This is a genomic window from Streptomyces sp. NPDC055013 (assembly GCF_053608645.1).
In genome coordinates this window covers 54,401-142,394 of the sequence record NZ_JBSGVW010000027.1, presented here as the reverse complement: position 1 = coordinate 142,394, position 87,994 = coordinate 54,401, and the positions used below count along the sequence as shown (strand labels likewise).

General features: G+C 71.2%; 73 protein-coding genes and 2 pseudogenes (1 of these 75 only partly in view). 36 read left to right on the top strand and 39 right to left on the bottom strand.

Features of this window, described 5'->3' with window-relative positions:
* From ACWGDB_RS28955 to ACWGDB_RS28915, 9 genes and pseudogenes are all read right to left on the bottom strand, one after another.
* Window positions 1–186 (bottom strand): annotated as a pseudogene (locus ACWGDB_RS28955) (chitinase); the annotation flags it as partial.
* Window positions 187–487: 301 nt separating this feature from the next.
* Window positions 488–3,253: a fumarate reductase/succinate dehydrogenase flavoprotein subunit gene (locus tag ACWGDB_RS28950; protein ID WP_453825117.1), complete on the bottom strand. Its 2,766-nt coding sequence runs from the start codon at window positions 3,251–3,253 to the stop codon at window positions 488–490.
* A 474-nt stretch (window positions 3,254–3,727) separates the two neighbouring features.
* Window positions 3,728–4,549 carry an ABC transporter ATP-binding protein gene (locus ACWGDB_RS28945; RefSeq protein ID WP_453825116.1) on the bottom strand — a complete coding sequence of 274 codons (822 nt, stop codon included), beginning with the start codon at window positions 4,547–4,549 and terminating at the stop codon, window positions 3,728–3,730.
* Window positions 4,546–5,406 (bottom strand): ABC transporter permease, encoded by an 861-nt coding sequence (locus tag ACWGDB_RS28940; protein ID WP_453825115.1) that lies wholly within the window; start codon window positions 5,404–5,406, stop codon window positions 4,546–4,548. The genes ACWGDB_RS28945 and ACWGDB_RS28940 overlap by 4 nt, the downstream gene beginning before the upstream one ends.
* The gene (locus ACWGDB_RS28935; protein WP_453825114.1) at window positions 5,403–6,758 is read right to left on the bottom strand and encodes an ABC transporter substrate-binding protein; all 1,356 of its coding nucleotides are present in this window, start codon (window positions 6,756–6,758) and stop codon (window positions 5,403–5,405) included. The genes ACWGDB_RS28940 and ACWGDB_RS28935 overlap by 4 nt, the downstream gene beginning before the upstream one ends.
* 14 nt (window positions 6,759–6,772) lie before the next feature.
* A complete protein-coding gene (locus tag ACWGDB_RS28930) occupies window positions 6,773–7,000 on the bottom strand; it encodes a 4Fe-4S dicluster domain-containing protein (protein WP_031480193.1) in 228 nt (75 codons plus the stop codon).
* 85 nt (window positions 7,001–7,085) lie between these two features.
* Complete coding sequence (locus tag ACWGDB_RS28925; RefSeq protein ID WP_453825113.1) at window positions 7,086–7,856, bottom strand: GntR family transcriptional regulator; 771 nt, start codon at window positions 7,854–7,856, stop codon at window positions 7,086–7,088.
* A gap of 136 nt (window positions 7,857–7,992) precedes the next feature.
* On the bottom strand, window positions 7,993–9,186 hold the full coding sequence (locus tag ACWGDB_RS28920) for an RNA polymerase sigma factor (protein WP_453825112.1): 1,194 nt from the start codon (window positions 9,184–9,186) through the stop codon (window positions 7,993–7,995).
* Window positions 9,186–9,539 carry a YciI family protein gene (locus ACWGDB_RS28915; protein WP_453825111.1) on the bottom strand — a complete coding sequence of 118 codons (354 nt, stop codon included), beginning with the start codon at window positions 9,537–9,539 and terminating at the stop codon, window positions 9,186–9,188. The genes ACWGDB_RS28920 and ACWGDB_RS28915 overlap by 1 nt, the downstream gene beginning before the upstream one ends.
* Before the next feature lie 254 nt (window positions 9,540–9,793).
* On the opposite strand from ACWGDB_RS28915, the gene ACWGDB_RS28910 reads away from it, so the two are divergent.
* On the top strand, window positions 9,794–10,234 hold the full coding sequence (locus tag ACWGDB_RS28910; protein WP_328429853.1) for an SPW repeat protein: 441 nt from the start codon (window positions 9,794–9,796) through the stop codon (window positions 10,232–10,234).
* 80 nt (window positions 10,235–10,314) lie between these two features.
* Here ACWGDB_RS28910 and ACWGDB_RS28905 read toward each other — a convergent pair whose 3' ends face one another.
* Window positions 10,315–11,082, bottom strand: coding sequence for an ArsR/SmtB family transcription factor (locus ACWGDB_RS28905; protein ID WP_453825124.1), 768 nt, complete (start codon window positions 11,080–11,082; stop codon window positions 10,315–10,317).
* 198 nt (window positions 11,083–11,280) lie between these two features.
* On the opposite strand from ACWGDB_RS28905, the gene ACWGDB_RS28900 reads away from it, so the two are divergent.
* The 3 genes from ACWGDB_RS28900 to ACWGDB_RS28890 all read left to right on the top strand — a co-directional run bounded on the left by ACWGDB_RS28900 (window position 11,281) and on the right by ACWGDB_RS28890 (window position 12,831).
* Window positions 11,281–11,877 (top strand): hypothetical protein, encoded by a 597-nt coding sequence (locus tag ACWGDB_RS28900; RefSeq protein WP_453825110.1) that lies wholly within the window; start codon window positions 11,281–11,283, stop codon window positions 11,875–11,877.
* A 57-nt stretch (window positions 11,878–11,934) separates the two neighbouring features.
* Window positions 11,935–12,498, top strand: coding sequence for an AAA family ATPase (locus ACWGDB_RS28895; RefSeq protein ID WP_453825109.1), 564 nt, complete (start codon window positions 11,935–11,937; stop codon window positions 12,496–12,498).
* 69 nt (window positions 12,499–12,567) lie between these two features.
* Window positions 12,568–12,831 carry a GlsB/YeaQ/YmgE family stress response membrane protein gene (locus tag ACWGDB_RS28890; protein WP_328429850.1) on the top strand — a complete coding sequence of 88 codons (264 nt, stop codon included), beginning with the start codon at window positions 12,568–12,570 and terminating at the stop codon, window positions 12,829–12,831.
* A 93-nt stretch (window positions 12,832–12,924) separates the two neighbouring features.
* Here the strand turns inward: ACWGDB_RS28890 and ACWGDB_RS28885 are convergent, their stop codons facing one another.
* Entirely contained in the window at window positions 12,925–13,701 is a 777-nt protein-coding gene (locus tag ACWGDB_RS28885) for a GNAT family N-acetyltransferase (protein WP_453825108.1), read from the bottom strand.
* 135 nt (window positions 13,702–13,836) lie between these two features.
* Between ACWGDB_RS28885 and ACWGDB_RS28880 the strand changes: the two genes are divergently transcribed.
* Complete coding sequence (locus tag ACWGDB_RS28880; protein ID WP_453825107.1) at window positions 13,837–14,322, top strand: nucleoside deaminase; 486 nt, start codon at window positions 13,837–13,839, stop codon at window positions 14,320–14,322.
* Window positions 14,323–14,331: 9 nt separating this feature from the next.
* On the opposite strand, the gene ACWGDB_RS28875 is transcribed toward ACWGDB_RS28880, so the two are convergent.
* Complete coding sequence (locus tag ACWGDB_RS28875) at window positions 14,332–15,186, bottom strand: GNAT family N-acetyltransferase (protein ID WP_453825106.1); 855 nt, start codon at window positions 15,184–15,186, stop codon at window positions 14,332–14,334.
* 204 nt (window positions 15,187–15,390) lie between these two features.
* Window positions 15,391–16,044: a chaplin gene (locus ACWGDB_RS28870; protein WP_453825105.1), complete on the bottom strand. Its 654-nt coding sequence runs from the start codon at window positions 16,042–16,044 to the stop codon at window positions 15,391–15,393.
* Window positions 16,045–16,315: 271 nt separating this feature from the next.
* Between ACWGDB_RS28870 and ACWGDB_RS28865 the strand changes: the two genes are divergently transcribed.
* Window positions 16,316–17,932: an alpha/beta hydrolase gene (locus tag ACWGDB_RS28865; protein ID WP_453825104.1), complete on the top strand. Its 1,617-nt coding sequence runs from the start codon at window positions 16,316–16,318 to the stop codon at window positions 17,930–17,932.
* A gap of 65 nt (window positions 17,933–17,997) precedes the next feature.
* The gene (locus tag ACWGDB_RS28860; RefSeq protein ID WP_453825103.1) at window positions 17,998–19,095 is read left to right on the top strand and encodes a baeRF3 domain-containing protein; all 1,098 of its coding nucleotides are present in this window, start codon (window positions 17,998–18,000) and stop codon (window positions 19,093–19,095) included.
* A gap of 68 nt (window positions 19,096–19,163) precedes the next feature.
* Here ACWGDB_RS28860 and ACWGDB_RS28855 read toward each other — a convergent pair whose 3' ends face one another.
* Window positions 19,164–19,577 carry an SsgA family sporulation/cell division regulator gene (locus ACWGDB_RS28855; RefSeq protein ID WP_383611432.1) on the bottom strand — a complete coding sequence of 138 codons (414 nt, stop codon included), beginning with the start codon at window positions 19,575–19,577 and terminating at the stop codon, window positions 19,164–19,166.
* 432 nt (window positions 19,578–20,009) lie between these two features.
* Here ACWGDB_RS28855 and ACWGDB_RS28850 point away from each other — a divergent pair, with 432 nt between their 5' ends.
* Window positions 20,010–21,440, top strand: a complete 1,431-nt coding sequence (locus ACWGDB_RS28850) for a PP2C family protein-serine/threonine phosphatase (RefSeq protein ID WP_453825102.1) — start codon at window positions 20,010–20,012, stop codon at window positions 21,438–21,440.
* 58 nt (window positions 21,441–21,498) lie between these two features.
* Here ACWGDB_RS28850 and ACWGDB_RS28845 read toward each other — a convergent pair whose 3' ends face one another.
* Window positions 21,499–22,995 (bottom strand): DNA-binding protein NsdB, encoded by a 1,497-nt coding sequence (locus ACWGDB_RS28845; RefSeq protein ID WP_453825101.1) that lies wholly within the window; start codon window positions 22,993–22,995, stop codon window positions 21,499–21,501.
* Between the two features lie 246 nt (window positions 22,996–23,241).
* Here ACWGDB_RS28845 and ACWGDB_RS28840 point away from each other — a divergent pair, with 246 nt between their 5' ends.
* Together ACWGDB_RS28840 and ACWGDB_RS28835 are read left to right on the top strand one after the other, a co-directional pair.
* The gene (locus tag ACWGDB_RS28840; RefSeq protein WP_453825100.1) at window positions 23,242–24,387 is read left to right on the top strand and encodes an aminoglycoside phosphotransferase family protein; all 1,146 of its coding nucleotides are present in this window, start codon (window positions 23,242–23,244) and stop codon (window positions 24,385–24,387) included.
* A 164-nt stretch (window positions 24,388–24,551) separates the two neighbouring features.
* Entirely contained in the window at window positions 24,552–26,561 is a 2,010-nt protein-coding gene (locus tag ACWGDB_RS28835; RefSeq protein WP_453825099.1) for an N-acetylmuramoyl-L-alanine amidase, read from the top strand.
* Window positions 26,562–26,571: 10 nt separating this feature from the next.
* On the opposite strand, the gene ACWGDB_RS28830 is transcribed toward ACWGDB_RS28835, so the two are convergent.
* From ACWGDB_RS28830 to ACWGDB_RS28800, 7 genes are all read right to left on the bottom strand, one after another.
* Complete coding sequence (locus ACWGDB_RS28830) at window positions 26,572–27,069, bottom strand: hypothetical protein (RefSeq protein WP_453825098.1); 498 nt, start codon at window positions 27,067–27,069, stop codon at window positions 26,572–26,574.
* Window positions 27,070–27,238: 169 nt separating this feature from the next.
* The gene (locus ACWGDB_RS28825) at window positions 27,239–28,144 is read right to left on the bottom strand and encodes a universal stress protein (RefSeq protein ID WP_453825097.1); all 906 of its coding nucleotides are present in this window, start codon (window positions 28,142–28,144) and stop codon (window positions 27,239–27,241) included.
* Window positions 28,145–28,325: 181 nt separating this feature from the next.
* On the bottom strand, window positions 28,326–28,568 hold the full coding sequence (locus ACWGDB_RS28820; protein ID WP_363043009.1) for a DUF397 domain-containing protein: 243 nt from the start codon (window positions 28,566–28,568) through the stop codon (window positions 28,326–28,328).
* 83 nt (window positions 28,569–28,651) lie between these two features.
* Window positions 28,652–29,818, bottom strand: coding sequence for a thiolase domain-containing protein (locus ACWGDB_RS28815; RefSeq protein ID WP_453825096.1), 1,167 nt, complete (start codon window positions 29,816–29,818; stop codon window positions 28,652–28,654).
* Window positions 29,815–30,864 (bottom strand): thiolase domain-containing protein, encoded by a 1,050-nt coding sequence (locus ACWGDB_RS28810; RefSeq protein WP_453825095.1) that lies wholly within the window; start codon window positions 30,862–30,864, stop codon window positions 29,815–29,817. Before ACWGDB_RS28810 ends, ACWGDB_RS28815 begins: the two co-directional genes overlap by 4 nt.
* Complete coding sequence (locus ACWGDB_RS28805; RefSeq protein ID WP_453825094.1) at window positions 30,861–31,832, bottom strand: Zn-ribbon domain-containing OB-fold protein; 972 nt, start codon at window positions 31,830–31,832, stop codon at window positions 30,861–30,863. The genes ACWGDB_RS28810 and ACWGDB_RS28805 overlap by 4 nt, the downstream gene beginning before the upstream one ends.
* 139 nt (window positions 31,833–31,971) lie before the next feature.
* Complete coding sequence (locus tag ACWGDB_RS28800; RefSeq protein ID WP_453825093.1) at window positions 31,972–32,772, bottom strand: crotonase/enoyl-CoA hydratase family protein; 801 nt, start codon at window positions 32,770–32,772, stop codon at window positions 31,972–31,974.
* 178 nt (window positions 32,773–32,950) lie between these two features.
* Between ACWGDB_RS28800 and ACWGDB_RS28795 the strand changes: the two genes are divergently transcribed.
* Both ACWGDB_RS28795 and ACWGDB_RS28790 read left to right on the top strand, forming a co-directional pair.
* Window positions 32,951–34,579 carry an acyl-CoA synthetase gene (locus ACWGDB_RS28795; RefSeq protein ID WP_453825092.1) on the top strand — a complete coding sequence of 543 codons (1,629 nt, stop codon included), beginning with the start codon at window positions 32,951–32,953 and terminating at the stop codon, window positions 34,577–34,579.
* Window positions 34,580–34,695: 116 nt separating this feature from the next.
* A complete protein-coding gene (locus ACWGDB_RS28790) occupies window positions 34,696–36,537 on the top strand; it encodes a sulfatase (protein ID WP_453825091.1) in 1,842 nt (613 codons plus the stop codon).
* A 220-nt stretch (window positions 36,538–36,757) separates the two neighbouring features.
* Here ACWGDB_RS28790 and ACWGDB_RS28785 read toward each other — a convergent pair whose 3' ends face one another.
* Entirely contained in the window at window positions 36,758–37,621 is an 864-nt protein-coding gene (locus tag ACWGDB_RS28785) for an alpha/beta fold hydrolase (RefSeq protein WP_453825123.1), read from the bottom strand.
* Window positions 37,622–38,037: 416 nt separating this feature from the next.
* On the opposite strand from ACWGDB_RS28785, the gene paaK reads away from it, so the two are divergent.
* On the top strand, window positions 38,038–39,333 hold the full coding sequence (gene paaK / locus ACWGDB_RS28780; RefSeq protein WP_453825090.1) for a phenylacetate--CoA ligase PaaK: 1,296 nt from the start codon (window positions 38,038–38,040) through the stop codon (window positions 39,331–39,333).
* 5 nt (window positions 39,334–39,338) lie between these two features.
* Here paaK and ACWGDB_RS28775 read toward each other — a convergent pair whose 3' ends face one another.
* The gene (locus tag ACWGDB_RS28775; RefSeq protein ID WP_453825089.1) at window positions 39,339–40,838 is read right to left on the bottom strand and encodes an acyl-CoA synthetase; all 1,500 of its coding nucleotides are present in this window, start codon (window positions 40,836–40,838) and stop codon (window positions 39,339–39,341) included.
* Between the two features lie 101 nt (window positions 40,839–40,939).
* Here ACWGDB_RS28775 and ACWGDB_RS28770 point away from each other — a divergent pair, with 101 nt between their 5' ends.
* From ACWGDB_RS28770 to ACWGDB_RS28755, 4 genes are all read left to right on the top strand, one after another.
* On the top strand, window positions 40,940–41,587 hold the full coding sequence (locus tag ACWGDB_RS28770) for a penicillin acylase family protein (RefSeq protein WP_453825088.1): 648 nt from the start codon (window positions 40,940–40,942) through the stop codon (window positions 41,585–41,587).
* A gap of 334 nt (window positions 41,588–41,921) precedes the next feature.
* Window positions 41,922–43,298, top strand: coding sequence for a cytochrome P450 (locus tag ACWGDB_RS28765; protein WP_453825087.1), 1,377 nt, complete (start codon window positions 41,922–41,924; stop codon window positions 43,296–43,298).
* Complete coding sequence (locus tag ACWGDB_RS28760; protein ID WP_453825086.1) at window positions 43,273–44,289, top strand: (-)-alpha-amorphene synthase; 1,017 nt, start codon at window positions 43,273–43,275, stop codon at window positions 44,287–44,289. Before ACWGDB_RS28765 ends, ACWGDB_RS28760 begins: the two co-directional genes overlap by 26 nt.
* A gap of 186 nt (window positions 44,290–44,475) precedes the next feature.
* The gene (locus tag ACWGDB_RS28755) at window positions 44,476–47,388 is read left to right on the top strand and encodes a helix-turn-helix transcriptional regulator (protein ID WP_453825085.1); all 2,913 of its coding nucleotides are present in this window, start codon (window positions 44,476–44,478) and stop codon (window positions 47,386–47,388) included.
* 2 nt (window positions 47,389–47,390) lie between these two features.
* Here ACWGDB_RS28755 and ACWGDB_RS28750 read toward each other — a convergent pair whose 3' ends face one another.
* The gene (locus ACWGDB_RS28750) at window positions 47,391–48,941 is read right to left on the bottom strand and encodes an acyl-CoA synthetase (RefSeq protein WP_453825122.1); all 1,551 of its coding nucleotides are present in this window, start codon (window positions 48,939–48,941) and stop codon (window positions 47,391–47,393) included.
* Window positions 48,942–48,964: 23 nt separating this feature from the next.
* A complete protein-coding gene (locus ACWGDB_RS28745) occupies window positions 48,965–50,074 on the bottom strand; it encodes an NAD(P)H-dependent flavin oxidoreductase (protein ID WP_453825084.1) in 1,110 nt (369 codons plus the stop codon).
* Window positions 50,075–50,242: 168 nt separating this feature from the next.
* Here ACWGDB_RS28745 and ACWGDB_RS28740 point away from each other — a divergent pair, with 168 nt between their 5' ends.
* Window positions 50,243–52,015 carry a serine hydrolase gene (locus tag ACWGDB_RS28740; RefSeq protein WP_453825083.1) on the top strand — a complete coding sequence of 591 codons (1,773 nt, stop codon included), beginning with the start codon at window positions 50,243–50,245 and terminating at the stop codon, window positions 52,013–52,015.
* A gap of 22 nt (window positions 52,016–52,037) precedes the next feature.
* Here the strand turns inward: ACWGDB_RS28740 and ACWGDB_RS28735 are convergent, their stop codons facing one another.
* The gene (locus ACWGDB_RS28735; RefSeq protein WP_453825082.1) at window positions 52,038–52,991 is read right to left on the bottom strand and encodes a helix-turn-helix transcriptional regulator; all 954 of its coding nucleotides are present in this window, start codon (window positions 52,989–52,991) and stop codon (window positions 52,038–52,040) included.
* 8 nt (window positions 52,992–52,999) lie between these two features.
* On the opposite strand from ACWGDB_RS28735, the pseudogene ACWGDB_RS28730 reads away from it, so the two are divergent.
* Window positions 53,000–53,783 (top strand): annotated as a pseudogene (locus tag ACWGDB_RS28730) (SDR family NAD(P)-dependent oxidoreductase).
* Between the two features lie 12 nt (window positions 53,784–53,795).
* Here the strand turns inward: ACWGDB_RS28730 and ACWGDB_RS28725 are convergent.
* The 5 genes from ACWGDB_RS28725 to ACWGDB_RS28705 form a co-directional block, all read right to left on the bottom strand.
* Window positions 53,796–55,373: a phytoene desaturase family protein gene (locus ACWGDB_RS28725; RefSeq protein WP_453825081.1), complete on the bottom strand. Its 1,578-nt coding sequence runs from the start codon at window positions 55,371–55,373 to the stop codon at window positions 53,796–53,798.
* 74 nt (window positions 55,374–55,447) lie between these two features.
* On the bottom strand, window positions 55,448–57,688 hold the full coding sequence (locus ACWGDB_RS28720; RefSeq protein ID WP_453825080.1) for a tetratricopeptide repeat protein: 2,241 nt from the start codon (window positions 57,686–57,688) through the stop codon (window positions 55,448–55,450).
* Between the two features lie 63 nt (window positions 57,689–57,751).
* Window positions 57,752–58,594 (bottom strand): oxygenase MpaB family protein, encoded by an 843-nt coding sequence (locus ACWGDB_RS28715; protein WP_453825079.1) that lies wholly within the window; start codon window positions 58,592–58,594, stop codon window positions 57,752–57,754.
* Between the two features lie 9 nt (window positions 58,595–58,603).
* A complete protein-coding gene (locus tag ACWGDB_RS28710; RefSeq protein WP_453825078.1) occupies window positions 58,604–59,782 on the bottom strand; it encodes an acyl-CoA dehydrogenase family protein in 1,179 nt (392 codons plus the stop codon).
* Window positions 59,783–59,905: 123 nt separating this feature from the next.
* The gene (locus ACWGDB_RS28705) at window positions 59,906–60,289 is read right to left on the bottom strand and encodes a ferredoxin (RefSeq protein WP_453825077.1); all 384 of its coding nucleotides are present in this window, start codon (window positions 60,287–60,289) and stop codon (window positions 59,906–59,908) included.
* 139 nt (window positions 60,290–60,428) lie between these two features.
* Between ACWGDB_RS28705 and ACWGDB_RS28700 the strand changes: the two genes are divergently transcribed.
* A complete protein-coding gene (locus ACWGDB_RS28700; RefSeq protein ID WP_453825076.1) occupies window positions 60,429–60,770 on the top strand; it encodes a DUF6479 family protein in 342 nt (113 codons plus the stop codon).
* Window positions 60,771–60,941: 171 nt separating this feature from the next.
* On the top strand, window positions 60,942–61,745 hold the full coding sequence (gene ppk2 / locus ACWGDB_RS28695) for a polyphosphate kinase 2 (RefSeq protein ID WP_453825075.1): 804 nt from the start codon (window positions 60,942–60,944) through the stop codon (window positions 61,743–61,745).
* Window positions 61,746–61,748: 3 nt separating this feature from the next.
* On the opposite strand, the gene ACWGDB_RS28690 is transcribed toward ppk2, so the two are convergent.
* The 4 genes from ACWGDB_RS28690 to ACWGDB_RS28675 all read right to left on the bottom strand — a co-directional run bounded on the left by ACWGDB_RS28690 (window position 61,749) and on the right by ACWGDB_RS28675 (window position 67,316).
* Window positions 61,749–62,630 carry a universal stress protein gene (locus tag ACWGDB_RS28690; RefSeq protein WP_453825074.1) on the bottom strand — a complete coding sequence of 294 codons (882 nt, stop codon included), beginning with the start codon at window positions 62,628–62,630 and terminating at the stop codon, window positions 61,749–61,751.
* Between the two features lie 133 nt (window positions 62,631–62,763).
* Window positions 62,764–65,244 carry a glycoside hydrolase family 65 protein gene (locus ACWGDB_RS28685; protein WP_453825121.1) on the bottom strand — a complete coding sequence of 827 codons (2,481 nt, stop codon included), beginning with the start codon at window positions 65,242–65,244 and terminating at the stop codon, window positions 62,764–62,766.
* Window positions 65,244–66,017 carry an HAD family hydrolase gene (locus ACWGDB_RS28680; protein ID WP_453825073.1) on the bottom strand — a complete coding sequence of 258 codons (774 nt, stop codon included), beginning with the start codon at window positions 66,015–66,017 and terminating at the stop codon, window positions 65,244–65,246. Before ACWGDB_RS28680 ends, ACWGDB_RS28685 begins: the two co-directional genes overlap by 1 nt.
* A gap of 426 nt (window positions 66,018–66,443) precedes the next feature.
* Entirely contained in the window at window positions 66,444–67,316 is an 873-nt protein-coding gene (locus ACWGDB_RS28675; protein WP_453825072.1) for a LysR family transcriptional regulator, read from the bottom strand.
* A gap of 215 nt (window positions 67,317–67,531) precedes the next feature.
* On the opposite strand from ACWGDB_RS28675, the gene ACWGDB_RS28670 reads away from it, so the two are divergent.
* Window positions 67,532–68,344: an EamA family transporter gene (locus ACWGDB_RS28670; RefSeq protein WP_453825120.1), complete on the top strand. Its 813-nt coding sequence runs from the start codon at window positions 67,532–67,534 to the stop codon at window positions 68,342–68,344.
* Window positions 68,345–68,423: 79 nt separating this feature from the next.
* On the opposite strand, the gene ACWGDB_RS28665 is transcribed toward ACWGDB_RS28670, so the two are convergent.
* Window positions 68,424–69,089: a GntR family transcriptional regulator gene (locus ACWGDB_RS28665; protein ID WP_383597752.1), complete on the bottom strand. Its 666-nt coding sequence runs from the start codon at window positions 69,087–69,089 to the stop codon at window positions 68,424–68,426.
* Window positions 69,090–69,183: 94 nt separating this feature from the next.
* Between ACWGDB_RS28665 and glyA the strand changes: the two genes are divergently transcribed.
* From glyA to ACWGDB_RS28605, 12 genes are all read left to right on the top strand, one after another.
* Window positions 69,184–70,518, top strand: a complete 1,335-nt coding sequence (gene glyA, locus ACWGDB_RS28660; protein ID WP_453825071.1) for a serine hydroxymethyltransferase — start codon at window positions 69,184–69,186, stop codon at window positions 70,516–70,518.
* A complete protein-coding gene (locus ACWGDB_RS28655) occupies window positions 70,515–71,735 on the top strand; it encodes a sarcosine oxidase subunit beta family protein (protein WP_453825070.1) in 1,221 nt (406 codons plus the stop codon). Before glyA ends, ACWGDB_RS28655 begins: the two co-directional genes overlap by 4 nt.
* 23 nt (window positions 71,736–71,758) lie before the next feature.
* Window positions 71,759–72,058, top strand: a complete 300-nt coding sequence (locus ACWGDB_RS28650) for a sarcosine oxidase subunit delta (protein ID WP_453825069.1) — start codon at window positions 71,759–71,761, stop codon at window positions 72,056–72,058.
* The gene (locus ACWGDB_RS28645) at window positions 72,055–74,919 is read left to right on the top strand and encodes a sarcosine oxidase subunit alpha family protein (protein WP_453825068.1); all 2,865 of its coding nucleotides are present in this window, start codon (window positions 72,055–72,057) and stop codon (window positions 74,917–74,919) included. The genes ACWGDB_RS28650 and ACWGDB_RS28645 overlap by 4 nt, the downstream gene beginning before the upstream one ends.
* Entirely contained in the window at window positions 74,912–75,535 is a 624-nt protein-coding gene (locus ACWGDB_RS28640) for a sarcosine oxidase subunit gamma (RefSeq protein ID WP_453825067.1), read from the top strand. The genes ACWGDB_RS28645 and ACWGDB_RS28640 overlap by 8 nt, the downstream gene beginning before the upstream one ends.
* 359 nt (window positions 75,536–75,894) lie before the next feature.
* On the top strand, window positions 75,895–77,541 hold the full coding sequence (locus ACWGDB_RS28635; protein ID WP_453825119.1) for a serine/threonine-protein kinase: 1,647 nt from the start codon (window positions 75,895–75,897) through the stop codon (window positions 77,539–77,541).
* 44 nt (window positions 77,542–77,585) lie between these two features.
* The gene (locus tag ACWGDB_RS28630; protein ID WP_453825066.1) at window positions 77,586–79,598 is read left to right on the top strand and encodes an FHA domain-containing protein; all 2,013 of its coding nucleotides are present in this window, start codon (window positions 77,586–77,588) and stop codon (window positions 79,596–79,598) included.
* A gap of 382 nt (window positions 79,599–79,980) precedes the next feature.
* Window positions 79,981–80,973: a dihydroxyacetone kinase subunit DhaK gene (gene dhaK / locus ACWGDB_RS28625; RefSeq protein WP_453825065.1), complete on the top strand. Its 993-nt coding sequence runs from the start codon at window positions 79,981–79,983 to the stop codon at window positions 80,971–80,973.
* Window positions 80,974–81,019: 46 nt separating this feature from the next.
* Window positions 81,020–81,619, top strand: coding sequence for a dihydroxyacetone kinase subunit DhaL (gene dhaL, locus ACWGDB_RS28620; protein ID WP_453825064.1), 600 nt, complete (start codon window positions 81,020–81,022; stop codon window positions 81,617–81,619).
* Window positions 81,612–82,034, top strand: coding sequence for a PTS-dependent dihydroxyacetone kinase phosphotransferase subunit DhaM (locus ACWGDB_RS28615; RefSeq protein WP_453825063.1), 423 nt, complete (start codon window positions 81,612–81,614; stop codon window positions 82,032–82,034). The genes dhaL and ACWGDB_RS28615 overlap by 8 nt, the downstream gene beginning before the upstream one ends.
* Before the next feature lie 755 nt (window positions 82,035–82,789).
* On the top strand, window positions 82,790–83,767 hold the full coding sequence (locus tag ACWGDB_RS28610; protein WP_453825062.1) for a fibronectin type III domain-containing protein: 978 nt from the start codon (window positions 82,790–82,792) through the stop codon (window positions 83,765–83,767).
* Window positions 83,768–83,934: 167 nt separating this feature from the next.
* Window positions 83,935–84,468, top strand: coding sequence for a hypothetical protein (locus ACWGDB_RS28605; protein WP_453825061.1), 534 nt, complete (start codon window positions 83,935–83,937; stop codon window positions 84,466–84,468).
* Window positions 84,469–84,501: 33 nt separating this feature from the next.
* Here the strand turns inward: ACWGDB_RS28605 and ACWGDB_RS28600 are convergent, their stop codons facing one another.
* Together ACWGDB_RS28600 and ACWGDB_RS28595 are read right to left on the bottom strand one after the other, a co-directional pair.
* On the bottom strand, window positions 84,502–85,053 hold the full coding sequence (locus tag ACWGDB_RS28600) for a PadR family transcriptional regulator (RefSeq protein ID WP_453825060.1): 552 nt from the start codon (window positions 85,051–85,053) through the stop codon (window positions 84,502–84,504).
* Between the two features lie 54 nt (window positions 85,054–85,107).
* Window positions 85,108–87,123 (bottom strand): FAD-dependent oxidoreductase, encoded by a 2,016-nt coding sequence (locus ACWGDB_RS28595; RefSeq protein WP_453825059.1) that lies wholly within the window; start codon window positions 87,121–87,123, stop codon window positions 85,108–85,110.
* A 166-nt stretch (window positions 87,124–87,289) separates the two neighbouring features.
* Here ACWGDB_RS28595 and ACWGDB_RS28590 point away from each other — a divergent pair, with 166 nt between their 5' ends.
* Window positions 87,290–87,991 carry a M20/M25/M40 family metallo-hydrolase gene (locus ACWGDB_RS28590; protein WP_453825058.1) on the top strand — a complete coding sequence of 234 codons (702 nt, stop codon included), beginning with the start codon at window positions 87,290–87,292 and terminating at the stop codon, window positions 87,989–87,991.
* Between the two features lie 2 nt (window positions 87,992–87,993).
* Window position 87,994 carries a 1-nt sliver of a hypothetical protein gene (locus ACWGDB_RS28585; protein ID WP_453825057.1) on the top strand. The gene runs 455 nt beyond the window's last position, so only 1 of the gene's 456 nt is visible here; only part of the start codon is in view: it crosses the right edge, with 1 base visible at window position 87,994; the stop codon falls past the right edge of the window.

The window sequence follows — 87,994 nt, the reverse complement described above, 5'->3', positions numbered from 1 at the left end:
AGCGCTGAGGGCGGCGGTCAGACCGCCGTACGTGTAGAACGAATTCCGGTTCGGGAACATCTGGTTGAACTGCGACTCGCTCACCACGAACCCGGCGGCGGACGCGCTCGGGGCCGGCTGAAGCAGCAGAGCGGCGCTGCCCAGGGCGAGCGAGGACAGCAGTGCGGCTATGCGGCGCCTCGACACAGGATCAACTCCTTTGCGGAGCACGGCCGCACCCGGACAAGGGCAGGACGAAACAGAGCCTTGAGCGCACGCGCCGACCGGGTCGGCCACGGCGTGGGGGCGGCCGTGGTGGGGGGTTTGGAGACACACTCAACCGCGTTGGTATGTACCAGTCAAGGGTGTAGACCAAATAAGGTGTAGACCAATCAACCCGGCCCGGGGCCACGGGAGTCGAGACCCGATGTGAAGCGTCGATCCGCCGTACGAGCCGCTCCCGGCCGCATGACACAGGTCAGCTCAGCGCACCGGCAGCGGCTCCGGATCACCGCACCGCTCGGCCCGCGTACGCGCGGACGTCGGCGTCGGGGTCGTTCACCGCGGTGGCGAGTGCCGCACGGGCGTCGTCGTGTGCGGCATGCCGCAGCAGGCTGAGAACCGCGGCCTTGCGCACGTCGGCGTCGGTGTCGCGCAGCAGTTGGGCGAGGGCGGGGACACCGTCTTGCGGTGCCGTCCCGCCGAGGGCCTTCGCGGCGCCCGCGCGGACCTGCCATGCCGGGTCGGTGAGCGCCGCCGTCACGGTGGCGAGGAGTCCGTGCGGGACGCCGAGGACGCCCAGCGCTTCCAGGGCCGCGGCACGGACCAGGACGTCGGGGTCGCGGATCAGGGCGTGCAGGGCGGACGGCGTACCTTGCTGCGCCCGCGCGAAGTGCGTGGCCAGGGCGGCGAACCCGCGCGCCACGGCGACCCGTACCTCACGTGCGGCGTCGTCGGCCGCCTCCGACAGGGCATCGCCCGCGTCCACCGAGACCAGGGCGCGTACGGCGGCCAGGCGCACCTCGGTGTCCGGGTCGGCCAGGTGCGGGGCGAACAGTGCCGCGTCGCCCAGGCGCAGGGCGCGCAGCACGTCCAGGGCCGCGGCGCGGGCCGTCGGGTCCGCTGCCGTCAGTGCGGCGACCAAGGGTGCCCGCAACTCCGGCTCCGCCGTCAGGACTTCGGCCAGCTCGCGCAGCGAAGACGCGGCGGCGGCGCGCACCTGTCCGTCGCCGTCGGTCAGGGCGGTGCCCAGCGCGGGGCCCGTTCCGGGTGGGGCCGTCTCGGTCAGCGCCTTCACGGCCGCGAGGCGTACGGCGGCATCCGGGTCCTTCAAGTAGGGCTCCAGCGCCGGGAGGTCGGGTTCCTCCTCCGAAAGCGCGACCAGTTCGAGGATCCGTTCGCGGTTCGACTCCGAGGCTCCGTGCGGCTCGCCGTCGGACGGAGCCACGTCGCCCGGTTCCCCAGCGGTCACTGCCGGCGGCACCTCCCGGCGTCCCGCCGTGGCCGTCGGAAGCGGGTCCACCTCGCCCAGGTGGCGGGAGGGGCCGCCCGTGGGGGTGAACTCGTCGACGGGCACGAGGTAGGGGGCGACGGGACGCGCCGTGAACTCCATGGCTCCCGAAGAACCCTTGCGCAGGTCGAGGTGGTGCAGCCACTCCGTGTCGTCCCGCTGAGGGTGGTCGAGGCGCTCGTGGTAGAGGCCCCAGCGGGACTCGGTACGGGCGAGGGAGGACCGGGCCGCCATCTCCGCGCAGTCGCGGATGAACGAGACCTCCGCGCAGCGCATCAGCTCGTGCGGTGTCCTGGCCCCCATCTCGGCGATCTCGTCCCGCATCCGCTCGAAGTGCTCCAGCGCCAGGGAGAGCCGGGCGCCGCTCTTGGGCGGAGCGACGTAGTCGTTGACGAAGCGACGCAGCTTGTACTCGACCTGGGGCTGAGCAGGCCCGTCGGGGTTGCGCAGCGGCCGGTAGATCAACTCGTGGGCCTCGGCGAGCTGGTCCTGCGGCAGTTCACCCTGATACGCCGTGTACTGGGCCGCGTCCTCGCCCGCCAGGTCGCCGAAGACGAACGCCCCGATCATGTAGTTGTGCGGGACGCAGGCCAGGTCACCCGCCGCGTAGAGGCCGGGGACGGTGGTGCGAGCGTGGTCGTCCACCCGTACGCCCGAGGCGGAGTGCCCGCCGCACAGGCCGATCTCGGAGATGTGCATCTCCACGTCGTGGGTGCGGTAGTCGTGGCCGCGCCCGGAGTGGAAGGTGCCGCGGGTGGGACGCTCGGTGGAGTGCAGGATGGACTCCAGGGCCGAGATCGACTCCTCGGGCAGATGGCTGAGCTTGAGGTAGACCGGTCCGCGGTCGGAGGCGACCTCGGCGGCGAACTCGGCCATCATCTGCCCGGACCAGTAGTCGGAGTCGACGAACCGCTGCCCGTGCCGGTTGACCTGGTAGCCACCGAACGGGTTGGCGACATAGGCGCAGGCCGGGCCGTTGTAGTCCTTGATGAGCGGGTTGATCTGGAAGCACTCGATACCCGTGAGCTCCGCGCCCGCGTGGTACGCCATCGCGTAGCCGTCCCCCGCGTTGGTGGGGTTCTCGTACGTGCCGTACAGGTAGCCGCTCGCGGGCAGCCCCAGCCGGCCGCAGGCACCGGTCGCGAGGATCACGGCGCCCGCCCGCACGACCACGAAGGCCCCGGTGCGGGTGTTGAAGGCGGCGGCGCCGACCGCCCTGCCGTCCGCGGTCAGGACCCGCACCGGCATCAGCCGGTTCTCGATACGGACCTTCTCGCGCACCTCCCGCCTGCGCAGCTGCCGGTAGAGCACCTTCTTGACGTCCTTGCCCTCGGGCATGGGCAGCACGTACGAGCCCGAACGATGCACCTGGCGCACCGCGTACTCACCGTGTTCGTCCTTCTCGAACTTCACCCCGTACGACTCCAGACGCTGCACCATCTCGAAGCCCCGGGTGGCCGTCTGGCGGACCGTCGACTGGTCGACGATGCCGTCGTTGGCGCGGGTGATCTCGGCGACGTAGTCGTCGGGTTCGGCACGGCCGGGGATGACGGCGTTGTTGACGCCGTCCATGCCCATGGCCAGCGCTCCGGAGTGCCGGACATGGGCCTTCTCCAGCAGCAGCACGGACGCACCGCGCCCGGCGGCGGTGAGCGCGGCCATGGTGCCGGCGGTGCCGCCGCCGATCACCAGAACGTCGCAGCTCAGCTCCTCCGCCGAGCCGAGGGCGGGGATCTCCGTCAGGGTCGCGGTCGCGGTGGTCATGGCAGGGGTGCCTTTCAGGACGTACGGGGGCAGCCGAGGGTCGCGCGGGAGCGGGTGGGCGCTCGGGAAGTGGGGCGGGCTTACTCGAAGGCGGGGCGGGCGAGGTGCTTCGGACGGGCGGGGCCGAGGGTTGCTCGGGAGGTGCGGGGGCCGAGGGTCGCTCGGGAGGTGCGGGGCGCAGGTTGCCCCCGACGTGCAGGGGCGAGGGTTGCCCGGGAGGTGCACGGCCGAGGATCGCTCGGAACGTGCACGAGCGAGGGCGCCCGGGAAGCGCACGGGCCGAGGATCACTCGGAACGTGCACGAGCGAGGGCGCCCGGGAAGCGCACGGGCCGAAGGTCGCTCGGGACGTGCAGGGGCCGAGGGCTGCCCCGAAGCGCAGAGCCGAGGGTTGCTCGGAACCCGCCTGAGCCCAGACGGCTCGGGAGTGCGGGAGCCGAGGAGGCTCGGACGTGCCGTGGCGGCCGAGGGCCGTTCAGGACGAGCGCGAGCCGAGGGACTCGAGGATGTCGTGGCGCAGTGCCACCGTCGCGGGGTCGTCGCGGGCGCCGCGGTCGCGGGGTCGCGGTACCGTCCGGACATCGGCGAGGCCGCCCGTGCCGAGCAGGGCGACGCGGTCGCCGAGGAACAGTGCCTCGTCCACGTCGTGGGTGACGAAGACGACGGTGGCTCCGGTCCCGCGCAACACCTCCACCAGCAACTGCTGCATGCCCGCCCGGGTCTGGGCGTCCAGGGCGCCGAAGGGCTCGTCCATGAGAACGGCCCGCGGCTGCCCGGCGAGCGCGCGGGCCAGCTGCACCCGCTGGCGCTGCCCTCCGGAGAGCCGGTGCGGCAACTGCCCCTTCCGGTCGGGCAGGCCGACCCGGTCCAGCCACTCCTCCGCCCTGGTCCTGCGCTCGGCGCGGCCCAGCCCTCTGATGGCCAGCGGCAGTTCGACGTTGGCACGGGCCGTGCGCCACGGCAGCAGCGCGTCCTCCTGGAAGACGAGCGCCCGGTCCGCGCCGGGGCCCGTGACGGGCCGCCCGTCCTGGGCGACCTGTCCGGCCAGCGCGGGCAACAGCCCGGCCAGTGTCCGCAGCAGGGTCGACTTCCCGCACCCGGACGGGCCGACGACCGTCAGGATCTCGCCGGGGGCGGCTTCGAGATCGACCCCGTGCAGGACGACTGCACCGGATCGCCCCAGGTCCGTCCCGGTGAGGCTGAGCCGTGCCCCGGAGGCGGGCTGTTCGGCCCGAGAGATGGTCGCGGGCGTATGGATGACGGGGGCGGTGGCGGCGGTGTCCGATTTCGTGCTCATGACGTGGCACTCCCTTCGCGTCGCGGCAGCCAGTGCGTCAGGCGGCGTCCCATAAGCTCCACCACGGTGGAGGTCAGCCAGCCGAGCACGCCGATGCTGACGATGCCGGTGAACACGCCCGGGTAGTCGAGGACGGTGTAGTCCTGCCAGGTGCGGTAGCCGATCCCGTACTCGCCGGAGATCATCTCCGCGGAGATCACACAGATCCACGAGACGCCGATCCCGACCGACAGCCCGCCGAAGATCCCCGGCAGCGCGCCGGGCAGCACCACGGAGGCGAGCACCCGCCACCGTCCGCCGCCCATGGTGAGCACCGCCTCCTCCCACACCGGGGCCAGCGCGCGCACCGCGTGCCGGGTGGCGACCAGGACCGGGAAGAAGGCGGCGGTGAAGGTGATGAAGACGATGCCCTGCTCGTTGCTGGGGAAGAGCAGGATCGCCACGGGTACCAGCGCGATCGCCGGGACGGGCCGCAGCACCTCCAGGACCGGTCCGATCAGGTCGGCGGCCCACCGGGAGCGCCCGACCGCCACGCCCGCTGCGACGCCGAGCACCGCCGCGAGCAGGAACCCGGTGACGATCCTGCGCAGGCTGTCGCTCACGTCCTGCCAGTACGCGCCGTCGGCGAGGCGCTCGCCGAACTCCCGGGCCACGTCGGTGACGGACGGGAACTGGTCGAAACGCAGCCACAGTTGGACGTCCAGCGTGGTGAGCAGCTGCCACACCGCGAGCGCCGCGAGCAGTGACAGCACGCGTACGACCGGCCGGAGGCGGGCGGTGCGTCGAGCGGGGGCCGGCCGTGTGGACTCCTTGCTCGCTTTCGTCGGCTTCGTCGGCGGGGCGGTCACCGTGGTCATGACGCCTGCTCCAGTGCGGTGGCGTAGGAGACGGTACGGGCGCCGGCGTGGGCCTGGGTGTACGCGCGGGCGGCGGAGGGCGTGACGAACGGCTGCAGCTCCTTGCCGTCCTGGACCCAGACCGCCTTGTCGGCGTACCAGCGGGTGCCGTTGGCGGCGTCCGGTACGTACGCGGCGCGCACGTCGCCCTTGTGCCCGGCGACGAACTTCAGCAGTGCGGCGGGCGAGTCGAAGGGCCGGGTGCTGTCCTCGCCCTTGAGCCACACCTCGCTGCGCGAGGGCTCGGAGGTGGCGGCGAGCCGCTCGGCGTACTCCTTGCCGTAGACGCGCTTGATCGGGCCGTCGTCGACGAAGGCGTCCACGTCCACGTCACCCACGAGCTTCGCCGAGCGCAGCACCGACACGTCCTTCTTCAGCGCGGAGACGAGCTGCGGCTTGACGGTCGGGTCGAAGGTGGCGATGCCGCCGCTGCCGTTGTAGAGGTAGACGACCTCCGCGGGCAGGTCGGTGGCCTCGGCGACCTTCTCGGCGGCCTGGACGGGGTGTTCGTTCAGGTACCGCGTCGCCTCGATCTGCGCGGCGAGGAAGGCGTCGAGCACCTTCGGCCGCTGCTCGGCGAAGTCCTCACGGACCGTCACGCCGTGGAAGGTGGGCAGGTTCAGTTCCGCACCGTCGTACAGTGCCTTCGCCTTGCCCTGGAAAGCGAGCAGCCCGGGCCACGCCACGAACTGCGACAGGGCGTCGGCGCTGCCCGCCTGAAGTGCCGAAGCGCCCACCGACGGCTGCTGGTTGAGCTTGCGGATGTCCTTCTCCGGGTCGAGTCCGGCGCGCTGCAGCGCCCGTACGAGGGTCCCGTCGGCCGCCGAACCGATGCTGGTGGACACGGTCTTGCCCCGCAGGTCCTTGAGCGAGGCGAGCTTCGAGTCCGGCGGCGTGACCACGGTGTTGAGGGCGCCGCGCAGGTTGTAGCCGGTGACCGAGACGAGCCGGGTGGGACGGTTCAGCTGTTTGCCGCGGGCGGCGTTGATCAGCAGCGGGAAGTCGCCCATGGACCCGATGTCGATCTTCCCGGCGGTCATCTGCGCCGTGATGGGCGCGCCCGTGGCGTAGTCCTGCCACTGGACCTTGTAGGAGACACCGTCCCGTTTGCCCCGGGCGGCGAGTTCGCGTTCGAAGTAGCCGAGGGAGCGCAGCAGGGTGCCGGCGGTGACGGTGTTGATGGTCTTGGACTGGTAGCCGACGGTGACGGTGACGTGCTTGTCGTCGCCGGCCGCCGCATTGCCGCCGCAGCCCGTGACGAGGGTGCTGACGAGGGCTGCCGCGAGCAGGGCTGCGGGAGTCGTGCGTTTCATGGGGAGAGAACCTTTCACCGCAGCAGATAGGGCATGTTGACCGTGACGGCCCCGGTGGGGCAGCGGGCGGCGCAAGGGCCGCAGTACCAGCATTCGTCGACGTGCATGTACGCCTTGCCGCTGTCGGGGTTGATCGCCAGGGAGTCCAGCGGACACATGTCGACACAGAGCGTGCAGCCGTCGATGCACTTCGACTCGTCGACGGTCACGGGCACGTCGGCCCGCTGGGGCACCAAGGGCATGGCTGTCTCCAGTGAGATACTGCGAAGGGTGAGTTACGCCTGATGTCCGACTCGTGGCATCAGGTTCTTTGTGGATCGCGGGTGTTCACAGGGAGCGGCGCAGCAGCCCGCTCATCGCGATCCGGTCCCCGCGGAACCGGATGAACTCCAGGTCCACGGGCCTGCCGTCGCACAGGTGGGTGAGGCGCTCCAGCATCAGCACGGCGGTGCCGCGCGGTGCCTGCAGGACGGTGGCGGAGTGCGCGTCGGCGTTGACGGCCTCCAGGGTGATCTCCGCGTGCCCGAGCGGTCGCCCGGTGATCTGCTCCAGCAACCGGAAGACGTCGGTGTTCTCCAGGTCGGCGCCGATCAGCTCACCGCCGATGTCCAGCGGCAGATAGGTGAGGTCGAGGGAGAGCGGCAGCCCGTTCAGCTTGCGGAGCCGCTCGATGTAGAGGACGTCGGTGCCGGTGGGCAGCCGCAGTCGCTCGGCCACGGGTGCGGGCGCGGCGACCGGGCCCATGGTGCGTACCTCGTTGCTGACCTGGCCGTGTTCACGCAGGGTCTCCGCGAGTCCCATCAACCGGTCGAGGCCGTGCGGGTACTTCTCGGCGACGACGACGGTGCCCACGCCGGGCAGCCGCTCGACGAGCTGCTCGGCGCGCAGCAGGTCCAGTGCGTGCCGGACGGTGTTCCTTGACATCTGGTAGTCGGCGGCGAGCACGTCCTCGTGCGGCAGTACGCCCCGGGGAAATCCCCCGGTCAGCACCAGGTGCCGCAGCAGGTCCGCGAGTTGCCGCGCCCGGTCGGCACGCAGCCGCCGACGGCGGGCTGCGGCGAGCGGCGCGGTGTGCTCGCGGGTTCGTTCTGCTGGCATGCGGTGACCATACCGACGGTTGCCGCTCAGTGGTGTTACCGCATCATTGCGCCACCTGAGTACCTCTCACCAGGGCGCTGACCTGCAACTTTCCGGGGCCTCTGCCCGGTTTCGCCACTACGCGCCCGCTCGGCCGTCAGCTGCGGGCGAGTTCACGGCGGCGGTGTTCGAGGTACGCCCGCTCCGCCGGGTTCTCCGCCAGCGCGAGGGCGGACTCGTACTCTCGCACGGCCTCCGTATGGCGGCCCAGGCGGCGCAGGAGGTCGGCGCGGACGGCGTGGAAGACGTGGTAGCCGTCGAGGTCCAGCGCGTCCACGAGGTCGAGGGCCGGAGCCGGGCCTTCGACCTCGGCCACGGCGACGGCTCGGTTCAGAGCCACGACAGGGCTGGGAGTGATGGCCATGAGGTGGTCGTAGAGCTGTCGGACCTGGCCCCAGTCCGTGGCGTGCGGGGTCGGCGCGTCGCTGTGCACCGCCTGGATCGCGGCCTGGATCTGGTACGGCCCCGGCCGGCCCAGGCGCAGGCACCGGCGGACGAGCGACTGTCCTTCGGCGATCAGTTCGCGGTCCCAGCGGCCACGGTCCTGTTCCGGGAGCGGGACGAGCTCGCCACGGTCGTCCTGCCGGGCGGGCCGGCGGGACTCGACGAGGAGCATCAGCGCGAGCAGCCCGGTCACCTCGGGCTCGTCCGGCATGAGTTCGGCCAGCAGACGACCGAGGCGTACGGCTTCCGCGCACAGGCCCGCCTCACCCTCGTACCCCTGGTTGAAGATCAGGTAGACGACGGCCAGCACACCCGCGAGCCGGTCCGGCAGGTCGGCGTCGCGGGGCACGCGGTACGGGATGCCGGCGTTGCGGATCTTCGCTTTGGCCCGCACCAGCCGCTGGGCCATCGTCGGCTCCGGCACCAGGAAGGCGCGGGCGATCTGCGCGGTGGTGAGCCCGCCCAGCAGACGCAGGGTCAGGGCGACCCGCGCCTGGTCGGCGAGGGCGGGGTGGCAGCAGGTGAAGACGAGCCGGAGCCGGTCGTCGCGCACGGGGCCCTCCTCGGGAGGTGCGTCGGAGGTGTGCAACAGGGCGGCCTGGGCGTGGCGTTCGGTCCTGGTGGCCTCGCGGCGCAGCCGGTCGACGGCGCGGTTGCGGGCGGTGGTGATGATCCAGCCGGCGGGGCTCGGCGGCACGCCGGTCTCCGGCCAGCGCCGCAGGGCCGTGGCGAAGGCGTCCTGGACCGCTTCCTCGGCGAGGTCGATGTCGCCGAGGAAGCGGACGAGGACGGCGACCGCGCGGCCGTACTCCGCGCGGAAGACGCCTTCGACGTCCGTGGCCGTCATCAGTCCTCGGCCTCGCCCATGAACGGCCGCACCTCGATCGGCAGTGTGGTCGCCAGCGCCAGCCTGCGGCCCCATTCCAGCGCCGCGTCCAGATCGGGCGCCTTGATGAGGCTGATGCCGCCGAGCATCTCCTTGCCCTCGGCGTACGGTCCGTCGGTGACCAGGACGTCGCCGTCGCAGGGCCGCAGCACGGTGGAGGACTCCGGGCCGTGCAGTCCCCCGGCGAACACCCACGCGCCGGCCTCGCGCAACTCGCGGTTGAGGGTGTCGAGGTTCTTCTCGATCTCGCCGAGGACGTCCGGAGCGGGCGGTTCTCCGACGGGCTGCATCACATTGAGCAGGTAGTACTTCATGACGGTCTCCTCGGACGACGTGGTGGTCTGCCGGTCTCCCGGTCTCTCACCTCCTACACGAACGGCACCCGCCCGGATCGACACCCCGCACACCGACACCGGTGAGAAGTTTCCGGAGAGCCACCCCGCCTACATCGTCATGAAACCGTCGAGCCCTACACATAAAGAAAAAATAAGCGCAGAATGACTTGAGGCGGCGCTTACCGCACACCGCACCAGACGCGGTCAGGCCTGCGAGTCAAAGGAGACGAGTCATGGCCAACGTCTCGCCCACCAGAGGTGACATCACAGCTCACCCTGATGTATCCGAAATGCGGGACCGCTACGCCCGCATGCTCGGCGGTCGCGATGTGGCGCTCGTGGACGGACCGGTGTTCCTGCTCGGTCTGTACTGCGCGGCATCCCCCTGGATACTGCACTACACGACGAGCCAGCCGGCACTCGTGACCCACAACCTGATCATGGGTATCGCGATCGGCCTGCTGGCCCTCGGATTCACCCGGGCACCGGAACGCATGTACGGCCTCAGCTGGGCCTTCTGCGCGATGGGCGTCTGGATGATCATCGCGCCGTGGGTCGTCGGGGAGAGCCCGGACGCGGGCGTCATCGTGAACAACATCATCATCGGCGCGCTGGCAGTGATCCTGGGGCTGGTGTGCGCCGGCACGGCGGCGAAGAGCACTCCGAGGCCGTAGCGGCAGACCAGGAGCAGGACACGTCGGCCGGTCCGCGCCCGCGGTCCGGCCTTCGCGCGTCCACCTCCGGGCGACCCCGCTCACCGGGTCGGCATCAACCACGGCTCCTGGGGCAGGACATGGCCGGTCTCCAGGAGCGACTTGAGGTTGGACAGCACCGCCGGCCAGCCGGACGACACGTCGGCACGCGCGCTCTCGTCCGGCAGGTCCTCGTGGGTCACCGTGAGGCGGACGATCTCGGCATGCTGCTGGATGTCGAAGGTGACCCGGGAGTACTTGTCCTCCTGCCCCTCCTCGTCGGGCGCCACCCAGGTGGTGACGAGGCGGCTGGGGCGCTCGCTCTCCACGACGGTGCCCACCACGTCGGCGATGCCCGAACCGTCCGTACGGACGTGCTCCCAGCGGGAACCGGCCCGCCAGTCCGAGACGTTGCTGTGGCCCCAGTAGGCGGCGGTCAGGTCGGCGTCGGTGAGGGCGTCCCAGACCTTCTCGGCGGTGCTCTCGATATAGGTGACGTACACGTACGCGGGCTTGTCGGTCATGGCTTCCTCGGCTCGTCGTTTCACTGCCCCGAGCACGCGCAGGCGCGGGCTCTCGAACTTGTCGATCCACCGCTCCTGGATCTCGTGGAGCGGGACCGGATTGAGGTAGTGCAGCTTTTCCCGCCCCCGCCGCACCGTGCTGACCAGGTTGACGGCCTCCAGGACGGCCAGATGCTGGGTCACGGACTGGCGCGCCATGTCGATACGCGCGCACAGCTCACCCAGCGTCTGCCCGTTGTCCTCGTGCAGCCGGTCCAGGAGTCGGCGGCGGGTTCCGTCGCTCAGCGCCTTGAAGACCTGGTCCATCTCGGGGTCATTCTCTGATCGCACACTCAACGTTATGCAGGTAATTACCTGCATGTCAATCGGGGCAGATGAGTCGCCTTACCCGCTTTGACCTATAGATGCCGAATGCCTGTTACAGAACATATGGAAGCCCTTGATGAGGAATCCGTAGCTTCGAACGCATCGCACGAACGAACCCCACCGAAGGACGATCCACTGATGCGTGCTCCCCGCACCCTGCGCACCGCCCTCATCGCCACCGGCGTCACCACCGCGCTGGGCATCTCGGCCGCCGGCACCTTCGCCGTGGACGCGGCCGCCACCCCGACCGTCAGGTCCGTGGCGCACCAGACCAAGGCCAAGCGCGTCCACGTGAAAACGGTGAAGCTCGCGGACAAGGTCAGCCGGGCCAAGGTCTACAGGACGGGCAAGAATCGCTACGAGGCGGAACTCTGGGCCGAGGGCGCCCGGTACGGCAGCCTGTACACCCAGGGCAGGCCCGCCTACGCCCAGAACAACGGGCTGCACGTCACCCTCCACCCGAACGGCAAGGTCTCCTGGGTCCAGCAGGCCAAGCCGAAGCCCAAGCCCGTGGCCAAGCGCGTCCTGGTCGCCGCGCCGACGCTGGCGGACGGGAAGACGAAGGCCAAGCTCTACAGGCTGGCCGACCACCATTACGAGGCCGACATCGACGCAGGCACCGCCCACCTCGACACCCTCGTCGCCAACGGCCACGCCGCGCACGGCGAGAACAACGGCCTGCACGTGTCCCTGCAGCCGGACGGCGAGTTGAGGTCCTGGCTGAACGGGCACTGACCCGGACCGAGCCAAAACGCCTCGCCATGAATCCCCGCACCCGGGCACCCTTCCTGCATGGACCAGGCGGAAGTACTGCTCATCGGAGGAAGGGCCGGGGTCGGAAAGACGACTGTCGGCTGGGAGGTCTCGGCTCGGCTGCGGGATGCGCGAGTGGCGCATGCGGTGATCGACGGTGACTACATGGGGGCCGTCCATCCGGCGCCTGCGGGCGACGCGCACCGGACCCGCGTCACGGAGCGGAACCTGGCTGCCGTGTGGGGGAACTACGCATCCCTCGGATACCGGCGTCTCGTCTACACGAACACGGTGAGCGTGCTCGACGAGGCCACGCCCATGTTCCGGCAGGCCATGGGTGACGGCGTACGGCTCGTACGGGTCCTGCTCACCGCCACCGACGAGACCGCCGAACAGCGGCTGGCGGGGCGGGAACTGGGCTCCGAGCTGGAGCACGAGATGAGGAGCAGCGCGCGCAAGGCGCGGCTTCTCGAGGAGCGGGCGCCGATGGGTGTGGTGCGCGTGGTGACGGACGGCCGCTCGGTGATCGACATCGCCTCGGAGGTGGTGGCCGTCACCGGCTGGGCCGACATCGGAGTTGGCGGGGCGTCGGCCACTGGTTGAACCGGAACGGACTGTCCATGCCCGGAGGGGGAACTCAACCTGTGCGGGGACAGGAGGAAGAGGGGCGAAATGGAGATCTCGGGCATCATTAGTGCCATCGTGATCGGCATCATCATCGGTGTGCTCGGTCGGCTCGTGATTCCGGGCCGTCAGCGCATCGGAGTTCTGTGGACGATCCTCGTCGGCATCGTGGCCGCACTGCTCGGTTCGGCCATCGCGGCCGGCCTCGACGTGGGCGACACCGACGGCGTCGACTGGGTCGAGTGGCTCATCCAGATCGGCCTCGCCGCGCTCGGCGTCGCCGCACTGGACCGGACGAAGGCGCGCCGCTGACGCCGTACCCCCAGGACAAGGGGCAGCTTGACGTTCAGGCGATTCCCGCGACGGCCCGCACGGGCGGCGAGGCCGTCGCGGCGAGCCGCGCCGCTACGGTGTGAACACGTACGGCGTCGTGGTGGTCAGCGGCTCGAAGCCCAGCCGTTCCAGGATGGGACGGCTCGTAGGCATGGCGTCGACCTGGAGGTACCGATAGCCGCGGTCCGCGGCGGCGCGGGCGCGGTGGGCGACGAGTGCGCGGTAGATGCCTCGGCCCCGCCAGCCCTCGACGGTCCCGCCTCCCCACAGCCCGGCGAACCGCGTCCCCGGCACGAGTTCCATCCGTGCGGCGCTCACCGGAGTGTCACCGGCCAGCGCGACGACGGCGACCACCGTGTCCGGGGCGGCCGTCAGCCGGCCGAGCAGTTGGTGCCGGAGCGCGGAGCCGTCGGTGCCGAAGGCTTTCTCGTGCACCTCGGTCACCAGGTCGACGCCCGCCCGGTCGGTCACGGGCAGGACGCGGATGCCTGCCGGGAGTTCGGTGTCCAGGGTCAGGTCGGCGACCTCGCCGATCATGAGCGTCTCCTCGGGCTGGGGCACGAAGCCGGCGTCCCTGAGCCGTTGTCCGAGGTCCACCGGGAGATCGTGGCCGTAGAGCTTCCACTCGAACTCGCGCCCGAGCCCGGAGAAGTGGGCGATCTGTCCGCCGATCGCCCCGTCGACGCTCACCTCGTCCAGGTCGGACCACAGGATGCCGTTCCAGCCGTGCGCTGACGACACCTGGCGCACGACTCCGTCCACCCGCTCGACCAAGGCGTCGGGGCCGTCCGGCCGCGCGCCTTCGCGCATGTCCCGGTCGAAGAGGGCGAGCACCGCGGCATGATCCATGGGGTGACCTCATCACCGGGCCGCTGCCGGGGCAACACCTTTATGACGTGCCCCGTACCTCCTCGCCGTCCGGCCGTACGTGAGCGAAGCTGGGGTGCGCAGGGAAAGCCGCACCGCTGGGAGGGCCCGTACACCATGGCCGCGAAGGACACCGAACTGCCACATCTGCGCCGCTGCGTCGCACTCGCGACCGAGGCTCTCGAGGCCGGGGACGAGCCGTTCGGCTCGGTGCTCGTGGGGGCGGACGGCACGGTGCTCGCCGAGGACCACAACCGAGTGGCCTCGGGCGACCGCACCCGGCACCCCGAGTTCGAGCTGGCACGCTGGTCCGCGGCCCATATGACGCCGGAGGAACGGGCGGCCGCGACGGTGTACACCTCGGGCGAGCACTGCCCGATGTGCGCGGCCGCGCACGCCTGGGTCGGCCTGGGACGCATCGTGTACGTCGCCTCGTCGGAGCAACTGACCGGTTGGCTGGCCGAGTTGGGCGTACCCACCGCACCGGTACGGCCGCTGCCGATCCAGGAGGTCGCACCGGGCGTGACCGTCGAGGGCCCGGTACCCGAGCTCACGGACGACGTCCGCGCGCTGCACGTCCGGTTCCACCGGCCTCGGGGCTGAGCCCGGCCGCTAGCCGAGCTCCAGCGTGGTGACGCCGAAGACGCGCTCCTGGGCGTAGGGCCGCACCGGCCCGGTGTACATGCGGGCGGTTTCGAAGGACGGCGTGAAACCTGCCTCCTCGGCGAGAGAGACGCCCGCAGGGTTCGTCTCGGGCACGTCGACGGCGACCTCGCGGCCGGCCGCCTCGGCGGTCAGGGCGGCGAACAGGGCCCGCGCGTCCTCGGGGGTGTCGGCGAAGAGCGGGCCGATGCGCGGGCAGTCGTGGCCGGGGCGGATCACGCCGTAGCCGGTGACGCGGCCGCCGGTGCGGCGGACGACGGCGTGATGTCCTTGGCCGGTGAGCCAGTGCGCGAGGAAGCGGGGGCGGTCGGCGGGGGTGCAGGCGCTGTCGTACGCGGTGATCTCCGCCAGGTCCTCCGGCCGTACGGCGCGGACGTCCGCCGGGACCTGGGCGGCGGGCGCGGCTCCGCTGAAGCGGAAGGTGCGGTGGGCGAGCTCGAAGCCGGAGCGACGGTAGTTGTCCTGCTGGTCGACGACGCCGTCGAGGCCCACCGTGCGGTTCTCCGCGTGCGCCAGCGCGGTCTTCCAGGTGGTGAGGCCGAAGCCCTGGCCGCGGACGTCGGGGCGGACCAGGTACCAGCCCAGGAAGCTGTAGTCGGCTCCGTAATTGACGACGGAGATCGCCGAGACGGGCTCGCCGTCGATCCGGCCGATGAAGAAGCCCGCGGAGTCCTGCGCGAAGAATGCCTCGCTGTCCGCGAGCCCCGGGTTCCAGCCCTCGTGGACGGCCCATCCGCGGACAACCGGCCAGTCGTCGAGGCCGGCCTGCGTGATCACGAGGTCCTGGGGGGCCGGGGACGCCATGGGAGTGCTCCGTTCCGTGCGGGTTCGGGGGGTGCGGGCGTGGTGATCGCCCGCGCCCACAGCATCCTCGCGGATCTTCGGGGAGCACGTCACGGCATGATCAAGCCGTTGCCCCGCGCAGGTGGCCGTCCGGACGGATGTGCGCATGACGAAGGCCCCACCGCCCGCGGGGTGGGGCCTTCCCTGCCGCGCGTGAGGCGCGGGTCAGCTCACCGCCTGCGGGCGGAAGCGCCGGTACAGTACGGCTCCGCCCACCACGAGGAGCGTGCCGCCCGCCGCTGCCGCGGCGAGGGCCTGGTCCGCACCCGTGTGCGCGAGGGTGCCCTCGGGCTCCCCCTGCGGGACGGGCGCGGGCGGCGCCGGCCGGGGCTGGTGCGCCCGGGGCGGGGCCGGCTTCGGCGCCGGCTTCGTGGTGTCGGAAGGGCGGTCACCGGGACCGTTCACCGACTCGTTGTCGATGGCCGCGTTCCCGACCCCGACCACGTTCACGCTGTTGCCGCTGACGTTCACCGGGACGTGAACCGGGAGCTCCACGACGTTGCCGGACGCGATGCCCGACGAATCCTTTCCGCGGCCCTGGGCCGAAGCCCCGCTGTGCGACTTCGCGCCCTTCTTGCCACCGTCCTCGTTGACGCAGGTGTTGCCGACGGCCGGATTGAGCAGCCCCACCACGTTCACGGTGTTCCCGCACACGTTCACCGGCACATGCACCGGCAGCTGAACGGTGTTGCCGGAGAGAAGCCCCGGCGAGTCGGCCGCGGCACCATTCGCCACGGAGTCGGCATACGCCGGGAACGTCACAGCCATCGCGCCCGAGGCGGCGACGGCGATCACACCGTATCGGGTAACCCGTCTCATAGGTTCCCTGCCTTCCAGACATGGTCGCGGGCACTCGCCCGCATCGGATAAAACGCAGGCGAACCATCCGAGTTATGGCTAATCGGCCATTCACCCCATCGAGCGTCAGGGTTGTCGAACTAGCGGTAAAAACTTCCACCGGCAACGAAAGGGGCACAGGGTACGCCCGCACGAGCGGTCCCGCACGTCCGGAGGCGTGCATTCCGGGGCCCGCCTATCGTGAGCCAGGACGCCGTTTACCGGTCCGCGACGGGCGTCCCTGGAGGCATCGATGCTTGCCCACCTGTCAACGCGGCCCATGCTGCGCCGCTGCGCGGTGACCGGCGCGGTCGGCCTGGCCCTGCTCGGCACGGGGCTGCCTGCGGCCACGGACAGCTCCGAGCCCGACCTCACGCGGTTCTACCGACAGAAGGTCACCTGGGCGAAGTGTCCGGGCGAGGGACCGAAGGACATGCAGTGCGGCAAGGTCACCGTCCCTCTCGACTATGCCCGCCCCGAGGAAGGGACGCTCGACCTGGCGCTCGCCCGCTACCGGGCCACGGGCGACAAGCAGGGCTCGGTGCTGGTGAACTTCGGCGGGCCGGGCGGTGCCGGCGTCCCCCAGTTCGCCACCGGCGGCAAGGAGTTCATGGAGCTGACGGACGGCTACGACATCGTGACGTTCGATCCGCGCGGCGTCGGCAGGTCCTCGCCGGTCAGCTGCGGGGACGGCGAGGAGAACATCGACATGGCCGAGGACGGCACGGAGCTCGGCCGTGATCCGCAGTCCGTCCTCGCCGACCTGAAGAAGGCGGCCGACGCGTGCGCTCGGCACTCCGGCCCCGTCCTCCCCTACATAGGCACGATCAACGCCTCGCGCGACATGGACGTGATGCGCGCGGCCCTCGGCGACAAGAAGCTCAACTATCTGGGCTTCTCCTACGGCACACGGCTCGGCTCGGTGTACGCCGCCCAATTCCCCGACAAGGTCGGCCGGTTTGTGCTCGACGGCGTGGACACGCTGACCGCGTCGCTGATGGAACAGGGCGTAGCGAGCGCCAAGGGGCAGCAGCAGGCGCTGGACGAGTTCATCAACTGGTGTGTGCAGGACATCGCCTGTCCGTTCGGGCAGGACGCACGCGAGGCCCGCAAGCAGGTCGTACGACTCGTCGACTCGCTGGACGAGAATCCGGTTCCGTCGGCGTTCGGCGAGCCGTTCACCGGCCAGGACCTGGTCGGCGCCATCGGACAGGGGCTCTACAGCGAGGAGATGTGGCCTTCCCTGGAGCGGGCCCTGGCCTCGCTGGTCGAGGACGGCGACACCCACGCCATCGAGGCCTTCGCGGCCGGCGGTGCCGCGCCCTGGCGGCGCGCGGAGACCGACGACCCCGAGGAGACCGATGACCCCCAGGAGTCGGAGGAGCCCGACGGCGGCCTGGTCGACGAGGAGGACGTCCCCCTCGACAACCTCCCCGCGGCCCTGATGGCGATCAACTGCGCGGACGACCCCGACCGCCCCACCGGCAAGGAGATCGTCGACGGTCTCGACGGCCTGCGCGCCAAGTACGAGCAGGCGTCGCCGGTCTTCGGTCCCTACCGGCTCACCGGGGTGCTGATGTGCTACGGCCGCCCCAAGGGCACGGACTTCATCCGCGACGACGTGAAGGACGTACGCACGCCGAAGATGCTCCTCGTGGGTACCCGCGGCGACCCGGCGACTCCTTACCGCTGGACCGAGGAGACGGCGAAGCGACTCGGCCCGTCGGCCGTGGTCCTCGACAACAAGGGCAGCGGCCACACCGGATACGCCTCTTCCAAGTGCGTGCACCGCAAGGTCGACACCTTCCTGCTGTACGGCACGCTGCCGGCCGACGGCAGCTCCTGCGGGCCCGAGGAGCGCCGGGAGTAGATCCGGGACGAGGGTGATGGATTGCCCCTAATGCCCGATCGGTGAATCGGCCCTATCGTGCTGTTATGGAGCACGCACTCAGTCCCACGACCCTCTCCGAGCTGCGGCGCCCGCGCCCCTATCCGGCCGTGTCCGTGCTGACGCCCACGCATCCCCGGGAGCCCTACCGGGCCCAGGACCAGGTCCGGCTGCGCAATGTCGTGGCCGAGGCCAAGAAACAGCTGGAGGCCGATCCTTCGGTCACCCGCGAGCGCCGGGTCGATGTCGGACGGCAGCTCGACCAGGCCCTCGCCGAGATCGATCTGACGCACGCCGAGGACGGCTTGGTGATCTTCGCCGCTCCGGGCGAGCACCAGGTGTGGTCGGTCGCCCGCACCGTGCCCGAGCGCGTGGTGCTCTCGGACACCTTCCTGACCCGCAACCTCGTCTCCGCGCAGGCCGCCGAGCGGCCGTTCTGGGTGCTCTCGGTCTCCGTGGACCGGGTCACCCTGTGGCACGGCGCCCTGGACCGCGTCACCGAGGCCCGTGTCGGCGGTTTCCCGCTGACCCGGGACATCCAGAACTTCGACGCGGAGCGCCAGGAACAGATCGGCGACGTGCCGAGCAAGTTCCGCGACGAGGACACGCGCCACTTCCTGAAGGAGGCCGACTCCGCGCTGGGCGCGGTTCTGCAGCACAACCCGGGACAGCTGTACGTCACCGGCGAGCCGGCCGCGCTGTCCCTGCTGGACGAGATCGGCGGCATCACCAAGTCCGCCGTGCACGTCCCCCACGGCGGGCTCGCGCACGGCACCCGCGAGGCGGTGTGGCAGGCGGTCCGGCCGGTCATCGCCGCCGAGAACCGCAGGGGGACCGACGCCGTGGCCCGGGAACTCGAAACCGCCCTCGGCCGCAAGGCGTTCGCCGCCGGCGTCGACGAGGTGTGGCGCAGCGCGCGGGAGGGCCGGGTGCGGCTGCTGGCCGTCGAGGAGAACTACCGCGTGACGGTGCGCGGCGAGGACGGCGACCATCTGATCCCGGCGGAGAGCGGCGACCTCGACGCCCGCGAGGACATCGTGGACGAGATCGTCGAGCAGTGCCTGGAGACCGGTGCCGAGGTCCGCTTCGTGCCGGACGGCACGCTGATCGACGCCCAGGGGATCGCGGGCGTGCTGCGGTACTGACGCCGGAGCGTCGAGGAGGCACAGCGGCGGCCCGTAGGCCTCCTCGCACGCTGCGCGGTGCGCTCACGTCATACGCTGCCGAAGAGCGCGCTCAGGCCACGCTCCACGACCGCCCCGAGGTCCTCGTCGCCGGACGCGACCACCGCGTACGTCCGTAGCAGGAAGCGGTTCAGGGCGGCGGTGTCGAACTGGAGCAGGGCCATGCCGTAGGGCGAGTGCAGTTCCACGACCGTACGCTCCTCGCCGCACGGCCAGATGTGCACGTCCCCGTCCCCGGCCGGCCCGCGCAGCCCCGCCTCCAGCAGGCTGCGCGCAAAGGTCCAGGTGGCACCGTGGCCGTCGAGGGAGACGTCGCCCGGGAAGTCGATGTACACCGCCAGCGGGTCCGTGGAGGCGTAGCGCAGTGTGGCGGGCACGGACAGTTCGCGCTCGTCGCCGGTGATCAGACGGGCGTGGGCGGGCTGCTCGAGGGCGATGTCCATGGGCGGTCTCCCCTGTGGGTCGGCGGTCGGGCTCGGTTTTGCCGCTGTCCTCTTACGACCCCGCAAGTGCCCTTCGCATTACGTCCAAGTGGACATCATTTTTGTGACCTGCATCACTACCGATGAGTGCAACCCCGCGAGGAGCACCCGTCGCCGCCCCACCCCTAGAACATGCGACCGTCGAACATCCGAATGACCGCCGCACAATCGCCTGCACGGACCGCCAAGTGGCGTACGCCGCCTACGACTTGACCCACCCGGTGTCGTACACCATCCGTATTGGATGAGCCCTCCGTGAAGACTCTGGCATATGCCGGACGCACCACCGAATCGGGTGTTGCCAAATCCCTTACGGGGCGTCGCGGGCTGTGCGACAGTCGTAACGGTCCTTCCGTCAGCCTTGGTCGTACCGTCCCCGCATCGGAGTGCGTCATGCCGTCCCACCTCTCTGCGGACCGCCCCGCCGCTCAGCCGCCCGGACGCGGCTCGGTCGACGCACTGATAACGCAGACGCGACGGCTCAAGGGCGACGTCGACGCCGTACGGCGGGACACGCACAGCGACGATTCGGACCCGCAGGAGCGGTGGCAGCGGGCCCTGTGCGATCTCGCGCTGCACCACCTCAACGACCTCGACGAGCACCTGGCCCAGTTGCGGGACGGCCCGGCTCCCGCCTCCCCGGCGCCCGAGGCCGCGCCCGCAGGCCGGGCCGTGCCGCCCGCTCCCCGGCGCGGCTCACTCCTCAGCCGGGTCGGCAGCGCGGAGTGGAACCTGCTGACGGACGAGGCCAGTTGGTCCGGCGAGCTCTACGAGATCCTGGGGCGCGACCCCGCCGCTCCGCCCCTCACCCTTGACGAGTTGCCGTCCCTGGTGCTCGACGAGGACCGGTCGAAGCTGACGGCGATGGTGACCGACTGCCTCATCGACGCCAAGCCCATCGACGGGGAGTTCCGGATCGTACGACCGGACGGCGATGCCCGGACCGTGCACATGATGGGCGAGCCCGTGCTCGACACTGACGGCAGCACCGCCTCCATGTGGGCCGTGCTGCGGGACGTCAGCGAACTGCGCCGCTGCCGGCGTGCGGTGAGTGAGACCCGTGACTCGCTCCAGCGCGAGCGGCACCACGCACAGACCGAGCACCGGCTCGCGGTCGAGCTGCAGGAGGCCGTGCTGCCGCCGTGGCGTGGCTCCCTGCGGCTCCCGCACCAGGGCCCACGGACACTGGACCTCGCAGCCCGGCACCTGCCGTCGTCGACGGGCACGCTGATCGGCGGCGACTGGTACGACGCGCTCGAACTGGCGGACGGCGAAACGCTGTTGAGCGTCGGCGACCTCACCGGACACGGCGTCGCCGTGGCCTCCGGCATGGCGACCCTGCTGGGGGCCGTACGCGGCATGGCGATGGCCGGCACCCAGCCGGGCCAACTGATGTCCTGGCTCAACCAGTTACTCGACGCCACCGTCCAGCCGGCTCTCGGCAGCGCAGTCTGCTGCCGCTACCGGCCCGAGACCCGCACCCTGGTCTGGGCACAGGCCGGACACCCCGCCCCGCTACTGTTCCGCGACGGGACGGGGCGCATACTGAACGCGCCGGACGGCGTCCTGCTCGGCGCCACCTCGGGTGCCGTCTACGCGCAGGCCGAAGAGACCCTCGAGGTGGGCGACGTGCTCCTGCTGCACACCGACGGACTGATGCCGGGGCACAGCGCAGCGGACTCCGTGCACAGCCTCCTCGGCCTGGGCCCCCGCATCGGCGAGGCAGGCACCGCACAGGACTGCGTACGGCTGGTCATCGAGGAGTTCGGTGAGAGCGAGCGCGAGGACAACGCCTGCGTGCTCGTGGCCAGGGTGACGTCCTAGAACTTCAGCGGCCCAGGACGTTCCGGAACTTCCGGGAAGGGCTCAGCGCACAGTCCCCTTACGCCCGTGCGCTGTTGCCGCCGCCGGACTTCTTCATCCTGGGCAGCGCCAACTGGATCTCCTCCCGCAGTTCGTGGATCTTCGGGTAGCTGGAGTACTCGGCGGTGAGTCGGTACATCTGGCGCAGCCGGTCCCAGGTGCGGCCGGACGAGTTGGAGCCCATCGACATCAGGGCCAGTCGTGCGTAACGGTCGGCCTGTTCGGGGTCGTCCGCGATGAAGCAGGCGGACGCCATGGACAGATGGTCGAAGATCTTCGACCGCTCGCGCCCGTCCACGCGCAGCGCCAGGGCCTTCTCCGCGAAGTGCTGGGCGTGCGCGGCCGCGCCCGGCTCGAACTCGGCCAGCGTGCGGTAGGCCAGGGCCTGCATGCCGTACAGATCCTCGTCCTTGAAGGTCTGCATCCAGCTCGGGGGCGGCACGTCGCTCTTGTCGGAGACGAAGAGGTCCTCCGCCCGTCCCAGGGTGCGGCGCATGGCCTGGCCGCGGCCCATCGACGCCTGCGCCCAGGCCTCGATGGTGTGGAACATGGCCCGGGTGCGCGGCAGTACCTCTTCACCGGAACCGGACTGGGCGAGTTTCATGAGGTCGAGTGCGTCGTCGGGCCGGCCGAGGTGCACCATCTGGCGAGCCGCTCGGGAGAGCGCCTCTCCGGCGCGGGGCCGGTCGCCGCCCTCACGGGCCGCATGGGCGGCGATGACGAAGTACTTCTGGGCCGTTGGCTCCAGGCCGACGTCGTGCGACATCCAGCCCGCGAGGACGGCGAGGTTGGCGGCGACGCCCCACAGGCGCCGCTGCAGATGTTCGGGGTGGTGGTAGGCGAGCATGCCGCCCACCTCGTTGAGTTGGCCTACGACTGCCTTGCGCTGCAGCCCGCCGCCGCGGGCCGCGTCCCAGGCCCGGAACACCTCGACCGAGCGCTCCAGTTCCTCGATCTCCTGCGACCCGATGGGGGCGGCCTCGTAGCGGTCGAACCCGGCGGGGTCGGCGTGCAGGGGGTCGTCGAACTGGGGGGCGTCGGCCTTGAGGGCCGGGTCGGTGTGCAGCCAGTCGTGCATGGCGCTGCTGAGTGCGGATCCCGCGGCGAGCGCGGCACCCGCGCCCACCAAGCCGCGTCGGTTGAGCATGAGGTCCATTCCCGTGAATTCGGTGAGGACCGCGGCGGTCCGTTCGGGCGCCCACGGCACACCGTCGGGATGCTCAAGGCTCCCGCCGTCCTGCCGTTTCCCCGCACGCCCGTGCCGGACCAGACCGAGGTCCTCGATGGTCACGACACGGCCGAGACGCTCGGTGAACAGGGCTGCCAACACCCGCGGCACCGGATCGCGCGGGATCTCTCCCATGTCGATCCACCGCCGCACCCGCGAGGTGTCGGTCGACAGCTGGGGGTGGCCCATGGCCGCCGCCTGCCGGTTGACCAGCCTCGCGAGTTCACCCTTGGACCAGCCGGCCAGGCCGAACAGGTCCGATAGGCGGGTGTTGGGTTCTCCGCTCACGTCAAGCCCCCAGGTTCTCGGCTGAGTTGACAGTAGCCCGGTGAAAGATGCCGGGCGACTATTCGCCAGGGTTCGCCAGGGTGCGCCAGATGGTGTGCCACTGCGCATCGGGTGTCAGGTAGGAACGCGCCACCCCGACCCGGTCGCCCTTTGGAATATGGCTGGTGCATTCCCCAGGGTGCACCCGGGCGGCCGGATCGGGCAGCGCATTGTCGTCGCAGGCACACGAAGGGATCTGTTTCTCCCATGTACGCAGCATCGTCCTCCGTGTCCGCCCCGCCCCGGTCGCTACGTTCCCGCCCGGCGGGCAGCGGCCCCTACCTCGCCCCCGCGCGGCCGGCGCCCGCCCCCGTGCTCGGTGCGGGCCGGCCGCCGCGCGCCGCGGGGCTCGGCACCCAACCGCTCAGCGGGAGACTCGACTTGTCCGGCCCGCAGGGCGCCCAGCTGCGCACCGCGATCGCGTCGGTGCACCGGATCTGCCCGGAGTTCGCTCCGGTGCAGGTGCTGCGCCGCAGCGGGCGGTCCGTCCTCCTGGTCGGCACGACCGGGCGCAGCACGGCCGTCGCCAAGTGTTTACTCGACCACTCCCCGGAGTGGTCGGAGCGGATCCGCCACGAAATAGCGGCATACCGCTCGTTCGTCCGGCACCGCCCTCCGGTGCGCGTGCCGAGACTGATCGCAGCGGATCCGGACAACTGCACCCTCGTCATCGAGCGGATGCCGGGCCGGGTGGCGGCACTGCAGCGGCACCCGTTGGAGACGCCGCCGCGTGCGGACATCCGGGCGGCACTCGGCGCGATCTGCCGGCTCAACGCGTGGCGGCCGGCGGCGGGCACGTTCGACGCGCCGCTGGACTACGCGGCCAAGATCTCCCGGTTCCACGAGCTGGGACTGCTCACCGACCGGGACATGGGGGATCTGCAGAAGCTGCTGCACGGCATCGCGGCGACCGCGGGCCGACAGGGCATGGGCCAGTTCTGCCACGGCGACGCACTGCTCTCGAACATCCTGCTCTCACCGGCCGGTCCAGTGCTGGTGGACTGGGAGCACGCGGGCTGGTACCTGCCGGGCTACGACCTGGCGGTGCTGTGGTCGGTACTCGGGGACGCGCCGGTGGCCCGCCGGCAGATCAGCCAGATCGCCCAGTCGGCGGGTCCGGCGTCACGGGACGCGTTCCTGGTGAACCTGATGCTCGTGCTGACCCGTGAGATCCGTACCTATGAGACGGCCGTGCAGCGTTCGATGCACGACGCTCCGACCCCGGCGGCACCGGGAGTGGCCCACCCGGGTGCTGCGCCGTCCGGCGAGGAACAGCGGCTGCTGCTGCGGCGGCTGCACGACGACTGCCAACTGGCCCGGCGGGCCGTGCGCGCGGCGGTCGGCACTCGCTGACGGGGACGGTGGTCCGCGGTGCGCCCTGGAGACAGCGGCGCACCGCGGGCTTTCGTGTGAACGGCGTCATTGGGATACGCCACTGACGCCCCGCAGGCCAGGAGACCGCCACCACGAAACTCCCGGGAATCCCGGTTGACAAGGGAATTCGCCTGTTCATTGGCATGATTGACGGATCGTCGGACAGCCGGTACCACAGACGCACGCCCGGCCCCCGCACGGCTCATCGCGCCCGACCGTCCCTGGAGGCTCCCTTGCGAGGATCCGTCACCGCCTTGGCAGCTGCGACCCTGTTGTTCCCGTTGCTCGGCGCGGCGCCGTCCGATGCCGGGAGCTCGGAGACCGGCCTGCAGTCGGCGTTCGCGTCCGCCGCCGCCGAGTACCACGTGCCGCCGAGCGTCCTGCTGGGCGTCTCCTACCTGCAGTCCCGCTGGGACGCGCACGCGGGCGCGCCGAGTGTGACCGGCGGTTACGGCCCGATGCACCTCACCGACGTCCGCACCGCCCTCGCCGATGCGCCGCCGCATCACAGTGAGGGCTCGGAGGACGCGCGCGGCGACAGCGCCCGCCCGCCCCTGCTCCCCAAGGCGAAGCCGCCGGAGCCGGCCACGATCCCGGCCCGCCTCAGGACGCTCCCGAAGGCTGCGGAACTGACCGGACTGAGCGCGGAGCGGTTGCGTACGGACCCGGCGGCGAACGTGGCCGGCGGTGCCGCCCTGCTCGCCGCCGCGCAGCAGGAGCTGGGCGAACCGCTGAGTTCCGACCCGGCCGAGTGGTACGGCGCGGTGGCCCGCTTCACCGGCGCCGACGACACGGCGGCTGCGGCGGCGTACGCGAACGACGTCTTCGACGTGCTGCGCACCGGACAGGAGCGCCACACGGACGCGGGGCAACTGGTGTCCCTGGCCGCCCATCCGGGACTCGCGCCCGACACCGGGCAGTTGCGGCGGGCGGGGCTGCGCAAGCCCGGCGCCGCCAAGACGGAGTGCCCGCCCACGGTGTCCTGCGAGTGGATCCCGGCGCCGTACGAGGAGTTCGGGGACAGCGACTACGGCAACCACGACCTGGGAGACCGGCCGGCGTCCCAGAAGATCGAGAACATCGTCATCCATGACACCGAGGGCGCCTGGGAGGGCGTCCTCAAGATGGTGCAGGACCCGACATACGTGTCGTGGCAGTACTCGCTGCGCTCCACCGACGGCCACATCGCCCAGCATGTGAAGGCCAAGGACGTCGCCTGGCACGCGGGCAACTGGTACATCAACTCCAAGTCGATCGGGCTGGAGCACGAGGGTTTCCTGGCTAAGCCGGACGCCTGGTACACGGAGGCGATGTACCGGTCCTCCGCACGCCTGGTGACGTACCTCGCCAAGAAGTACGGCATCCCGCTGGACCGGCAGCACATCCTCGGCCACGACACCGTGCCGGGTCCGACCTCGTCGACGATCGGTGGCATGCACACCGACCCGGGACCGTACTGGGACTGGCGGCACTACTTCGAGCTGCTGGGCCGCCCCTTGGTGCCCACCGCGAGCTCGAAGGGCGGTCTGGTGACGATCCGCCCCGACTACGCGACCAACCGGCCCCGGTACACGGGCTGTGTGTCCGCGGGCCAGCCGTGCGCGGACCACGGTTCGAGCGCGGTACGGCTGTACTCGGGGCCCGGCGAGTCGTATCCCCTGATCAAGGATGTCGGCCTGGGCTCGGCCCCGACCACCGGCGTCAACGATCTGTCGTCGCGGGTCTCGACCGGCCAGCAGTACGCGGTCGCCGGGCGGGACGGCGACTGGACGGCGATCTGGTACCTGGGCCAGAAGGCCTGGTTCAAGAACCCGGCCACGAACCCGACCGCGGTGCACGCGGCCGGCCGCGTGGTGACGCCCAAGAAGGGCGCGCAGAGCGTCCCGGTGTACGGACGCGCCTACCCCGAGGCCTCCGCCTATCCGTCGGGCGTACCGGCGCAGGCGGTGTCGCCGCTGCCGTACACCCTGCCCGCGGGTCAGCGGTACGTGGTCGGTGCCAAGGTGCCGGGCGAGTACTACTACGCGGTGTCCTTCGACACGGCCTCGCACCGGGTCGTGACCGGGAAGGACATGTACTACGAGATCCAGTTCGGGCACCGCGTCGCGTACGTGCGGGCGGCTGACGTACGGGAGCTGGCCTCGGGGTCGTAGCCGGGACGATTCAGCCCTGCTGGAAGAGCTCCGCGGGCAGCGGCTTCAGAAGGGCGTACAGGTCGTCCGTGATGGGGCGGTCCCATGCGGCGATGGTGACCAGGACGTTGTCGCTGCGGTCGAACTGCACGCAGGAGATCCGGCTCTCGGAGAGCTTCAGGCGGCGCACGATCAGGAGGTTGTCGCCCTGCATCACCGGCACGTCCTCGCTGCCGACGACGGTGATCTCCTCGTCGTTCTCCAGCGCCAGCAGCAGCTGTGCGACCTCGAACGGGATCTCGTCCTCGTCGACCTCGCGGGCCGGTGAGCCCTCCGGCAGATTGCCGATGATCATCGCGGGGCCGCGGCCGCCGAAGAGGTCGTAGCGCAGGAAGACGCCCTGGCAGCTGCCGTCCGGGGCGGGCAGCAGCCCGGCGCCCAGATTGCCGGGCCAGTCGCCCGGGTCCATGGCCAGAACGTCGAAGTCGGGCCCGGCGGGCGTGGCGCTGCGGCGGCGGAGGAACGACATGTCGCCATGGTACGTGGCCGGGCCTGTTGCGTGACGTGCGGGCGTGGGTTCGAGGCGTGCCAGCTGGCCGGTGGACAGGGGCTCCCGAGTTGCCTCACGACGAGACCGTGGTGCCGCCCGGAGCGGGGGACATGACGGGGCTCGGATCCCCTTGCGCTCAGCGGGCCCCTCACTCCTCCGGCGGCGGGGGCGGTACGACCGCGACCGGGCTCGCGGTGTGCAGGAGGACGGCGTGGGTCACCGAGCCGATCATGCGGGCGGGGGCCAGGAGGCGCCGTCGATGGCGGCCCACGACGACCAGGTCCGCGTCCCTGGACGCCGAGACGAGGTGGCCGGCCGCGTCGCCCGGGGCGATGTGGACCTTGGTGTGGACCTCGGGGTGGCGCTCGCGGTGCTGGGCGAGGGAGCCCTCGGCGAGGGTGCGGGTCTCGGCCTCGACGGCGTCCTGGTCCTCGGACGGGGGCACGATCTGGGCGGTGGCTGCCGTCCAGACGTGCAGCGGCCAGTTGTATGCGGCGATGACCTGGAGCCGGGCGCCGCGCAGGGCCGCCTCGGTGAAGGCGAAGGCGAGGGTGGTGTCGTCGGGGCTGTCGACCTGGAGGCCGACGACGATCCGGGGGCCGGGCTGGATCGGCGTGTCGTCGTGGACCTCGCGTCCCGGTTTGGGGACCACGACGACCGGACATCCGGCATCGCGGGCGGCGGCCATGCCGCTGGAGCCGAGCAGCAGGCTGGCGAAGCCGCCGCGACCCCGGCTGCCGAGCACCAACAGCTCGGCGGTGGAGCCCAGTTCGGCAAGCATCGCGGCGGGAGCGCCCCCGAGGGCGAGGTACTCCGTCGCCGGCCGCTCGGCTCTCCCCTCCAGATACCGGCGTACCCGCTCGAGAACCGGATCATCCTCCGGATCCGGCCGCCCGGTGGGCAGCGCGACGGGCTGGGCCCACGCGGCGTACTGCTGCACATGGACCACCCGCAGCGGCGCCTCGCGCACCAGGGCGGCCTCGAAGGCCCAGTCCAGGGCGACCAGGCTGTCGTCCGAGCCGTCGACCGCCGCGATGACCGGCAGGGTGCTCATGGGTTCCTCACCTCCGGAAATACGACCCGTCCCGCTTCCGGGGCCAGCCTGGCTCAGGCGTCGGCCCACGGGGCGTTCTCAAGGTCGCGTGTCCGGAAAAACGGGCGGAACACCCCCGGATCGGCCTGAAGGCGGCCGACGCGCGGGGCGACCGCCCGTCGGCTCGCCTGCGTCCACGATGTCAGGTCAGGTCGAACTCGCCCTCCCTCGCGCCCGACACGAAGGCACCCCACTCGGCGGGTGTGAAGATCAGGGAAGGGCTCTCCGGGCGGCCGCTGTTGCGCATCGCGATGAACCCCTCGACAAAGGCGATCTGGACATCCCCCAGGCCACGGCTGCTCGAGTGCCAGTCGGCGTCTGCGAGGTCCAGCTCCGGCTTGTCCCAGCCCGTGATCGGCTGCTGCTGGATGGTGCTCTCGGCCACGTCCGTGCTCCTCCCGATTCGTCGTCCGCGGGCCAGCCTAGCGATCGGTTCCGGGTGCCGACAGGCCACGTGAGGGGGACCTTTCAGGAGGTCGGGGGTTCCGCTCCCACGAGCCACATAGCGAAGAACTGGGACCCGCCGCCGTAGGCGTGTCCGAGGACCCTCCTGGCCCGCTCCAGCTGGTGTTCTCCGGCCTGCCCGCGCACCTGGAGGGCCGCCTCCGCGAACCGGATCATGCCGGACGCCCCGATGGGGTTGGTGGAGAGGACGCCGCCCGACATGTTGACGGGCAGGTCGCCGTCCAGCTCGGTCACACCGGACTCGGTGAGTTTCCAGCCCTCGCCCTCGGCGGCGAAGCCGAGGTTCTCCAGCCACATGGGCTCGTACCAGGAGAACGGCACGTAGATCTCGGCGGCGTCGATGTCCCGGCGTGGGTCGGCGATCCCCGCCTGCCGGTAGACGTCGGCCGCGCACTCCTTGCCGGCCTGCGGCGACACGGCGTCCTTGCCGGCGAAGAGGGTGGGCTCGCTGCGCATCGCGCCGCCGAGCATCCAGGCGGGCGGGTGGGGGGCGCGGGCGGCTCCGGCGCGGTCGGTGAGGATCATCGCGCAGGCGCCGTCGGAGGAGGGGCAGGTCTCCGAGTAGCGGATCGGGTCCCAGAGCATGGGCGAGGCCTGGACCTTCTCCAGGGTGACGTCGTGCTCGTGCAGGTGGGCGTAGGGGTTCTTCAATGCGTTGCGCCGGTCCTTGTACGCCACCAGCGAGCCGACCGTGTCGGGCGCGCCGCTGCGCCGCATGTACGCGCGCACGTGCGGGGCGAAGAAGCCGCCCGCCCCGGCGAGCAGGGGCTGCTGGAAGGGGATCGGCAGGGACAGCCCCCACATGGCGTTCGACTCGGACTGCTTCTCGAAGGCCAGCGTCAGCACGGTGCCGTGCACGCGGGCCGCGACCAGGTTGGCGGCGACCAGCGCCGTGGATCCGCCGACCGAGCCGGCCGTGTGCACCCGCAGCATGGGCTTGCCCACCGCGCCGAGCGCGTCGGCGAGATACAGCTCCGGCATCATGACGCCCTCGAAGAAGTCGGGCGCCTTGCCGATGACGACGGCGTCGATGTCGGCCCAGGTCAACTCGGCGTCGTCGAGGGCGCTTCGGGCCGCTTCCCGGACGAGCCCGGCGATCGACACGTCCCGGCGCGCCGCGACGTGCTTGGTCTGGCCGATGCCTACGACGGCCACGGGCTCCTTGCTCATCGCGGATCCCCTTCGAGTACGGCGACCAGGTTCTGTTGCAGACAGGGTCCGGAGGTGGCGTGCGCGAGTGCCCGGTCGGACTCGCCCCGGTGGACACGGGCGGCGGCCTCTCCGATGCGGATGAGTCCGGCGGCCATCACGGGGTTGGCGCCGAGGGCCCCGCCGGACGGGTTGACGCGCACGCCGTCGTCGAGCTTCAGCGCCTTGCCCAGGACGATCTCCTGGGAGGTGAAGGGCGCGTGCAACTCGGCGGTGTCGACGGGCCGTTCGAACGCGCCGGCCCGCTCGGCGGCGAGACGGGTCGACGGCGAGTCGGTCAGGTCACGGACACCCAGGCTGTGTGCCTCGATGCGGTGGTCGATGCCGCGGATCCAGGCGGGCCGGTCGCACAGTTCGCGGGCCCGCTCCCCCGCCGCGAGGATCACCGCGGCGGCACCGTCACCGATGGGCGGGCAGTCGCCGGTGCGGAGCGGGCGTACGACGTACTCCCCCTGTGGCACCGAACCTGCCAGCTGAGCATGGGAGTTGGCGGTCGCGTCGGTGCGGCTGCGGGCGGCGACGGCGGCGAGCGCGGGTTCGTCCGTGTCGCCGGCGTCGATGAGGGCCTGGGCCTGGAGGGCGGCCAGGGCGACGGAGTCGGGCCACAGAGGGGCGACGTAGTAGGGGTCGAGCTGGCGGGTCAGGACGTCGCGGAGCGGACCCGGCGAGGACTTGCCGTAGGAGTAGACGAGCGCGGTGTCCGCGTCCCCGGTCAGCAGCTTGGTCCACGCCTCGTACAGTGCCCAGGCGCCGTCCATCTCGACGTGCGACTCGGAGATCGGCGGCCAGGCGCCGACGCCGTCGAGGGCGAGGGTGAAGGAGAAGGCACGACCGGCGAGGTAGTCGCTGGAGCCGGAGCAGGTGAAGCCGATGTCGGCGGTCTTCAGGCCGGTCTGTGCGAGCACTTCGTGCAGGACGGGCATGAGCATCTCCACCTCGGAGAGCTCCTCGCTGGTGCGTCGGTGGTCGGTCTGCGCGAAGGCGACGACGGCGATCTCGCGGTTCACAGCAGCTCCCTGTAGGTGTCGTAGTCCGCGTCGGGCTCGCCCGTGGGCCGGTAGTGGTCGGGGAAGCGGGAGCCCTGTGTCCACACCGGTTCGACCCGCAGGCCCATCCGCACCTGGTCGTACGGGATGCCGCCGATACGGGCGTGCAGGGCGAGGCCGGCGCCGTCGAGGGCGATGTGGGCGTAGACGTACGGCACTTCGATGTCGAGGTTCTTCGCCTTGATGTTGACGATGCAGAACGTGGTGACCGTGCCGCCGGGGCCCACTTCCACCTGCTCCAATGTGGCCACGCCACAGGTGGGGCACGCGCCCCTCGGCGGGACGTACACCTTGCGGCAGGACGGACAGCGTTCGCCGACGTTGCGTTGTTCGGCCAGGGCGCTGAGGTAGGCGGACTGGGCGCGGCCCGGTGAGTAGGTGTAGTCGAGCCGGGCTGCGGCGACGATGCCGGTGATCATGTCCTCGAACCGGCCGGTGTGATCCACGGGTTGGGCCGAGCTGCCGTCGTCCGGGCCGCTGCCCTCGGGGGCGTCGTCGTACGGCTCGAAGCAGGCGATGTCCGTGATGGCGCCGGTGCGTTCCCCGGACCAGCGGACGCGGACCCGCATGCCGGTGTGCACGGCGTCGGGGCCGGGGGCGTCGAGGGCGTGCAGGACGGCGGTGTCGGCACCGTCGAGGCGGACCAGTACCCAGGCGAAGGGCGTGTCGAGGGGCTGGTCGCGGCGGGGCGCGTGGTTCCAGGCCCAGGTGGTGACCGTGCCGGTGGGGGCGACCTCGACCAGGTCGCGGATCTCCTCGGCGGTGACGGGGTCGTACTCGACCGGTGGGACGAGCGTGCGGCCGTCGCTGGTCCGTACCCCCAGCACGACGCGTTCGCGCAGGCCGGTGAGGAAGGCGCTCTGGACGGGGCCGAGGGAGCGGGTAAAGGGGAACTCGACGACGAGCGGTGCTTTGAGGACTTCGGGCATCGAGAGCGTGCCTCCTTCGGATCATGGTCGGTGGGTTGCACCCCGGGGGGCGCGGGGCTGTGACTTGTGCGGCTCCGCCGTGTGGGCGCGACCGGCCGCACACAGCCCGCAGTGTCCGAACCGCACCTCCGGCGGAGCGCTAGGCGCGCTTGTAGACGGGTGGCCGTTTCTCCGCGAAGGCGCGGGCGCCCTCCTTGGCGTCGGCCGTGTCGAAGACCGGCCAGCCGCGCTTGAGTTCGGCGGCCAGACCGTCGGCCTCGGTCATCTCGGCCGTCTCGTAGACCGACGCCTTGACGGCCTCCACGGCCAGCGGGCCGCAGGCGTTGATCTGTTCGGCGATCTCCAGGGCCTTGGCGAGCGCCGTGCCGTCGGGTACGACGTGCCCGATCAGGCCGATGCCGGCGGCTTCGCGGGCACTGTACGGGCGACCGGTGAGCAGCATCTCCAGGGCGTGGGTGCGCGGGATCTGCCGTTGCAGTCGGACCGTGGAGCCGCCGATCGGGAACAGTCCGCGCTTCACCTCGAACAGCCCGAAGGTGGCCGACTCGCCCGCGACCCGGATGTCGGTGCCCTGCAGCATCTCCGTGCCACCGGCGACGCAGTAGCCCTCGACCGCCGCGATCACCGGCTTGCGCGGCCGGTGGTGGCGGAGCATTGCCTTCCAGTGCAGGTCGGGATCGGCCTCGAGCCGGTCGCGGTACTGCTCGCCCGCCATGCCGTTTCCGGCCAGGGCCTTGAGATCCATGCCGGCGCAGAAGGTGCCGCCGGCTCCCGTGAACACGATCGAGCGGATCGAGTCGTCCGCGTCGGCCTCGGCCCAGCCGTCGTGGAGGCCGACCAGCATCGGCAACGAGAGCGCGTTCTTCGCCTCGGGCCGGTTGAGCGTGAGTACCAGTGTGGCGCCCTCGCGCCGCACGGCGAGGTGTTCCGTCCCAGCCATGACCAGTCTCCCCTCTTACAGAACGAGAACAGGTTGCAGTAGGCGCGGAGGCACTTCAAGGGTTTTCTGACAGTCAGTCAGATTCTTTTGCGCGGAGGCTTCACAGTTGTGCCGCCCTTTGCTCTGATGACCGGCGAACCGTTGAAGAGCCAGGCCGTGGCCGAGGTCAGGAGGAGCGGTGGAGTACAACATTGCCGACCTGTTCGAGTCGGTCGTCGACGCGGTTCCCGACCGCGAGGCGCTCGTGTACATCGACCACCCGGGCACGGGCGTGGAGCGCCGTCTGACGTACGCGCAGCTGGACGCGGCCGCCAACCGGATCGCGCACCATCTGACCGACAGCGGGATCCGCCCCGGCGAACACCTCGGGCTCCACCTCTACAACGGCATCGAGTACCTGCAGACGGTGCTGGGCTGCCTGAAGGCGCGGATCGTTCCCGTCAACGTCAACTACCGCTATGTGGAGGAGGAGTTGGTGTACCTCTACCGGGACGCCGATCTGGTGGCCCTGGTCTTCGAGGCGGAGTTCACGGACCGGGTGGCGGCGGCCCTGCCGCGCGTGGACGGGCTACGGCATCTGGTGCGGGTGGGCAGCGTGACCCCGGGCGCCGCCAAGGCGCCGGTCGTGCCCGCGGTGGCCTTCACGGACGCCGAGGCCGCCGGGTCGCCCGAGCGCGGGTTCCCGCCGCGGTCGGGCGACGATCAGTTCATCATCTACACCGGCGGCACCACCGGCATGCCCAAGGGCGTGATGTGGCGGCAGGAGGATCTGTTCTTCTCGGGCCTGGGCGGGGGTGCGCCGACCGGTGAGCCGGTGAAGAAGCCCGAGGAACTCGCCGAGCGGGTGGCGGCGGGCGGCGACGGGATCACCTTTTTCCCGACCGCCCCGCTGATGCACGGCACGTCCACGCTGACCGCCTTCATCGGCTTCAACTTCGGCCAACGCATCGTGATCCACCGCAAGTTCGTCCCGGAGCAGGTCCTGCGGACGATCGAGAGGGAGAAGGTCACGAGCGTGTCGCTGGTCGGCGACGCGATGCTGCGGCCGCTGGTCGACGCGCTGAACGGGCCGATGAAGGGCACGGACTGCTCATCGATGTTCAGCGTGTCGTCGTCCGGGGCGATCATGTCGGACACGGTGCGCCGGCAGTTCCAGGAGCTGGTCCCGAACGTGATGCTGCTGAACAACTTCGGCTCCTCGGAATCCGGCTTCAACGGTACGGCGACCGAGGACTCCGGCCCCGAGCGCGGCTTCCGCATCCGCGTCAACTCCCGTACGCAGGTGGTCGATCCGGCCACCCACGAACCGGTCGCCGTCGGCGAGGTGGGTCGGGTCGCGCAGTGCGGTCACGTGCCGCTCGGCTACTACAACGACCCGGGGAAGACCGCCGAGACCTTCTTCGAGAAGGACGGCGAGCGGTGGGTACTGCTCGGCGACATGGCCACGGTCGACGCGGAGGGCGTCGTCACGGTGCTGGGCCGCGGCTCGCAGTGCATCAACACCGGGGGCGAGAAGGTGTACCCGGAGGAGGTCGAGCAGGCGCTCAAGTCCCACCCCGACGTGTACGACGCCCTGGTGGCCGGAGTGGCCGACCCGAAGTGGGGGCACCACGTGGCGGCCGTGGTGCAGTTGCGGGCGGGGGCGGTACGGCCGTCGCTGGCGGACATCCAGACGCACTGCCGCTCCCATCTCGCGGGTTACAAGATCCCCCGCCAGCTGGTGATCACGGACTCGATACGGCGCTCCCCCAGCGGCAAGGCGGACTACCGGTGGGCGCGCGAGGTGGCGGCGGCAGCGGACGGATGAATTCCGGGCAGGTCTGATTGAACCTAAGGTGACGTGCGGACGTACTCGTGGTGGCAGGCTCGGTCATCGGGCGCTGTTTGCCATGCCATCGCAAGACCGCACGGGAGGACCTCCGGGTGTCGCAGGAGGCAGCAGAGCAGGTAACACGAGAGTCGGAGGACTCGGCCACGGCTGCAGCGGGCGAGGCCGCCGGGGCGGTCGACGCAGCTGAGGGGAACGCGGCGATCGAGGACGCTGACCCGGCCGAGGCGAAGACGGCGATCGAGGACGCCGAGCCGGCCGAGGCGACCAGCCCTGCGGAGTCCCCCGGCTGGTTCGGCTGGCGCCGCCGCTACCCCCGTACGGCACGCGGCGTCACCGTGGGGACGACCGTGCTGGCCGGGGCGCTCCTGCTGTTCGCGCTCCTTGTGCCGAACCGGCTCGAACGGCTCGGTCCCGAGTCGTTCTTCCGGCTCCCGGCCGAGGGGATCCTGCTGGCGGGTCTGCTGCTGGCGCTGCCGCCGCGGTCACGGCGGCTGATGGCGGTGGTCTCCGGTGCGCTGCTCGGACTGCTCACCGTCCTGAAGTTCGTCGACATGGGCTTCTACCAGGTACTGGCCCGCCCCTTCGACCTGGTCCTGGACTGGATCCTGCTCGACGACGCGGCGGAGTTCGTCCGGGAGTCCTTCGGCCGGACCGGGCAGGTGCTGGCGGTGGTCGGCGTGATCGTGCTGTTCCTCGCCGTGCTGGTCCTCATGACGCTCGCCATGGTGCGGGTGACGAACCTCATGGTCGGCCACCGTGCCGTCGCCGCCCGTACGACGCTGATCCTCGGTACCGCGTGGATCACCAGCATGACGCTGGGCATCCAGGTCACCGGCGTGCCGCTCGCCACCAAGGGCAACGCCGAGTTCCTCAACAACCGTGTCGAGCAGGTGCGCGCGGGCCTCAGGGACGGGCGGGTCTTCCAGAAGCAGGCGGCCGTCGACGCCTTCGCGAAGACGCCGCCGGACCAGTTGCTGACCGGGCTGCGCGGCAAGGACGTCCTGTTCACGTTCATCGAGAGCTACGGCCGTGTGGCGATCGACGATCCGGCGATGGCGCCGCAGCTCGACGCGACGCTCAAGGAGGGGACGAACAGGCTCAAGGAGGCCGGGTTCCAGTCCCGCAGCGCCTGGCTGAAGTCCCCGGTGACAGGGGCCGGCAGCTGGCTCGCCCACTCCACCTTCCTCTCGGGCCTGTGGATCAAGAACCAGCAGCGCTACCGGAGTCTGACGACCAGCGACCGCGCGACGCTGAACAGCTACTTCCGCAAGACCGGCGCGTGGCGCACGGTCGGCGTCGTGCCCGGCGTGCGGCGGGCCTGGCCGGAGGGCAAGTACTTCGCCCTCGATCACATCTACGACTCGGAGCACCTGGGCTACCAGGGCCCGTACTTCAGCTGGACCCCCGTGCCCGACCAGTTCAGCCTGGAGGCATTCCAGCGTCTGGAGCACGGCAAGAAGGACCGCGAGCCGATCATGGCGGAGATCATCCTGGCCTCCAGCCACAACCCCTGGTCCCCCATCGCCCGCATGGTCGACTGGGACGACCTCGGCGACGGCTCGGTCTTCCACCGGATCAAGAAGGAGGGCACGGACCCCAAGGAGGTCTGGAAGGACCCCGAGCGCGTCCGCACCGAGTACCGCCGCGCCATCGAGTACTCGATCGACAGCCTCACCGAATGGGTCGAGCGCTACGGCACCGACGACACGGTCCTCGTCTTCCTCGGCGACCACCAGCCCGTACCGACCGTCACCGCCGGCAGCACCAACAAGGACGTACCCGTCACGGTCGTCGCCCGCGACCCGAAGGTCCTCGAGAAGATCGCCGACTGGCACTGGACGGACGGCCTCAAGCCCGCGCAGAACGCTCCGACATGGGGCATGGACAAGTTCCGGGATCGCTTCATGACGGCGTACGGGCCGCAGGCGAAGTGAGGACCACTCGGGTCCAGCCGACTCGTGCCGCACGTCGGGACGCGCTGCCCTCCGTCCCTCGGGGTAGACGCACGGCCCGGCCGCGAAGGCCCGCTTCGATGTCGTCGGGGGCGCGACGGGCGACGGCGATGCGGGCCCGCGGTTCCTGGCCGCGTCCGCCGAACCCTGCCTGATCGGTTTCGGGGCGGGCGGCATCGTCATCCATCGGCGCGGGCCGAACTCAGCCCGTTCGCAGGCGCGGCGCATCCTCCCCCTCCAGGAATGCCACGAGACACCGTACGAACCACTCCGCGTCGTCCAGCCACGGGTAGTGCCCGGCGCCGGGTTGCACGGCACACTCGGCGTTCGGGAAGAGGTCGGCGGTGCGGCGGGCGACTTCCGGAGTCGGGGCTCCGTCCAGCCGGCCGGCGAGGACGAGGACCGGGGCGGTGAGCCGGGAGAGCCGGGAGAGGGTCGTGGGCGGGTCGTAGGCGCCGTCGGAGTGGTAGATGTCGGCGGCCTCGTCGTTGAACTCGTGGTCGCCGCGCGCGTCGTGCTCCTGGGCAACGTCGTCCCAACGACCGTAGAAGAAGGGCGCGCACACGCGGTCGAATTCTCCAGTCCCTGCCAGCCACGCCTCGAATGCCGGGAATGCCCCCGCGAACCACGGCTCGCCCTGCCTCGACCGGGCGGCGGCCAGACGGTCCTCGGCCGCGGCCGGCATCCCCAGCGCCCACGGCGTCGCGGTCACCAAGGCCAGCCGCGCCACCCGCTCCGGATACCGGGCGGCGTACAACATGGCCAGGCTCCCGCCCGCCGAGTGCCCGAGCACGTCCATGTGCTCCAGCCCCATGTGGGCGCGCAACATCTCGACGTCGTCCACCAGGTGGTCGCACCGGTACGTGGCCGGATCGACCGGCACCGCGGAATCCCCGGTGCCGCGCAGGTCGAGGAGGACGAGTTGCCGGTGCGCGGCCAGTCCACCCAGGTCACCCAGATAGGCGGAGGCCCGCATCGGCCCACCGGGCAGAACGACGAGCGGTTCGCCCGCTCCTCGCAAGTGGTAGGCGATCTCGGTTCCATCGGCGGCAGTGAAGGTCGGCATGACGTCGATCTTGGCTGTCGGTCTCAGCCATCGCAACGGAGTTGCCTCACAGGACCATGGGGGGATCTCAACGGTCCGCAACCCGCTGCACGCGAGGAACTGGTACGCATCGTAGGCATGACCGGTGTCCTCGTTGAACGCGGTGACAGCCGCGTCCGCCGCCGCCCGTTCGCCACTGCACAGCAGACTCTCGATCCACTCGACCGCACTGGCGAGTTTCCGCAGCCGCGCCTCCGGCACCGGGGCGGGGAGCAGCTCCGGTCGCAAGTCCATGAACGCCACTCCGGTGCCGTGTCTCACAGAAAGTGCGGCCCGCCCCCTTGCCTGATCAACCAGCTCCTGGATTACTGATCCCGAACACCCAGACCGAATGATCGGTCGTCCGGATTGACGCGGTTGGCGAGGGAGAAGTCCCCATGGCGGATGCGACGGAGCTGCTGGACTCGGGGGAACGGCTCGCGCCGGAAGCGTTGCGGGCGTTGCAGCTGGAGCGGTTGCGGACGTCGCTGCGGCATGCGTACGACAACGTGCCGTTCTACCGGGACTCCTTCGACAAGGCGGGCGTACGGCCCGACGACTGCCGCTCGCTCGCCGATCTGGCGCACTTCCCGTTCACGACCAAGGCCGACCTACGCGAGAACTACCCGTACGGGATGTTCGCCGTGCCACAGGACCGTATCCGCCGCATCCACGCGTCCAGCGGCACGACCGGCCGGCCCACGGTTGTCGGCTACACGGACGGCGACCTGTCCCTGTGGGCCGACATGGTGGCCCGGTCCATCCGGGCGGCGGGCGGGCGGCCCGGGGACACGGTGCATGTGGCGTACGGCTACGGGCTGTTCACCGGCGGGCTCGGCGCACACTACGGGGCCGAACGGCTCGGCTGTACGGTCATCCCCGCGTCCGGCGGCATGACGGCCCGCCAGGTCCAGCTGATCCAGGACCTCAGGCCCCGGATCATCATGGTGACGCCGTCGTACATGCTCACCCTCCTCGACGAGTTCGAGCGGCAGGGCGTCGATCCGCGCGGGACCTCCCTGCGGGTGGGCGTCTTCGGGGCCGAACCCTGGACCGAGCAGATGCGTCGCGAGATCGAGGAGCGGTTCGCGATCGACGCCGTCGACATATACGGGCTGTCGGAGGTCATCGGGCCCGGGGTCGCGCAGGAGTGCGTGGAGACCAAGGACGGGCTGCATGTGTGGGAGGACCACTTCTTCCCCGAGATCGTCGACCCGATCACGGGCGAGGTGCTGCCCGACGGCGAGGAGGGCGAGCTGGTGTTCACCTCCCTCACCAAGGAGGCCATGCCCGTCATCCGGTACCGCACCCGGGACTTGACGCGGCTGCTGCCGGGGACCGCCCGGGTGTTCCGGCGGATGGAGAAGATCACCGGGCGCAGCGACGACATGGTCATCCTGCGCGGCGTCAATCTCTTCCCCACCCAGATCGAGGAGATCGTACTCCGCACCCCGGGTGTGGCACCCCACTTCCAGCTGCGTCTCACCCGTGAAGGCCGGCTCGACGCCCTGACCGTCCGGGCGGAAGCCCGCCCCGACGCCTCCCCCGAGACCCGGGACGCGGCGGCGCGGGCCATCGCGGCGGCCGTGAAGGACGGTATCGGCGTGTCGGTCGCCGTGGAGATCGTCGAACCGGAGTCACTGGAACGCTCCGTGGGCAAGATCCGGCGCATCCAGGACCTGCGCCCGCGCTAGGCGAGTCAATCGCGAGCGAACCGGTCCCGCAGCTCCCGCTTGAGGATCTTCCCGCTCGCGTTGCGCGGCAGCCCGTCCACGAACACCACCCGCTTCGGCGCCTTGAAGTGGGCGAGCTTCTCGCGCGCGTGGTCGATCAGCTCGGTGTCGCTCACCTCGCCACGCGTGACGACGACGGCCGTGACGGCCTCGATCCAGCGCTCGTCGGGCAGGCCGATCACGGCGACCTCGGCGACGCCCTCGTGGGTGTACAGGGCGTCCTCGACCTCACGTGAAGCGACCAGGACGCCACCGGAGTTGATGACGTCCTTCACCCGGTCGACGATCGTGAAGTAGCCGTGCGCGTCGCGCACCGCGAGGTCCCCGGAGCGGAACCAGCCGTCCCGGAAGGCGTCCGCGGTCTCCTCGGGCTTGTCCCAGTAACCCTCGCACAGCTGCGGGGAGCGGTAGACGATCTCGCCGGCCGTGCCGTCGGGCACGGTCTCCCCGTCCTCGTCGACCACCCGGGCGTCGACGAAGAGGACGGTCCGCCCGCAGGAGTCCATCCGGCCCTTGTGCTCGTCGGGGGCCAGCACCGTGGCCAGGGGGCCGATCTCGCTCTGGCCGAAGCAGTTGTAGAAGGCCAGCTTCGGCCACCGCTCACGGAGCCGCTCCAGGACCGGCACCGGCATGATCGAGGCGCCGTAGTACGCCTTGCGCAGTCCCTCGAGGTCGCGGGTCGCGAAGTCGGGGCGGCCGGCGAGGCCGATCCAGACCGTGGGCGGGGCGAACAGGCTGTCCGCGCGGCCCGCCTCGATGAGGTCGAAGAGCTGGTCGCCGTCGGGCGACTCCAGAATGATGTTGGTGGCACCGACCGCGAGATACGGCATGAGGAACACGTGCATCTGCGCCGAGTGGTACAGCGGCAGCGAGTGGACGGGACGGTCGCCGGGGCTCAGATCGAGGGCGGTGATCGCGCTCAGGTACTCGTGGACCAGGGCGCGGTGGGTCATCATCGCGCCCTTCGGGAGGGCCGTCGTACCGGAGGTGTAGAGCAGCTGGACCAGGTCCTCGCTGCGCGGCTCCGGGCCGTCGTGGACGGCTGCCGTGGCCTGCCGTGCCAGCAGGGAGTCGTCGGCCTCGCGCAGCGGCATCGTGGGGACGCCGTCAGGCAGGCGGCCTGCCAGACCGGGGTCGGCGAGGACCAGGGAGCTGCCGGACTGGCGGACGATGTAGGCGAGGTCGTCGCCGGTGAGGTTCTGGTTGACGGGGACGTGCACGAGGCCCGCGCGGGCGCACGCCAGGAAGGCGATCAGATACGCGCCCGAATTGTGGCCGTAGGCGGCCACCCGGTCGCCGGGGGTCAGGCCCTGGTCGAGCAGGACGCTCGCCGTGCGAGAGACGGCCTCGTCGAGTTCCTCGTACGTCCACGCGCGCTCGCGGTCCTCGACCGCGACGCGTGCCGGGGTGCGTCGGGCGCTGCGGCGCAGCACTCCGTCAACCGTGCTGCCGTGTCCTGGCGTCATGACACATGATCCTCGGTGCGTCGCAGGGACGGGTCAAGAACCAGGCCCGACACTGACCGGGGACACATACCCGTTGGTACGCTCAACGGCTCCTTCCCTCAATGACGTTGGGAGGCACCATGCGCACCCGCCCCAGACGGTTCGTCGTCGCGGCCGTCGCCCTGCTCGCCACCGTGGCCGGGCTGCCCGCGGCCGCGGCCGACCGGCAGGAACAGCAGGATCGGCACAACCGGCACGAACAGCTTTCGCACGGCGGAATGTCCGCCGTCATCCGCTACACCGAGTACGGCATACCGCACATAGTCGCCAAGGACTACAGATCCATGGGCTTCGGCACCGGTTGGGCGCAGGCCGCCGACCAGGTGTGCACGCTCGCGGGCATCGCCCTCGACTCCCGCCTCGGCGAGCACCAGTTCGTCGTGCGCAACGGTCAGCGCATCCCCGTTCCGGGCGGCACCGAGGGACTCGGTGTGTGGAACAAGATCGAGCCGGTGTGGAACGCGGCTCAGGGCGGCTACACCGAGGTGACGACCGGCTCCAGCCACATCCAGGCGGTGGGCTGGGACGCCGGCCGCTGCCCGGTGGCCCGTACGCTGCTGACGTACGCGCAGTCGTCGAACCCTAACTCGGCCCACTTCCGGGACCAGACGCGGTTGTTCTCGGGTGAGAGGTGGGTGACGGCGCGGTTCTGTGAGAAGGACATCCTGTCGTCGCCCGTCCTGAAGGTCGTCCGCGTGCGCGAACGCTGAGCGATGGTGGTCCCGTCCCCCATGGGGCGGGACCACACCTGCGTGACGGATGAACACGGCCGTCGAAGCACGATCACAAACGACCATTTCACCGAATGCTTCTTTTGCCTCTCTGTGCTCCTGTGCGCCCCTTTGGAGAAAGGTTTCGGGAAACCGAACACCGCTCGGACTGGGCAGGACTTGTCTCAAGGATCAAGTCCGTGGCACGTTCGGCGATTTCGCGTGCCGCGTCAGGCAGGAGGTATTCATGAGCCGTGTTGTTCCTGCACAGGAGCGAGTATGGCGGACAGGTACTGCTCCAGGCATATTCCCCATTCTCGGTCACGGTATCGCGTTGTTCCGCCGACCGCTGGCGTTTCTGAATTCTTTGCCCTCGTACGGGGATCTGGTCGAGATACGGCTGGGCCCCCAGCGTGCCTGGATGGTGTGCCACCCGGAGCTGGTCCACGAGATGCTCAAGGACCCGCACACCTTCGACAAGGGGGGCCCGCTCTACGACAGGCTCGGGAAGCTGATGGGCGACGGCCTCGTCACCTGCCGACAGGCGACGCATCGGGAAAAGCGCAAGCTGTTACAGCCCGCCTTCCGCCCTTCCCACGTCGCCGAGTACACGGACCTGGTGACCGAGGAGGCCGAGGCGCTGTACCGCGCCTGGCCGGTCGGCCAGGACGTTCCTGTCACCGAGGCGATGATGGCACTCACGACACGGGTGACCAGCCGTGTTCTCCTCTCCGATGCCCTGGACGACCGGACGACTGCCGAGGTGCGGGACTGTCTCACCGCGGTCGTCCGCGGCCTGTTCGTCCGCACGGTCGTACCGATCGATGCCCTGTTCCGCTTCCCCACCCCCGCCAACCGGCGCTATCGGCGCGCGCTCTCGCGCCTGCACGAGATCATCGACACGGCGATCGCGGAGCGCCGCCGGGGCACCGACCGCGACGACGTGCTGGGCACGCTGCTGAAGGCCGCGAACGGCGACGGACCGACCGCGGCGATCACCGATCAGGAGGTCCACGATCACCTGATCACGCTGCTGCTGACCGGCGTCGAGACCCAGGCGCTCGCCCTGGCCGGCGCCTTCAGTCTGCTGGCCCGCAATCCGGAGGCGGAGCGACGACTGCACGCCGAGCTCGACTCCCTCCTCGCCGAAGGCCGGCGGCCCGGTCCCGAGGATCTGCCGCACCTCGTCTACACGCGGTGCGTCGTCTCCGAGACGCTGCGCCACTCGTCGCCCGGTTGGCTGTTCACGCGCGTCGCCACCAAGGAGACGGAACTCGCCGGATGCCGCCTGCCCAAGGGAGCCGCCGTCCTGTACAGCCCCCACCTCCTGCACCACGATCCCTCGTCGTTCCCGGAACCCGAGCGTTTCGATCCCGCCCGCTGGCTGCCGGGGCAGCCCACCGCCGAACAACGTCGCGCGATGATGCCGTTCTCCGCGGGAAGCCGTAAGTGCCTCGGTGACGAGTTCGCGATGGTGCAGGCCACCCTCGCGCTCGCAACCATCGCCGGCCGCCGACGCCTGCGTCATCTGCCGGATCATGCCGACCGGAAACAGCGCCCCGGGATCACGATGGGACCGCGCTCGCTGGTCATGATCTGCGAACCCCGTTCCCGTATGCCCTCCCCCGACGCGCGCACCGGCCGAGCGACGGCCGACCGGCGCACGTCGGACACCCGAACGGCAGGTGACCACGTTGTCGACGACGCATGAGGAAATCACGCTGGGCGTACCGGACGGAATGCCGGCCTCCAATCTGCGGGACCTGATCGACACCAACCTCCATATGCCTTTTCCGTTCCGGCGGAATCCACATGAAACCGAGGCCGCAACCGGGGTCGACGCATGGCTGAGGGTATGGGGGCTGACGGACGAACCGGATACGGCGGCGATGATCGCCCTCACTCGCCCCGCCGAACTCGCGAGCTACACCAGTCCCACCGTGGATCTGGGCGTCCTTCAGATCGTGGCCCACCAGATCGCCTATCAATTCGTCTTCGACGACCTTGCCGAGCACCTCGGCCGAAGCTCTCCGGGCAGGCTGCTGCCCATGCTCTGCGAGAGTGTCGCGATCCTGCGGGAGGGGCGACCGCCCAGCACTCGCCTCGGAGCCGCGCTGGCCGATCTCCATCGACAGGTCCGGGAGCAGTGCACCCCCGCGCAGGCCTCCCGATGGGCCTGGCAGAGCTGTGAATACGTGCACGGCCTGTTGTACGAAGCCGTGGCCCAGGCCCACCCCCTGGTGCTGCGCACCGGCGACTGCACCTCCATACGGTCGCTGACCGCGGGCGTCCAGCCGTTCTACCCGCTGTACGAGGGCGCCCGGGCGAGTGAACTGAACGACGCCGACGTGCATCATCCCGTCGTGCGGCGACTGAGCCGGCTGTCGGCCGACGCGGCGGTGTGGACGGCCGACCTGTTCTCCGCGGTGAAAGAACGGCACGCGGGCGAAATGATCAACCTCGCCCTGGCCCACCAGCGCGAACGACGATGCTCCCTGCAGGCCGCCGTGCTCCTGGCCATCGAGGACATCAACAGCACGATCGAGCAATTCCAAAGGCTGCGTGCCGGGATCGAACCGGTGTTGAGCCACGCGGGCATCGCCTATGTGGAGGGCATGATCGGCTGGATCCGCGGGTGCTACGACTGGGCCCGCACCGTGCCTCGCTACGCGGATGTGACTTCGGTGCCGGCCGTGCCGTAGCCCTTCTGATGTGCTCCCGCTTCCGCTTCACCCGGGAGACGTCCATCCGTGCCCACTACCCAGCGGGCGGACGTTCTCCCACCTGCGGTGAACGATTCACCCTATGGTGCTCAATTCGTCCTGCCGCACCTCGCCGAGGCGTACGCTCGGCTCCTCCGAGCCGAACGACAGAAGGCGGTACGGCACATGGCGATGGAGCCGCGGCACCCGATCACGGAACAGCGGACGTTGATCGAGCGCCGACGGGAACTTCAGGCCCTCGACGCCGCGTTCAAGGAACTGCGACACACCACGGAGGGTGTGCCGCAAGCCAGGCGCAGGGGGCTGCTCGCCTTCAGCGGACCGGCCGGACTGGGCAAGACAGCACTCATCACGCAAGCGCGTGAGCGCGCCATGGCGTCGGGATTCACCGTGCTGTCGGGCAGAGGCGGGGAGAAGGAACAAGGGTCGGCGTTCCGCGTGGTGCGCCAGCTCGTGCAGCCCTCGCTGGCGAGGATGGACGGAGCGGAACTCCGCGCCTTCCTGGGAAGCTGGTACGAAGTCATGGCCGCCGTGCTCGGCCTCGAGGCGAGGGGCCCCGCCGCCCCCGCGCCGGATCCGACCGGGGTCCGCGAAGGCCTCGACTGGGTCATGACCTGCCTCACCATCAAGAAGGCACCCGTCGTCCTGCTCCTGGACGACCTGCACTGGGCGGACGCCGAGTCCCTGAGCTGGCTCGATTCCTTCGCGTCACGGGTCGATGACCTCCCCCTGCTGATCGTGGTCGCCTACCGGCCCGAGGAACTGCCGTCCGAGGCGGGGGAACTCCGTACGCTCGTCGGGCATCACGGAGAGCGCCCCCACGACCTCGCATGCCTCACCGCCGACGGCGTGGCACAGATCATCAGGAACCAAGTCGGGGACAGCGCCGAAGACGTGTTCTGCAAGGAGTGCTGGTCGGCCACCGGAGGGAGTCCCTTCGAGACGGTGGAGCTCGCCCTCGGCCTCGCCGAGCGGAACCTGAGCGGCAGCGAGGGCGATCTGCCCGCGATGCGTGAACTGGCCGCCGCGATCAAGGGTCCGGGGCTGATCGAGCGTCTGGAAGGCCTCGACACCGCGACCGTCCGCTTCGCGCACTCCGCTGCCGTGCTGGGATCGCCCTTCTCACCCCAGCTCGCCGCGACCATCGCGGTACTCGGCGACGAGACCGCCGCCGAGGCGACCCGGAAGCTCCGCGCGGCCCGGATCCTCACCGACGGCCACGGCCCTGAGGGTGAGCTCGAGTTCGTCCACCCGCTGATCACCACGACGATCTACCGGTCCATCCGCTCCGGCTTCCGGGCCGGTCTGCACAACGCGGCCGCGGACGCCGTCCTGAACGCGGGATACGGCCCCACCGCCGCCGCCCGGCACCTGCTGGAGGTGCCCTGCGAGGGCAGCCCCGAGACGGTCGAATGCCTGCGCCAGGCCGCTCGCGAGTACCTCGGTGCCGGGGCGACCGAGGCCGCCCGGCGCATGCTCACCCGCGCGCTGAAGGAGCCCCCGATCCCCGAGGACCGCGCCGCGGTCCTGCACGAACTCGCGTGCGCCACCTTCCTGATCGAGCCCACGGCCACGGTGCGGCATCTCCAGCAGGCGCTGGCGGAGCCGGATGTCGACCCCGACCTGCGCGCCTCCATCGTCTATCGGCTGACGACAGCGCTCGCCCATACCGATCGGATGGCCGAGGCCGCGACCGTGGCCGCCGGGGAGGCCCGGCAGGCCACGAACCCGCGCGTCAAACTGCGTATGCAGGCCGATCAGTTCGTCTGGAGCACGATGCGCGCCGACGATCCCGACTCACCCGCCCGCTCCCGTACCCTGGCGCGGCTGGCCGAGCAGCTGCCCGGCCGCAGCCTGGAGGAGCGCTACATCCTGGGACTGCGGGCCTGGGATGCCGTCCTGCGCGGCGAACCGCGCCGGACCGCCCTCGCCTATGCGGAGAAGTCCCTGCGCGGCGGCATGAGCTGGACCGACGAGAACCGGGGCTTCGAAGTACCCCTCTCGGTCGCCCTGGTGTTCATGTACAGCGACCAGCCGCGACGGGCCGAGGAGCTGTTCGAGCAGGGGATCGCGGAGTGCGTGGGCAAGGGCTGGCACGGCTCCCACCTGGCCTTCGGCCAGTCCATCGCCGGCTATGTCCGCTACCACCGCGGTTGTCTGGCCGAAGCCGAGGACCTGGTCCGGGAAGGTCTGCGCATCGCCGACAAGGTGGACGGCATCGTGGCCGCCCAGTGGTACGGCGTCAGCGTCCTGATCCAGACGTTGCTGGCCCGTGGCCGGATCACCGAGGCTCGCGCGCTCGCCGACGACAACCACTTCGGTGAGATGGCTCCGAACGCCGTCATCTATCCCGACCCGCGCACCGTGTACGCGGAACTGCTGCTGGCGGAGGGACGGCACGCGGAGGCGGCGGCGCTGCTGTCCGCGGTGGGGGACTGGCTGGACGGACGGGCCTGGCGCAATCCGGCCTGGTGCCCGTGGCAGCTGCGGCTCGCGACCGCGCTCGCCCCCACCGCCCCGGACGAGGCGATCCATCACGCCCAGGACGCCGTCAAGCGTGCCCGGGACTTCGGCGCCGCCTCCACCATCGGGCAGGCCCTCCACACCCTCGCCGAAGTGACCGGCGGGCCTGCCGCACTCGACCTGTACGCGGAGGCGATCGACCACCTGGAGCAGTCCCCCGCCTCGTACGAACTCGCTCGCGCCCAGGTCGGCCACGGCGCCGCGCTGTCCCGCAACGGGCGGCTCCAGGAGGCCGCCGACCGGCTCTACCAGGGTCTGGAAGGCGCCGTCCACTGCGGAGCCGAGGCGCTCGCCGCCCGCGCCCGGGAGGAACTCTCGACGGCCGGTCTGCGCCCGCTGCCCCTGCGCTATGTGCAGGCGGACACACTGACCGCGCAGGAGCACCGTACGGCCGCACTGGCCGTCGAGGGACGTCCGGTGACAGTGATCGCCAAGGAACTGCACCTGACCGAGCAGGGCGTGCGGCAGTTGCTGTCCAGCATCTACCGCAAGATCGGCACCGACGCGGCAGGCCTCGCCAAGGCCTTGGAGGCACCGCCGCGTATGCGTCATTGACGTCACACCTGGCGCGTGCGCCCCTCCCAGTACGGTTCCCGCAACCGCCGCTTGTACAGCTTCCCGTTGGGATCCCGCGGCATCTCGGCGATGAAGTCCACGCTCTTGGGCCGCTTGTACCCGGCGAGCTGCCCGGCACAGTGGTCGAGGATCGCGGCCGCGAGGGCGGGGCCGGGCTCGTGGCCGGGGGCCGGTTCGACGACGGCCTTGACCTCCTCGCCCCAGTCGTCGTGCGGGATGCCGAAGGCGGCGGCGTCGGCCACGGCCGGGTGGGCGAGCAGGGCGGACTCGATCTCGGCCGGGTAGATGTTGACCCCGCCGGAGATGATCATGTCGATCTTGCGGTCGCGGAGGAAGAGATAGCCGTCCTCGTCCAGACAGCCGAGGTCGCCCACGGTGAAGAAGTCGCCGATGCGGTTCTTCTTCGTCTTGGCTTCGTCCTTGTGATAGCTGAAGCCGCCGGTGTTCATCTTCAGGTAGACGGTGCCGAGTTCGCCGGGCGCGAGCCGGTTGCCGTCGTCGTCGAAGATCGCGAGCTCGCTGATCGGCCAGGCCTTGCCCACTGTGCCGGGCTTCTTCAGCCAGTCCTCGGCGGTCGCGAAGGCCCCACCGCCCTCGCTGGCGGCGTAGTACTCCTCCACGCAGTGGCCCCACCACTCGATCATGGCCCGTTTCACATGGTCGGGGCACGGGGCGGCGCCGTGGATGGCGTGCCGCATGGAGGAGACGTCGTAGCGGCCCCGTACGTCCTGCGGAAGCGCGAGGAGACGGTGGAACTGGGTCGGGACCATATGGGTGTGTGTGCACTTGTGGTTGTCGATCAGGCGGAGCATCTCCTCGGGCGTCCACTTGTCCATCAGGACCAGTCCGTGGCCGATGTGCAGGGATGCGCCCGCGAACTGCAGGACCGCGGTGTGGTAGAGCGGCGAGCAGACGAGGTGCACGTTGGCGTCGAACGGCTTGATGCCGAAGATGCCGAGGAAGCCGCCCAGGTAGGACTCCTCGGGCGGTTTGCCGGGCAGGGGGCGGCGGATGCCGCGGGGGCGGCCCGTCGTGCCCGAGGTGTAGTTCATGACCCAGCCGAGCTCGCGTTCCGCGGGCGCCGACTCCGGTTGTCCGTCGACGAGTTCGGCGTACGGCCTGAAGCCCTCGACCTCGCCGACGGCGTACCGGTGGGTGGCCGGGAGACCGGCCTCGTCGGCGGCCTGGCGGGCAGGGTCGGCGTAGCGCTCGTGGGCGATGAGCACCTTGGCGCCGGAGTCGGCGACGATCCAGGCGATCTCGGGGCCGACGAGGTGGTGGTTGACGGGGACCAGGTAGAGGCCGGCCTGGGTGGCGGCCAGGTATGCCGTGAAGAACTCGACGCTGTTGGGGAGGACGACCGCGAAGGCGTCGCCGCGTCCGAGGCCGGCCGCGCGCAGGCCGTGGACGAGACGGTTGGCGGCGGCGTGCAGACGCCCGGCGGTCCACTGCTCGCCGTCGGGGGCGACGAGGACCGGGCGGCCGGGGTCGGCGGCTGCCTGGGCCCAGAAGCCGACCGGCGGGGTGTTCACGGTGGGGGTGGCGGGGGTGCTCGTCACTGGCCGCTCCTTCCGGCGATGCGGTTGATGCGGTGCACAGCCTGCTCGAAGCCGCGGGTGAGGTCGTCGACGACGGCCTGGACACTGCGTTCGCTGTTCATCCGGCCCACGATTTGCCCGACGGGTGTGCCGAGCAGCGGCTCAACCTCGTACTTCTGGATCCGGGAGACGGCCTCGGCCACCAGGAGCCCCTGCAGGGGCATGGGGAGGGTGCCGGGCCCGTCCGGGGCGTCCCAGGCGTCGGTCCACTCGGTGCGCAGCTGGCGTGCGGGCTTGCCCGTCAGGGCGCGGGAGCGGACGGTGTCGCCCGAGCCGGCGGCGAGCAGTTTGCGGGTCAGGCCTGGCGAGTGCAGATCGGCCTCTGTGGTGGTCAGCCACATGGAGCCCAACCACACACCCTGGGCGCCGAGGGCGAGTGCCGCCGCCACCTGTTGGCCGCTGCCGATGCCCCCGGCAGCCAGCACGGGCAGGGGGGCGACCGCCTCCACCACCTCCGGGGTGAGCACCATGGAGGCGATCTCACCCGTGTGGCCGCCCGCCTCGTAGCCCTGGGCGACGACGATGTCGATCCCCGCCTCCGCGTGCTTGCGGGCGTGCCGGGCACTGCCCGCGAGCGCGGCGACGAGCACGCCCCGGTCATGGGCACGTTCCACGACATCCGTGGGCGGTGAACCGAGGGCGTTGGCGAGCAGCTTGATCGGATAGTCGAAGGCGACGTCGAGCTGGGTGCGGGCGACCTGCTCCATCCACCCGGTGATCCGCCAGCCGGACGCCTCGCCCTCGGCCAGTTCGGGCACGCCGTACTTGGCCAGGGTGTCCTTGACGAACTGCCGGTGCCCTTCCGGGATCATCGCCTCCACGTCGGCTTCCGTGACGCCCTCGACCTTCTTCGCGGGCATGACGACGTCCAGGCCGTAGGGCCTGCCGTCGACATGTGCCTCGATCCAGTCGAGGTCGCGTTTGAGGTCGTCGGGGGCGGTGTAGCGGACCGCGCCGAGCACTCCGAAGCCGCCGGCCCTGCTGATGGCCGCGGCGACGGCGGGGAACGGCGTGAAGCCGAAAATGGCGTGCTCGACTCCCAGTTTCTTGCTCAGCTCCGTCTGCATGGGCGCAGGATGCCGCAGACCTCCGGACGACGGAAGGCCTTTTCTGATACACCGTCAGATCTCTTGAGCGACCATCCCGTTGACACCACTCCCGCCTGACACGAAAGTTTCATCACGCAAGGTGATCCCGGAAAGATACTTTCAGCCGGAGTGGCGGGAGGAACCTCGATGACCGACGGCGGAACCGGACTGACCAGGCGTCAACTGGGCAGAACCGCGATGGCCTTGGGCGGCGCCCTGGCCATCGCCCCGTTGCCCGCGGGACCCGCGGCGGCAGCAGCGGCACGCACCGCAAAGCCCACCCTGCGTCACGGCTCCCCCGAACGCGCGGGCCTTCTCCCCACCCATCTCCGCCAACTCGTCACCGACGCCGAGCGGTTCTTGGGCCCCTCCCCCAAGCACCCCTGGTACGCCGGCGCCGTCCTCCTCGCCGGCCGCGGCGGCACGGTGGCCCTGCACCAGCCCATCGGGATGTCCGTGCGCTATGAGGCGTACGACGAAACGGGCGACACCGGCGTGGAGTTTCCGTCGGAGCAGCAGATCCGGATGGCCGAGGAAACCGTCTTCGACCTGGCCTCGGTGTCCAAGCTGTTCACGTCGATCCTTGCGGTGCAGCAGATCGAACGGGGTGAGCTCGGGCTGGAGGCGACGGTCGCCTCCTACCTCCCGGACTTCGGCCGCGCGGGCAAGCAGGACATCACGGTCCGGCAGCTCCTGACCCACACCTCGGGGTTCCGCGCCTGGATCCCGCTGTACAACGCGCCGACGTACGAGGAGAAGCTCCAACTCATCTGGAACGAGGCGCCGCTGAACCCGCCGGGCACCAAGTACCTCTACTCCGACCTGAATCTGATCTCCCTCCAGCTCGTCCTGGAGAAGATCACCGGCCGCGGCCTCGACGCCCTCCTCCACGACGAGATCACCGGCCCGCTCGGCATGCGCCGCACCCGCTACAACCCGCCCGCCGCCTGGAAGCCGAGGATCGCGGCCACCGAGGATGCCCGGCTGCCGTGGTCCGGCCTGGACCGTGGGCTCGTCTGGGGTGAGGTGCACGACGAGAACGCCTTCAGCCTGGGTGGGGTCGCGGGTCACGCCGGCGTCTTCTCGAACGCGTGGGACCTGGCGGTCCTCGGCCGGACGCTGCTGAACGGGGGCGCCTACGGCAGGTGCCGCATCCTGGAGCCGGAGTCCGTGGAGCTGATGTTCACCGACTTCAACACCGCCTTCCCCGGCGACGAGCACGGCCTCGGTTTCGAGCTCTACCAGCACTGGTACATGGGCGCCATGGCCACCCCGCGCACGGCGGGGCACACCGGTTTCACCGGCACCTCCCTCGTCCTCGACCCGACGACCGACTCCTTCCTCGTCGTGCTCGGCAACTCCATCCACCCGGTGCGCAGTTGGCGCTCCGGTTCCGCGCCCCGGGTCGCCGCGGCCGACAACATGGCCCGTGCCGCAGCGGTCCGCCCGCGGCACGGCCGTACGGCATGGTTCTCGGGAATGGCGACCGCCACGAGCGCGACCCTCGCGCTCCCCACGCTCGACACCTCCTCCGGCGAGGCGGAGCTGCACTGCGCCCTGTGGTGGGACACCGAGCCGCAGGCGGACGTCCTCGTCCTGGAGTCCACGACCGACGGCGGCACGACCTGGACTCCGCTCCCCTTCGCGACGAAACGCCAGGGCGAGCGGCCACAGGCCCACCCGACCGGCGCCGTCACCGGCTGGTCGGGCCGCGTCTGGCACCGCCTCACCGCGCAACTCCCCGCGCACCGCCGGCTGGTGCTCCGCTGGCGATACACCACCGACAAGCTGTACGTGGGCCGCGGCGCGTACGTCGACGGTCTGCACGTCGAGACGGCGCACGGCGTCCTCTTCGACGAGGCCCGGCCGGCGGACGCGGCGCGGATCACGGCGAGCGGGTGGACGGCTTCCACGAACTGAGCGCCTGGATGGCGCCGCCGGCTCAGCCGGGCACGTCCAGGCGTTGCGTGCCGAGGACGGACAGCAGTCGTAGCGCCTCCTCGGACGGCGTGCCCGGGGTGGCGGTGTAGATGACGACCCGCTGGTCGCGGTCGGCGATGTCCAGGACGTCGCAGTTGACGGTGACGGGGCCGACGACGGGGTGGTCGAAGGTCTTGCGGAGCGTGGGTGCGGCGGTCACGTCGTGGGCCGCCCACAGCCGGGCGAACTCCTCGCTGCCGTCCAGAAGTTCGCCGATCAGCGCGGTGAGTTCGGGGTCGTCCGGGTAGCGGGCCGCGGCGGCACGCAGTTGTTGCGTCGAGTTCCGGGCGAACTCTGCCACGTCCGATACGCCGTAGAGCGCCCGCCCGTCCCGGTGCGGTCCGAGGAAGGCGCGCCGGACGAGGTTGCGGTCGCTGCGGGGCAGGGCCGAGAAGTCCTCCATCAGGGCGGCCGCGAGGTCGTTCCAGGCGAGGATCTCGAACGTCGCCGAGATGACGGTCGCCGCGGCGTGCGGCAGCCGGTGTATCAGGTCGACGATGCTCTGCCGGACCTCGCGCGCCGGCCCCCGCGGCGGTCCGGGCGGGGCTCCGGCGAGATGGTGGAGGTGGGTCCGCTCCGCGTCCGTGAGGCGCAGGGCTCGGGCCAGCTGGGCCAGTACCTCCCGGGACGGGTGCGGGGCGCGGGCCTGCTCGAGGCGGGTGTAGTACTCGGTCGAGATGAACGCCAGTTGCGCCACCTCCTCGCGCGCAGCCCCGGAGTGCGGCGGCTCGGCCCGGCCGGAAGCCCCACCTCGCCGGGGGCGATGCGCTCGCGCCTGCTGCGCAGGAAGTCCGCCATCTGTCGTCGGTCCACGTCCCCAGTGTGCGCGGGCGAACGGCCGCCGAGCCAGGTACCACCGGTGCCTGGATGAGCGGCGCGGCCGGTCACAGGCTCGATCGCATGGACGACAACGCACCCATCGGCATGGACAACACACCGATCACACCGACAGGCCTGCTCGACGGCAAGGTCGCGTTCGTCACCGGCGCCGGCCGCGGCATCGGCGCGGCCGCCGCTCGGCTGTTCGCCCGGGAAGGGGCCCGCGTGCTGCTCGCGGCGCGCACCGAGACGCAGCTCAAGGCGGTGACCGAGGACATCCGGGCGGCCGGGGGCACCGCCGACCACGTGCGGTGCGACCTGGCCGACGGGGACAGCGTCCGGGCCGCCGTCGACCGGGCCGTGGAGCTGTACGGCCGTCTGGACGTCGCCTTCAACAACGGTGCGACGATCCCAGCCGCCCGGCCCGCTGGACCGGCTGACGGAGGCCGAGTTCGACCGGGTCGGCGCGGTCAACCTCCGGGGACCCTGGCTGGCCATGAAGGCCGAGATCGCCGCCATCCGAGCCACCGCCGGGCGCGGGGCGATCGTCAACAACTCCAGCGTGGGCAGCCTGGCGGCCAACCCCGAGCTGCCCGTGTACGGCGCCATGAAGCGGGCGGTCAACAGCCTCACCGCGTCGGCCGCCGTCACGTACGGCCGGGAGGGCATCCGCGTCAACGCCGTCGCACCCGGCCTCACCCTCACCGAGATGGTCGACGAGTGGGAGCAGAACTCCCCCGGCATCATCGACCGGCTCACCGCACAGAACCCGTTGGGCCGGGCCGCCGACCCCGAGGAGATCGCCCAGGCCGCCGCCTGGCTGCTGAGCGACCGCGCGTCCTACGTCACCGGCGTGATCCTTCAGGTGGACGGCGGCGTCCGGGCCTGAGCAGGGAGGGCGTCAGTCCCCGACCGCCTCCAGCACCGCCATCGCCGCGTTGTGCCCCGGCACCCCGCTCACCCCTCCCCCGCGCACCGCGCCCGCCCCGCACAGCAGCACGTTCGGGTGGCGGGTCTCCACGCCCCAGCGGCCGGTGTCCTCCTGGGCGTACGGCCAGGCCAGGTCACGGTGGAAGATGTTGCCGCCGGGCAGGCGCAGGTCACGCTCGAGGTCCAGCGGGGTCTTCGCCTCGATGCAGGGCCGTCCGTCGGCGTCCGTTGCCAGACAGTCGGCGAGCGGCTCGGCGAGGTGGACGTCCAGCTGGGCGAGCGTCGACTTCAGCAGTTCGTCGCGTACGGCGTCGTTGTCGCGCTCGAAGAGCCGGGCCGGGGTGTGCAGACCGAACAGGGTGAGGGTCTGGTAGCCCCGCTCGACCAGGGCGGGGCCGAGGATCGTCGGGTCGGTCAGCGAGTGGCAGTAGATCTCGGACGGCGGGGCGGCGGGGAGTTCCCCGGCGGCGGCCTGGGCGTGGGCGGTGGCCAGCTGGTCGTAGCCCTCGGCGATGTGGAAGGTGCCGGCGAACGCCTCACGCGGGTCGACGGAGCTGTCGCGCAGCCGGGGCAGGCGCTTGAGCAGCATGTTCACCTTGAGCTGGGCGCCCTCGGCGGGAGTCGGGGTGGTGTCGCCGGTGAGGGTGGCGAGTTCCTGCGGGGAGGCGTTCACCAGGACGTGCCGGGCGGAGACGACGCCCTCACCGTCGGCCGTGCGATAGCTGATCTCCGCCGTACGTCCGTCCGTGTCGATCCGTACCGCCTCGTGCCCGGTGACGAGGACCGCGCCCGCGTCTCGTGCGGCCGTGGCCAGGGCGTCGGTGAGGGCGCCCATGCCGCCGACGGGGACGTCCCAGTCGCCGGTGCCGCCGCCGATCACGTGGTACAGGAAGCAACGGTTCTGCTTGAGCGACGCGTCATGGGCGTCGGCGAAGGTGCCGATCAGGGCGTCCGTCAGGACCACGCCCCGGATCAGGTCGTCCGCGAAGCGGTCCTCGATCGCGACGCCGATCGGCTCCTCGAAGAGGGTCCGCCAGGCTTCCTCGTCGTCCACCCGGCGGCGCAGTTCCTCCCGGCTCGGCAGGGGCTCGGTGAGTGTCGGGAAGACCCGCTGGGCTACCTCGCCGGTCATGGCGTAGAAGCGCTGCCAGGCCGCGTACTCGCGCTCACTCCCGGTCAGCCGGGCGAACGCCTCCCGGGTGCGCCGCTCGCCGCCGCCCACGAGCAGTCCGGTCGGCCGTCCGTCCCGGTCGACGGGCGTGTACGAGGAGACGTTGCGGGTACGGACGCGGAAGTCCAGGCCGAGGTCCCGGACGACCTTCTTGGGCAGCAGGCTGACCAGGTACGAGTAGCGGGAGAGCCGAGCGTCGACGCCGGCGAACGGGCGCGTGGAGACCGCGGCGCCCCCGGTGCGGTCCAGTCGCTCCAGCACCAGCACGGACCGTCCGGCCCGGGCCAGGTAGGCGGCGGCGACGAGACCGTTGTGGCCTCCGCCGACGATGACGGCGTCGTACGTACGGTGTCCCGGGTGTCCCTCGTGTGCTGGCATGGTTCTTCGTAACACGTGATGATCTAGGTCGGCCATAGGTGGGACGCACCGGAGTCACGCCTCGCCACCGGGCCTCACCGGCCTCCGGACGCCCGCTGCTGCCGCAGCACCGCCACCCTCCGGTACAGCTCGACCGCCTCCGCGCCCCGCCCGAGCTGCTCCAGGCAGTGGGCCTCGTCGTTCCGGCTGGCGAGGGTGTCGGGGTGGTCGGCGCCGAGGACGTGTTCGCGGGCGGTGGCCACCCTGCGGTACTCGGCGAGCGCATCCGGCCAGCGGCCCAGCCAGCCCAGGCTCACCGCGACCTCGCGCCGGCTGACCAGGGTGTCGGTGTGGTCGGGTCCCAGCACGCGCTCACGGATCGCGCACACGTCACGGGACTCGGCGAGGGCCTCCTCCCAGCGTCCGAGGCGCCCGAGGTTCACGCCGAGGCCGTGGCGGGCGCGCAGGGTCTCGGGGTGGGCGGGGCCGTGGACGCGGGTGCGGTCGTCGATCAGGTCGAGGTAGAGCTGGAGCGCCTCCGCGCTGCGGCCGAGGCGGCCGAGGCTGATGCCGACCTCGTAGCGGGCGGCGAGCGTGTCGGGGTGGTCCGGGCCGAGGGCCTGGGCGCGGGCGTCGGCGACGTCGCGGTAGGTCTGCAGGGCCTCGGCCCAGTGGCCCAACTGGCCGAGTGCGTAGGCGACTTCGTAGCGCGTGACCAGGGTGTCGGGGTGGTGCGGGCCGAGGACGCGGGCGCGCGCGACGGCGACCTCGCCGGCCATGCGGTACGAGTCCTCCAGGCGGCCGAGTCTGCTCAGGTTGAAGGCGAGGTTGTGGCGGCAGCGCAGCGTGTCGGGGTGGTCGGCGCCGATCGCGCGTTCCCGTGCCGTCAGCACGGACGTGTAGACCTGATGCGCGTCGAAGTGGCGGCCCAACTGGCCGAGCACGTACGCCATTTCCTGCCGGGCCGCGAGCGTCTCGGGGTGGTCGGGGCCGAGCGAGAGGCTGCGGGCACGGGCGACGTGCTTGTACTCGCGCAGGGCGTCGGCGGCGCGGCCGGTGCGGCTGAGGGTGAAGGCGACCTCGTAGCGGCTGGCGAGGGTGTCCGGGTGGTCGGCGCCGAGGAGGTGCTCACGCTCGGCGGCGACGGCCCGGTGCACCTCGCCCGCCTCGGTCCAGCGGCCCAGCCGGCCCAGGCTGAGCCCGGCGTTGTGTCGTCCGGCCAGCGCCGCGAGCGCCGCCGCGGAAGGGGTGGGCGCTTCGTCGGGTACGGCGGCCCCCTCGGGCCGGCCGGTCGTGGGCCGGGGGATCCACTCGCCGGTGAGACCGGCCCCCGCGTCCGGCGGTGTGGTGCGCAGGCCGGCACCGGTGGCCTTGTGGCCGGTGGTCATGCCGCGGGTCCAGGACGGCAGGCGGGGCTCGCGGGTCACGGGCGCCGGGGGCCTGAGCTCCGGCTGCGGGGTCACCACGGTCGGCACATACGTCGGTGTCGTACGGCCCAGGCCGATCCGGCGGCCCAACTCGCTTCCGTCGTGCGGGCGTTCCTCGGGGCGCTTCGCCAGCAGGTCGAGGATGACCTGCTCGAAGTACTCGGGCAGCTCGGCGCGGTGGCTGCGCGGCGGCCGGGGCGCGGTGTCGCGGTGGCCGACGAGGATCGCCCAGGGGTCGTCCAGATCGAACGGCGGTACCCCGGTGGCGATCTCGTACAGCACGCACCCCAGCGAGTACAGGTCGCTGCGCTGGTCCACCTCCTCCCCGCCGATCTGCTCCGGCGACATGTAGTGCGGGGTGCCCATCGCGATGCCGGTGCCGGTCAGCCGGGAGGTGAAGCCGATGTCATGGGCGAGGCGCGCTATGCCGAAGTCGCAGATCTTCACCGTGCCGTCGGCGAGCCGCATGATGTTCGCGGGCTTCAGGTCGCGATGCACGATGCCCTGCTGGTGGGTGTAGGCGAGGGCGGCGGCGACCTGGTCGGCGATCTCGACGACGTCCGGGACGGGCAGCGGATGGTGCTTGTTGTCCTCCAGGAGCTGGCTGAGGTTGCGCCCCTGGAGCAACTCCATGACCAGGAACAGAACCCCGTCGGACTCGCCGAAGTCGTGGACCACGGTCACCCCGCGGTGCTGGAGCGCCGCGGCCACCCGGGCCTCGCGGCGAAACCGCTCCCGCAGGACACGCATGAAGGAGTGGTCGTGGTGCGGTCCCAGCGGCTTGAGGCACTTCACGGCGACATGCCGGCCCAGCGACTCGTCGCGCGCACGCCAGACCTCGCCCATACCGCCGCGCCCGATCGGATCGAGCAGTCGGTACCGGCCCTGGATCAGCCTGCTGTCCCCCATCGCCCGCGATCGCCCCCCGTCACGGTCAGCCTTGCCCTCCCCCGGCTCGTCCAGTATGGCGAGCTATCGTCCGAGTTTGTACGGTGCCGGGCGCGAGCCGGGGCCGAGTCGTGCCATGGCCCGCAGGATGTGTTTGGGCGGGAGTTGCCAGCGCAGACGTGCGGGAACAGCGCGCAGCAGGGTGCCCGTGGCACGCAACTGACGGGTGACGGTGGCGGGTTTCGGCGCCGGTCTGCCGTACAGCTCGTGGGCGTACGGCGGCAGAGCGGCGTACGCCAGCTGCGCCACACGCCGCCACAGCACCTCGCGCGCCGGGACGAGAAGGGGGTGCGTCGGCGGGCGGAGCAGGAAGTCGTCCACCGCGCGTGCCTCGGATCCGCACGCGAGCTCGGGCCGCACCTTCTCGAAGTACGCCGCCATCTCGGCCTGGTTCGCCGGTACGGCGTCGGGGTCCAGGCCCACCAGACGGGCGCTGACCCGGTGTTCGTCGATGTAGCGGTCGGCCTGCGCGTCGGTGAGGCGGAACCCGGAGCGCCGCGCGACCTGCAGATACGAGTCGATCTCCGCGCAGTGCACCCACAGCAGCAGATCGGGTTCGTCGACGCCGTACCGCTCCCCCGTGTCCGGGTCGGTGGCGCTCAGCATGCTGTGGATCTTCCGCACACGTGCGCCCGCCTTCTCGGCGGCCTCGGTGGTGCCGTACGAGATCGTCCCGACGAAGTTGGCGGTGCGCAGGAGGCGGCCCCAGGCGTCGTGCCGGAAGTCGCTGTTCTGCATCACGCCGCGTACGGCACGCGGATGGAGGGCCTGGAAGTAGAGCGCGCGGATTCCGGCGACCCACATCATGGGGTCGCCGTGCATCTGCCAGGTCACGGAACTCGGGGTGAACAGCCCGGGATCGCCCATGCCCGCAGGCTAACGCCGCACCCTCGGCATCCCCAGCCCGATCCACGAGATGATCTCCCGCTGGATCTCGTTGTTGCCGCCGCCGAAGGTGAAGATGACGGCCGAGCGGTAGCCGCGCTCCAGCTCGCCGTGCAGCACGGCTCCCGCCGAACCCTCCTTCAGCGCGCCCGGTGCGGCGACGATCTCCATCAGCCAGGCGTACGCGTCCCGGCGCGCCTCGGAGCCGTAGACCTTCACCGCGGAGGCGTCCTGCGGGGTGAGCGTGCCCTCCTGCACGGCGCTCACCATCTTCCAGTTCAGGAGCTTGAGGGCGTCGAGCTTGGCGTGGGTCTGGGCGAGCCGGCGGCGCACCCAGGGGAGGTCGACCACCCGGCGGCCGTCGGCCAGCTTGGTCTCCATGGCCCAGCGCTGGACGTCGTGCAGGGCACGGATGGCCATGGTGCCGTGGGCGGCGAGGGTGACGCGCTCGTGGTTGAGCTGGTTGGTGATCAGGCGCCAGCCATGGTTCTCGGCGCCGACGCGGCGGGAGACCGGGACGCGGATGTGCTCGTAGTAGCTGGCGGTGGTGTCGTGCGAGGCGAGCGTGTTGATGAGGGTGCAGGAGTAGCCCGGGTCGGCGGTCGGGACGAGGAGCATGGTGATGCCCTTGTGGGGCGGGGCGTCCGGGTCGGTGCGGACGGCCAGCCAGACCCAGTCGGCGGTGTCGCCGTTGGTCGTCCAGATCTTCTGGCCGGTGACGACGTACTCGTCGCCGTCGCGCACGGCGCGGGTCCGCAGGGCGGCCAGGTCCGTGCCCGCGTCGGGCTCGCTGTAGCCGATCGCGAAGTCGATCTCGCCGGAGAGGATCTTCGGCAGGAAGTACGCCTTCTGTTCCTCCGTGCCGTACTGCATGATCGTCGGGCCGACGGTGTTGAGCGCCATCAGCGGCAGCGGTACACCCGCCTGGGCCGCCTCGTCGAAGAAGATGAACTGTTCCATCGCGGTCAGGCCGCGGCCGCCGTACTCCTTGGGCCAGCCCACGCCGAGCCAGCCGTCCGTGCCGAGCCGGCGGATCGTCCTGCGGTAGTAGCGTTTCTGGGCGGCCGGGTCGGTGAAGCGGGTCTGTGCGAGGTCGGGCACCAACTTGGCGAAGTAGTCGCGCAGTTCGGTGCGCAGCCGCTGCTGCTCGGGCGTGTATTCGAGATGCACGGCGCCTCCAGGCTCCCCAAGGCCGGTCCTGTCGGCGCACACGGTAGAACGTGTTCCAGAAATTGGGAATGGCGAGGAGCGGCGGGATGCGGAGCGACCCGCTGAGGCGAGCGGTGCAGACCGTCAGTCGAGCGTGCTCATGAAGTCCGTGCAGGCCCGTGCGCAGGCACGGCATGCCTCCGCGGCGTCCTCGGCGCCCGGGTGCCGGTCGAAGACATGCGCACACTCCAGGCACACCGACCGGGTCCACTCCAGCTGGACCCGGAGCGCGGCCTCGGCGCCCTCGTCCATGCCGCCCTGCTCGGACAGCACACGGCAGGTCGTGTCGCACACCTCGGCGCACAGGATGCCCTTGCGTCGCACGAGTTCCTGGTCCTCGGCCGCGTCCGGATCGACGAGGCTCGCACGCAGGGCGCAGGTCCGAGCGCACTCGGTGCAGGCCTGGGCGCACGCGAAGCGGTCCTCGAGGAACTGGACGAGTTCTTGCTGGGATGCTGGCGATGTCACAAGGGGCGGGTAGCCGGAGCCGAGGGCACCAAACCCGACTCTCACACCTTGCGGCCGGGCGTTCCAGCCGGTCGTGGCAAACGGGTTCTTCACGGATGCCGTACGTGTTCATCGAGTCGCCAGGGGTACCCGCGGGCCCATGGACACGACTTGGATGGACATCGCCGCAGCCCGGGGCGCGCTCGCCGTCGGGTTGCTCGTCGCCGGTGTGGTCGTCGTGGCGCTGCTCATCGGCGCCTTTGTCCTGGGCGCCCGGATCAGGCGCCGGGAACCGCGTCCGCCCCGTCCCGAGGAACAGCCGAGGCTGCCCGCCGAGGGCCCGGTCCACGAGGTCCGGGAGCGCCGGGAGCCCGCCGAGGTGCCGAAGAGTGACCAGCGGGTCACTCCGCACGACCTTCCCGCCCACGGCAACATCCCCTCCCGTACCAGCCCGTCGCAGGAACGCCCGCGCTGGAGCGAGGGCGGCAGCGGCGGTACGTGACGCCTCCGGCGCTCTTCGGAGGCCGCCGCACGGGTGGCACCTGTCCCCAGCCTGGTGGCGTAAGCCCCCTCACCCGGGCAGCCGCCTCCGTGGCGGACCTGGCCGGTGGACGTGCAGTGACCGTCGCCGGTCAGTACGGTGCTGTTCTGGCGTTCGAAGCTGGGAGGCGGCATGGCCGGCATCAAGGCGGAGAAGCTGCCGCGCAAGGCGTACGAGAAGGAACTGCTGCGCCTGCAGCTGGAGTTGGCGAAACTGCAGGAGTGGGTGCGGGCCGAGGGTGCCCGGCTGGTCGTCATCTTCGAGGGGCGGGACGCGGCGGGCAAGGGCGGCACGATCAAGCGGGTCACGGAGCACCTCAATCCCCGGGTCGCGCGGATCACGGCGCTGCCCAAGCCGACCGAGCGCGAGCGGACCCAGTGGTACTTCCAGCGGTACATCGGGCATCTGCCCGCCGCCGGGGAGATCGTGCTGTTCGACCGCAGCTGGTACAACCGCGCCGGGGTCGAGCACGTCATGGGCTTCTGCACCAAGGCGGAATACCAGCGCTTCCTGCGCCAGTGCCCCCTCTTCGAGCGGATGCTGGTGGAGGACGGGATCCAGCTGCGCAAGTACTGGTTCTCGGTGAGCGACGAGGAGCAGCAGGAACGCTTCCGGCGTCGGCTGGAGGATCCCGTACGGCGCTGGAAGCTGTCCCCGATGGACCTGGAGTCGATCACCCGCTGGGAGGCGTACTCCCGGGCCAAGGACGAGATGATGGTGCACACCGACATCGCCGAGGCGCCCTGGTACGTCGTCGAGAGCGACGACAAGCGCCGGGCCCGGCTGAACATGATCGCCCACCTGCTCGGCTCCGTGCCGTACCAGGACGCGCTCCCGCCCGTCCTGGACCTGCCCGAGCGTCCGGCCTCGACCGGCTACCAGCGACCGCCACGCCATCTGCAGCACTACGTCCCGGACCACGCGGCGAGCCTGTGAGCCTCACTGCGCACCGGAACGGACGACGGCGACCGGGCACTGCGCGTGGTGGAGCAGTGCCTGACTGACCGAGCCGAGCAGCAGTCCGGCGAACCCGCCCCGGCCCCGCGCCCCCACCACCACGAGCCCGGCGTCGGCGCTGGCCTCGATGAGGGTGTGGCGGATCCGGCCGCGCACCAGCCTGCGGCGCACGGCGACGTCGGGATACAGCTCACGCAGCCCGCCGAGCGCCTCGGCGAGCACACGCTCCTCCTCATCGTGCAGCCGGCCCTCGTCGTACGTCACGAAGGGCGGGTCGGCGGGGCTTTCGTAGGCGCGCTCGGAGCGGGTGCTCCAGGCGTGCAGCGCCACCAGGTCCGTGCCGCGCGCGGCCGCCACCGCGAAGGCGAACTCGACGGCTCCCCGGGCCGCGGGCGAACCGTCCACAGCGAGGAGTACCGGCCCGTCCGGGTCCGGTCTGCCGCGCACCACCAGCACGGGGCAGGCGGCGTGGGCGGCCATGTGACCGGCGGTGGAGCCGAGCAGCAGGGCGCCGAACCGGCTCTGGCCCCGGCTTCCCACCACCGCAAGGGACGCGGTGCGCGACTCGATCTCCAGCACCGTCACCGGTTCCCCGACGACGATGTCACGCGTGATCTCGACGTCCGGCGCAAGCTCGTGGGCGCGCTGCTCGGCCTTGGCGAGCGTGCCGTCGATCAGCTCACGCATCCCGGCGCCGCTCGGCTCCCAGGGCCGCCCGCCGTGCGGGATGTGTGCGGCCGGCCAGCCGAAGGCGTGCACCAGCCGCAGCCCCACGCCGTGCAGCGCGGCCTCGCGCGCCGCGATCTCCACGGCCGCCATGCTCGACGGCGAGCCGTCCACCCCTACGACAACCGGGCCGTGCATCGCGCTCCCCTTTCCGCGCAGGATCCGCCTTCCACGCAGGATCCGCGAGGGTTGGTCCTCCCAGCCTCTCCCCGCGGGCCGCATCCCGCACCGGGCGGTGCGTCGCGCAGGGGGGAGCCGAGGAGGAGCCGCGTCAGTCGTGCAGCACCAGTCGCCCTGTTCCCCCCGGTTGCAGCGACACACCGCGACCCGGCAGCCGTACGTCGATCGGTGAGGCGTCGGAGGACGGCACCTGGATTTCCAGCAGCCCTCGTTCCAGGCGCAGCCGTACGCCCCAGTGGCCCTGGTAGCGCAGGGGGAACCCGTAGGAGGACAGCTCGGGCAGCGGCACGGGGTCGAGCCACAGGGCGCCGCCGCGGGTCTCCAGGCCGGTCAGGCCGCGCTGGACGAGGTCGAGGGTGCCGGCCATGGCGCCGAGGTGGATGCCCTCGCCGGTGGTGCCGCCCTGCACGTCGGCGATGTCGCCCTGGAGGGCCTCCTGGACGAACTTCCACGCCTCCGTGCGCCGGCACCGGGCCAGGACCCAGCCGTGGACCAGGCCGCTGAGGGTGGAGCCGTGGCTGGTGCGGTGCATGTAGTAGTCGACGGTGCGCTGCCACATGTGCTCGTCGAGCCGGACTCCCAGCCGGTGGAACAGGCTGCCCAGTTCGGACGGGGCGAAGAGGTAGCCGAGCATGAGGACGTCGGCCTGCTTGGAGGCCTTGTAGCGGTTGACCGTGTCGCCCTCCGCCTCCAGGATCCGGTCCAGCCGCCGGATGTCGCCGTACTGCTCGCGGTAGCCGATCCAGTCGAGCTCGTCGAGGTCGCCGTAGCCCGCGAACTGGCTGATCACGTCGTCGTGGAAGGGGACGTGGAGCGTGTGCGAGACGTCGTCCCACCGTTCGAGCTCACCCCCGTCCAAGCCGGTGCGTTCGGCGAGTTCGCGCCGGCGGGGCTCGGGCAGGCTCTCCAGCAGTTCGAGGGTGCGGGTGAGCACCCAGGCCGCTGTGACGTTGGTGTACGCGTTGTCGTCCAGGCCGGGTGCGTCGGCGTCCGGGTACGCCTCGTGGTACTCGTCGGGGCCGACGACGCCCTTGATGCTGTGGCGGCCCAGACTGTCGTCGTAGACGGCCTTGTCCGCCCAGAAGCGGGCGATCTGCAGCAGCATCTCGGCGCCCTTGGTGTGCAGGAACTCCATGTCGCCGCTGGCCTCGCAGTACTGCCACACGTTGTACGCGATCGCCGAGCCGACGTGGTGCTGGAGCCGGGAGTGGTCGGGCAGCCAGCGTCCCGAGCGCGGGTTGAGATGGAGCTGCTGGGTCTCCTCACGGCCGTCGCTGCCGCTCTGCCAGGGGTACATCGCGCCCTTGTGGCCCGCCGCCCTGGCGCTGGTGCAGGCCTGTTCGAGGCGTCGGTGGCGGTGGCGGAGCAGGGCGCGGGAGACCTCCGGGAAGTGCATGTTGAGGTAGGGCAGCACGAACAGCTCGTCCCAGAAGACATGGCCGCGGTAGGCCTCGCCGTGCAGTCCGCGGGCGGGGACTCCCACGTCGAGGTCGGCGGTGTGCGGGGAGAGCGTCTGCAGGACGTGGAAGAGGTGCAGCCGCAGGATGCGGCCCGACTCACCGGGGACGTCGAGTGCGGCGCGGCGCCAGAGCTGGGCCCAGGCCGTGAGGTGCGACCCGATCAGCGCGTCGAAGCCGGGCGCGCGGCCCACCCGGTCGACGGCGGCGTGCAGCGGGTCGCTGATCGCCGGGTCGCGGGAGGTGTGCAGGGCGACGGTCTTGTCGACGGTGACCGTGCGGCCGGGTTCCAGGTCGATGGTCAACCGCTGGATGGCGTACGGCCGTTCGTGGCTGATCGTGACCGGAACGCCGGCGTCGGTGGTCAGCCGGGAGGCGATGCCGATCCGGATGTCGGAGGTGCGGGTGCGGCAGCGCAGCCAGACCGTGTCGGGGGCGGCGGTGCCGGTGTGGATGTGGGTCAGATGGCGGCCGTCCAGGTCCCGGTAGCGGGCCACGCCGGAGTTGGTGACGCCGCCGTCCAGGGCCGCCTCCACTTCGAGCGGGCCGGCGAATCCCTCGGCCGTGAACTCGGTGCGCAGGCCCGCCAGATGGGGGTCGGCCATGTGCACCATCCGCTGCTGACGCACCGTCAGTACTCCGTCGTCGCCGAGGCCGTACCGCGTCCGGCGCTCCAGCAGCCCCACGGACAGGTGCAGCATCAGCCGGTGGTCGAGCACGTCCGCGGTGTCGGGGACGATCCAGTCTCCACCGGGCAGGCGGAAGCGCAGCGGCAGCCAGTTCGGGACGTTGACCATGTCCTCGTTCTCGACCTTGCGGCCCGCGACCTTGGACGTGAGCCGATTGTAGATGCCGGCCACATACGTCCCCGGATAGTGGACGTCGTCGGCGGAGCACTCGGGCAGCGCGCCCCGGCTTGCGAAGTAGCCGTTGCCGAGCGTGCACAGCGACTCGCGCAGTCGTTCGTCGCCGGGCTTGTAGCCCGCGTACTCCCAGCTCCAGCCCGTTCCGTCGATCTCCGAGCCCAGATCCGTTCCGTCGGCCTTCGAGATCAGCTCCGCTTCTTCGGCCACCGAGCTCAGATCAGCTCCCTCGGCCTCCAGGCTCCGGTCCATCACGTCGGCGCTCCTCCCGCGCAGAGTTCTCCGAGGTCCCGTACGACGATGTCGGCGCCGTGCCGCAGGAGCCGCGCTCCGGTGTCGGCGCCCGCGGCCCGGTCGACACCGACCACCAGGGCGAATCCGCCGCGCCGGCCCGCCTCCACGCCCACCAGGGCGTCCTCGACGACCGCGGCCCGACCGGCGGGGGCGCCGAGCCTGCGGACAGCCTCCAGGAACAGGTCGGGCTCCGGCTTGCCCGCGAGGCCCAGGCGGGCCGTCTCACCGCCGTCCACCAGGGCGTCGAACAGGCCGAGGATCCCGGCCCGCTCCAGCAGTTCCCCGGCGTGCCGGGACGCGGAGGCGGCCGCCCGGGGCACGCCGGCCGCGCGCAGTGCCTGCACCAGCCGTACGGTCCCCGGGTAGGCGTCGACGCCGTGCTCGCGCAGCCTCTGGGTGAAGAGGCGCTCCTTGTCCTCGGCGACGGCCCGAACCGTCTCGTCCGACGCGTCGACGCCGCGTGCGGCGAGGAAGGCCGCGGCGCCGTCGAGGCGGGACTTGCCGTCCACGTGGCGCAGATAGTCGTCGCCCACGTCGAAGGGGCGGCGCTGATCGGGGTCCTCGGGCGGGTGGGCCCGCAGGTAGCCGTCGAAGGCCACCTTCCACGCGGCGGCGTGCACCCGGGCAGAGTCGGTGATCACTCCGTCGGTGTCGAAGACGACGGCACGCACGTCGTGCAGAGCGGGGGCGAGCGCCTCGCGCGCCCTGTCGGGGGTGAGGGGCCTGGGCATCGGTCACCCCCGCCGCGGCAGGTCGTCACCCGGGCCATGTGCGGGCCGACGCCGGGCGCCTACGGCATCCGGGGGATGTCCGCGCACACCGGCGTCACAGAACGCGAACCGCACGGCGCCCTCACCTCCGTTCGACGGCGCTCCCGCACCCGGCGGGATCCGCTCATGGGTACCCGCCGGGCCCGCGTTGTCACCTCCTGCCACCGCTACCGCCGCCGCCTGCCGCCCAGGTGCGCCGACCGGCCCTGGCGCATCAGCCGCGCTCATGGTGTGCTGGAGGTGACGGGAAGGACCCACACCGGCGCGGGGAAGCGGATGACGGCCGCGCACCGCGCAATCAGGATCCGCGAGAAGTGGATAGGGCCCTTCCCGCCCCAGTGTCCTGCTCCGTCCCCGTGATGTCGCCCGGGCGCTTCTGTGCGTGTGTCAGTCGCCCCGGTAGAGCGCCGTGAGCAGTTCGATCGCCGCCTGAGCTGCGGGAGGCGGGTCGTCGCGCCACCAGGCCAGCCGTACGGCAATGGGTTCGGCGTCCCGCAGCGGCCGGTAGACGACTCCGGGGCGCGGGTACTGGTGGGCGGTGGCCTCGGCGGTCATGCCGACGCAGCGGCCGGTGGAGATCACCGTGAGCCAGTCGTCGACGTCGTGCGTCTCCTCGGTCGCCGGACGCGAGTCGGGCGGCCACAGGTCGGCCGTCGTGGTCCCGGTGCGGCGATCGACGAGGAGGGTGCGTCCGCTGAGGTCGGCCAGCCGGACCGAGCGGCGCCGGGCCAGTGGATCGTCGGTGGCCACGGCGCACAGCCGCCGCTCCAGTCCGACGATGGCGGTCTCGAACCGCCGGTCGTCCACCGGCCGGCGGACGACGGACAGCTCGCAGGCGCCTTCCACCAGTCCCGCGGTGGCCGAATTGACGCGGACGAGCTGCAGGTCGGTACCGGGGTGGGCGGCGGCCCAGCGGCGCTGGAACGCCGGGGTGTGCCGGCCGAGCGCCGCCCAGGCGTAGCCCATCCGCAGCCGGGCGTGCCCGGAGGCGGCCTCCCGGACCAGGTCGTCCACCTCGCCGAGCACCCGCCGCGCGTGCGCCAGGACCCGCAGCCCGGTACCCGTCGGAGTCACCTCGCGGGAGGTCCGCCGCAACAGCCGTACGCCCAGGGCGCGTTCCAGGGAGGCCAGCGAGCGGGACACGGCCGCCTGGGAGACGCCGAGGGCGATCGCGGCGTCGGTGAACGTGCCCTCGTCGACGATGGCGACGAGACAGCGCAGCTGCCGCAGCTCCAGATCCGTGGCTCCAGCTCCATCCATGACTCAAGCGTATAGATGGCTCCAGGGACGCATTTTGCGCAAAGATCGAGCGGTCGCACGATCGGCGTATGCGCACCCGTCCCGCCCCGGCGCCCGCCACTGCACCCGGGCCTGCCACCCCGCCGGCGCTCGTCGCCGCGTCCGCGCCGGCCGCGGCGCCCTCGTCCACGGTTCCGTTCGATGGCCGCAAGCAGACCGGCGGACGTCTCGCCGGTGTGGCCACGATGATCGGCAGCGGACTGTCCACCCAGACGGGGGCCGCGATCGGCTCCCTCGCGTTCCCCGTCCTCGGGCCGGTCGGTGTCGTCGCCGTGCGGCAGTACGTCGCCGCCGTCGTCCTGCTGTCCGTGAGCAGGCCGAGGCTGCGTTCGTTCACGTGGCATCAGTGGTGGCCGGTCGTCGCGCTGGCCCTGGTGTTCGGCACCATGAACCTCTCGCTGTACTCGTCGATCGAGCGCGTCGGCCTGGGGCTGGCGGTGACGCTGGAGTTCCTCGGCCCGCTCACCATCGCTCTGGCCACGTCGCGCCGCCGCGTGGACGTGTGCTGCGCGGTGATCGCCGCGGCCGGTGTCATCACCCTCATGCGTCCACAGCCCTCGACCGACTACGCCGGGCTGGCCCTGGGCCTGCTGGCCGCCGCGTGCTGGGCGTCGTACATCCTGCTCAACCGCACCGTCGGCCGGCGCATCCCCGGAGCCCAGGGCGCGGCGGCCGCGTCCGGCATCTCCGCCGTGATGTTCCTGCCCATCGGCATCGTCATCGCCGTCCAGCACCCGCCCACGGCCGGCGCCCTCGCCTGCGCCACAGCCGCGGGGCTCCTCTCCTCGGCCGTGCCGTACCTGGCGGACCTGTTCACCCTCCGCCACGTCCCGGCCCGGGCCTTCGGTCTGTTCATGAGCGTCAACCCGGTGCTCGCGGCCGTGGTCGGACTGGTCGGACTGGGTCAGGACCTGGGCGGGCTCGAATGGGCGAGCATCGGCGCCATCGTCGCCGCCAACGCGCTGAGCATCATCACGTCACGCGACTGAGGCGGGGAGGGCCTCGAGGTGATCGGGGTCGTACGGCGTGCGGACGTGGACGCTCGTGTCACCGGTGCCCCCGCGCGGATCAGATGGCCTCGCGGATGGCCTGTTCGAAGCCCTCGACATGGCTGCGGGCGAGCTGCGCCGCCTTGTCGGGGTCCCCGGCGACGATCGCCTCGACCAGCGGTCCGTGCTCCTCGACATGGCCGGCCATGTCGGACAGCCGGTCTACGAACAGACACCAGATGCGGGTCGCCAGGTTGTCGTGGCGGACGAGGGTGTCCTCCAGGTACGGATTGTGCGTGGCGGCGTAGATGGCGCGGTGGACCTGAAGGTCGAGGTGCATGAGCTCGGAGGCGTCGCGCTGTCGGGGCCCCTCGCTCTCCAGCTCCACCCGCAGGGCCGTCAGGACGGCCCGGTCCGCGGCCGTCGCACGGCGTGCGGCCTGGGCGGCGGCCAGTGGTTCCAGTTCCAGGCGCACCTCGGAGATGTGCGCCAGGTCGGTGATGTTGACGTCGGTGGCGAAGGTGCCGCGTCGCGGGTAGGTCGTGATGAGCCGCTCGTACTGGAGCCGCTTGAGCGCCTCGCGCACCGGCGTGCGTCCGACGCCGAGGGACTGCGCGAGCTGGTCCTCGTTGATCGGCGCGCCCGGGCGGATCTCGAGCATGACGAGCCGGTCGCGGATGGCGCGGTAGGCCCGCTCGGCGAGGGACACTTCCTCACCTCTTGGCGCGGTCGCCACGTTCTGCATGAGGCCCCCTTGACCTGTCCGTCGAGCTCTCATACCGTACCGCAGAGATTGATATATCAGTTGCTCATTAGTTGGCTCCCAGGATGGTGCACAGATGGCAGCGAACCCGTCGATCACCACGTCCACCTCTCCTCTCTCCCTCCCGCTGGGTGAGCTCGACCCGGATGTCGCCGCCGCCGTGGGCGCGGAGCTCCACCGGCAGCAGTCCACCCTGGAGATGATCGCCTCGGAGAACTTCGCCCCGGCCGCCGTCATGGAGGCCCAGGGCTCGGTGCTGACCAACAAGTACGCCGAGGGCTACCCGGGCCGGCGCTACTACGGCGGCTGCGAACACGTCGACGTCGTCGAGCAGTTGGCCATCGCCCGGGTGAAGGAACTGTTCGGCGCCGAGGCCGCGAACGTGCAGCCGCACTCGGGGGCCCAGGCCAACGCGGCCGCGATGTTCGCGCTGCTCGACCCCGGCGACACGATCCTCGGCCTCGACCTGGCGCACGGCGGTCACCTGACCCACGGCATGCGCATCAACTACTCCGGCAAGCTGTACGACGTCGTGCCGTACCACGTGCGCGAGTCCGACCTGCGCGTCGACATGGACGAGGTCGAGCAGCTCGCTCTCGCGCACCGGCCGAAGATGATCGTCGCCGGCTGGTCGGCCTACTCCCGGCGGCTGGACTTCGCCGCGTTCCGGCGGATCGCCGACGCGGTGGGCGCGTACCTGATGGTGGACATGGCGCACTTCGCCGGGCTGGTGGCCGCGGGCCTGCACCCGAGCCCGGTGCCGTACGCCGATGTCGTGACCACCACCACGCACAAGACCCTCGGCGGGCCGCGCGGCGGAGTGATCCTCAGCCGTGCCGACCTGGCGAAGAAGATCAACTCGGCGGTCTTCCCGGGCCAGCAGGGCGGCCCGCTGGAGCATGTCATCGCGGCGAAGGCGGTGGCCTTCAAGGTGGCGGCGGGCGAGGAGTTCAAGGAGCGCCAGCGACGCACTCTGGACGGCGCCCGCATCCTCGCCGGACGGCTGCTGGCCGATGACGTGGCCGAGGCCGGGATCACCGTGCTGACCGGCGGCACCGAGGTCCATCTGGTCCTCGTCGACCTACGCAACTCCGCGCTCGACGGGAAGCAGGCCGAGGACCGGCTGCACCGCGTCGGCATCACCGTCAACCGCAACGCGGTGCCGTTCGACCCGCGCCCGCCCATGGTCTCGTCGGGGCTGCGGATCGGGACCCCGGCCCTGGCCACCCGCGGCTTCGGCGAGACGGAGTTCCGCGAGGTCGCCGACATCATCGCGCAGGCCCTGATGGCGGAGCGGCTCGGCGACGAGAGCGCGGACCTGCTGCGGGACCGGGTCGCGAAGCTCGCCGGCGCGTTCCCCCTCTATCCCCACCTGACCGGGAATCCCCACCTGATCGGAGACGCGGCATGACCGCCCAGCCGCTGCCGGAGCACCCGGACTTCCTCTGGCGCAACCCCGAGCCGCGTTCCTCCTACGACGTCGTCATCGTCGGCGCCGGAGGGCACGGCCTGGCCACCGCCTACTACCTCGCCAAGAACCACGGCATCACCGACGTCGCCGTACTGGAGAAGGGCTGGCTGGCCGGCGGCAACATGGCGCGCAACACCACGATCATCCGCTCGAACTACCTGTGGGACGAGAGCGCGGCGATCTACGAGTACGCGCTCAAGCTGTGGGAAAAGCTCCCGGAGGAGCTGGACTACGACTTCCTGTTCAGCCAGCGCGGCGTCCTCAACCTCGCCCACACCCTCCAGGACGTCCGCGAGGGCGTGCGGCGCGTCAACGCCAACCGCCTCAACGGAGTCGACGCCCAGTGGCTCGAACCGGACGAGGTCGCCAAGGTCTGCCCCATCCTCAACGTCTCGTCCCGCACCCGCTATCCGGTCCTCGGCGGCACCTTTCAGCCCCGGGCAGGTATCGCCAAGCACGACCACGTCGCCTGGGCACTGGCCCGCCGGGCCGACGAGATGGGCGTGGACCTGATCCAGGGCTGCGAGGTCACCGGCTTCCTCAAGGAGGGCGACCGGGTCGTGGGCGTCGAGACCAACCGGGGCCGCATCCTCGCCGGCCGGGTCGGTCTCGCGGCCGCCGGGCACAGCAGCGTGCTGGCCGAGCGGGCGGGCGTACGGCTGCCGGTGCAGTCCCACCCGCTGCAGGCACTGGTCTCCGAGCTGCACGAGCCGGTGCACCCCACGGTCGTCATGTCGAATCACGTGCACGTCTATGTCTCCCAGGCGCACAAGGGCGAGCTGGTGATGGGCGCGGGCGTCGACTCCTACAACGGCTACGGCCAGCGCGGCTCCTTCCACGTCATCGAGCAGCAGATGGCCGCCGCCGTCGAGCTGTTCCCCGTCTTCGCCCGGGCGCACGTGCTGCGGACCTGGGGCGGCATCGTGGACGTCAGTCCGGACGCCTCCCCGATCATCGGGACCACGCCCGTCGAGAACCTCTACGTCAACTGCGGCTGGGGCACCGGCGGTTTCAAGGCCACCCCGGCCGCCGGCTGGACCTTCGCGCACACCATCGCCACGGGCGAACCGCATCCGCTGAACGCCCCCTTCGCCCTCGACCGTTTCGCGACGGGTGCGTTGATCGACGAGCACGGCGCGGCAGCCGTGGCCCACTGAAAGCCTGCTGAGAGAAGGACACCGTGCTGCTGATCAGCTGCCCGTGGTGCGGCCCCCGCGACGAGACCGAGTACCACTACGGCGGACAGGCCCATGTCCCCTACCCCGAGACCCCTGCCGACCTCACCGACGAGCAGTGGGCCGAGTACGTCTTCTACCGCGACAACCCCAAGGGCCCCTTCGCCGAGCGGTGGATGCACAGCACCGGCTGCCGGCGCTGGTTCAACGTCCAGCGCGACACCACCACTTACGAGGTGCTGAGCTCCTACCGGCTCGGCGAGCCCCGCCCCGAACTGCCCCAGGCCGGAGGGAACGACCGATGACCGACCAGCGATTCCGGCGGCGGCAGGGCGGCCGTGTCGACCGTGCCCGCGTGCTGCGGTTCACCGTCGACGGGCGGGAGCTGACCGGCCACCCCGGTGACACGGTCGCCTCCGCGATGCTGGCGAACGGTGTTGTCGAGGTCGCCCCGTCGCTGTACCGCGGCCGCCCGCGCGGCATCGTCGCCGCGGGTGTGGAGGAGCCCAACGCCCTGGTGCAGATCGACGGTTCGTGCTCGGAGGGCATGCTCCCGGCCACGACTGTGGAGCTGTACGACGGGCTGTCCGCCACCACCCTCTCCGGGATGGGCCGGCTCGACCCGACCCCCGACCCCGCCGCGTACGACAAGAAGTACGTCCACACCGACGTCCTGGTCGTCGGCGCCGGACCGGCCGGACTCGCGGCCGCAGCCGCTGCCGCCGGCTCCGGCGCCCGGGTGATCCTCGTCGACGACCAGCCCGAGCCCGGCGGTTCGCTGCTCTCCGGCACGCGGACCGGCCTCGAGTGGGTCGCCGACGTGCGTGCGGCTCTCGACGCCGCCCCCGACGTCGTGGTGCTGCAACGCACCACGGCCTTCGGGTCGTACGACGACAACTACGTACTGGCCCTCCAGCGGCGCACCGACCACCTCGGAGCCGGCGCCCCCGACCCGTCCGAGGGCGTCTCGCGTCAGCGGCTGTGGCACATCCGGGCCCGCCAGGTCGTCCTGGCGACCGGGGCCCACGAGCGTCCACTGGTGTTCGCCGGCAACGACCTGCCCGGGGTGATGCTCGCCGGGGCCGTGCGTTCGTACCTCAACCGGTACGCGGTGGTGCCGGGTTCGCGGGCCGTCGTCAGCACGACCAACGACAGCGCGTACGACACCGTCGCCGATCTGCACGCCGCCGGGATCGACATCGCCGCCGTCGTGGACGCGCGCCCCGAACTGTCCCACAGGGCCGCCGAGGTCGCCGCGGCGACCGGGGTGCGGGTGCTGACGGGCGGTGCGGTGGTCTCCGCTGCGGGCGGCGGACGGCTCACCGGCGTCACCGTGCAGGACCTGGACGAGGACGGCCGACTCACCGGTGCGGCGGAGTCGTTCGACTGCGACCTGCTCGCCGTCTCGGGCGGGTGGAGCCCGGTGGTGCACCTGCACAGCCAGCGTCGGGGGCGGCTGCGCTGGGACGAGGAGCTGGTCGCGTTCGTCCCCGACGGAACCGTGCGGGACCAGCAGGTCGTGGGGGCGGCGCGTGGGACGTACGACCTCGACGGCTGTCTGGCCGAGGGGGCGCGGGCCGGGGCTCGGGCCGCGACGGACGCCGGGTTCCCGGTCGTCGTACCGTCGCCCGACGCTGCGCGATCCGTGCCCGGCCCGGTGCGCGCGCTGTGGCTGGTCCCCGCCCCCGACGGCGAACCCGCCACCTGGGACACTCACTTCGTCGACCTCCAACGCGACGTCACCGTCGCCGACGTGTGGCGGTCCACCGGTGCCGGCATGCGCGGTGTGGAGCACGTCAAGCGCTACACCTCGCTCGGCACGGCGAACGACCAGGGCAAGACCTCCGGCGTCAACGCCATCGGCGTGATCGCCGAGGCCCTCGGCGGTTCGCTGGGCGAGATCGGCACCACGGCCTACCGCGCGCCGTACACGCCGATCGCCTTCGCGGCCCTGGCGGGGCGTGAGCGCGGCGAGTTGTTCGACCCGGAGCGCACGACGTCCATCCACACCTGGCACGTCGCTCAAGGGGCGGTGTTCGAGGACGTCGGACAGTGGAAACGGCCCCGGTACTACCCCGACCACGGCGAGGACATGGACACGGCCGTGGCCCGCGAGTGCCGGGCGGCCCGTGAGGGGGTGGCGTTCATGGACGCCTCCACCCTCGGCAAGATCGAGATCCGGGGCGCGGACGCGGGCGAGTTCCTCAACCGCATGTACACGAACGCCTTCAAGAAGCTGAAGCCCGGCATGGCCCGCTACGGCGTCATGTGCAAGCCCGACGGCATGATCTTCGACGACGGCGTGACCCTGCGCCTCGACGACAACCGCTACTTCATGACCACCACGACCGGCGGTGCCGCCGGCGTCCTGGACTGGCTGGAGGAGTGGCTGCAGACGGAGTGGCCCGAACTCGACGTCCACTGCACCTCGGTGACCGAGCAGTGGGCGACGATCGCCGTCGTGGGACCGCAGTCGCGCGAGGTCGTCGCTCATCTCGCCCCCGACGTCGACCTGTCGAACGAGGCGTTCCCCTTCATGGCCTTCCGCGAGACCACCCTCGCCTCCGGCATACCGGCCCGCATCTGCCGGATCTCCTTCTCCGGTGAACTCGCCTACGAGATCAACGTCTCCGCCTGGTACGGCCTGGCGGTCTGGGAGGAGGTGTACGCGATCGGCCGGCCGTACGACATCACCCCGTACGGCACCGAGACCATGCACGTCCTGCGCGCCGAGAAGGGCTACATCATCGTCGGCCAGGACACCGACGGCACCGTCACCCCGCAGGACGCGGGCATGTCCTGGGTGGTCTCCAAGCAGAAGGACTTCATCGGAAAGCGGTCCTACTCCCGCGCCGACACCTGCCGCGCCGACCGCAAGCAACTGGTCGGCCTGCTGCCGACCGACCGCACGACCCGGCTGCCCGAGGGCGCCCAACTCGTCGCGCCGGACGTCTCCTTGGAGACCGTGCCCGTGCCGATGCTCGGCCACGTCACCTCCAGCTACCACAGCCCGGCCCTCGGCCGACCGTTCGCCCTCGCCCTCGTCGCCGACGGGCGGGCGAGGATCGGCGAGACCCTGCTCGCCCCCGTGGGTGAGGGCCTGGTGCCCGTCGAGGTGACCGACTTCGTCCTCTACGACCCCGAAGGGACCAAGCGAGATGGCTGAGCCCACGACCGACATAGGCTCCGGCCCGGTGGCACCGCGCACCAGCCCCCTGGCACATCTGGAGGAACGGATGCGCGCCGCGACCGTCACCGGCGCCCGGGGCGTGGCGCTGGCCGAGCGGCCGTTCCTCACGATGGTGAACCTGCGCGTCGATCCCGCCTCCGATGCGGCCGACCGCATGGCCAAGGTCCTGGGGACACCCCTCCCCCGACAATGCGGCCGCACCGCCGCATCCGACGCCCACACGATCGCCTGGCTCGGTCCCGACGAGTGGCTCGTAGTCTCCGAAGGCACCTACGTGTCCGCCGACTTGAAGGAGGCACTCGGAGCGGACCCCGGCTCGGTCGTGGACGTCTCGGCGAACCGCACCACCCTGGAGCTGAGCGGCCCGACCGCCCGGCAGGTTCTGGAGAAGGGCTGCGCGCTCGACCTGCACCCTCGGACCTTCGGCCCCGGTCGGGCGCTGTCGACCACGGTGGGACCCGTGGCGGTACTGCTCTGGCAGGTCGACGACGAGCCGACGTACCGGCTCCTCCCACGGTCCTCGTTCGCCGACCACCTGGCCCGCTGGCTCATCGACGCGATGAGTGAGTACCGGGGGGCGGAGATTCCCTGACTCCTCGTTTCCCGCGATGGGTGGAACCCTTCGGACGGGCTTCCGCGTGTAGCAAAAGGCGGCTCCCGGAAGGTCCGGGAAGCGGCCGGCGGCACGGTCGCCTCGACTCCGTGCGAGGAACTGTCCCGGAGGGACGGCGCGTTGTAGGAGGGAACGGGTGGGGGCCATGACGGCCGGTCGGGCACGTGCGACATCATGTGTCCGCGCCGGTCGGTGATCGCCGGGCCGCGACGCGGGACACCACCCGCGGGGTGGCGGGCTCGCTGTTGAGCGCTGTATACGGGGATGCGGAACTGCTGCGCGAGGGCGACATCGGCGATCGCCCCGGCCGCCGCACGAGGAGAGGGAGAGCCGTCCGGATGCACAACAAGGAGGCCGTACAGGTGCCACCGGACCAGGAGCGGAGGGTCGCGGGCCGCTACCTGCTGCTGTCGCGCCTCGGCGAGGGCGGCATGGGAACGGTGTGGCGGGCGCGCGACGAGACGCTGCACCGCGACGTCGCCGTCAAGGAGGTGCGTGCCCCCGCCGGGCTGTCCGCCGCGCACATCGAGAGGATGTACACGCGGCTGGAGCGCGAGGCCTGGGCCGCCGCCCGCATCCCCAACCGCAACGTGGTGACCGTCTACGACGTGGCCACCGACGACGGCCGCCCCTGGATCGTCATGGAACTCGTGCGGGGACGCTCACTCGGAGACCTGCTGCGCGCCGAGGGACCGCTGAGCCCGAAGCGGGCGGCGCAGATCGGCGCCGAGGTCCTGTCAGCTCTGCGCGCCGCGCACGGCGAGGGGGTGCTGCACCGCGATGTGAAGCCCGCGAACGTACTGCTCGGCGACGACGGCAGCGTCGTACTCACCGACTTCGGCATAGCCATGGTCGAGGGCGACTCCTCGTTGACGATGACCGGCGAGGTCGTGGGCTCCCCCGAGTACCTTCCGCCGGAACGGGCCCTCGGCCGCACTCCCGGTCCCGAGTCCGACCTGTGGTCGCTCGGCGTTCTGCTCTACGCGGCCGTGGAGGGCCTCTCCCCGTTCCGTCAGGACACCCCGCTCAGCACCTTGCGCGCGATCGTCGACGAGGAACCCCCGGCACCACGGCGGTGCGGCCCGCTCACCCCGATCATCGAGGGGCTTCTGCGCAAGGAGCCCACCGAGCGGATGGCCGCCGAACAGGCCGAGCGGGAGCTGCGGGCGATCGCGACGGGCGGTACGCCCCCGACGGCCGCCGAGGAAGCGCCCACGAGCGCCGCCCTCGAATCCCCCACGGCCGGCGTCTCGGAGGTCCCGACGGCCGACGGAACCCTCACCGTCGGTGACGCGCCCACGGTCGGTGACACACCCACGGTTGGTGACGCACCGGCCGCCGGTGACGGTACGTCAGCGCCAGCGCCACCGGCGGCGACGCACGCCGTGACACAGCCATCACCGGCCCAGACCTCTCACTCCCCTCAGCCACCACAGCCCGCTCAACCTGCCGCCACCGCACCGCCCGGCGTCTTCGGCCCACCCATCCCCTTCGAGCCGCAGCCTGCCGGAGTGCCGCGCCGCAGCCGACGCACAGCGGCCCTGATCGCCGGCGCGGTGGCGTGCGCCCTCCTCGTCGCCGGGCTGAGCTACGTGCTGGTCAATCGGGGCGAGGACGAGGGCGGGAACGACAAGGACACCGCCACGACGCAGCAGGTCCGTGCGACGGTGACGGGCGTCAACACGACCTATGTCGGGGAGTGTTCGCCGCCCGCCGATCAGGCCCCCACCTTCACGGCGACGTTCGCCGTGGACGAGGTACCGGCCAGGATCACCTATCGGTGGGTGTCCAAGGACGGTTCGGTGGTCGATCGCGAGTGGCGCTCCCTCAACTTCGCGAGCGACGGGGACCGTACGGGCCAGGACGTCGTTCGCCTGACGGCGTACTCCAGAACCGGCACCTTCACCAGCGAGGTCGGCGTGGAGGTCAAGGGCCCTCCGGGGACGACCTCGAACACGGTGCCCTTCTCGGTGACGTGCGAGTAGGCCGGTGTTCCAAGATCGGTTGAACCGCGGCGGGGCATACTTACGTGTATGTCCCGGGGGAGTTCACCCTCACACGGAGTGCGAGGAGTACGCAGGTGCCGTCGATCATCGTGGGACAAACAGGTCCCTTCACTGGTCAGAGTGTGGTTCTGGACGGTGCACCGCTGACCCTCGGCCGTAAGGGCGACAACGGCATCGTGCTGGTGAGCGCCAATGCCTCGCGCCTGCACGCCGAGATCGTCACGGAGGACGCCGGCTTCGTCCTGTACGACCGTGACAGCCGCAACGGCACGTACGTCAACGACGAACGCGTCACGCGACACGTGCTGCGGCCCAACGACCGCATACGAATAGGCGACGAAACCTTCCTCTACGAGGCGCAGGAGGCAATGGAGACGGTCATGGACCTCTCCCTCCTCAACTCGCCGCGCATCGATCCGAGCGCCGACTCCGGAACCCTGCGCGTCACGGTCACCGGCGGTGGACCGGTCGGCCTGGCCTTCGCCCTGGCGCTGGAGGAGCAACTCCGGGGACGTACGCAGATCACCGTGTACGACGCCCGTTGGCACAAGGAGGGCTCCACCGTCGTCTGGAAGGACGAGCGGCACGGCAACGTACGGCGCCAGCAGGTCGTGACCGTGCAGAGCCGGCAGTATCTGGCGCTGTCCGAGGAGGTTCGCTCGGCGCTGTTCGACGACGCGGCCGGCTACTCGGAGATGTGGCCCGTCGGACCGGACTCGGTGGACGGCCGTCCGCCGCGCAACATCCGTATCGCCTACGTCGAGGACCAGTTGCTGGAGCTGGCCAACAAGCGCGAGGCGATCAGGCTGGTCCCCAGTCGTTTCGACGTGGAGGAGCAGCAGAACCGGATCGCCCAGGACCACGTGCTCGTCATCGCCGAGGGCGGACGTTCCCGAACCCGCGAACACTACGCCGACCGCTTCGGGGCGGCGGACGCCTCGATCTACTCCCTCGACGGCGAGCACCTGCGGGACATCGTGCTGGGGCTGCGGGTGAAGTCGACGCTGCCGGACCCGATGAGCGTCCTGCTCACCGTGTCCCAGAACCGTTTCCTGCTCAACTCGCTGCGCGGCGAGGGCTTCCTGAACATGCGGCTCACCCGCGAGGAGGCCGAGGACGTGATCGGCATCGATCCGGTCCGCAAGGTCTTCGAGGAGTGCATCGCCGCCCGCCCCTGCGTGATGACCCGCGGCGAGCACAACGAGTTCGTCTGTCCCACGCACGGAACCCTGTTCCTGCCGGCCCTGCTTCAAGGTTCGCCGCTGTGGAAGCGGATCCTGGAGGGGCTGAAGATGTTCGGGGTGCCCGAGGACGACCTGTCGGCGGTCACCTCGTTCCGTCTGGACATGGTGCAGCGCCCGCGCTTCACGGCCCAGCTCAGCCGGCCCACCGCGAAGAGCCCGGGGACCTTCGGTTTCCTGCTGGGCGACGCGGCGAACGCCATCCACTTCTGGCCCGGCCGCGGCCTCAACAGTGGCCTGGCGTCGGCCACTTCGCTCGCCCGCTCCCTCAGCCGGGTCTGGCAGGGCCGACCCCTTCGGGACGCCGACTTCATCCGGCACGAGGCGGCGATGTCGATGCTTCAGTACCGGCACAAGTCCCGGGCCTGGAACGCGATGGTGGCCACCGACGACGAGGGCATCACCCGTGCCATCAAGGACATCGTCGCCGGCAGCATGCAGCCGGACGACGGCTCCGCGGCGCACCGGTCCGACCTCGACCTCCTGCTCGACCGCATGGTCGCCATCCGTGAGCGGCTGTCGTCCCGCCTGCCGGGCATGCCGACCGACGAGGTGCTGCGCGCCCACCTCGCCGCGCTCGCCCCGGAGACACTGCGCACGCTTCAGGAGAGCGGGGCGTGGGACACCCTGATCGTCAGCGGTGAGGAGGCCGACATCGACATCTTCTACCAGTCGGAAGTCCCCGTCTTCGTGCCCCGCCCTCCCGACCCGCGCACCGACCTCGCGCCGCAGGTGCCGCAGGAGGCCAAGTTCCTCAACCCGCACAACGCCGGCCCGGCGGTCGCACCGTCGTGAGCCGGTGCCCGTGAGGGGTGCCGCCTCGGAGTCCGGCGGCCGGTGGGCGGCCGCCGCTCCTCCCCTTTCAGCTGGTCAGCGCACTGTCCGCCGTGCGCGACCGGACGACGGAGGACCTGCCGGCGCACCAGGTCAGGACCGCGGTTCGAAGGCGTCCTCCTGGCCGGGGGCGCGCCCCCGGGCACCTGCGCACGTGACCTTCGCTGCCGCAAGGGCGATACTGCCGACATCAGGGCTTCGGCGACGACACGCCGTATCGCCGGAACCTCCCGAACCCGCCCACGACCGCCACGGACCGCCAAGATCGAAGCCTTGCCCCACCTGCCCTGACCTGGACAAGCACAGGTCAGGAGGCCGGCGCCAGTCTCACCAGGAGGTACCCATGAAGATGCTGATCAACGTCGCGGAGACCGTGGTCGCGGACGCACTGCGCGGAATGGCTGCCGCTCATCCCGAGCTGGTCGTCGATGTGGACAATCGGGTGATCGTTCGGCGAGACGCGCCCGTGGAGGGGAAGGTCGCCCTCATTTCCGGCGGCGGGTCGGGGCACGAGCCGCTCCACGGTGGATTCGTCGGTCCGGGGATGCTGTCGGCGGCCTGTCCGGGTGAGGTGTTCACGTCGCCGGTGCCCGACCAGATGGCGCGGGCCGCGGCCGCGGTGGACAGCGGGGCCGGTGTGCTGTTCATCGTGAAGAACTACACGGGCGACGTCCTCAACTTCGACATGGCCGCCGAGCTGGCCGAGGACGAGGGCATCCAGGTCGCGAAGGTGCTCGTCAACGACGACGTGGCGGTCACCGACAGCCTCTACACGGCCGGGCGGCGCGGCACGGGCGCGACCCTGTTCGTGGAGAAGATCGCCGGTGCCGCCGCCGACGAGGGGCAGCCGCTGGAGCGGGTCGAGGCGATCGGGCGGCAGGTGAACGAGAACTCCCGCAGCTTCGGCGTCGCCCTCAGCGCCTGCACCACCCCCGCCAAGGGCAGCCCCACCTTCGATCTGCCGCTCGGCGAGCTGGAGTTGGGCATCGGCATCCACGGTGAGCCCGGCCGGGAACGCCGCGCGATGATGACCTCGGGTGAGATCGCCGACTTCTCGGTGGGCGCGATCCTCGACGACATGACCCCGCGCAATCCCGTGCTCGTCCTGGTCAACGGTATGGGCGCGACACCGCTGTTGGAGCTGTACGGCTTCAACGCCGAGGTCCAGCGGGTGCTGGCCCAGCGCGGAGTGACCGTCGCCCACACACTCGTCGGCAACTACGTCACCTCCCTCGACATGGCTGGCGCCTCGGTCACCCTGTGCCAGGTCGACGAGGAGCTGCTGCGGCTGTGGAACGCGCCGGTGAAGACGCCGGGGCTGCGGTGGGGTATGTGATCCGGAGCCGGACGACCGCAACGCACCTGCCATGCAAGGAGATCCAGTGCTCGACGCCGATTTCTTCCGCCGTTGGATGACGGCGACCGCCGCCTCCGTCGACCGTGAGGCGGAACGGCTCACCTCCCTCGACTCACCCATCGGGGACGCCGACCACGGCAGCAACCTGCACCGCGGGTTCACCGCCGTCGCGACGGCGCTGGAGAAGGAGGACCCGCAGACGCCCGGTGCGATCCTGATGCTCGCCGGGCGGCAGCTGATCTCGACGGTCGGCGGGGCGTCCGGACCGCTGTACGGGACCTTGCTGCGCCGGACCGGCAAGGCCCTCGGGGATGCCGGTGAGGTGAGCGAGGACCAGTTCGGCCAGGCGCTGCGGGCCGGGGTGGACGCGGTCATGACGCTCGGGGGTGCGGCGCCGGGCGACAAGACCATGATCGACGCGCTGGTGCCGGCCGTGGACGCCCTCGGTGACGGTTTCGCGTCGGCGCGGGCCGCCGCCGAGGAGGGTGCCCTGGCGACGACGCCGTTGCAGGCCCGCAAGGGGCGGGCGAGCTATCTCGGCGAGCGCAGCATCGGCCACCAGGATCCCGGCGCCACGTCATCGGCGCTGCTGATCGCGGCACTGGCGGAGGCGAACGGTGAGTGAGGCGAAGAAGGACCAGGGACTCGTGGGCGTCGTGCTGGTCTCGCACAGCGCGCAGGTGGCGGCGTCGGTCGCCGAGCTGGCCCAGGGGCTCGCGGGCGGCTCGACGCCCGTGCCGGTGGCCCCGGCGGGCGGCACCGAGGGCGGCGAGCTCGGCACCAGCTCCGAACTGATCGCCGCCGCTGCGGCCTCCGTCGACCGCGGCGCCGGGGTCGCGGTCCTCACCGACCTCGGCAGCGCGGTCCTCACCGTCAAGGCCCTCCTCGCGGAGGGCGACGAACTCCCCGACAACACACGCCTGGTGGACGCCCCGTTCGTCGAGGGCGCGGTGGCCGCGGTCGTCACAGCGGCGGCGGGCGCCGACCTGGCGGCGGTGGAGGCGGCGGCTGCGGAGGCGTACACGTACCGCAAGGTGTAACGCCCTACGGCAGCCGTGGCGGCCAGGGCCCCTCGGCAGTGTTCCGGCTACCGGGACGCGCACCGAGGGCCCTGCCAGCCGGTGCCGCTCTGCGGGCGGTGGCCGGGCCACTGGAGCCTTGACGACCGGACGCACGGGGTCTCCGGTCCCACGACGCCCACCCAGCGCCCCTCAGCCGCCTGCCACCGCTCCTCGGGCCGACCCCCGACCGACGCACGGGACCTCGCCCCATGACGCCGGCTCCCACCCCGGCGCCTTCAGCCGCCCACCCCCGCTCCACGAGCCACACCCCACACGGCACGCGCACAGCAGCCGCTCAAGCGGTGACCAGGCACCCCTGCAGCCCAGACGGCCGACGCACGGGATCCCGGCAGGCGAGCAACATCAACGGCGTGATCCTGCCCGTCGACGACGGCTGGTCGGCGGTCTGACCGCCCCTCACCCGCCGACGACGGCACGACGGACATGACGACCGCCCCGAACGTCCGCCAGGGGCCGGGGGCCTGAGTCCGCGACAGGACCCGGCCGCCCGGCCACCCGCGTCCGGCGCGGGATCAGCGACGACAGCGGGCCCGCGCAGGCGGCACGAACTCCCCAGATCTCAGGGTGAGTTCGGCGGTGAGGAGCTTCAGCATACGTAACCCGCCGGACGGACCATCAACGACCACCAGCTACCGCCCTCTTGATGTGATCGCGTCAGCCGCGTCATATTGGTCCGGACCATTGCCGCGAGGCCGCCCCCGGGAGGCAGAGTCGTGCGACGCGTTCTGGCACTCGTTTCCACCCTCTGCGCGGCGCTCGCGCTGCTCTCGTCCTGCACGTGGGGCGGCGCGGACGGGGACGGGGCCCGGCCGCCCGGGGCACCGACGGGTGTCACGGCCGCCGCGGGCAGCGCGACCAGCGTGCACGTCATGTGGACCGCGGTCTCCACGGAAGGCGGCGTCCGCGTCTACGAGGTGTATCGGGGCCCCACGAAGGTCAAGGAAGTGCCGGGCTCCGCACACATGGTGGATGTCACCATGCTCAAGCCCGCCACCACCTATGCGTTCACCGTCCGGGCCCGTGACACGGGCGGGCGGCTCGGGCCGCCGAGCAAGGAGGTCCGGGCGACGACTCCCCGGGCCGTGGCCGCCGATCGAGCGGCCCCGACGCGGCCGGGGAAGATCACCGGCCGGGCGGTCGGCAGCCGGGCGGTTCAGCTGTCGTGGTCGACGGCCACGGACAACCGGGACGTGGTGTCGTACGACATCCATCAGGGCGGCACGAAGATCCACAGTGTGGGCGGCAACCAGACGGCGACCGTGGTCACCGGGCTCAGGCCGGGCACCCGCTACTCCTTCACCGTCCGGGCCCGCGACGCGGCCGACAACCTGTCACCGGCCACGGCGTCCGTCCGGATCACCACGCCCGGCACCGACGACGGACGAGGCACCGCACCGACCGCCTTCCGGGCGACGACGCGTCGCGCGGACGGGGCGTACCACCTCGACCTGAGCTGGGTACCGCCGCGCACGGACGGCGTCGTCGCGGAGTACCAGATCCAGCTCGACGGCAGGGCGGCCACCTCGCTGGTGTACGGCGGAAACCCGCCGCGCGACAAGGCCACGTACAGCTTCTACCTGGGCCCCGACTCCGAGGTCAGCCACCGGGTGCGGATCCGGGGGAGGCTACCGGACGGCACCTGGGGCGGCTTCTCGGCGGAGCGGACGGTGACGACCGGCGCGCGGGGGTGACAGCCGGTCCGGCCTCCCCCGGATGCAGCAAGGAGTCACCTGACCGGGGGCGGCCCGCATGCGGGCCGCCCCCGGGGCGCGTTGGCTGCCCCTGAGGCAGCACGGGCGTTCCCGACCCTCGGCGGCGCAAGGGATGTACCGCCAACCGTGCCGCCGGAGGGCATTCCATGCGCAATTCATCGCTCTTCCTCCGCTCGGGCCTGACCGTGGCAGCCGCCTCACTCCCCTTCGTCGTGGCCGCCGGTCCGGCCGCCGCGCAATCGGGGATCTCCGTGAGCACCACCGGGTCCACGGTCTCCGTCACGACCAGTGCGTGCACCAATGTCAACGGCAGCTGGGGCACCGCCTCGCTGCTCAACAGAAGCCAGGCCAACTTTTCACAGGGGCGCCAGGTCTCCCTGTCCGGCACGGACCGGCTCCAGTCGGCGGCGTGGTCGAGCGTGAACCCGGGCACCTACACCGTCATCGTGGTGTGCTCCAACGGCTCGACGGCGGGCACCCAGTCGGTCATCGTCTCGACCACCCCGACCCGTACACCCGCCCCCTCGACTTCACCCTCGCGCGGCGTGATGGGCGGCGTGGGCGGTTCCTCGACGGACTACGGCACCCTCACGCTGGTGGGCGGCGGCGTCCTGGTGGGCGCGGGTGGCCTGGCCGCGGCCTGGTATCTGCGCCGCAAGGCCAAGCCGTACCGGCTCTGAGGGCCGGGCCCCCGGCACAGCTGCCGGGTCGGCTCACGCAGGCTCTCGCCCCGGCAGCTCTGCGAACTCCTCAAGCGCGTGCGTGAGCCACTGCGTCCAGAAGGTCTCCAGATCGATGCCGGCGCGCAGCACCAGGTGCCGCAACCGGTCCTGGGAACTGTCCTTGCCGGGCGGGAAGTCGCGCTGCTCGATCTGCTCGTACTCGGCCAACTGCCGCTGATGCAGATCGAGATGGCGCCGCAGATCGGCCTCGATGCCCTCGGTCCCCACCACCGCCGCGGCACGCATCCGCAGCAGCAGGGTGTCGCGGTGGGGCCTCGGGTCCTGGGACGCGGCCGTCCAGCGGGCCAGTTCGGCGCGGCCCGCGGGCAGGACGTCGTAGGACTTCTTCTGCCCGCGGGCCGGCTGCTCGCTCGGCAGGGTGCGGATGAACCCCTCGCCCTCCAGTTTTCCCAGCTCGCGATAGATCTGCTGATGCGTCGCCGACCAGAAGTACCCGATCGACTTGTCGAAGCGACGGGTCAGCTCCAGCCCCGAGGACGGCTTTTCGAGCAGGGCGGTGAGGATCGCGTGCGGGAGTGACATGGGGCTCATCCTAGGGACGCGAGGAGGTCGTCCTACGCATGCGGCCACTCGCCCCTACAGGCTCGCCGCCAGCTCCGTGCCCTGCTTGATGGCCCGCTTGGCGTCCAGTTCGGCGGCCACGTCGGCGCCGCCGATCAGGTGTGCGCTGCGGCCCGCGGCGATGAGCGCCTCGTACAGGTCGCGACGCGGCTCCTGCCCCGTGCACAGCACGATCGTGTCGACCTCGAGGACGGTGCTCTCCTCGCCGACGGTGACATGCAGTCCGGCGTCGTCGATCCGGTCGTAGCGCACGCCCGGGACCATGGTGACGCCCCGGTGCTTGAGCTCGGCGCGGTGGATCCAGCCGGTGGTCTTGCCGAGGCCGGCGCCGACCTTGCTGGTCTTGCGCTGGAGCAGGTGGACGGTGCGCGGCGGGGCGGGCCGCTCGGGGGCGGCGAGGCCGCCGGGGCCCGTGTAGTCCATGTCGACGCCCCAGAGGCGGAAGTACGTCTCCGGGTCCTCGCTCGCCTTGTCGCCGCCGTCGGTGAGGAACTCGGCGACGTCGAAGCCGATGCCGCCCGCGCCGAGGACGGCGACGCGCTCACCCACGTGGGCCTGGTCGCGCAGGACGTCGAGGTAGCCCACGACGCTCGGGTGGTCGACGCCGGGGATGTCCGGAGTGCGCGGGCTGACGCCGGTGGCGACCACGACCTCGTCGTAGCCGGCGAGGTCGTCGGCCGCGACGCGGGTGTTCAGCCGTACATCCACGCCCTGCCAGTCGAGTTGGTGGCGGAAGTAACGCAGGGTCTCGTCGAACTCCTGCTTGCCGGGGACCTTGCGGGCGACGTTCAGCTGCCCGCCGATCTCACTCGCGGCGTCGAACAGCGTGACCTCGTGGCCGCGTTCGGCAGCGCTCACGGCACAGGCGAGGCCGGCGGGTCCGGCGCCCACGACGGCGACCCGCAGACGCCGCCGGGTCGGGGACAGCGTCAGCTCGGTCTCGTGGCAGGCGCGCGGGTTGACCAGGCAGGACGTGATCTTGCCGCTGAAGGTGTGGTCGAGGCAGGCCTGGTTGCAGCCGATGCAGGTGTTGATGGCCTCGGGTTTCCCGGCGGCGGCCTTGGCGACGAAGTCGGGGTCGGCGAGCATCGGGCGGGCCATGGACACCATGTCCGCGCAGCCGTCGGCCAGCAACTCCTCGGCCAGTTCGGGGGTGTTGATGCGGTTGGTGGTGACGAGCGGGACCGACACCTCGCCCATCAGCCGCTTGGTCACCCAGGTGTACGCGCCACGGGGCACCGAGGTGGCGATGGTCGGGATGCGCGCCTCGTGCCAGCCGATGCCGGTGTTGATGATCGTCGCCCCGGCGGCCTCGACGGCCTTCGCGAGCGTGATCACCTCGTCGAGGGTCGAACCGCCGGGCACGAGGTCCAGCATGGACAGCCGGTAGACGATGATGAAGTCCTCGCCGACGGCCTCGCGCACCCGCCGGACGATCTCGACCGGGAAGCGCATCCGGTTCTCGTACGCGCCGCCCCAGCGGTCGGTACGGCGGTTGGTCTGCCTGGCGATGAACTCGTTGATGAGGTAGCCCTCGGAGCCCATGATCTCGACGCCGTCGTAGCCGGCATGCCGGGCGAGGCGGGCGGCGCGGGCGTAGTCGTCGATGGTCCGCTCGACCTCGGCGTCGACGAGCTCGCGGGGCTGGAAGGGGCTGATCGGCGCCTGGATCGGGCTCGGGGCGACGAGGTCCTGGTGGTAGGCGTACCGGCCGAAGTGCAGGATCTGCATCGCGATCCGGCCGCCCGCGCCGTGCACGGCGTCGGTGATGACCCGGTGCTGCTCGGCCTCCGCCTCGGTGGTGAGCTTGGCGCCGCCCTCGTAGGGCCGCCCCGCGTCGTTGGGCGCGATGCCACCGGTGACGATGAGCCCCACTCCCCCGCGCGCCCGCTCGGCGTAGAACGCGGCCATGCGCTCGAAGCCGCGCTCGGCCTCCTCCAGGCCCACGTGCATGGAGCCCATGAGGACGCGGTTGGGCAGCGTGGTGAAGCCCAGGTCGAGCGGGCTCAGCAGGTGCGGGTAACGGCTCATGGGGACCCTCCGTGGGCGGTGTCGTGCCTGACGTAGTTGTAGAGGACCGCACCGGGTTTATGCAACTAGTTGCACAACCGAGGAGGGGTGACACCGACCACTGCCGCCACCCCCGACACCGATCGCGCTCGGGCACAGTGGCGCCATGACCCCACACGGAGGCCCCATGACCGCACACGCCGACGTGATCGACCTCGCCCAGCGCCTGATCCGCCGCCCCAGCCGCGCCGGCATCGACGACTACGGGCCCGTCCTCGGCGTCCTGGAGAACTGGCTCGCCGCCCGGGAGCTGCCGTATCGCCGGCTCCACGGCGACACGGGCAGCGCCGTCGGTCTGCTGATCGAGGTCGCGGGTGGCCGGCCCGGCCCCTGGTGGGCGCTGGACGCCTGCGTCGACACCGCCCCCTACGGCGACGAGGCCGCCTGGTCGTTCGCGCCCGACTCCGGCGAGGTCGTCGACGGCTGGCTGCGCGGCAGGGGCGCCGCGGACTCCAAGCTCGCCGCGGCGATGTTCTGCGGCATCGCGGCCGAACTGCGCGGGCGGGCCGATGCCCTGCACGGCGGGCTCGCGGTGCTCCTCGACGTCGACGAGCACACGGGCGGCTTCGGTGGCGCCCGCGCCTACCTCGCCGACTCGGAGGCGGCCCGCCCGGCCGGCGTGATGATCGGCTACCCGGGGCTCGACGAGGTCGTGGTCGGCGGGCGGGGCCTGTGGCGGGCCACGATCGCGGTGCACGCGGCCTCGGGCCACTCGGGGTCACGCCGCTCGGCACCCGGCGCCATCTCCCGCGCGGCGCATCTCGTAAGGCTCCTGGAGAGTGCCGAACTACCCGACTCCGACGGCGAGTCCCCCTGCCGCCCAAGCTGACCG

Coding starts and splice junctions, on each gene's coding strand:
- ACWGDB_RS28895 (WP_453825109.1), top strand. CDS start 11,935: ATGGACCAGGCGGAAGTACTGCTCATCGGAGGAAGGGCCGGGGTCGGA.
- ACWGDB_RS28770 (WP_453825088.1), top strand. CDS start 40,940: ATGACGTTGGGAGGCACCATGCGCACCCGCCCCAGACGGTTCGTCGTC.
- ACWGDB_RS28665 (WP_383597752.1), bottom strand. CDS start 69,089: ATGCAGAACGTGGCGACCGCGCCAAGAGGTGAGGAAGTGTCCCTCGCC.
- ACWGDB_RS28685 (WP_453825121.1), bottom strand. CDS start 65,244: ATGGACCGGAGCCTGGAGGCCGAGGGAGCTGATCTGAGCTCGGTGGCC.
- ACWGDB_RS28925 (WP_453825113.1), bottom strand. CDS start 7,856: ATGCCAGCAGAACGAACCCGCGAGCACACCGCGCCGCTCGCCGCAGCC.
- ACWGDB_RS28885 (WP_453825108.1), bottom strand. CDS start 13,701: ATGGATCATGCCGCGGTGCTCGCCCTCTTCGACCGGGACATGCGCGAA.
- ACWGDB_RS28800 (WP_453825093.1), bottom strand. CDS start 32,772: ATGGCTGGGACGGAACACCTCGCCGTGCGGCGCGAGGGCGCCACACTG.
- ACWGDB_RS28745 (WP_453825084.1), bottom strand. CDS start 50,074: ATGCAGACGGAGCTGAGCAAGAAACTGGGAGTCGAGCACGCCATTTTC.
- ACWGDB_RS28775 (WP_453825089.1), bottom strand. CDS start 40,838: ATGACGCCAGGACACGGCAGCACGGTTGACGGAGTGCTGCGCCGCAGC.
- ACWGDB_RS28870 (WP_453825105.1), bottom strand. CDS start 16,044: ATGAGACGGGTTACCCGATACGGTGTGATCGCCGTCGCCGCCTCGGGC.
- ACWGDB_RS28880 (WP_453825107.1), top strand. CDS start 13,837: ATGGCCGCGAAGGACACCGAACTGCCACATCTGCGCCGCTGCGTCGCA.
- ACWGDB_RS28940 (WP_453825115.1), bottom strand. CDS start 5,406: ATGACCACGGTGACCGCCCCGCCGACGAAGCCGACGAAAGCGAGCAAG.
- dhaK (WP_453825065.1), top strand. CDS start 79,981: ATGAAGATGCTGATCAACGTCGCGGAGACCGTGGTCGCGGACGCACTG.
- ACWGDB_RS28700 (WP_453825076.1), top strand. CDS start 60,429: ATGGACACGACTTGGATGGACATCGCCGCAGCCCGGGGCGCGCTCGCC.
- ACWGDB_RS28835 (WP_453825099.1), top strand. CDS start 24,552: ATGATTGACGGATCGTCGGACAGCCGGTACCACAGACGCACGCCCGGC.
- glyA (WP_453825071.1), top strand. CDS start 69,184: ATGGCAGCGAACCCGTCGATCACCACGTCCACCTCTCCTCTCTCCCTC.
- ACWGDB_RS28720 (WP_453825080.1), bottom strand. CDS start 57,688: ATGGGGGACAGCAGGCTGATCCAGGGCCGGTACCGACTGCTCGATCCG.
- ACWGDB_RS28740 (WP_453825083.1), top strand. CDS start 50,243: ATGACCGACGGCGGAACCGGACTGACCAGGCGTCAACTGGGCAGAACC.
- ACWGDB_RS28920 (WP_453825112.1), bottom strand. CDS start 9,186: ATGACGGCCACGGACGTCGAAGGCGTCTTCCGCGCGGAGTACGGCCGC.
- ACWGDB_RS28840 (WP_453825100.1), top strand. CDS start 23,242: ATGTACGCAGCATCGTCCTCCGTGTCCGCCCCGCCCCGGTCGCTACGT.
- ACWGDB_RS28635 (WP_453825119.1), top strand. CDS start 75,895: ATGCACAACAAGGAGGCCGTACAGGTGCCACCGGACCAGGAGCGGAGG.
- ACWGDB_RS28875 (WP_453825106.1), bottom strand. CDS start 15,186: ATGGCGTCCCCGGCCCCCCAGGACCTCGTGATCACGCAGGCCGGCCTC.
- ACWGDB_RS28590 (WP_453825058.1), top strand. CDS start 87,290: ATGACCGCACACGCCGACGTGATCGACCTCGCCCAGCGCCTGATCCGC.
- paaK (WP_453825090.1), top strand. CDS start 38,038: ATGGCGGATGCGACGGAGCTGCTGGACTCGGGGGAACGGCTCGCGCCG.
- ACWGDB_RS28680 (WP_453825073.1), bottom strand. CDS start 66,017: ATGCCCAGGCCCCTCACCCCCGACAGGGCGCGCGAGGCGCTCGCCCCC.
- ACWGDB_RS28910 (WP_328429853.1), top strand. CDS start 9,794: ATGGCCAACGTCTCGCCCACCAGAGGTGACATCACAGCTCACCCTGAT.
- ACWGDB_RS28855 (WP_383611432.1), bottom strand. CDS start 19,577: ATGGACATCGCCCTCGAGCAGCCCGCCCACGCCCGTCTGATCACCGGC.
- ACWGDB_RS28640 (WP_453825067.1), top strand. CDS start 74,912: ATGGCTGAGCCCACGACCGACATAGGCTCCGGCCCGGTGGCACCGCGC.
- ACWGDB_RS28900 (WP_453825110.1), top strand. CDS start 11,281: ATGCGTGCTCCCCGCACCCTGCGCACCGCCCTCATCGCCACCGGCGTC.
- ACWGDB_RS28645 (WP_453825068.1), top strand. CDS start 72,055: ATGACCGACCAGCGATTCCGGCGGCGGCAGGGCGGCCGTGTCGACCGT.
- ACWGDB_RS28950 (WP_453825117.1), bottom strand. CDS start 3,253: ATGACCACCGCGACCGCGACCCTGACGGAGATCCCCGCCCTCGGCTCG.
- ACWGDB_RS28915 (WP_453825111.1), bottom strand. CDS start 9,539: ATGAAGTACTACCTGCTCAATGTGATGCAGCCCGTCGGAGAACCGCCC.
- ACWGDB_RS28905 (WP_453825124.1), bottom strand. CDS start 11,082: ATGGACCAGGTCTTCAAGGCGCTGAGCGACGGAACCCGCCGCCGACTC.
- ACWGDB_RS28655 (WP_453825070.1), top strand. CDS start 70,515: ATGACCGCCCAGCCGCTGCCGGAGCACCCGGACTTCCTCTGGCGCAAC.
- ACWGDB_RS28945 (WP_453825116.1), bottom strand. CDS start 4,549: ATGAGCACGAAATCGGACACCGCCGCCACCGCCCCCGTCATCCATACG.
- ACWGDB_RS28930 (WP_031480193.1), bottom strand. CDS start 7,000: ATGCCCTTGGTGCCCCAGCGGGCCGACGTGCCCGTGACCGTCGACGAG.
- ACWGDB_RS28850 (WP_453825102.1), top strand. CDS start 20,010: ATGCCGTCCCACCTCTCTGCGGACCGCCCCGCCGCTCAGCCGCCCGGA.
- ACWGDB_RS28595 (WP_453825059.1), bottom strand. CDS start 87,123: ATGAGCCGTTACCCGCACCTGCTGAGCCCGCTCGACCTGGGCTTCACC.
- ppk2 (WP_453825075.1), top strand. CDS start 60,942: ATGGCCGGCATCAAGGCGGAGAAGCTGCCGCGCAAGGCGTACGAGAAG.
- ACWGDB_RS28715 (WP_453825079.1), bottom strand. CDS start 58,594: ATGGGCGATCCCGGGCTGTTCACCCCGAGTTCCGTGACCTGGCAGATG.
- ACWGDB_RS28600 (WP_453825060.1), bottom strand. CDS start 85,053: ATGTCACTCCCGCACGCGATCCTCACCGCCCTGCTCGAAAAGCCGTCC.
- ACWGDB_RS28825 (WP_453825097.1), bottom strand. CDS start 28,144: ATGAGCACCCTGCCGGTCATCGCGGCGGTCGACGGCTCGGACGACAGC.
- ACWGDB_RS28890 (WP_328429850.1), top strand. CDS start 12,568: ATGGAGATCTCGGGCATCATTAGTGCCATCGTGATCGGCATCATCATC.
- ACWGDB_RS28785 (WP_453825123.1), bottom strand. CDS start 37,621: ATGCCGACCTTCACTGCCGCCGATGGAACCGAGATCGCCTACCACTTG.
- ACWGDB_RS28865 (WP_453825104.1), top strand. CDS start 16,316: ATGCTTGCCCACCTGTCAACGCGGCCCATGCTGCGCCGCTGCGCGGTG.
- ACWGDB_RS28725 (WP_453825081.1), bottom strand. CDS start 55,373: ATGCCAGCACACGAGGGACACCCGGGACACCGTACGTACGACGCCGTC.
- ACWGDB_RS28805 (WP_453825094.1), bottom strand. CDS start 31,832: ATGCCCGAAGTCCTCAAAGCACCGCTCGTCGTCGAGTTCCCCTTTACC.
- ACWGDB_RS28935 (WP_453825114.1), bottom strand. CDS start 6,758: ATGAAACGCACGACTCCCGCAGCCCTGCTCGCGGCAGCCCTCGTCAGC.
- ACWGDB_RS28605 (WP_453825061.1), top strand. CDS start 83,935: ATGCGCAATTCATCGCTCTTCCTCCGCTCGGGCCTGACCGTGGCAGCC.
- ACWGDB_RS28755 (WP_453825085.1), top strand. CDS start 44,476: ATGGCGATGGAGCCGCGGCACCCGATCACGGAACAGCGGACGTTGATC.
- ACWGDB_RS28860 (WP_453825103.1), top strand. CDS start 17,998: ATGGAGCACGCACTCAGTCCCACGACCCTCTCCGAGCTGCGGCGCCCG.
- ACWGDB_RS28675 (WP_453825072.1), bottom strand. CDS start 67,316: ATGGATGGAGCTGGAGCCACGGATCTGGAGCTGCGGCAGCTGCGCTGT.
- ACWGDB_RS28690 (WP_453825074.1), bottom strand. CDS start 62,630: ATGCACGGCCCGGTTGTCGTAGGGGTGGACGGCTCGCCGTCGAGCATG.
- ACWGDB_RS28815 (WP_453825096.1), bottom strand. CDS start 29,818: ATGAGCAAGGAGCCCGTGGCCGTCGTAGGCATCGGCCAGACCAAGCAC.
- ACWGDB_RS28830 (WP_453825098.1), bottom strand. CDS start 27,069: ATGTCGTTCCTCCGCCGCCGCAGCGCCACGCCCGCCGGGCCCGACTTC.